Here is a 109,793-nt window from a genome sequence, read left to right as displayed (position 1 = left end):
TCTGTATCTAAAATACAATAAGCATCTAAAGAAACAAAAAAAGCTTGTAGAAAAAACATCGTTTTCTCTACAAGCTGGACGGCACATTGCTGCCGTCTTTTCTAATCCACTTCTTTCTTAATCCCCAGCATTTTTTCATCTAAATAGTGGGCAATCTCAGCCGCTTCCTTCAGCTCATCGGTTAAATGTTTAGGGACGTCGTTGTTCAGTTTATAGTAGATTTTATGCTCCAAGCTCGCCCAGAAATCCATGGCGATGGTGCGGATTTGAATTTCTGCTTTGACGTATTCCACTCTGTTCGTTAAGTTCACAGGCATTTCAATAATCAAATGCAGGCTTCGGTAGCCGTTCGGTTTCGGATTCTGAATATAATCCTTTACCTTTACGATCCGCAAATCCTCATGCTGCTTCAGGACGTTCACGACATTATAAATATCAGAAATAAAGGAACAAATGATACGCACACCGGCAATATCGTGGATGTTTTCCTTCATTTCCTGTGTCGTAATCTCGCAGCCCTTTCTCATGAGTTTATTTACGATGCTTTCAAAGCTTTTCACACGTGATTTTGTATGCTCAATCGGATTGTGGCCGTGAATTAAATTATATTCCTGACTGATAATCGAAAACTTTGTATCAAGTGCATCTAGCGCAAATTTATAAACTAACAGTTCGTTTTTCCAGTCTTCCATGACGGTTTTTAAATCGTCCATATGTGTTACAGATAAATCCATTTTCGTCATCTCCTTTAACGGATCTTTATCCGCTGTCCATGTACTAGACGTGCCTGCCTGCTGCTAGGTTCTATGAATTTTTTTACAAAATCCTGTCGAATGTAACAAAAAAAGACCGCACGAAAAAGCGGTCTTCTTACTTACCGGAAATAGCTGATCAATAATCCAATTGACAGCAGGAATCCGAAAAATGTATTGGTTTGCGCTGTGGATTTCATCGCCACAATCATATTCATCGGTAATTCTTTTTTGACGAAGCCTTTCACCGCCTGAACCGGCTTAGGCACGCTCAAAAAGACGACAAACAGCCATGGGCTTGCAGCTCCGGTAATAACCAAGCCGACAACCCAAATATAAGCCACAGCAAACGATGCAGCCAGCAGAGTGACGGCTCCTTTATGCCCCATCAGGATCGCCAATGTTTTGCGTCCGCCTTTTTTATCCTCTTCGATATCACGAATATTGTTCGACAGGTTGATCGCGCCGACAAGAATCGCAATCGGAATCGAAATCAAAATGCTTTGCATATTGATCTTATCTGTCTGAATAAAAAACGAAATCAGCACAAACACCGAACCCATGCAAATGCCTGAGAATAACTCACCGAACGGTGTATATGCAATCGGCAGAGGCCCGCCTGTATACAGGTAGCCGATCGCCATTCCAACGAGACCGATGGCAGCCAGCCACCAGCTGCTGCTCATGCAAATATAAACACCGAGTAAAATGGCAATGCCGTATGAAGCGAGAGCTAATTGCAGAATCGTTTTGGGCTTCATACCATGTCTGACAATTGCGCCGCCGATTCCGACAGATTCAGCTGTATCTAACCCGCGTTTAAAATCGTAGTATTCATTGAATAAGTTCGTCGCGATCTGGATCCATAAGCAAGAAAACAGCATAGCCAGAAACAGCAGCAAATCAACCTTCACATAAAACATCGCCAAAACTGTTCCGAGAAGCACAGGAACAAACGACGCCGTTAATGTATGCGGACGCGTTAATTGCCACAGGATCTGCCCCATACTTTCTTTTTCCGGCGCTGTCTGACCCTCACCCTTATTTGTTTGGTTCATCTTCCTCTTCCTTTCTATTAAAAGGCTTACTTTTTTTCAGCCGGCCACTTGATGAAACTTGCGTTTTGCTTCCTTATCTATCATAATGACTTCTCCACCATTTCACAAGATACCTTAAGCGGGCGTTTTCCTTCTTATTATACGCTTTCTGCCCTGATTTCATTAGAGTTCTGCCTGCGCCTTTACAAACAGGAGCGGAAAAATTTTTTTAAATCATTTACGCTTTTTAAAAGTTAAAAAGTTCTCTTCATAACATTTATTCTTTCCTTTATAATGAATCAGTCAGAGAAACTTCATTCATACTCTTTCAAAGATAAAAATTCACTTCTGAAGGCAGAAGCCGATATATAAATTTGAGGGATATTAGGGAAAATATGAAACTTTTTGCGCATCCGCTCGTCATATACTCATGTAATTGTCGAAAAAACGGGAAGGGAATTTGAATATGCTGCAATTGATGAAACAGCTGTATGAAAAACCCGCTGTCAAGTGGACATGTCATACAGGCTTTTATTTGTTGATACTGCTTGTTTTGTTTTTTATGTATGGTTTTCACACCGCGAATACCGGTTCTTATATTTATAACGATTTCTAATTGGAGAGAGAATAACAATGAAACTTTTAGATGCTATTCAAACACATGCGGAAACTTATCCGCAAACCGAAGCCTTCCGCTCTCAAGGCCAGTCGCTCACATATCAGGAACTTTGGGCGCTGTCTGACCGTGCGGCTGCCGCGATCAAAAAACGCGTTTCTGGAGAAAAGGGTTCTCCTGTTCTGGTGTACGGACATATGGAACCGCACATGATTGTCTCCTTTTTAGGAAGCGTCAAGGCGGGACATCCTTATATCCCGGTTGACTTGTCCATTCCGTCCGAGCGGATTGCGAAAATCATTGAAAGCTCGGGCGCCGAATTGCTGATTCACGTATCTGGTCTTCCTGTTGATATTGACAGCGGGCTGATTCAGACAGTATCAGCGGAAGAACTGCTGGAAAACGAAGGCACTGTCAGCCGTGATCAATGGGTGACGGAACACGAAACGTTTTATATCATTTACACTTCCGGAAGCACGGGCAATCCAAAAGGCGTGCAGATTTCTGCCGCAAACCTTCAAAGCTTCACAGACTGGATTTGCGCGGACTTCCCGATCAACGGAGGCAAAACGTTTTTAAACCAAGCGCCGTTTTCATTTGATTTATCCGTCATGGATCTTTATCCGTGCCTTCAGTCAGGCGGTACTTTACACTGCGTGACAAAGGACGCCGTGAATAAGCCGAAGATCTTATTCGAAGAGCTCAAAAAGTCTGGGCTGAATATATGGACATCGACGCCATCCTTTGTGCAAATGTGCCTGATGGATCCTGGATTTTCACAAGATCTGCTTCCTGAGGCGGACACATTTATGTTTTGCGGAGAGGTTCTCCCGGTTTCTGTAGCCGAAGCGCTGCTTGAGCGTTTCCCGAAAGCGAGAATCTTTAATACGTACGGTCCGACTGAGGCGACAGTCGCTGTTACGTCCGTTGAAATTACAAGTGACATCATCAGCCGGCACGAATCTCTGCCAGTCGGCTTCGCCAAACCGGATATGAACATTTTGATTATGGATGAACAGGGGAACCAGCTCCCGGATGGAGAAAAAGGCGAAATCGTCATTGCAGGCCCGAGTGTAAGCCGCGGCTATCTCGGTGAGCCTGAGCTGACAGATAAAGCGTTCTTCTCTTATGAAGGCCAATGGGCATACCGAACTGGCGATGCTGGTTATACACAAGATGGTCAGGTTTTCTGCCAAGGCCGCTTGGATTTCCAGATTAAACTTCACGGGTACCGGATGGAGCTGGAGGAAATTGAGTTTCATGTGAGACAGTCTCAGTACGTGCGCTCAGCTGTTGTGATTCCGTATCAGCCAAACGGAACTGTCGAATATCTGATAGCTGCAATTGTTCCTGAGGAGCACGAATTCCAGAAGGAGTTCCAGCTGACGAGTGCGATTAAAAAAGAGCTTGCCGCTTTCCTGCCGGCTTATATGATTCCGAGAAAGTTCATTTATCAGGATTACATTCAAATGACGGCTAACGGCAAAATTGACCGGAAACGCATCCGCGAAGAGGTTCTTGTATGACGCCTTACAGCTCGTTTTTATTCTTTATATTGCTTGGCATTCTTCTTCTGCCGACCATCATTCTCGGCTTGAACGGAAAAAGATTTCAGGCATACAACATGTTTATATCCATTCTTATATTGGCTCTGATTTTCTCGCATGACTTACACGGCGTCATCGCCCTGTGTCTGTTTACCATATGGCAGGTGCTCCTGATCAGCGGCTACCTGGCGTACCGGCAGAAAGCGAACAGCGGAATTGTCTTTTGCTCAGCTGTTATCGCGTCTATTCTGCCTTTATTCTTGTCAAAAATATGGCCGTTTCTTTCTCATCCGCAGCCGCATCATCCGACGCATAACCTGATCAGCTTTTTAGGGATTTCGTATTTAACCTTTAAAGGCGTTCAGCTGATTATGGAAGCGAGAGACGGGCTGCTGAAGGAACAGCTGCCGCTTCACCGCCTGCTGTATTTCATCCTGTTTTTCCCGACGATTTCTTCCGGTCCGATTGACAGGTACCGCAGATTCGTCAAGGATGAGCAGAAGGCATGGACAAAAGAGGAATATGCCGATCTGCTGTATACGGGGATTCACAAGATTTTCATTGGGTTCCTTTACAAGTTCATTATCGGCTATGCGATCAACACGTATTTCATCATGAACCTTCCCGCGATCACGCACAATAAGATCCTCGGGAATCTGTTATATATGTACGGCTACAGCATGTATTTATTCTTTGATTTTGCCGGCTATACGATGTTTGCCGTCGGGGTCAGCTATATTATGGGGATTAAATCGCCGGAAAACTTTAATAAACCGTTTATCAGCAAAAATATTAAAGATTTCTGGAACCGCTGGCATATGTCTCTGTCATTTTGGTTCAGAGACTATGTATTTATGAGATTTGTATTTTGGATGACAAAGAAAAAGTGGATCAAAAACCGTATGGCCGTCTCAAATATCGGGTATTTCCTGCTGTTTATGCTGATGGGGGTTTGGCACGGCCTTGCGCCGCAATATATCATCTACGGCCTCTATCACGCCGTCCTGATGACGTGTTACAACTTTTTCGAGAAGTGGAATAAGAAATATAAATGGCTCCCGTCCAACCGCTGGACAACGATTCTCGCTATTGTGATCACGTTCCATTTTGTGTGCTTTGGGTTTTATATTTTCTCAGGAAAGCTATTTCATCACCATCATTAAAGGAGATTAGAAAACTATGGATTTTAAACAAGAGGTATTAGACGTTTTAGCAGAGGTTTGCCAGGATGACATCGTAAAGGAAAACCCTGATATTGACATTTTCGAAGAAGGTTTGCTTGATTCTTTTGGAACAGTAGAATTGCTGCTTGCGATTGAAAACCGTTTTGATATTCTGGTGCCGATCACTGAATTCGACCGGGATGTATGGAATACGCCTAATCACATTGTAAACCAGCTGTCTGAGTTGAAATAATGAAAAAGCGTTTTTTCGGTCCAATTATTTTGGCGTTTATTCTATTCGCAGGCGCCATCGCAGTTCCATCTTCATGGCTGACAGGCTTCATCACCGATAAGCGGGTGAAAGAATCAGCAACAGCCTTGAATCCGAGTATGTTTCAAGGGCTATATTTACAAGATCAAATGCTCAAAGATCCGACATATCTTCCGATTTACGGGTCTTCTGAGCTTTCCCGGCTGGATGAGTTCCACCCATCCAATTATTTTAAAGTAAACAATGAGGGATTTACGCCTTACCTTGTCGGCAAAGGCGGGTCCCAGTCATTGATACATTCCTTAAACTTCGCTGCCCATATGGATCAGCTGAAGGGCAAAAAAATGGTTTTCATCGTTTCTCCGCAGTGGTTTATTAAGCGCGGGTCTGATGAACAGCATTTTGCGCCGAACTATTCCGCGCTTCAAGGGCTGGATTTGGCTTTTAACGAGCAGATCGACCCTGACGTGAAAAAGAAAATGATGAAGCGTATGCTGCGCTTCAAAGCTGTTCAAAACGATGCTGTACTTTCCGAGCTTTATAAGGCGATAGTGAATGGCCAGACATGGAAAGTGAACGCGCTGAAGCCGGCGGCAAAAGTATATTACAAGATGCTAGAAAAGAAAGACCTTTATTATTCAACGACGGAAACCACGGGACCAAAGCGGTATATCTCACAATCCGTGAAGGATAAGTCATGGTCTGAATTAAATAAACTGGCCGATGAATCAGGCAAACGCCACTCCGGGTCTAACGATTTTCACATCGACAATCCTGTTTATAAAAAGCTGAAGCCGAAAGTGCCTAAGCTGAAAGGGAAAAACAAAGGCAGATCGTATGCGAAGTCACCGGAATACGGCGATTTTGAGCTGATGCTTAATATCCTGAAAGACGCGGGTGCAGAGCCTATGTTTGTCACCATCCCTGTTAACGGAAAATGGTATGACTACACAGGCTTCCCGAAAAAAGGGCGCACTGACTATTATGAAAAGGTCAATAAACAGATTAAAGCGAAGGGCTTCCAAGTCGCTGATTTTTCAGGTCATGAATATGACCCTTATTTTATGAAAGATACCATCCACATCGGCTGGAAAGGCTGGGTGTATGTGGATAAGGCAATTGATGAATTCTATAAAACCGGAAAGGTTACTTCATCGTGAGCATCTATTAGGACGCGGCTGCATATTTCCTGCTAAGATTTGAAATAGTAAAGGAATCACAGCCAGCTTGATAAGAGGTGTTACATCAATGAAGATGACAGGCAATACGGTTTTGATCACAGGCGGTTCAGCAGGCATCGGGCTTGAACTGGCCAAACGGCTGCTTGAGCTCGGGAATGAAGTGATCATTTGCGGACGCAGCGAAACGCGTCTTGCAGAAGCGAAAAAACAGCTCCCCGCCCTCCATACAAAACAGTGCGATGTCGCAGACCGCACGGAGCGTGAGGCATTGTTTGAATGGGCCCAGAAGGAATTTCCAAAGCTGAACGTTCTCGTTAACAATGCGGGCATTCAAAAGGAAATCGACTTTAAAAAAGGGACTGAGGAGCTCTTTGTGGACGGGGATGAAATTGAGCTGAATTTTCAAGCGCCTGTCCATTTATCAGCTCTTTTTACGCCTCACTTGATGAATCAGCCGGAAGCGGCAATTGTTCAGGTAACGTCCGGGCTCGCGTTTAACCCGTTAGCTGTTTATCCGGTGTACTGTGCAACAAAAGCAGCGCTCCACTCCTTCTCACTCACGCTCAGATACCAGCTTCGCGATACAAGCATTGAAGTGATCGAGATGGCGCCGCCTATGGTTGACACGGGATTAAATCAAAAATCACGCGATAAGCAAGGTCTGACGTACCGCGGCATGACACCTGAAGAATATGTTCAATATTTCTTAGACGGCTTAAAAGAAGGCAAACAAGAGATTACAAATGAACGTGTCGAAGGTCTGCGGAATGCAGTCCGTGCCGATTACGACAGAGTATTTGAACAAATGAATGCGCAGGAGAATTAATTTCTCCTGCTTTTTCTTATAAATTTTTTACAAATTTGAGCAAACCTATTGCGATTATTTGGTGAAGGTATACAATAGAATATAAAATATTTTCAAATAAGTTTGATTATATAAACAATTTAACAACAGGGAGATTGACCATGACTAAACAAACGATTCGAGTTGAATTAACATCAGCCAAAAAACCGAAACCAGATCCAAATCAGCTTTCTTTCGGAAGAGTGTTTACAGACCACATGTTTGTAATGGATTACGCATCTGATAAAGGCTGGTACGATCCGAGAATCATTCCTTATCAAGCCGTTTCAATGGACCCGGCCGCAATGGTATATCACTATGGCCAAACGGTCTTTGAAGGCTTAAAGGCTTACGTCACAGAGGATGACCATGTTCTGCTTTTCAGACCGGAAAAAAATATGGAGCGCCTGAATAAATCAAATGACCGCCTCTGTATTCCGCAAATTGATGAAGAACATGTTCTTGAGGGTTTAAAACAGCTGATCGCTATTGATAAAGACTGGATTCCGAATGCGGAGGGCACGTCCCTTTACATCCGTCCATTCATTATCGCAACCGAACCTTTCCTTGGTGTCGCGGCATCTCATACGTATAAGCTCTTTATCATCCTTTCTCCGGTCGGCTCATATTACAAAGAAGGCATTAAGCCTGTCAAAATTGCTGTGGAAAGTGAATTTGTCCGTGCGGTAAAAGGCGGAACGGGAGATGCAAAAACCGCAGGAAACTACGCTTCAAGCTTAAAAGCGCAGCAGGTAGCAGAAGAGAAAGGATTTTCTCAGGTTCTCTGGCTGGACGGCATTGAGAAAAAATACATCGAAGAAGTCGGCAGCATGAACATCTTCTTTAAAATCAACGGTGAAATTGTGACACCGATGCTGAACGGCAGCATTCTGGAAGGCATCACGCGCAATTCCGTCATTACCTTGCTTAAGCATTGGGGACTTCCGGTATCAGAACGAAGAATCGCCGTTGATGAAGTCATCCAAGCCCATAAAGACGGCGTTCTTGAAGAAGCCTTCGGAACGGGTACGGCGGCTGTTATTTCTCCAGTCGGCGAACTGATCTGGAATGACGAAACACTGATGATCAACAACGGTGAAACGGGAGAAATCTCTAAAAAGCTGTATGACACGATCACAGGCATTCAAAAGGGTACAGTTCCTGATGAATTTGGATGGACGACTGAAGTCGCAGCGCTCACTGAAAGCAAATAAACAAAAAACCGGCCCAAAACGGGCCGGTTTTTTTTATGCTTCAATTTTGTTAAAGAATTGCGGCAGATGTGCTTTGTGCGCCTCCAGCATTTCGTCTAAGATCTGTTTGGCGACTGTGTCGGATGGTACGAGAGGGTTAATCGTCATGGCAAGCAGCGCTGTTTGGTAGTCGCCTGTGACAGCCGCTTCCGCCGCGACACGCTCAAATGATTTGATTTGCTGGACGAGACCGCGGACAGATACTGGCAGATCGCCTACGGCGATTGGCTTAGGGCCGTTTTTCGTCATCACGCAGTTTACTTCAACAGCGGAATCATCTGGAATGCTTGCAATCGCACCGTTATTGACCGTGTTCACCGGCTGAATGTCGTGTTTATCATTGTAAATGGAGCTGATGAGATTGCACGCTGCATCGCTGTAGTAAGCACCTCCGCGTTTTTCAAGCTGCGGCGGCTTGATCGCCAAATTTGGATCTTTATAAAGCTCGAACAGCTCTTGCTCTACCTTTTGCACCACTTCAGCACGGGTGCCTTCCGTTTGTGATGCTTCAAGCTCGTGCTCGAACATTTCTTTTGTTTTGAAATAGTAGCGGTGGTAGCCGCAAGGGATCATGTCGAGTGCTTTTAAGAATTCTGGCTCCCACTCAGCGCCGGAGATGTTTTTCATTGTCATCGCGTTTTTCGGATCACCCATCGCTTCAATGACTTTATCCTTCACGCTGACGCCGTCTAAGAAGACGTCCATTCCGAACACCATATGATTCAATCCGGCAAATTGAACCTCTACCCGATCAACATCTACATCGAGCGCTTTCGCTACGCCCATTTTGATGCCGATCGGGACATTGCAGAGACCGACGACTTTCTTCAGGTTGGAGTAGCGAAGCAAGGCCTCCGTCACCATACCTGCCGGATTTGTGAAATTGACGAGCCATGCGTTCGGACAAAGCTCCTCGATGTCCTTCGCAATCTCTAGGATGACCGGAATGGTGCGCAATCCTTTAAAGAGTCCTCCCGGGCCGTTTGTTTCCTGGCCGATGACGCCATATTTTAATGGAATGCGCTCATCCTTGGCTCTCGCCTGCAGCAGTCCGACCCGGAATTGAGTCGTCACAAAGTCTGCATCTTTCAGCGCTTCCCTCCTGTCCAAAGTGAGGTGAATGTCGATCGGGACACCGGCTTTTTCAACCATCCGCTTGGCGAGCGTGCCGACAATGTTCAATTTTTCCTCGCCTTCAGGAATATCAACGAGCCATAATTCACGTACAGGCAGCTCTTTGTACCGTTTGATTAAACCTTCCACAAGCTCCGGTGTATAGCTTGAACCTCCGCCAATCGTTACAATTTTCAATCCTTTTGTCATATGCTTGCTCCCCCTTGCACGGTGATTTTTTCATATAGCTCAATGAATTCAGCCGCCAAATCCTTGACTGTCATGGCATTCATTAAATGATCCTGTGCGTGGACCATCAGCAGTGTCATTTCTGTTTTTTCTCCGCCTGCTTCACTTTGGATCAGTTCTGTCTGATAATGATGGGCTTTTGATAATTCATCCGCAGCTTCTTGAAGCTTACTCCGCGCCTCTTCGCTGTCGCCGTTTTTCGCGGCGGCGATCGCTTCCATTGCGGAGCTCCTTCCGTTTCCTCCGTGAAGAATGATTTGAAAAATAATTTGCTCCATTTTCTCATTCACGCGACTCACTCCTTTCTTTACAAAGCCGCCTCTTTGTCGTCTGAAACAGCAGGCGTTTGAACGAGCTCTAATTCGTTTTCTTCTTTCAGCTTCTGTTTATCCCACATTCTGAAGAACGGGTAGTAGACAACAAAGGAAACGGCGATATTAATGGCTTGCATGACCGCGCCTGATATTTTGCCTCCTGTCGCCAAGTAGCCTGAAAAGATCGGCGGCATGGTCCACGGGACTGCGATACCCGCAGGTTTGGCGACAAGTCCGGTGCTCATTCCGATGTATGTGAGTGTCAGTGTGATAAGCGGCGTGACGATAAACGGAATCAAGAGCATCGGGTTCATGACGATCGGCATTCCGAAAATGATCGGTTCGTTAATATTGAAGACCGCCGGGCCGACCGCAAGCTTTCCGAGCTGCTTCATTTGTTTGCTTCGGGCGCGAAGGAACATCGTGACAACCAGTGCAAGAGTGGCACCGCTTCCGCCGATATTGACCCAGATATCGAAAAATTGCTGGGTGAAAATCTTAGGCAGCTCCTCACCTGCCTGGAACGCGATCCGGTTGGCATCCATGGCGCCGTACCAAATCGGTGCCATAACGCCGCCGACAATGTTGGCGCCGTGTAGACCGCAGGCCCATAAAAGCATTTTGACGGCTTCTGCGATAAGGCTGCCCCCGAGGCTTCCGCCAAGAATGGAGAGCGGCGTTCCCAGTAAAACGCTTACAACATTATGAAGACTTTCAAACGGCGTCGCTTCAACAATCAGTCGTGCTGCCCAAATCAGGAAGATGACGGCAAATCCGGGGATTAAAGCGACAAATGACTTGCTGACCGCCGGCGGAACACCATCCGGCATTTTAAAAACCATATTGCGCTGGATAATGAGACGGTAAATCTCTGTTGACACCATCGCGATAATCATGGCGACAAACAGGCCTTTACTTCCCATCAGCGAAAGCGGAATACCGCCGCTGACCATCATCTCTTTCGTCGAGCCATCCGGCGTAAACGGCACTTGATACGGTGTCGCTAAGAGGAAAGCCGCAAGGGAGATGGCACCGGCCGACAAGGCATCGACCCCATATTTCTCCGCCAGCCTGTAGGCGATGCCGAATGCGGCGACAAGCCCCATAATTTCAAAGGTGGCGTCTACCGGGTAAGCGAGCTTCTCAGACCAGGCGCTGCCGAACGTTTTTGCCATAAAATCGGCATATCCGGGAATCGGGAGGTTGCCGATGATGAGGAAAAAGGAGCCGATGATAATAAGCGGCATTGTTAAAATGATACCGTCACGGAGCGCCTGCAAATGACGCTGCCCCGCAATTCTTCCCGCTATAGGCATGACCTTCTCTTCTAACAACTGATTGACTTTATTCACATAGCCCGCCCCTCTCTATGACGCGTTTCCAAGCTGTTCAGCCGATTTCAGCACTTCCGCTCCGTTGCACGTCCCATAATGGACTGTGTTAATGACGTCTACCGGAACACCCTTTGATTCTCCTAGTTTTTTCAGCTGAGGAAGCATGTAACGGACTTGCGGGCCGAGGAGCAATACATCCGCTTTATCGATATGATTTTGTACAGAATCACCTGATACTGCCCAAATGGTATAGTCTTTTCCTTGTTCTTGCGCACTTTTTTCCATCTTGCTGACGAGTAAGCTTGTTGACATGCCTGCTGCACAAACGAGTAATATATTCATGTAAAAGACCCCCTAAGAGTTTGATAGAATTTGTATGTCCTGCTGTTGATAACATCATATTATGAAATCGCTTTCATAAACACTCAAGGTTTTTCCGCAGGAAACGGAAAAAAGGTATATCCAGGCTGTCAGTTTATCGTTTTTTGTCAAACACATCGAAGAGCTCTTGGTACGTGCGGCTTTTTAACATCTGGCTTACCGCTGCCGGATCATCCAAAATGCTGCCGAGCAGTTTATACATGCTTTGCAAATCCGCTTTGTTTTCCTTTTCGACACAAAGCAGGCAAACAAATTGAACCCGTTTATTCTCCCAGTCTATCGGCTTTTTGAGCGTACAGACGGCCCAAAATGTCGTTTGCGTCTGCGGGACGAGCGGATGCGGAATGGCCACGAGGTTGCCGAAGCACGTTGGCGACATCTCTTCTCTATCAAATATAGAATCTATGATTTCCTTATTCGCATAGCCGCCTTCCACTGCTTTCTGACCTAAAAATTGAATCACTTCTTCTTTCGAACGCAGATCCTTCTGGAAAAAAACGAGATCCTTTTTGAGATAACTGACAGCTTGTTCTTTCTCATCATTCAGGATGGATTCTATTTTTGTAAAATCGGTTCCGCCTAAGATGGTGTTTACCTTCAGTACAGGCACAGGGAGTTCTTTTTTGATCGGAATGGTGCTGACGACAAAATCAATCGATTCATAAGACAACTGGTCAAGACTGTAATATTCAGCCGTGCCGAGAATATCGATCCGTTTGCCGAAGTGAGAGCGAAGTTTTTCCCTCAGAAGCTGGGCGCTTCCCGCACCTGATGCACAAACGATGATGCAGCGCTTCGGCGGGCTTTCTGTTTTCTTCCGTTCAATTGCGGCGCCGAAGTGCAGCGCTAAATAACCGACTTCATTTTCATGAATATCGATGCCCGTTTTTTCTTTTATGACGATTCCGGCGATGATTCCGGCCTCAAAGGCGAGAGGATAATTTTCTTTGATCGCTGCCAGCATCGGATTTCTCAGATTCATGCCATACCGGTTGCGGGTGACGGCGGGTTTTACATGCAGTGCCAAGCCAATTTTCAGCTCTTGATCATGCAGGATGCCGAGCTTTAATTCTCGGTCGACCGCTTCGATCATGGCGGCAGTCAGCCGATCTGTTTCTTCATCGATTGAAAATTCGCCTTCTCCGCACTGCGGCTGTGTCATTCGTTTCGTGCCGAGAAGATGCATGGCGATATAAGCCGTTTCATTTTCCGGAAACGTGACGCTAAGGGCTGATTCCAGTTCTTTCACAATTGCTTCAGCAGCCTGGTATTCTTTTTGATGCAGAATGTGATCCATATCTTCCGGGAAAAGAGAAACATAATGTTCCGTTCTGATCCGCTTACAGGCGATGGCGATATGAATGATGAGGTTATTCAATCCAAGGTTAGACAGAGGAATCCGGTCGTTTTTAATCTTTCTCATAATCACAGAATGGATGATCTCAATTTCTTCCTTTGGCAAAATATCAGCCTTTTCATTCAGAAAATCAATCTCTGTTTCTCTTTCATCAACAATGTACTCCGCCATACAGTACCTCATCTGCACCTCGTCTCCGCGCAGCTTGAAGCCGTAATTCGGGCGTGTTTCCATGACAATGCGGTAAGGAAGCAGCCGTTTCTTCACTTCCTTTAAATCGGTTTGGAGTGTAGATTTTGAGATAAAAAGTTCTTCGGCCAGCTCATCCAGCTTGAGATAATGCTCCGCCAGCAGCAGCCGTTTCATGAGATATGTAATCCTCTCCTCGGGAAATACCGGCAGCCCCTTTTTCTGCTGAAACGCGTCTTGCAGCAGCGTTCTAAAGGTCTGCTCGTCATGAATGCGCAGCTTGTATCCCGAGCCTCTTACCGATTGAACCAAAGCGCCATGGCCGCTTATCACATCTTGGAGTTCCTTTATATCATTGCGGACCGTCCGCGTCGTCACATGTAAATGTGCGGCAAATACCGAGCTTGTCACCGGAGCTTCTGCCGCCATCAATAAGCGCAGAATTTCACGAAGTCGCCCATGCAGCATGAGAAAAACCTCCTATCAAGATAGATGCAGGAATTACATAAGTAGGCAGAAAGGATGTGGTGAAGGGAAAGCGAAATGTATATAAATTCTATAATGGGGAGAAATGCAAGTCAATGAACATCGGGAGGACAAGAGGGAAAACAGACCCATAAAAAAACAGCCGGGATCAGCCGGCTGTTCGGGATGCGGACATGTTCTTTTGTTTAGACGCCTTGCGGTCCTTCATGATTTTTCGAACAACCGGGTAAATGACCGGCGCCCATTTGATAACGGTTTTGATCATTTTTTTCAAAGCTCCGATTCTCCCTTCTTTTTCTCAACCATTCCCCTGATTCCCCTTTGTTTAAACATGCTAACGCGACACGTACCTGTTTCCCGTCACCCAGAAACGCCACGGATAATCACGCGCCTCTCCGCTGTTGTCGATGCCGATCCGTGGGCCGGTTGATATCTCTTCCGGTGTGTACCCGCTTTCAATGTAAAGCGGCTGTTCCGTGATCCAGCGTCCGTAGTCATTCATCGTGACGCCAAGCGCTTTCGTTAACTTTCCGGGGCCATTTGTCCATTCTCTCGGACGCCGGCCCGGCCTTCTTTCCTCCATTAACAGCTGGCCTTCATGAGGCTCAATCGCCCTGATTAATACCGCTTGCGGAACATCCTCTTCTGCGGCAACGACGTTCAGCAATGTATGGGTGTGCATCACATACGTATACACACGGCCAGCTTCAGCAAACATAATCTCAGTCCGCTTCGTCCGGCGGTTGTTAAAGCTGTGGGCTGCTCTGTCCCCGGCTCCCATATAGGCCTCTGTTTCCACAATAAAACCTGAAGCTGTCCCTTCATCCGTTTCCTTTACCAAAAGACAGCCGAGAAGAGAAGGAGCCAGTTCTAGGGCCGTTTTTTGATAAAACGTGATGGGCAGCGGATTTCTTTTTCTGGTCACGAATGTCGTACTCTCCTTTTTTCGTTTTGGTAATTGTACCATTCCCGAAGCAGCTAAATAAAAACTTCAGTTTTAAAATTCTTCCATTAAGGGAATATTGTTACCGTTCAAAAAGGAGGCTCAACCAATGAAAGATGATCATCAAAAAGAGTATCACGGCACAAATGTCGAAGGCAGTGAGGATGCGCTGTCTCATAAGACATCCGGGAAAAACGAGTCAGAGGATACCTTGACGAACAGACAGGGTCATCCTGTCACAGACAACCAGAATGTGAGGACGGTCGGGAACAGAGGGCCGACAACGCTGGAAAATTACGATTTTCTCGAAAAAATCAGCCACTTTGACCGGGAACGCATCCCCGAACGTGTTGTGCATGCCAGGGGTGCAGGCGCACACGGGTATTTCGAAGCCTATGGCAGTTTTGGAGACGAGCCGATTTCAAAGTACACACGAGCGAAGCTTTTTCAGGAAAAAGGCAAGAAAACGCCGGCATTTGTCCGTTTTTCCACGGTGAATCACGGAAAACATTCACCTGAAACATTACGGGACCCGCGCGGCTTTGCCGTTAAGCTTTATACTGAAGACGGAAACTGGGATTTGGTCGGGAACAACCTGAAAATCTTTTTTATTCGCGATCCGCTGAAATTCCCGGATCTTGTACACGCGTTTCAGCCTGATCCGGTGACCAATATCCAAGATGGTGAACGTATTTTCGACTTCATTTCTCAATCTCCTGAAGCGACACATATGATCACATTCTTGTTTTCGCCTTGGGGCATTCCTGCCAACTACCGGCAGATGCAGGGTTCAGGCGTTCATGCCTACAAATGGGTGAATGAGGAAGGCAAGGCCGTTCTTGTGAAATACCATTTTGAACCGAAACAGGGCATCCGCAACCTGACACAGAAGGAAGCAGAAAAGATTCAGGGGAAAAACTTCAACCACGCGACACAGGATTTGTATGAAGCGATTGAAAACGGTGATTATCCGGAGTGGGAGGTGTATGCCCAAATCATGAGTGATGACGAGCATCCGGAGCTCGACTTTGATCCGCTTGATCCGACTAAGCTGTGGTATAAAGAGGACTTCCCGTGGAAGCCGATCGGCAAATTAGTGTTAAACAAAAACCCTGAGAATTACCATTCTGAAGTAGAACAGGCTTCATTCGGTACAGGGGTCCTTGTCGACGGGCTTGATTTTTCTGATGACAAATTGCTTCAAGGCCGGACGTTTTCCTATTCCGATACGCAGAGGTACAGAGTTGGCGCAAACTACCTGCAGCTGCCAATCAACTCACCGAAAAAACACGTCGCGACCAACCAGCAAGGGGGGCAAATGCAATATCGCGTGGATATCGGCGAAGGTCAAAATCCGCATGTCAACTATGAACCGTCAATTATGGGCGGGCTGAAGGAAGCGAAGCAAGATGGTAAAGACCACACCCCGCATGTCGAAGGTAACCTGAAGCGGGAAGCGATCGACAGAACGAACAATTTCGGACAAGCAGGTGAAACGTACCGGAGATTCACTGAGTTTGAGCGCACTGAACTCATCACAAATCTGGTCAATACCCTTTCAACCTGCAGAAAAGAAATTCAGGATCAAATGATTGAGAATTTCACAAAAGCCGATCCGGACTACGGAAAACGCGTTGCGGAAGGGCTGAAAAAGGCTTCAGAAAATAACAGCAACGGACCGATCGGCACGACAGAAACGGCTCAAGCCGCCGAGCAGGCTGAACAGGAAAGCCATCCGTCTGATCCGTATTAACACCAAGAACAGGACTTTTTGAAGTCCTGTTTTTTATTTCCCTATTGAAACGTTTTCACTCATTGTGTTGTACTGGAATAAAGAGGTGGTGAGAGCATGGAAATACAGCAACCGCTGATTCCTCAGCAAAAAACAATCGGCGCTTTAGATCACGCCGTTTTCTTATCCATGGTATTTTGTTTTTGGTTTTCGGGCTATATTTACGTTCCTGTTTTCAGCCTGTATTTGGAGGATCTGCACTTTTCATACGGAGCGATCGGCATGATTCTCGGAAGCTATGGGGTGACCCAAATCCTGCTGCGGTTCCCGCTTGGGCTTCTGTCAGAAATTCTTTTTTCTCTGCGCAAGCCATTGTTAATCGCCGGCTTTGGATGTTCCATTCTCAGCAGCGTGCTTTTTCTTGCGTTTGATTCTTTTTTCTTCGTCCTGACAGCCCGGCTTCTCGCGGGGATTACAGCATCCATGTGGGTGATGGCGACGATACTATACGCTCATTATTTCAAAGATGGCAGTGCCTCAAAAGCAATGGGCATCATGCAGTTTTTTACCGTCATGCCTCAGTTTGTCAGCATTGTGTTCTGCGGGCTTGCAGCAGCGCATTTAGGCAGGCAGGTTCCGTTTTGGATGGCACTGGCTGCTTCGGGCATCGGCCTTGTGATATGCTGCTTTATTAAAGATCCGTCGACTTTTCCCGCTAATCACAAGACGGTCCGTATGGCGCAATACATCAAAGACACATTGCGGCTGCCGAAGCTGAAGATTTTCACGATTCTATCTATGACTGCACATGCCGTGCTATTTATGACGGTGTTTGGTTTTACGCCGCTTTACACGAACCAGCTCGGAATGGGAGACATCGAACTGCTTTGGGTGATGAGCGCCTTTTTTCTCCCTCATGCAGCGGCTACCCTGAGCTTTTTGTTTTTGCGTTTTACCGGAAGAATCGCCTATGGCACCATGCTGATCTGTTTTGCTGTCATTGGAGTCTGTTTGATGTTCGTTCCTTTTTCAGCTTCATTGCTCACGGTTTGCATGACCCATGCTTTCATCGGTTTGGCGCTTGGCTTTGTGTTTCCCCTATTGTTAAGCCGGGTCGTCGATATCAGCTCAGCGCGTTTAAAAATGTCAGCCATGGGATTTTATCAATCGTTTTATGCGCTGGGCATCTTTACCGGCCCCCTTCTCGCCGGAAAAATCGCACAGATTTTCGGTTTGGCCGAGGTATTTTATGGAGCCGGATTGATGGCATTGGCCGCTTTGATGATGATGCTGGCCACAAAGCGGAAACTGATCAGTTAATAGCTTTCATACCGGCGGAAGCGCCACACAGAAAAAACGGCCAGAAGCAAGATGCACAGAATGGAGAATGTGAGCGACCATCCGAAAAAGTCCGCCCGCTCTCCATGAAGCAGAATATGCTCTGCCTGCTTGCAAAGCTCAGCCGGCAGCCATTTCGCACCATCAGGAAAAAGCGAGACAGCAAAGGAAACGGCAGCCGTCAGCCCAATTCCGGCTGCCGCGGCTGCTCCGAGAGACCGAAACATCGTGCTTCCGGCAAGCCCTGCAGTAACAATAAACATCATCCAAAGAGAGTAGAGCCCGAGGCTTGCTGCAAAGCGGCTGAACGATGCGTGCTCAAACAATATCCGGACGTAATAATAAGCAAGTCCGTACCCAGCTGCAAACGACGCGATCCCGATCATGCTTTGGGTGATCCATTTGGTCAATATATACTGGGCTGCCGTCACAGGCCGCGACATAATCAGAGCCGTTACACCTTGATTTCTTTCATTCGCCACACTGCCCATGACACTGAAGATGATCAGCGCCATGCCAAGCGTGTTGAATTGGGAAAGCGTGCTCACCATCACCTCAGATCCGGAAGGCATGGTAAAACTGATTTTCATACCGTCTGGAAGATTCCCCCCATGCGCAATGATTTCCGGCATATAATAAATGGTCAGCGGCTGCGTCAGCCCCACGATCATCATCGCAATGGGCAGCCAGATCAGCTTTCCGCTTCTCCAGCCTTCCAGCCATTCCTTTTGTAATAGCGTCATCATGACATTCATGCGTGCACCACCTTAAGATAGACGTCTTCGAGAGACTCTGTTTTCTGTTCAAAACGGGTGACTGTCAATCCCATTTGGATACAATCACTCAGCAATATCCTGCCAGAGCCTGTATCGCTTAGCTCAAATACAGCTTGGGACGGATTCATATAGACAACATCGGATATATAAGGCTTCTCTTCAAGCCAGCCCTTCAGTTTCTCTTTCACAGTAAGAGTGAAAACATTCGTTTGATGCTGTTCTTTGAGCTGCTGTAAAGCGCCTTTCCATGAAATCTCGCCGCTTTTCATGATCACGACTTGATCACACACCTGCTCCGCATCGTGCAAAACGTGAGTAGAAAACAAAACAGCCATATGTTTTTTCAGCTCCCGCATCATATCCAGCACCTCGATACGCCCTGAAGGATCCAGGGCAGAAACCGGTTCATCCAAAATCAAAAGCTTCGGTTTATGAAGCAGAGCCTGAGCCAGACCGAGCCTTTGTTTCATGCCGCCAGAATAACCGCCGATTCTTTTGTTTGCCGCGTCCTGCAAACCGACAAACTCCAGCATTTCACCTATTTTCTCTTGGCATTTTTTCTTTGAAAGGCCAGACAGTCTCCCGGCAAAGGTTAAAAATTCATTTGCCGTCATCCATGAATAAAAAGCCGGGTACTGCGGAAGATAGCCGATCATACTGCGATCTGCTTTTTGCTCCCCGTACAGCTTGACCGTCCCGGAGGTGGGTGACAGCAGTCCGGACAGCATTTGAAGCGTTGTGGTTTTACCAGCCCCATTCGGTCCTAATAGAGCGACACACTCGTTCTCCATGACTTGAAAGCTGACATTCCGTACAGCTTGATGATGCCGGTATGATTTGCATAATGACTCAATAGATAGCATGCTCGCTCACCTTTGCTTTCTGCCGACGGTAAAAAATAAAATCGGCCCAATAATATTGATGCATATAATGACTGCTGCCCACATCCATTTCGGCCCGTTTGTCCGCTCTTCTTTCACACAGCTGATCAGGGCAAACACTGCCAGCACGGCCTGTAACACAATCAGCGGTACAATCATTTCCCAAGAAATATTCATTAGCTGATCCTCCTATTTTTTCGGTCAGGCCTTATCACAAAAAAGTAATAGCAAATCAGAGGCATCGGCGCTTGAATCAGTCCGACAATTCCCCACACCCATGCCAGACGATCCCGTTTTTTCGCATCAATGAATAAAAAGATGCCCTGTGCCAATACAATCAGATAAGCAAACACAAAAATCGTCAAATCTGTTTGGGACATCAGTGTTTCACCTCACGTTCGCCAAAGTATCGTTTTTTCTCAGCCGCAATCAAAATCGGCAGGACAGCCAGCGCACAGACCTGAAGCACGACAAAAGCAGCGGGAACTTGAGTAAATGCCAGAGTCGCCGCGCTTACCACCATCAGTGCAGAGAACACAAATAAGATAACTTCTTTCATCACGCTTTTTCTTCGTTCGGCTTTCATTTGTGACAGCTGATCAAGCAATTCTTTTTGACTCGGTATATTCGGGTTGGCGCATTGGTCAATTTTCTGCAATTCCGATTTTAAATGAACAGATCGCTTTTCTTTATTCATCAGTCCACTCCTTTCTGATTTGCTGGAGCCCTTTATGGACTCTGGACTTTACCGTGCCTTCTTTGATATGCAGCATCATCCCGATATCAGCATAGGTATAGCCGTAATAGTGCCTTAATAAAACGGGCGTGCGCAGCTTCGGGTCAAGCTGAGAAAAGAGATCAAGCGTCTCGCTCCACTCAGAGCCTTTCGTTGACACGTCCCACTTGATCTTTCGTATCGTTTCCTCTGTAACAGCCTGATTTCGTTTCCATTCTCTCTTTCTCTTTTTCTGGTGATCAAGGTAGAGTCTTGACGCGATAGAGATCAGCCAAGTGGAGAATTTGGATCGGCCTTGAAAACTCCCCAGATGGACGTACCCTTTCAGAAAGGTTTCCTGAACTAGATCCTCGCTTACGTCAGGGTGAAGGGAAAGCTTTAACAAGTATTTATATAGAAAAGAATAATAATGCTGAAAAAGGGCTGTAAACGCCTCGTCGCTTCCCTCTTTCGCCTGCTGAATCAATTGCTGTTCTTCATTTGTATCCAACGGCCGCGATCCCCCCTTTTTTTGTTATCTTGCCTTATGAGACGACACCGGATTCCAGAGCGTTCAACTTTTTTTATAATTCTTTTGATCTATTGACTTCACTGGCCTCTCATCAGTTTTCGTGAACATCTAAATTTGTAAAGCGAAGTACAGTCTGTTAAGCTATGTTTTTATGTCTATTTCAAAATTTCATTATATATGGAGGACGATGCATTGAAAGTAGAAAGGCGAACGATTGAATATATTCCGAATGAAGAAAGACATGGTAAAGCAAAAGATTTATTTCCCGTATGGTTCGGGGCCAATATGCATATCACCACGTTAGTGACCGGTACTCTTCCCGTTGCAATGGGACTTAATCTGTTTTGGAGTGTTGCCGCTATTATTTGCGGAACCTTAATCGGTGCCATATTTATGGCTTCTCATTCCGCGCAAGGACCCCAGCTCGGCATCCCGCAAATGATTCAAAGCCGTGCCCAATTCGGCGTAATCGGAGCGATTCTTCCCCTCTTCTTAGTCATGTTTATCTACCTTGGTTTCTTCGCAAGCAGTACAATTCTGGCGGCCGGGACCTTAAGCAGCTTTGTTCCCATCCCGGGATCATGGAGCATTATAGGCTTAAGCGCCGCATGTTTTTTACTCACCATTTTCGGTCATGATTTGATTCACAAAATGCAAAAAATCCTTTCTTGGACCTCTTTTGCCGTATTTTTTGCTGCAACGATACTCATTTTCCAATTACCGATTCCGGCAGGCAGCTGGATGCCCGGGACGGTCGACTTGCCCGTTTTCTTGGTGGCAGTCAGCGCCGTAGCAACTTGGCAGCTTGCCTATGCGCCTTATGTCGCCGATTATTCCAGATATCTGCCAATTAAAACACCGGCGTCCCAAACGTTTTGGTACAGCTATGCAGGAACATCTGTCAGCTCCATCTGGATGATGCTGCTCGGCGCGCTGCTGACCACGGCACTTCCTGATTTTACGACAAACTCAGGGACCCAGATTGTGCAATTGTTCGGTCCCTTCTCGTTCATTATGCTGATCATTGTTTTATTTGGCCAGATGGCGATTAATGTCTTTAACTTGTATGGAGCTTTTATGTCCACAACGACTACGCTTGAGCCGTTTCTGAAATTAAAAGTCACACCGAAAATCAGAATCATCATGATCCTTGGCGTCACCGTCGTCGGAACAGTCCTAAGCCTTCTCGGGCAAAGCAATTTTATGGAGCTGTTTTTGAATTTTATCTTTTTTATCAGTTATTTCTTAATTCCATGGACGGCGATCAATTTAGTGGATTACTACTTCGTCCGCCACGGGAACTATGAGGTCAAAGCGATGTTTGATGTCAACGGGCCATATGGAAGAGTCAATTGGATCACAACGATTGCTTTCATTCTGTCCATCTTGTTAGAAATTCCGTTTATCAATACATCCTTTTACATCGGGCCATTGGCAAAAATGTTTGGCGGCGGGGATATCGCCTGGATTGTCGGCTTAGCCGTGCCTTCTGTTCTATATTATGTACTCATGAAACCGCGACTGAAAAAACGAGCGGGCTATCAAGAAAAGCTGTCTTCCCTATGAAGACAGCTTTTTTCATTCAAATCGTTTCCACACACGAGGCAACATGTCAGAGAGCTCGTGGGCGAGCAGCGTATGGGCAGAGTGTTCGTCAGTCCAAAGCTCGGCGCATGCACCGTGCAAGTATACGGCATTTAATACGGCATGTTTCGGGTCTTTGTGGCAGCAAAGCATGCCCAATATCATTCCCGTCAGTGTGTCGCCGGTTCCGCCTTTGGCGAGTGCCCCGTTTCCGGTCGGATTGCTCCAGCAGTCGCCATCGGGAAACGCGATGATGGTTTGATTTCCTTTTAACACGATCACCGTTTGTAGCTGAACCGCCCACTCCTTGGCATATTCCGCTCTTTTATTTTGTAAGTCTTTCACCGGAACCCCTGTCATTCGGGAAAACTCACCAGGATGCGGCGTAAGGATGACGGGCGCCTCCCGTTTCGGATACGTGCGCTTTGTCAGCGCCCCGGCATCCAAAATAACGGGGCAATCCTTCTCAAGAATATGATCAACGGCCTGCTGCACCCTCTCTGTTTGCGGAAGCCCCGAACCGATCGCAATTGCCCGGTACGTCTCTTCAAGGCGAGAGCCCGCCGCTTTTTCCCAGCCGTCACGCCAATACGTGGCCTCCGGCAGAACCGGAACGATCAGCGGGATCACGCTTTCAGACGTGCCGATGACAAGCTTGCCGAGACCGCTCCGCATGGCACCAAGCCCGGCTAAAATCGCAGCGCCCGGCATGTCGTCGCTTCCCGCCAGCAGCAAAGCCGTACCGTACGTACCTTTATGGCTCACCGCATCTCTTTCAGGGAGCGCTGCCCTCACATGCTCTTCCGTCCAAATCGGAACATTCATATCCATACCTCCTCTTATTTCTCTTCTTATTTTTCCTGCACTTCTTCTTTTTCAAACAAAAAAAGACAGCCTCAAAGCTGTCTTTTATTTTACAGGAACGTCGAGATGATAAAGCCGGCGATACCGTTCGTTCGTCGCCAGCAGTTCCTCGTGTGTTCCTTCCATTTCTGTTTTTCCGTTTTCCAGAAAGACGATTTTATCGGCCGCTTCCACTCCCGCCAAGTGATGCGTAATCCAAAGAATCGTTTTACCTTTCAGCACCTCAAACACGGTTTCCATCAGTTCGCGTTCCGTGATAGGGTCCAAGCCTACTGTAGGCTCATCAAGTATAATGATCGGCGTATCCTGCAGCAAAATCCGGGCGAGCGCGATCCGCTGCCGCTCTCCTCCTGAAAATCGGATGCCGGTTTCCTGAACTGAAGTATGATATCCGTCAGGCAGCGACTCAATGTAATCATGCAGCTTCACCTGCTTTGCGGCGCGGCGCACATCCTCGTCGCTCGCCTTTCCGTTTCCGAGCCTGATGTTATTCAAAATGCTTGTATCAAACAAGTGAGGCTTTTGATTTAACACAGCCACCGCATCAGCAATCTGATCCTTTACAAGCGCTGTTTCCACTCCGTTTAACGTTACCGAGCCTGAGTCAGGTTTCAATGCACCCTCAATTAATGCGAGTGATGTTGATTTTCCTGAGCCGCTCCGGCCGAGCAGCGCCATTTTTTCTCCTTGGCGCAGCGTAAAGGAAAAATGGTTCAGTACTTGGCTGCTGTTGTCATAAGAAAACGTCACATCGCGAAACGCCAAAGTGACGTCTTTGAGATCAAGCCTGTCAGCCGCAGACTCTGTTTGTGAAGCTTCAGGCTGAGGAGCCACCTTGTTCATTCTTCTGATAGAATCCTGATAACCCGGCACTTCGCCCAACGCATCAGAAAGCGGCAGAAAAGCTTCTGTCAGCGGGAACACAACAAGCACAAAGGCTGCAATCATTGTTCTGGCGAGTTCGCCATTTGCATGCTGCCCCGCCGTCCAAAACAGCATCAGCAAAATAAGGCCGGCGACAAGGCATTGCGCGGCGAAATCCCGCCATCTTGTAAAACGATGTTTTTTGCGTTCCAGCTCAAACCAAGCGTTTTCTTCTCTTTCATAGGAATCAATAAAAGCATGCCGGCGTCCGCTGAACATCCAGTCGCTGACACCCATCACGGCATCTGTGAGACGGCTGTACAGCACATTTCGCCCGCTTTTCAGCTTGGCATTCTTCGCCCGCGTCACAAGCAATGACACGACCGGAAACAGCACAACCAGAACAAACAAATAAAGCGCCAGCAAAATGGCAAACGGCCAGGAGAAAAATCCGAGCGCAATCACTGAAACAGCATACAAAAGCAAGGCTGAAATGGCAGGGAAAATGGTTTTTAAGAAGGCATCCTGCAAATGCTCAATATCCTCAGACAAAATGCCAAGCATATCTCCTGTGCGAAAACGCGACCGCAGCATCAAAGCGCCAGGCTCAAGCATGTTGTAAAGACGGACGCGCATATCGGACACGATTTTCAAAATGATATGATGCCCGATCAGGCGCTCCACATAACGTGACACAGACCGGGCGATCCCAAAGGTTCGAACGGCGACAATCGGCACATAAATGAGCAGGATGTTCTCCGGCCTTGTCGCCGCCTTTGAAATTAAGAACCCTGAAGTAAACATGAGAAAAGCAGCGGAAAAAATCGTCACCGCACCCAAAAAGACAACAAGAACAAACAGACGGGCATTTTGCTTGATATACGGCAGAATCCATTCTTCTTTCTTCATGCTCTCTCCCCCAGTTGTGCCTTCACGAGTTTGGTGTACACACCGTTTTTCGCCAGCAATTCATCGTGAGTCCCGATTTCTGCTACCCTGCCTCCGTCCAGCACGATAATTTCATCCATATCAAGCATCCAATGGAGGCGGTGTGTCGCGAGAAAGACGAGCTTGTCATCAAATAAATCCAGCATCGTTTCTTTTATTTCATATTCTGTTTCGATATCCAGATGGGCGGTCGGCTCATCCAGCAGCAGAATCGGGCGGTTACCCAAAAAGGCGCGGGCAAGCGCGACACGCTGAGCCTGACCGCCGCTGAGCGCCCGGCCGCCTTCTCCGATCCGTCCCTCTAATCCTTCAGGAAGAGTGTTTACAAACTCCGTCAATCCCGCTGAGGAAGCAGCGCGGGCTGTATCTTCAGCAGAAACGCTTGGGTGATAAAACCGAATATTGTTCGCCAGCGTATCATCAAAAATATAAGGATGCTGCGGAATATAGAGAAGGTTTTTCTGCCAGTTCCCGTCCTGCAGGTGCGAACGGCTTGAACCGTTCATACTGATAACACCGTCATCCGGCTCCAAAAATCCTCCGAGAATATCGATTAATGTTGATTTTCCGGCACCGCTTGCTCCAATGATGCCGATTTTTTTCTTCCCTTTAAATGAAAGAGTAATATCAGACATCGCTCGGCCGGCTGAGACACCTGACAGCTTCAGTTCATCCTGATTGGACCATGTTTCAAGCTGAAGCGGGGCCTCTTCTTTGAATCCCGGCTGAGATAATATGTCTTGAATCGTCTTGCCCGCTTCCTGTCCATTAAGCGTCGCATGATAATCATTTCCCACTTCCCGCACCGGCAGAAAATATTCAGGTGCCAGAATAAGCGCTGTTAAAGCGGGGCCAAGCAAAATATCGCCGTCAATTAAACGCAAGCCTAAAAACACAGCAACTGTCGCCACCGACAGCATCGTGAAAAAATCGAGAGCAAATGAAGATAAAAACGCCACCCGCAGTGTGCTCATTGTTGCTTTGCGATACCGCTCACTGACGTGGAAAATGTTTTTGCTATGCGATTTGCTCAATCCTAAAAAACGCAAAGTCTCCAATCCGCGAAGAGAATCAACGAAATGGTTGGACAATGTCTGGTATGATTTCCACTGGCGATCCGCTTTTCGCTGTGCGACAAGGCCAAGAAGAATCATAAAAATAATCAGAATCGGCAGGGCCGCGACTAAAATAATCGCAGAAGTCCGATCCTGAAAAAACACGTAGATGACAACCGCAGCCGGCACAATCGCCATGCTGACCATTTTCGGCAAAAACAGTTCAAGGTAACGGCGGAACTGGCTGATGCCTTCCATTGCCAGCGTCACCATTTGCCCCGTCCCCTCTTTCTTTGCAAAGCGGGGGCCTAAGCGGAACAGCTGATCGAGAAAGCTTTTCCTCAAATCAGCTCCCGTCCGGGCGGCATAATGATAGACGATTTTCTGACGCGCCACTGTCACCCCGTGCCGCGCGACAAAAGCGATGAGGAAAAAGCCGATCACCGGAAACAGGGAGGCAATGCTCTTCCCGTTGAAAAGCCCGGTTACAGCTTCACTCAGCCACTCTGCCTGCATGATAATAGCGGCTGTCTGAATCAGCGTTAAGCAAGTAATCACGGTGAGAATCCGCTTCATTCCTTTATATCGAAACAGGTCTTTTCCCATTAATAAGTCATAGGCTCCTTATGACTGACGCGCTTCCGGAAGACATAATAGCTCCAGATCTGACTGCCGATGACAAACGGCAATAGCGTTAATGCTGCAATTGACATGACTTTAAGCGAATAATCACCGGAAGAAGCGTTAGCTACTGTTAAATCGAACGCGCTTTGAATCGAGCTGACCATCACCCGAGGGAATAATGAAATGAAAATCATTCCTACGGTCAGAGCAAGCCCCGCGCCTGTCATCGCAAATGTCCAGCCGTCTTTTTTCTTGCGGATGAATAAAGCTGCAAGCATAAAGCAGATGACAATCAAAACAACAAGCGGTATTGTAATCTCGCCGCGGCGTGTAAACATGTCTGTCTCATAAGCAGAAAGGGCCGCGAAAGCAAGCACCGCCACAAAAACAACACCCATTATCTTTTGCGCCATTTGTCTGGCGCGCTGCTGCAAATCACCAATCGTACGCAGCGTGATGAACATTAATCCATGCTGGAAGCAAAGAAGTGTTACGGTCACACCGCCTAGTACAGAATATACATTTATATAATCAGATAAGTGCGCGTGAATGTTCATATCGGCATCAATCGGCATACCGCGGAATAATGTCGTAAATAACACACCGAGCACAAACGGAGGAATCAGACTGCCGAAGAAAACCACCCAGTCCCAAACCTTTACCCATTTCAAATGATCAACCTTGCCGCGGAATTCAAACGCGACCCCGCGGCCCATTAACGCAAGCAGCACAATGACAAACGGAATGTAATAACCGCTCAGCATCGTTGCATACCAGTTTGGAAACGCCGCGAAGATAGCACCCGCACCAGTCAAAAGCCATACTTCATTCGCGTCCCAGAACGGTCCGATCGTGTTGATCAGCACTCTGCGCTCTAATTCATTATGGCCAAGAAAACGGGTCGCCATGCCGACCCCAAAATCAAAGCCTTCCAAAAAGAAGAAACCTACAAACAATACAGCAACGAGTATAAACCAAAGATCATGAAGAGATGCCATGGTATACCTCCTGACTAAATGGATCTGTTGATACAGGAACATCATGATGATCATCATGCTCCGCGCCTTTTTTAATTTCACGGATGAACAAGAAGACGAGCAATGCGCCCAAAATCATATACATCACACCGAACGCGATAATTGAGAATAACAGGGAGCCCGCCGTTACGTTAGGCGACACGGATTGAGCCGTTGTCATCAAACCCATGACCGTCCAAGGCTGACGCCCGATTTCTGTCATAATCCAGCCCGCGGAGTTTGCAATAAACGGGAAGGAAATCAATGCGACCATGATGCGCAAATACCATTTGCTGTTTTCCAGCTTTTTGCGGCGGTTTAGCCAAAGGCCGCCTAACGCAGCAAGAATCATGACAACACCTGCTCCAACCATAATGCGGAAACTCCAGAACGTCGTTTTGACAGGCGGAATATAGTCGCCTTTTCCGTACACTTTTTCGTACTCTGCCTGAAGTGTTTTCATTCCTTTGACACTGCCGCTGAATTTTTGATAAGCCAGATAGCTCAATGCGTAAGGAACTTTGATTTCATTAGAGCTCTTTTCATTTTTCGTATCAATTGTGGCAAAGGCCGTCCAAGCAGCAGGGTCGCCGCTGTCTTCCCAAAGCCCTTCACTGGCAGCCATTTTCATTGGCTGTGACTCCATCAAGTGTTCAGCCTGCATGTGTCCGCTAAGACCGACGCCAAGGCCTGCACAAAGCCCGACAATCATTGCGAGTTTGAAAGATTGTTTAAAGAATGGCACTTCTTTTTTCTTTAATAGTTTAAAAGCACTGACACCGGCGATAAAGAAAGCCCCGGTGGCAAGCGCACCGAAAATGACGTGCGGGAATTCAACCCAAAGCTGCGGATTTGTAATCAGCGCGCCAAAGTCATTCATTTCCGCGCGGCCGTTTTTGATCGTAAAGCCGACCGGCTCTTGCATAAAGGAGTTCGCTGTTAAGATCCAGAAAGACGACATAATCGTTCCGAATGACACGAGCCAAATACAGAGCGCATGAATTTTTTTAGGCAGGCGGTCCCACCCGAAAATCCATAATCCGATAAAAATAGATTCCATGAAAAACGCCAATAATGCTTCAATCGCAAGCGGTGCGCCAAATACATCTCCGACAAAACGGGAATAATCAGACCAGTTCAGTCCAAACTGGAATTCTTGCAAAATCCCCGTAACAACACCGACTGCGAAATTTATTAAGAATAAGTGTCCCCAAAACTTCGCCATTTTGAGGTACAGCTCATTTTTCTTCACAAGATAAAGAGTCTCCATCAATGCAACCATAAACACAAGCCCGATAGACATTGGCACAAACAAGAAATGAAACAACGTTGTTGATGCAAATTGAATGCGGGCTAATACTAATTCACTCATGCTTTATCCTCCATTTCCGGTTGAGAATGTTATATTGTTCACTACTTCACAAGCAGAACCGAAACTTTGATCAGTATTTCACAAAATAGACGAAAAAAATATTGTTCAATATTTCACAAATACGTCAAAAAGTCGTTCAATATGATTCAAGATTGCCAGACTGACGAATGGCACGATCTCTAAATGGTTCATATTAAGTACTTTACAACGATCCGCTTTAAAAATAAAGCCCAAAATACCTAAAAAGTCCCACACTATGTGACGGATTATTGTCTATTTTGTTGCTGATTTATGACGGCTGCTAGGATAAATGACCCTTTATTATCGTACATCAATGCCTCGCTCCTTGCGAATAAAATGCTTGACCGGCATCAGCACTCGTTTCTCGGCACTCCGGCACATCCGGAATTTAGTCAGAACGTCTCTTTTCATCTGAATCATAAAGAAGAAACAGTTTGAATAGTAAATTTTTAATATATTAATAATTTCAATTTTTTAGTATACTTAACATAGTGAACAATTTCACTGCAACAAGAATAGGGGAGGTTTTTCAATGGGAGAGCTTCAAACTCAATTGCAAATGCAAACGGATACAATTCACGAAGGGGTTCGAAAAGAGAATTGGTTTGCGAAAGCTATGAATATAAAAGTAGGCATCATACCGCTTCCTGTTTATGCCCTGCTGTTTATATTAATTACTATTTTTGTATTGCATCACGATGTGAAAAGCGACATCTTGACATCCATTGCCGTCATGGCGTTTTTCGGATTTACCTTTGCCCAAATCGGAAAATCGATACCGATTGTGCGCTCTATCGGCGGCCCGGCCATCCTTGCTACTTTTATTCCATCTGCTGTCGTCTACTATCACCTGCTGCCAAATGATATTGTCAAATCCACCACAGAATTTACAGAAAACTCAAACTTTCTTTATTTGTTTATTGCCGGAATTGTTGTCGGAAGCATCCTCGGCATGAAAAGAGAAACACTTGTAAAAGCATTTATGAAAATTTTTATACCGCTTATCGCCGGTTCTGTCGCGGCCGCCATTGTGGGACTGGCTGTCGGTACATTGCTCGGCCTCGGATTTCAGCACACCCTTCTGTACGTCGTGATTCCTATTATGGCTGGCGGCGTCGGAGAAGGCGCCATCCCTCTGTCCATCGGTTATTCCGATATCATGCCGATGTCTCAAGGGGAAGCGTTCGCACTTGTTCTTCCATCGATCATGCTCGGCAGCCTGTGTGCGATCATCTTAGCGGGCCTGCTCAACAGAATCGGCAAAAAAAAACCGGAATGGACCGGCAACGGTAAAGTTGACCGTTCAGAAGATTCACCAGCGCTGGAGGAATCGCAAAACGGCCAGCACATGTTCAACCTTTCTCTGTTTGCGTCCGGAGGAATCCTTGCCGTTTCCTTGTATTTGGTCGGTATGCTCGCCCACGATTTTTTCGGTTTTCCGGCCCCTGTTGCCATGCTGCTGTTAGCTGTTTTGATCAAGCTGTTCAGACTGGTCCCTGCCTCAATTGAAAACGGCGCGTTTGGCGTGTCCCGCTTCTTTTCAACGGCAGTCACCTATCCGCTGCTCTTTGCAATCGGCGTGTCCATGACGCCATGGGACAAGCTTGTTGCCGCCTTTAATCTCAGCAATATCATTACGATTCTGTCTGTCGTAGTCACAATGATGACGGTCGGCTTCTTTACAGGAAAATGGCTGAACATGTATCCGATCGAAACAGCCATTATTAATGCGTGCCATTCAGGGCAAGGAGGCACCGGTGACGTTGCGATATTAAGTGCCGCTGAAAGGCTTGAGCTGATGCCTTTTGCCCAGGTGTCTACTAGGATCGGCGGGGCCATCACAGTGTCCTTGACCTTATTGCTGTTACACCAGTTTTATTGATACGCTGCAAGCAAGTTCTTCGTATAACGAAAGAGCTTGCTTTTTTGCATTTCCGTGTTTTTACAAGTTCCTGCCGCATGCTATAGTAATAGTTGGAAAGATTACGATAGAAAGGACTCTAGCATGCCTATGGGAACCAGTCTTTTTCTCTTTATCATTCTCGGGCTGGGCATTCAGCTGATATCAGCCCTTGCAGCAAAGCTTCTTCCGGCATTAGAACTCTGGATTGATATTGTTCTATGGATCGGTGCTGCTAGCTTTATCTTCTCTCAACAGTCTTTCATAGATGGCATCGTCTCTCTGGCATTGATGTTCACCAGTTACTGGACCGCATTGGATCTGACTGTCCCCAGCCGTGTTGAAAAACCATCAGGCGAATGGCAGGAACTTGAGCTTGCAAGAGACCACACACGCCTCCTCTCGGACATTGCTCTGACTGTCATTGTGTTTGCGGGCGCTATTGTTTTCTTCATTTACGGTCCTGACACCAGTGTTCTAAAATATGTGATCCTGTTCGGTTTCATCTCGGGCGGCGCGGCACTGGTAAAACGCATATTAAATTTTCTAAGTGTAAAAGTCTTTTATTCATCGTCTTTAGAAACATGGCATATCAGTTCACGATATGAAACCCGCACCTACCCGCTTTCAGACCTGAAAGACATCCGGCTTGAATCGACGGCAGATCTATTAAAGCTTCATCCGCTTTTGACCATGTATTCATCCCGGCTCGATATGACAACAAGCTTTCAGCAAGTCATAAGGCTCTCTCTTCCCGGAGAAACGCTGTTTCTGACCGTGAAAGATCCTGAAAAGTGGAAAGCGATTCTCGGGGAATTTCTAGATTCCGAAACCAAAGAGGAAACGGTTATTGCTGTCCTGCCGATTTATCATCGGAAAAATGTAAAACGGCTTTTAGGTAAACTTTATTTTGCCGTAAGCGTAAAAGGGATATCTGCTTACGCCATATTAGTGCTCGCTTTATATGCCTTACACGCCTCCCCTTGGGTTATGGCTGGTGCCGTGATATTGTACTGGGCTTTGAATATGTATCTATCTGACCGGGTGCTGCGGACGGCAATGGATGCCAGGCCTTGTCTGAATTCAGACGTTCAGGCAGCGGCAGATAAGATTTTTAGAAAAGCAGGCATTTCGCATGTGGAGATATACGAAACGGATAGTGATGAATATAACGGCATGGCAGTCGGAATGAATGTAGGAAGATCAATGGTGATTCTGACAAGCGCTACATTAACCCTTCCGCCGCATGTCATTGAGGGTATTCTTGCTCATGAGGCTGTTCATATTAAAAAACGTGATGTGCTGTCCATGCAGCTGTTGCGCTTTTTATACCTTGGGGCAGTCATCGGGATCATTCTTTTACTTGAGCATTACATCGCTCATCCCGGCGCTTACAAAATTGCGCTGTGGGCGCTGATCATGGGAATCATCATTCTATTTCAGCTTTATCAGTCATTTTGTTCCCAATGGATGGAGGTGCGCGCCGATCACATTGGCGCTTCATTGCTGGAGGGCGGATACAGGCAGATGGCCGAATCCTTAAAGATCCTGGCGGTTCGCCAGGATGAAGATCTGCAAAAACAAAACACCTACTGCTCTGATATAGATGAAGACGAAGTTAAGGTGAACTCTCTCACCCGGGATAACAGCTGGCTTTTCAGAATCATAGATTTTCAGTTTTCTCCTCATCCGCCTATGTATTGGCGTGTCAGCGCATTGCTTTCAAACAAAGGGCACGGCATGGTCAAGCGCTGGCTGAGAGATCGGCTGAAAGAATCCATCTCCCTTAAATGAAACTTTTCAGGCTTCAAAACGTATGAAAAATAACTGTTTAAAGGGGGACGCCATATGATTGTTATTCTTATCGCTTTGATCTTCGGTATGATCGTCATTTATCAATCGGCTCGATCAACCGCTTCAGAAAACAAAGGGCGCCAGCGGGCGGACAGCGGTTTTTTCGGATTTTCCGATGGCGATTCCCGCCATGATGGATGCAGCAGTGACGGAGGCTTCGGGGATTCCGGCTGTGACGGCGGAGGGGGCGGCGGCGATTAATCGCCGCCATTTTTATTTCATCGACTCGATGTACGCGCCAAATGACGCCCCTGACATTCCCGGGGATACACGTACGCGATGGAGGGCGTACATCCCCTGATCTCTGGAGGCTGCTCCCGGTTCAGTCGTCACTCCCATTTGATAACCGGTTTCTTCAGCGGCCTTCAGCGTAGCTTCGTTGTAGCGCCCAACCGGATAGCTGATGATGGCCGTTTGCTGATCGAACATCCTGTCAAACAGCTTTTTTGAATCTGCCATTTCGCTATGCTGCTGCTCTGGCGTTAAACCGTTCAGTTCAAGGTGGTCAATCGTATGGCTTTCAATCGATATGCCATGCTGTGACATTTCCTTCATTTGATCCTCTGTCAGATGATGTTTATGTCCAATCGATTTGCCGATCATAAAAATCGTCGCCTTCATGCCATACTTCTTTAATACCGGATATGCGTCTTTGTAATTATCGGTGTATCCGTCATCAAACGTGATGAGCACACATTTCTCACTCGGCTTCTTGTCATGAGTCAGCATGAGATACGCCTCTTTTGGAGTTAATGTCTGGTAGCCGTTATCGTGCAGCCATTTCATATGTGCCTCAAATTCTTTCTTTGGCACACGAAGACTGTTGCCTGAAGAGATGCTGTGGTACATCAAAATCGGCAGCTTTGCCGGTTTCTCTGTTTTGATCCATGCGGATGGATCATCTTCTTTTTTCTGCACATGTACTGTCTTTTCTTCCGGTTTCTTTTGTTCCGCTTTTGGCATCTGCTGCTCTGCGTTTGCTTCTTTTTCAGCGCAAGCGGCAAGAGTCAAACAACTAGCCAAAAGAAAACTGCTTAAGATAAAACGTTTCATCGGTTTCCTGCTTTCTGTCTATTTCTTCCTCCTTTTCATCGGTTGATTTGCGGGATTTTCAAGTGAAAAAACCAGACATGTAGCCATGTCCGGTGCAGATTAGGAAAACTGATTCAAAATCAAAGACGTTAAAAGACCAAGAGCAGCAATTAATCCTGTTATCGGACCGCTGTCTTCATACGCCTCGGGCATCATCGTGGATGCAATCATTGCGATGATTCCTCCGCCCGCAAAAGCGGCGATTGCCGACATCATCTCCTCAGGAGCGCCATCGAGGAAGTAATATCCTGACCATGAGGCAAAAATAGAAATCATCAGTACCGCCGCCCAAAGCAGCAAGATTTTCGCCTTTGAATATCCGCTGTTCTTCATGCCGGCCGTGCTGGACAGCCCTTCAGGTATATTGCTGATAAAAATCGCGATCACCAAAAGAAAGCTGACGGATTGTGTTTCAAGAAGGCTGGCTCCAATCATAATAGATTCGGGGACAGCATCCATGATGGTGCCGATAAAAATCGCGATCCCCCCGCTGCCTGCAGCTGCTTGTCCCGATCTTTTTCTTTGAGACGCGCCTCTTTTCGAAACCGCGTAATCAAATAGGGTAAACACGACAGCGCCTGCTATAAATCCGGCTCCTGTCGAGACAATTCCGCCATCCTTCACCGCGTCCTCAAGAAGTTCATAGGCGGCAGCGCCGATTAATACCCCTGTGCCAAAAGCCATGATATAACCGATGATACGCTTGCGAATCGGGAGAAACATAGACGCCAGCGCACCCAGCAAAACAGCAGAGCCGGAAATCCCGCCCCACATCGCCGCATTCCACATTTCTATCTCTCCTTTCTACAAACCACTACCCGCCGCGGTTTTTGCTGTAAACCTTGAGATAGAGAGGGAATGCAAAAAACCGGACATCGCTCCATGTCCGGTTCTCCAGCTTAACGGATTCTGATTTCAGTTTCACTGTCAAAGAAATGCCCTTTATTCATATCAAACGCAACTGTCAGCTCATCCCCTGACTGAATATCGAGACGGGCGTCGATCCTCGCAATAAAATCCTGGTTATCGATTTGCGAATAAATCATGATCTCAGACCCCAGCAGCTCCGCAACATTGATTTTCGCTTTAATTGAAGAGCTCTTATACGATTCCACGACAATCAATTCATCATGAATATCCTCAGGGCGGATGCCGAAAATGACTTCTTTGCCAATGTAGCCTTTTTCACGAAGCACCTTCATTTTCCCCTCCGGCACGCTCAACACGGAAGAACCGATTTTGATTGTGCCGTCAGACAGCTTCCCTTTGAAAAAGTTCATCGCTGGTGACCCGATAAAACCGCCAACGAATACATTTTCAGGGAATTCGTATACATCCTTCGGCGTCCCGATCTGCTGGATTTTGCCGTCCTTCATGACCACAATCCGAGTCGCCATCGTCAATGCTTCTGTCTGATCATGCGTGACATAAATCGTAGTGGTTTGCAGCCTCTGGTGGAGTTTAATAATTTCTGCTCTCATTTGCACCCGAAGCTTTGCATCCAGGTTCGACAAAGGCTCATCCATCAAGAATACCTTTGCATCCCGCACGATCGCCCTTCCCAGCGCAACCCGCTGTCTCTGCCCGCCTGAGAGCGCTTTAGGTTTGCGGTGCAAATATTCTTCCAACCCGAGAATTTTAGCGGCTTCCTCCACTCTTTTTTTAATTTCAGGCTTCGGCATTTTGCGAAGCTTCAGCCCGAATGCGATATTATCGTATACCGTCATATGCGGATAGAGCGCGTAGTTTTGGAACACCATCGCGATATCCCTGTCCTTTGGCGCCACATCATTTACCCGTTTTCCTTCAATATAAAAATCGCCTTTCGAAATTTCCTCAAGTCCTGCGACCATCCGCAGTGTCGTTGATTTTCCGCAGCCGGACGGGCCGACAAATACGATAAATTCCTTATCCGCAATGTGAAGATTAAAGTCGTCTACCGCCGCTTCCTTCTGATCATAATATTTATAAATGTGCTCCATCCGCAATTCAGCCATCTAACATCCCCCTTTGTTATTGTAAACGCTTTCTTAAATCAAGTGTATCAGCATTTATCCGACACTGAAATGGGCAGCATTCATAAAATCACACGGCCGTTTTCGTGCATATTTCCAGTTTATTCTGAACCTTCGCTTTGCAGGCAGATAAAATACGCAAGCAGAGCGCCTGTATATGTTTTAATGTCTATTCCTGACCGCTCGATAAATTTATCAATCCGGTACTGCAGGCTGTTGCGGTGCAGATGCAGTTTTTTCGCTGTTAATGTCACGTTTGAGTTGTTTTCGATAAACAGCTTGATTGTTTTTCTCAGCTCAGGTTCATTTTCAAATAATAGCTCGGCTTCTTCACTAAGCAGTGATTTCAGCTGTTTCTTTTCTTCCTCCAATAATAAAAAAGGGAACATGATATCAAACGTCACATGCTGAACCTGCGGCAGCCGCTTTTCAGCGAATAGAAAATACGTTTGTTCACGGGCATAATGTTTTCGTAAGCGCTCATCTGTTTCATAAAACCTTCCGGCGTAAAAACGGACACTGAAGTAGAAATCACTTTCAAGAACCCTGGCGAGCGACTCCAATTCGTCTTTCCCGGCTGCCGCTTCACTTTCCTGCTCGACAATCACGCCTCTGTCCTCATGCATCCAAACAATCACAAAAGACACCGGCCAAAAATGGCGCATCGCTTCCGCAAATGATGCCCGTTCAGTTTTGCCGATCAAATGAAAATGAATGAACCTTGTCCTCTTCTTGATATTCGGCGGCACTTCTCCTTTCGAGAATAGAAACGCAAACCACCTGTTTTCTTCCGGCGATTTGAAAGACATGTGATCTGCCTCTTCCGCTAACGTTAAAAATGACTGGAGCAGCAATGTCTCCTTTTGGCTGATCTCCGTTTTTGGGATCGAGATATATTTCTGACTGTTTTCATCAAAAAAACATAAGCAGTCTTCCTTTGTATAAAGCTTGTCAGACACAATCGAACCGGGATAAATAGCCAGCAGCGACTTCATATGGTCTCCTCTCCTATGTAAGGATATGTATTTTCAGTATAAGGCGAAATACACATGTTCTCCAGCTTCTTTTCGTATTAGATGACCCTCTTTCGTTTACAGCAACGGCAATAAAGAGGATATGCATGAACTGAAACGTGATACAGAAGCAATGGTTCTAAACAAATAGATCCCTCTGCGTCTGTGCAGAGGGACCTCCTTATTTTGAAATATCCACAAACCCTTCACCAAACACATCGCGCACATCATGAACGATCACAAACGCTTTTTTGTCACAGCTTCTGATGATTTTCTTCAGCATAGAAAGCTCCTGTTTGTTAATGACGATATACAAAATCTCTTTTGACTCGCCCGTATAGTTTCCCTTTCCTGATAAAATGGTGACGCCCCGGTCCATTAGCGTATTAACCTGCTCGGCAATTTCACCTTTATTTTCCGATATGACAGTAATCGCTTTTTTTGTATTCAGGCCTTCAATAATGAAGTCCATCACTTTTGTTCCGATATACAGCATCACAATCGTAAACATCATTTTTTCCGCACCAATAATAAAATAAGAGCTGAAGACAACAATTAAATCAAAAAAGAGCAGGGCGTAACTGATATTCCAATCTAAATATTTATTGGCAATTCTGGCCAGAATGGCGGAACCGGCTGTTGTGCCGCCGACCCGAATGATCATGCCGATCCCGACACCCGCAAACACCCCTGCGAAAATCGTGTTAATGATCAGCTCATCAGACGGTGTGCTCCACCCGTGTGTCAAATGCAGAAAAAGCGAGTTTGCTGCCACAGCGATAATCGTATAAACCGTGGTTTTCCCGTCGAGAAATTTATATCCGATCAATAGCAGAAAAGCGTTTAATATAAAGTTTGTCACCCCGGGAGACCATTGAAACACATAATACAAAATCAGCGTAATCCCCGTAACGCCGCCTTCCCCAAGATCATTGGGAATCGCGAATAAATTCACAGCAAGCGCGAAGAAAAAAGCGCCAATCACAAGCATCAGCACATCAAGCATTTTCTTTTTCATCACAGAACACTCCTTCTTCAGATAGTATCAACAAAAAAACCCAGGAGTACGCTCTCGCAAAAGAGCAGAAACTCCTGGGCTTTTATCCCACCGTGTCATAACAGCCAGACTGTTATGTGTTTTCTCTCGGTCACAGGCCAATATGCATTGCGGAACCCTAGAAAACCAATGTTTTAGCATATCCTTTTCACTTTCCAATATTAGCATTATAAGGGACTGAGCAAATAGGTTCAAGGGGTATTTGCAGAGATTTAAGTGCAAGTTAAAATTCAAGAAAATACAAAATATCTATTAACATATGAATGATATAGACGATAAGAAAATAAGCATATATTTTTATAAGAAAATATAACTAACAACGATAAATAATATAACAAATTCATAATTTTGTATTGACTAAGTGAAATAATATAGGCATTATAGTACATATGTTTTGTGCATTTAATGACATAGGAGGAAATATAATGGCAGGAAAACTAGTCCCTTGTAAAGCTTGCGGTCAAGAAATTGCAAAAGGTGTAAAAAAATGTCCTAACTGTGGTAAGGATCAGCGTAACTTTTTTATGAGACATAAAATTATTACGTTTATTCTGGCAGTTGTTGTCATCATTATTATCGGTAATGTTATTGGCGGCGGAGGCGATTCAGAAGCCACTTCCAAAACATCAAGCAGCAGCAAAGCTGAAACTGAAAAAACATACAATATCGGTGATACTGTTAAGACTGAGAAAACTGAAGTGACAGTTACAAAAGTAGAAGACAGAGATTCTGTTGGCACTCAATATATTGAAAAGAAAGCATCTGATGGAGGTACTATTGTAGCTGTTCAATATACAATTAAAAACGTATCCAAAAAGCCGATAAGTTCTTTTTCAATTCCAACTGTTAAATTGGTTGATGGTGATGGCACTTCTTATGATTCTGATATTGATGCTTCTTCAACCTATGCAACTGAGACAAAAGTTGATAACTCTAAAATATTGAGTGATCTAAATCCTAATATTAAAGTAACAGATGTGAAAGCTTTTGAAGTCGACAAGGAAGCTTATGCAAAAGGAACTTGGAAACTCAAATTCAGCAATGATGTGATTGTGAAAATCAAATAATAGCAGACAAGGGTGCCTTAACAGGCACCCTTTTTCTCTAAAAAAGGCCTTCTCTGTTGAGAAGGCCTCCATTCTTATTTCAGACTCTTATATCCATTCACATTCGAAGACTGCCATCTCCAAGAATCGGCACACATTTCTTCAAGGCCTCTTTTTGCCTCCCAGCCCAATTCCCGCTTGGCTTTTGCAGGATCTGCGAAGCAGGTTGCAATGTCTCCGGGGCGGCGGTCCGCAAATTGATACGGAACCTCTTTCCCTGATACTTTTTCAAAGGCTCTGACCATTTCAAGCACACTGTAGCCCGTGCCTGTTCCGAGGTTGTATGCATCAGCTCCGGTGGAGTTCAATACTTTTTCCAGCGCCTTGACATGGCCTTCTGCGAGATCGACGACATGAATATAATCGCGTACGCCTGTCCCATCTTTGGTCGGATAATCATTTCCGAATACGCTTAACTGCTCCAGCTTGCCGACGGCTACCTGCGCCACATATGGCATGAGGTTATTTGGAATGCCGTTCGGATCTTCACCGATTCGTCCGCTCGGATGCGCGCCGAATGGATTAAAGTAGCGCAGCAGGGCAACGCTCCACTGATTGTCAGCCGTATGCAAATCACGCAAAATTTGTTCAAGCATTAGCTTCGTCTGTCCATAGGGGTTTGTTGCACCTAATGGAAAGTCTTCCGTAATCGGTGATGTTTCCGGTACGCCGTATACCGTTGCGGAAGAACTGAATACGATTTTCTTAACCCCGTATTTCTCCATGATTTCACATAAAATAAAGGTTCCCGTGAGATTGTTATGATAATATTTGAGCGGAATCGCAACAGACTCTCCGACTGCTTTTAACCCTGCAAAATGAATCACAGCCTCAATCTCGTTTTCTGCAAAAACCGAATCTACCGCTTTCCGATCCAATAGATCCGCTTCATAGAACGTTAACTCTTTTCCCGTAATCTCTTTGACACGATTCAGCGCCTCAGCTGAACTGTTGGACAAATTATCGAGAACGACAATCTCATAGCCGCTGTTCAATAACTCCACACATGTGTGGCTTCCGATGTATCCGGCGCCGCCTGTAACAAGTATCGCCATGATGTAAACCCTCCTAAAAAATGACCTGATTTTATTATATAGTGTTTAGAACCGGGCTACATCCATTTTTAAGAAGTTTAATCGTTTATTAATGGTTTTTTCATATTTCATCTTAAACCCTTGCGATTAATTCGGTAGATCTTTCAGCGAGAATATGCCCTTTCATTTTTTATAGAGCTGTCCATATATTTTTATTGTATTTATTCTTATTATTAAATCGATGTACCGGGAAAAGAACTGTAAAGCCCAGGAAACTGCCCGCTGTTGCTGTTATGTCCAAATGCCGTTCTGCTCAGGTATCGAAGCGGCGAAAGACATTATGTCCATACCCAGATACAAAGATCGTCATTTTAACGACCTTTGACACTGAAGAATACGTATTTGAAGGCATCCGCGCAGGCGCAGTCGGTTACCTGCTGAAGGACACGCTTCCTGAAGAACTGATAGACGCCATTCGGGCTGCCTTCAGAGGCGAAGCGATTTTCCGCACAGTCACAGCCGCTAAAATCATCACTGAGACATTCCGCGCAAAGCAACAGCCTCATGCTGAAGAGCTGGCAGAGCCATTTATCAAAAGAGAGCTTGGGGTTCTTCAGCAAATGGCCTATGGCTTGAGAAATGAGGATATTGCCGAAAAGCTTTTTGTCAGTGAAAGCACCGTCAAAACCCACGTGCATCGAATTCTGCAAAAATGCAATGCCCAAGACCGGACTCAGGCAGTCGTTTTTGCCATTCGAAACGGCATTGTGAAATAGATATCTCTCATCCCGGCATGGTAGAATAAAACAAAGGAGATGATTGGAAATGAAACAAGATATCATTGAACGGTTTACTACATACGTAAAAGTCGACACGCAGTCCGATGAATCAGTCGACACCTGCCCTTCCACACCCGGCCAATTGACGTTAGGAAACATGCTTGTTGAGGAATTAAAGTCAATCGGCATGGAAGACGCAGCCATTGATGAAAACGGCTATGTCATGGCGACTCTTCCTTCCAATACTGACAAAGACGTACCGACGATCGGCTTTCTCGCCCACGTCGACACCGCCACAGACTTTACCGGCAAAAATGTGAATCCGCAAATCGTTGAAAGCTACGATGGAAAAGACATCACGCTCAACGAAAAGCTGCAGGTCATCCTATCGCCTGATCAATTCCCTGAACTGTCGGGCTACAAAGGCCACACCCTGATCACCACAGACGGTACAACCCTTCTCGGCGCTGACAATAAGGCTGGCATCGCCGAAATCATGACAGCCATGGATTATCTCATCAAACATCCTGAAATCAAGCACGGCACCATCAGAGTTGCATTTACACCTGATGAAGAAATCGGCAGAGGCCCGCACAAATTTGATGTTGGGCGATTCAATGCCTCCTTTGCCTATACCGTTGACGGCGGCCCGCTCGGTGAGCTTGAATATGAAAGCTTCAATGCTGCCGCGGCGAAAATCACGATCAAAGGCAACAATGTACATCCCGGCACGGCAAAGGGCAAAATGGTCAACTCTGCGAAGATCGCAATGAAGCTGAACAGCATGCTGCCGGCAGATGAGGCACCTGAATATACAGAGGGCTACGAAGGCTTCTATCACCTGCTTTCCATTCAGGGAGATGTAGAAGAGACCAAACTCCACTACATTATCAGAGACTTTGACAAAAACATCTTCCAAAACAGAAAAGAAACCATGCAGCGCATCGTTGAAGAGCTCCAGAACGCATACGGACAAAATCGCATTCAGCTTGATATGAACGATCAATACTACAACATGAGAGAAAAAATTGAGCCTGTCATCGAAATCGTCAACATTGCCAAACAAGCGATGGAAAACCTCGGCATCGAACCGAAAATCTCTCCGATCCGCGGCGGCACGGACGGTTCGCAGCTTTCCTATATGGGACTCCCAACGCCGAACATCTTTACCGGCGGGGAAAACTTCCACGGCAAATTTGAATACATCTCAGCCGACAACATGGTCAAAGCCGTAAATGTCATCGTTGAGATTGCAAAGCTGTTTGAAGAACAGGCGTAAGCTGAAAAACCAGTCCAAAAAAGGACTGGTTTTTTTGCGTGAAAATGAAACATTTTAAAAGCTCTGTCCGTAAAACAACTATCAACGGATGAGGAGGATATGAAAAGATGAAGAACACAATTGCCGCAAAAAGCCTGTTCAAAAAATGGATGATTTCCCGCCCGCTCAAAATGCAAACAAAACGATCAAACCCATTTAAAAAAATAAGAAGAATGTTCAAACGTTTTTTCTGACCCTTCGCCGGACTCCCCTCAAATCAGCCAACCATTCCAATTTTCCGCCCAAATGCTCCGTAATTTGGGTTTTTGTGTTCAATTCCTCAAAATAGGGTATACATCAAACAAAGAAGAACACATTATCCATATATAGTTAATTTGAATTACAGAAATTTAGGTTAAAAGTTATATAAAGGAATTCATTTTAACGTCGATAGTAACTATAGAACCAATCAAAAGGAAAAACACCGGCTTAATGTAAGACTATTTTCAGGTCATCGGCGAAAAGGATTTTTGAGGGATACGCATTTATTATTAGTGGATTTAGAATTTTTTGAATACTTTTAGACGTTTTATCCGTACAATAGAGAATACCAAAACTTTTTTTGGGAGGTATGTAAAATGATCCTATTTATTATCATCGCATTATGTGGCTATCTTCTCTTCTCATTCAGCAAAGACAATAGACGAAAACCGCAAAAGACAAGCCCTCTTCCTGCACCCGTTCCTCATCATAATAACCTAATCGACCTTGACGCCATCCGCCAAAAACGCCGGATGCATCTTTCCTAATACTATATTTCAAAAGAAAGGCTGCTGAACGATGCAGCCTTTTTTTAATTTAGAAACATTAATTACTCGTAAAAAACGGCCAGCGCGTTTCTGGTTACTAGATTTGGAACTTGAAACCTTTTTGCCCCCCTGTCCGTAATCTCTTACAAGGCAAATCAAAAGGAGACTTCAGCAATGATCGAATTTTTTATGAAACAAAAGATGTTCTCGTTTAAAGATGCATTTCACATTTATGACCGGGATGAACAAGAGACATTCAAGGTCGAGGGCCGGTTCTTTTCGTTAGGGGACTCGCTGCAAATGACAGATTCATCCGGAAAAACACTCGTTTCCATAGAACAAAAAGTAATGTCTTTATTGCCGCGATATGTGATTTCAATTGGCGGGGAAACAGTTTGTGAGGTGACGAAGAGACTAACATTTTTCAAACCAAAATTTGAAATTTCTAAGCTTAACTGGGAAATTGACGGTGACTTGTGGAAGGATGAATTCCAGCTGACAGACGGGGAGAATGTCCGAATGTCAGTGAGTAAAAAGTGGCTCAGCTGGGGTGATTCCTATCATTTACAGATTGCAAACGAGGAAGATGTGCTGATTTGCACGGCCATCGCTATCGTGCTGGATATGGTATTATATGACGATGAAGATGAAAGTATTTTCTAAAAAGTGTTGACAATTCATGCAAAAATAATAATATTAAGATAATTGAAAATCCAATAAGAAGATTTACCTTATCAAGAGAGGTGGAGGGACTGGCCCTATGATACCCGGCAACCGCTGTTTTATACAGAATGGTGCTAAATCCTTAAGAACATCGCGTTCTTGCAGATGAGGCAGAGATTTGATCGTTCAAGCTCTTCCTTACACAAAGGAAGAGCTTTTTTATGCTCAACACATTTCAGAAAAGAGGCGAATGATATGGCTCAACAAGTAAACCTTGCAGCACAGAAATCAGAAAAACAGAAGAAAGCCCCTTTCCGCGCCGATCATGTCGGCAGTTTATTACGATCCGCCCCAGTAAAAGAGGCGCGGCAAAAACAAGCGGCAGGCGAGATCACAGCGGAACAGCTTCGTGATATAGAAAATCAAGAAATCACCCGCATTGTGGAAAAACAAAAAGAAATTGGACTCGATGTGGTAACAGACGGAGAATTCCGCCGTTCTTGGTGGCATTACGATTTCCTGGAAGGGCTCGACGGAGTGGAACCGTTCATCCCGGCTGAAGGAATTCAGTTCCATAACGCGAAAACAAAAGCACGCAGCATCAAAGTGACGGGAAAACTTGATTTTACGAGCCACCCAGCGCTTGCCGATTATCAATTTTTACATGAGATTGCCGGTGACGCGACACCAAAGCTGACGATTCCGAGCCCGAATATGCTGTTTTTCGGTGAAAAGGCGGATAAAGGGATTTATGACGATCAAGAGGAATACTTTCATGATCTGGCCCAAGCGTACAAAAAAGCAATTAAAGCCTTTTATGACGCTGGATGCCGCTATCTTCAGCTGGATGATACGTCATGGTCTCTTTTCTTTGAGGAAAAAGGCAGAGGGGTTGTCCGGGCGCTCGGCGGCGATCCAGAAACATTGCCTGCCTTGTTTGCCAAAACGATTAACGATGCAGTGGCAGACCGCCCTGATGATTTAGCAATCACGATGCACATTTGCCGCGGCAACTTCCGCTCGACTTGGGCCGCATCAGGAGGCTATGACGCTGTCGCGGAAACGATTCTTGACGGTTTAGACCTTGACGGCTTGTTCCTGGAATACGATGATGACCGCTCCGGAAACTTTGACCCGCTCCGTTTCGTGAAACGCAAGGATCTGCAAATTGTGCTTGGCTTGATCACATCGAAATACGGCGAGCTTGAGGACCCAGAGGATGTCAAACGCCGAATCAGCGAAGCTGCGCGCTTTGTCAGCTTAGATCAGCTTTGCTTGAGCCCGCAGTGCGGTTTCGCTTCAACAGAAGAAGGAAACCTTTTGACTGAGGAGCAGCAGTGGGCGAAGCTCCGTCATGTGGTCGACATTGCCAATGATGTGTGGAAATAATCTATCATTGACAGAAAAGAGAAATGTGTGAATAATAGATACTATCAGAAAATTTCATAAAAAGGTTTTCCTTATCAAGAGAGGTGGAGGGACTGGCCCTGCGATACCCGGCAACCGCTGTTTAACAGAATGGTGCTAAATCCTTTAGAGCAATGATTGCTCTTGAAGATAAGGTTGAGATTGTCACGCAAGCTCTTCCTTATCCAAAGGAAGAGCTTTTTTATATTCGAATGGAAAGAAGGAATGAACAACATGTCACAGCAAACAACACCCGCAGAACAAAAACAATTGCTTCAGAGAAAAAAAACGCCGTTTCGCGCGGATCAAGTCGGAAGCCTGCTGAGATCTGAGCCCGTCAAAAAAGCGCGGCTGCAAAAGGCAGCCGGCGAAATCACTGCCGAACAGCTTCGCCAGATTGAAAACGATGAAATCATCCGCATTGTGGAAAAACAAAAAGAAACCGGCCTGAACGTCGTGACAGACGGAGAATTCCGCAGAGCGTGGTGGCATTTTGATTTCCTTGAAAATCTGGATGGCGTTGAGCCGTTTATACCTGAACAAGGTATCCAGTTCCATAATGTGCAGACAAAAGCACGCGGCATCAAAGTGACAGGCGATATTGATTTCTCAAATCACCCAATGCTCGAAGATTACTCATTTTTACATGGCATCGCTGGTGATGCAACGCCAAAAATGACAATTCCGAGTCCGAATATGCTCTTTTTCCGCGGCAGATTGGAAAAGGATGCATACAAAAACGATTATGCTCTTTTCCAGCATGATGTATCAAAAGCGTATAAAAAAGCGATTCAAGCGTTTTATGACAGAGGCTGCCGCTACCTCCAGCTTGATGATACAGCATGGGCTGTTTTCTTATCTGAAAAAGGCTTGAAACAAGTGGAAGCATTCGGAACAACGCCTGATGAGCTTCGCCAGCTGTTTGCGAAGTCGATCAATGACGCAATTGCCGACCGTCCGGATGATATGACCATTACCATGCATATTTGCCGCGGCAACTTCCAGTCCACTTGGACAGCTGAAGGCGGTTATGATGCGGCGGCGGAAACCATTTTTGACGGCTTGAATCTGGACGGGCTTTTCTTAGAATATGATGATTCACGCTCAGGCGGATTCGAACCGCTCCGTTATGTGAAACGCTCTGATCTTCAGCTTGTCCTAGGCTTGGTGACATCTAAATTCGGTGAGCTTGAACATCCTGATGACGTGAAACGCCGTATCGAAGAGGCGTCCCGTTATGTCAGCCTAGATCAGTTGTGCCTGAGCCCGCAATGCGGATTCGCTTCGACTGAGGAAGGCAACAAGCTGACCGAAGAACAGCAATGGGCGAAGCTGCGCCATGTTGTTGAGATCGCTAACGATGTTTGGAAATAAGGAACAGAAAAACACACTTGATTCCCTGGCGGGGCAAGTGTGTTTTTTTATGCCTGCTCAATTTGATAGGCTTTGCATTTTTCATATAAGCTTGTTTTTCCTATGCCTAATAGCTTTGCTGCCTTTATTTTATTACCGTCTGCTGCGGCAAGCGCCTCGATGATCGCGTTTTTTTCCGCCTCAGCGATTGTCTCTTTTAATGGCTGTATAGATTGATATTCCCGGATTTTGATTGTTCTTTGGATGGGTTGATCTTCAGGAGTGAGATTCAGGTGTTTCGCTTCGATTCGTTTGCCGTCGAGGACGTTGACAGCCCGTTCCAGGACATTTTCCAATTCTCGTATGTTGCCCGGCCAAGAATAGCTCTGAAGCACTGCAATTGCTTCTTTAGAAAGCTCCAAGCCATCAAAGCCAAATTTCCGTTCAAGTTTTTTTAATAGAAGCCCCGCGATCGGCATTACATCCTCTATGCGCTCTCTTAAGGACGGGATTTGAATGTTGATCACATTCAGTCGGTAATAGAGGTCTTGCCGGAAGTCTCCTTCCCGGACCATTTCTTCGAGGTTTCGGTGTGTCGCCGCAATCACTCGTACATCTATTGGGACCGGGCTTCTTGCGCCGATCCGCTCTATCTCTTTCTCCTGCAGTACGCGAAGGATTTTGCTTTGCATATGCAGCGGCATATCACCTACCTCATCAAGGAAAATGGTTCCTTGATGCGCAAGTTCGAATTTTCCTTTTTTCCCGCCTTTTTTTGCCCCCGTAAAAGCGCCGTCTTCGTATCCGAACATTTCTGATTCAAACAAATGCTCTGGGATCGAGGCGCAGTTGACGCGCAGAAAGGGAGCATACCTGCGGCGGCTGTTCTGATGGATGGCGTGGGCAAACAGCTCTTTTCCCGTGCCTGATTCTCCTAAAAGCAAAACGGCCGATTGGCTGTCAGATACCCGTTCAGCCAGCCGTTTGGCTTCCATAAAGAGAGGGCTGTTTCCGATCAAGTCGCCAAAGTGGTATTTACTGAAAAGCTCTTTTTCGTATCTATTTTTGTAGTAATTGAGTTCATTGAGGAGGGGTTTAATTTTTCTTGAATAATCCATCCATTCCTGCGGATTGCGGAACATAACGGTTCCGACCGCTCCTACAAGCTGCCGGTTCACATAGAGCGGATACCGGTTGGCGATCATTTCGCTGCCGTTAATCGGATGAATAGCGGCAGCCTCTGTCCGCCCCGTCTTCGCCACGATGTGCATTCTCGAGTTTTCAATCACGTCCTGAACGGGTTTTCCTATCGCTTCTTCTTCTGTTTTTTTAAGAAAGTCACAGTACGCCTGATTGATATAGAGAATGTTCCCCTCATGATCAACCACAACAATACATTCCGCCGCAAGGTTGATGATTTCATCCAGCCATTCAAAGGGTAATTTTTTAATAGAATGTTTCATCTCCCTGTCGCTCCCGTCACATTTTGTAATCGCTTTCAACCTTATGATAAACGAGAGCCTCCTATGAATACAAGAATCTATTATTGAGCTGTGTAGCCTCCATCCAGCACGACCGCCTGCCCTGTGACGCCTTTCGCCTTTTCACTCGCCAAAAATACGGCATAATCAGCAATTTCTTTAACCGAGAGAAGACGCTTTTGCGGCACAAGCGGAAAAATCACCTCTTCCAGAACCGATTCATAGGGAACATGTCTTGTTTTAGAAAGATCGCTCAGCTGATTGCGGACAAGCTGTGTGTCCACATATCCCGGGCAGAGTGCATTCACCGTAATCCCGTGGGGCGCGCCTTCCAGCGCCCCCACCTTTGTCAGCCCAATGACGCCATGCTTTGCGCTGTTATAAGCGGCTTTTCCCGCAAACCCCACCAGTCCGTTCACAGACGCGATATTGATGATCCTGCCGAACTGCTGTTTTTTCATAAGGGGAAAGACATGTTTCATCGCGATGAATGGCGCGGTCAGCATGACGCGAATAAGCTGTTCAAACCGTTCTGTCGGAAACTCTTCAATCGGCGCGACATGCTGCATGCCTGCGTTATTCACCAAAGTATCTAAACGTCCGTATCGGGTCTTGATAGTATGGACGATATCAGCGATTTGCTCTTCCTTTGTTACGTCACATGGAATGCCCGTGGCGCTAAAGCCTTCCTCATTCAGCTTGGCGGCGGCCTCACCGCACGCTTTTGGATTTACATCTGAAATAATGACATCGGCGCCTTCCCGGGCGAACTCCTTTGCGATTTCAAATCCGATTCCGCCAGCTGCGCCTGTCACAAGAGCGACTTGTTTTTTCATGTTATACACCTTCCTGCTCAAGATTTTTGCCGGATGACTGACTGGCTTACGGCGAAGTCAGCTTCAGTTTTCTCATATACCTCTTCCAGCGTGACGCCGTCCTGGAGCTCAGTCAGTGTCATATGTCCATTATCAAAATCAAAAACAGCTAAATCAGTAATCAGCCGATGAACGACTTTCTGTCCTGTCAGCGGGAGGGAGCATTGTTTTTTCACCTTCGATTCCCCATGTTTATTGACGTGCTCCATGATGACGACGATTCGCTTTGCCCCGTTGACCAAGTCCATAGCGCCGCCCATTCCCTTCACCATTTTCCCCGGAATCATCCAGTTCGCCAAATCCCCTTGCTCAGAAACCTCCATACCCCCAAGGATGGCCAGGTCGATATGCCCGCCTCGTATCATCGCAAAGGATTCCGCGCTGTCAAAATAGGATGCGCCTGTTACGGCGGTGATCGTTTCTTTCCCCGCATTGATCAGATCCGGGTCTTCCGTTCCTTCCAGCGGATACGGGCCGATCCCGAGCAAACCGTTTTCTGATTGAAGCATCACATGCACGCCCTCCGGTATCTCATTTGCGGCAAGTGTCGGCATCCCTATCCCAAGATTGACGTTCATACCGTCTTTTATTTCCTTTACAGCACGTTTGACCATTCGTTTTCTGGCTTCCTTCATTGTGCCGCCTCCTTTCCCTTCGCTTGCTGAACAGTTCGTTTTTCAATCCGCTTTTCATGTGTGCCGAGCACAACATGCTGAACGTAAATGCCAGGCGTGTGGATGTGGTCGGGATCGAGCTCTCCCGCCTCAACAATTTCTTCTGCCTCGGCAATTGTGACCTTTCCCGCCATGGCGGCAACCGGATTGAAGTTTCTTGCCGTTTTCCGAAAAACTAAATTTCCCATGCTGTCCGCTTTCCACGCTTTTACAATGGCGACGTCCCCAGTAATTCCTTTTTCTAACACATATGTGCGTCCGTCAAAGGTTTTATGCTCTTTCCCGTCAGCGATGGTGGTTCCGACGCCTGTGGCTGTATAAAATCCCGGTATGCCTGCTCCTCCTGCTCGGATTCTTTCAGCGAGCGTCCCTTGGGGAACCAATTCCACTTCAAATTCTCCGCTTAAAAATTGCTTTTCAAAAATTTTGTTTTCGCCGACGTAGGAGGCGATCATTTTTTTGATTTGCTTGTTTGCCAGCAGCAGGCCAAGCCCCCAATCATCAACTCCGCAATTATTGCTGACGACGGTTAAATCTTTTACCCCTTTATCCCTTATCGCCAGAATGAGCTGCTCGGGAATTCCGCACAGGCCGAATCCGCCCGCGATCAGTGTATCCCCCTCCCGAATGAGTTCTGCGGCTTCCTTACTCGATGACAGCACTTTTCCCATATCTGATTCCCCTTTCGTTTTGTCCTATACAAGGCCCGTCAAACTGTAAATCGCGATAATCACAAATACGGCGGCGGTTTTGATGAGAGTAATCGCAAAAATATCCCGATACGATTGGCGATGGGTCAGACCCGTCACAGCCAGCAGGGTGATCACCGCCCCATTATGCGGAAGCGTATCCATGCCTCCTGACGCCATCGAAATGACCCGGTGCATCACTTCAGGCGGTATGTGATAGGTCTGAATCGCTTTCAAATATTGATCAGACATCGCGCTTAACGCGATTCCCATTCCCCCTGAGGCCGATCCGGTGATCCCTGCCAGCGTTGTTGTCGTCACAGCTCCGTTTACAAGAGGATCCGTAAACGTATGTGAAATGCCGCTGCTCAGCTTATGAAACCCCGGCAGCGCAGCAATGATGCCGCCGAAACCATACTCGGCGCCTGTATTCATCGATGCAAGCAAAGCGCCGCCGATCCCTTCATTCAGCCCTTCCTTTAGCTGTTCAAACACTTTTCTCCAATCAAACAGAATGGTTGCGATGATTCCGATCAGGAGGGCCAGCTCCACTGACCAAATGGCAACCGCGGTTGAGATATCAAGTTTTCCGAACTCTCCCAATCCTATGGCGGAAAAATCAAATTCATTCGGATACCACTTGGGAAGGAACGTGGTAAAACATTTATTCATCACACCAACGAGAATAAGAGGAACAAAAGCGAGTGCGTGCCGGACCTTACTTGTGTCAGGCTCTAAGACCGTGGGGCTTTGTTCCGGGGCAAGATCAGATGGCTCACGCGCGGCAGAAATCTCCGATTGAAAACCGGCGTAGCCTTCGCCCGTTTTCTCTGCTTTTTTGCGCCTCGATTCCAAGTAGAACATACCCGCCGCCAGCACAAACACCGCACCGATCATACCAAGCCAAGGGGCGGCGTAAATGTCTGTTTTGAAAAACGTCGTAGGAATTACATTTTGGATTTGCGGTGTACCCGGCAGTGCGTCCATTGTAAAGGTAAATGCCCCGAGAGCAATCGTTCCCGGTATGAGGCGCTTCGGGATGTCAGCTTCTTTGAACATATTTTTCGCAAAGGGGTATACAGCAAAGACGACAACAAACAGGCTGACTCCGCTGTACGTTAAAATGGCGCCCATCAATACGATAGCGAGTGTTGCTCGTTTCGCCCCAACCAGTCTGACAATAGTCTTCGCAATGGAAGCCGCCAAGCCGGACATCTCGACAACCTTTCCGAAAATGGCGCCAAGCAGAAATACTGGAAAGTACAGCTTAATAAACCCCGCCATCTTTTCCATAAATATGGTTGAGAAAAAAGGAAGCACAAAGCTTGGATCTGTCAGCAGCACAGCAAATAAGGCGCAAATCGGAGCAAACAAAATGACTGAAAATCCCCGATAGGCGACAAACATCAGCAAACCCAAAGCCAAAAGAATAATAATAATGTCCACAAACATCCCTCTTTTCCGCTTGTCTGAGAAAAGGAAAGCGTTTACAAAATATCCCCTCCCTTTCCGTCATTTCTAATGCAAGTTCTGTGCCAGTTGCCAGAACACCATTTCAAGCCTTTCCCTTTCCATATTTACGGAAAATGCGAGATAACTATTCCAATCCGGTGGAAATTTCCGTTTTTGCGGAAAACAAGAAAGGAAAGCTCCTTTTGGGAGCTTTCCTCTTTCACTCATTTCGTTCCGATTAATACATCGACATCAACTGTCAGCTGAGCCGATTCCATTTTTCGAAACTGGCTGATGTTTTCAGCCGATGCGGACCAGGCTAACGGTGTCATGTTCAGAAGCCATTCTATGCCTTGCTGATGAAGCGTTTTGGTATAGCGCAGCCTCATCAGATGATCGAGCTGAAAATGTGTTGTAAAGCGCTCAATTGCAGGTGTATTGGAATAGGTTCGTCTTTCTGAATCTGCGTATAAAACCCGCCTTAGTTCTGTTAAATAATCCTTTTGAGGAACAACCTTTATAACCAAACCATCTTTTTTCAGCAGTCTGTGAAACTCTGCATAATTTGAAGGTGAGAAAATCGATAGAATGACATCAAATTGCCGGTCTTGAAAGGGCGCATTAGCTACATCAGCTACGGCCCACAGCTTTCCGCCACTATTTTTTGAAGCCCGTAAAATGCCATCCTTGGCAATATCAATCCCAATTCCGTGAACTGTTTTCTTCTCTTGAAGCAGATCGCAAACCGCTTTCAAGTGGGTCCCCTCACCGCATCCGCAGTCTAAAATGGTTAACGTCTCTTTTTCAGACTTCCGGTCACTGACCAAGTCAGCTATTGCCTGATGAAGCGGTGCAAAAAAATGATACTCTGCCATCAGCCGGCTTCTTGCTTCGAAAAGCCCCGCCCGATAGCTGCTTTTGACCGGCTTTGTCAGGAAATTTACGTACCCATGCCGGGATATATCAAACGTGTGCCCGCTCGTTAAACAAATCAAACTTTTCCATGATGTGACTTTCATAGAAGAATCGCAAATCGGGCATCGAAATTGAGAGACAAATTGATTCATATAAGCAGCATGCTTCTTTATGTTTGACACAAAAAACACCTCATTCATTCGTTTTTAAATAAATGAAAAAGGCATAGACAAATAAACCTGGTCCTATCTCACTTTTTGGCCAGGTCTGGAAAGTCGTCTATACCTGTCATTATCTATAACGAATGAATTGAATAATCATAAAAAAGAACTCCTTTTTGCTGCATAGAGGGTTTCCCCGCTATTATGATACAACAATCATCCAGGAATAGGAACCAGATTCTCACCGAGAGGCGGCTCCCCGAACTCCTCACTGTTCAGAAGGTCAATTAATAAGCAGACTGCAATCTTCCTTCTTTCTCTAACTGAATGAATTGATCAGCATCAGGAAAATCCTCTTTACGAACGGACCGGATTTCAGTTTGCAGCCGGGTATCAATCAATCCGGGATACAGCTGATCCGCCTGCTCCAGACTGATGCTTTTAGAAAATGAATTCAGCCCCGCTTTTGACGTGCTGCAGCAGCTTTGTGAAGGCAGCAGATATTTAGCTGGAAGCTGACGAGATCTTCATGATGCGCTTATCCGTTTTGATGTGCTTTGTGCGCTTCATAAAATGGAGGTGATCACCATAGGTGCAATTGATCTGCAGGTATTTGTATCATCTCCTCCGTTTCATATTGTTTGATCAGCCTTTGATTAGGCTGCCTTGACATACAGTACAGCCGATGGTCAGCATGTATTCATTTCTTCACCAATTCCTCTTGACGTGCCTGTGATGATGAAATGCTTCATTCCTGGTCACAATTTCAGCATAGCAATCCAATATGATTTTCCTTTATTTTCTCGACTTCGAAATATAAATTTATTATTTTGAAAATAGTTAAAAAGGTTGATTTTCAAAAAGTGAAAGGATAAAATACTGCTATCATCTTAGAAAAAAGACATTCTTGTATATAATCAGTAATAAGGTCTGATTGTTTCTACCTAGTAACCGTAAAAAACTAGACTACAAGAAAGTTTGAATAAATTTGAACGAGTTGAAAAGGACAAGTTCTTTTCTGTTTGCTCTTATTTTTCACACTTTCTGCGCTTCCAGAATTTGTGAAGGATAAGGGCTTTTTTCATTTCCATAATAAACCTCATAGGAGTTGCTATCATGTACTTTTTATTAAACCTTGTCGGTCTCATTGTGATTATGGCAGTTGTGTTCCTATGCTCCCCGCAGAAAAAGAAAATCCAGTGGCGTCCGATTATTACGTTAATTGTTTTGGAGCTTTTGATTACTTGGTTTATGCTGGGAACAAAAGTCGGCAGCTGGGCCATCGGACAAATTGGAAATTTCTTCACTTGGCTGATTGCTTGTGCCAGTGACGGGATCGCGTTTGCCTTCCCTTCTGTGATGGCAAATGAAACGGTAGACTTTTTCTTCAGCGCACTTCTTCCAATTATTTTCATCGTCACATTCTTTGACATCTTAACATATTTCGGCATTTTGCCATGGCTGATTGATAAAATCGGCTGGGTGATCTCAAAGGCTTCCCGCTTGCCGAAATTAGAAAGCTTTTTCTCTATTCAAATGATGTTCTTGGGAAATACAGAAGCTCTGGCAGTCATTCGCCAGCAGCTCACAGTATTAAACAACAACCGCCTGCTCACATTCGGCTTAATGAGCATGAGCAGCATCAGCGGCTCCATTATTGGATCTTACCTGTCAATGGTGCCGGCGACATACGTGTTTACAGCGATTCCTTTAAACTGCTTAAACGCGCTGATTATCGCAAACCTGCTGAATCCTGTCCATGTGCCGGAGGATGAAGACATCATTTATACGCCGCCTAAAGAAGAGAAGAAAGACTTTTTCTCTACGATTTCTAACAGTATGCTTGTCGGCATGAACATGGTGATCGTTATTTTGGCAATGGTGATTGGATATGTGGCGTTAACGTCAGCAGTCAATGGCATTCTTGGTGTTTTCGTACACGGCCTGACCATCCAGACGATTTTTGCTTATCTCTTCAGTCCGTTCGCATTTCTGCTTGGGCTGCCGGTACACGACGCGATGTATGTCGCTCAGCTGATGGGAATGAAATTGGCGACGAACGAGTTTGTTGCGATGCTTGACTTGAAAAACAATCTGAAAACACTACCGCCTCACACAGTTGCGGTAGCGACGACATTCCTGACGTCATTTGCCAACTTTAGTACAGTCGGCATGATTTACGGAACGTATAACTCGATCCTTGACGGCGAAAAGTCAACCGTGATCGGGAGAAACGTGTGGAAGCTGCTCGTCAGCGGAATTGCGGTATCTTTACTAAGTGCTGCGATTGTCGGCCTGTTTGTGTGGTAGAAACATTGAGCCATATCCCTTTTACGGATATGGCTCTTTTGATTATTGATAAATAGAGGAAGGCACCTGCACATCCCGGATTCCGGCTGCATATGGTCCTAAGTCATATTGGCCGAAGACGATGGCGATCCCGTTTTTCGTAAAGTAAAACGTTGTGTCTTGGTTAAGGGTAATATCCTCTTTCTTTACATCAGGGAAAAACAGCGTGTCATGTTTTTTGATATAGCTGTATAGGTAATCTTTCGTTTTGCTGACTTTTGTTTTGGTATTCAGAATCTGATTCAGTGTCACCCGCTTTTGTGTTTTCAAATCATAGTTGAAGGACTGAACAGACGTTAAACCATGGGCGCCGCCTGAATAGATATAATTGAGCGTTTGAATGCTAAGCTTGCCCGCCGCATTATATTTGACGCTGAAGGATGTTTGATATTCCGCGTTGAATCCCTGCTGTTCGCCTGCTTTTTTGTTTTTCAGGTATTCCTGATACGATTGTTCAATATAGGCTTTCAGCTCTTGATTGATGTTCTTTTCAAACGCGGCATTCCCGATGTGATGCACCTGAGGATACTTTAATTCCTTGATCTTTTTGTACGTATGGCTGCTGACAGTCGGCGTTTTCGCTTGAACCGCTTTTAAAGATGGGGCCGCATATGCAAACACACTAAAAAGCAAAACAGCAGCAGCTACCGCGAATTTCATCATTTTGTTCCATTTCATACAATCTCCTCCTTTTTGATCTTCTTTGTTTATCATTCCCTTTTTTCTGCAACGCACACTTTTATAGACTGATGAAGTGAAAAGAAGTTTCTAGGTCTATCTGCTCGATTTTCTCCAATAAAAAAGAGACAATATATTGTCTCTTTTTTACTATTTACGCCCAGCAATCACTTCGTGAACCGCTTGTGCTAAATCAATATTCCCAAACATCTCCAACACCGCGATGACGGTCTGGTCAGGTATGTGCTCTGACTCGTTCTTCGGCACAATCAGTTCTTCCACTGTTTTTTTCAGGCTTTCATTCAGCTTTTGCTGCGGATATGCTTTGGCATATAGCTCCAACGGATCAAGATCATGGTTCACACACCATTGGGCGAACACTAATATCATCATATTTTCGTCGCGCTCGTAAGCCTCTGCGAGCTGTTTTTCGTTCATATGTCATGCTCCTTATGAAAAGTATCTTCCTCTAAGATACAGGAGCGAATCAAATTCGTCTATCCCAATGGCGGTGGGCGGCAACTGCTTCGATAAACGCTTTGCTGAAGCCGGTGTAATCATCTTCGTCTTTTGCTGTCACAACGCCCGGCCCCTCTGTTGTGCCGACAGCTGATTTGAGGAGGTCAACTCCTTCGTTTGCCGCGCCGACCGCCTTATAGTGATTGTAGGCTTCTCTGATAAACGCCATCGCTTGTTTATCTTCTTTTAGTTCAGGTCCTCCTGCGGCATAAACCGCGTCATACAGAACAGAGTCTGTCGTCAGTAATGTGCAGCTGACCTCAACCTGCTGTCCGGCGCCGCTTGTGATGTGCCCCAGCGTTTGACTGATGATATCCGCTGTGATCCCTTCTTGTTTTAAGGCGTCCAGCACTGTTTGCAATTCTTTTTCATCAAAACCATCCCCGGCGAGAACCGCGACTTTTCTCGTTGACGCTGTTTTCACTGTACGGGCTTGGCTTAACGCAGGTGAGGTAAGGATTTCTTTTGATGCTTTTCGTTTCGCCGGCGGCGCCACACCTACTCCTTTGGCGATTTCTTCTGCCAGGACAGTATCTACGTTGCTGAAGACATCTACGACCTGCCGCTGCACATCTTTGCTTTTGACCTTCCCGACCTCGAAACAAAAGGCGGAAATGATGTGCTTTTTCTCAACCGGTGACATGCTGTTCCAGAACAGTTTTGCCTGTGAGTAGTAATTATTGAAACTGTCGCTCCGCTGGCGGATCTTTCTGCCTTCTACTTTCTCCTGATAGTGGACGTAACCGCCTTCTTCGGCTGACGCAGGAGACGGGTCATTGTTCTGCAGAGAGTTTTTATGATAAGCGACCGGCCCCTTGTTGATGGTCATCCGGTGATAACCGTCGTACTGGTTGTTATGAAACGGACATACCGGGCGGTTAATCGGAATCTCGTGAAAGTTCGGGCCGCCGAGACGGATCAGCTGTGTATCCGTATAAGAGAAAAGCCGTCCCTGCAGCAGCGGATCATTTGTGAAGTCGATGCCCGGCACCACATTTCCGGGGTGGAATGCGACTTGCTCAGTTTCAGCAAATACATTATCCTGATTGCGGTTCAGTGTCATTTTCCCAATGATCTTCACCGGCACAAGCTCTTCCGGCCAAAGCTTCGTCGGATCAAGAATATCAAAATCAAATTTGAATTCATCTTCTTCATCTATCATCTGCACGCCTAGCTCATATTCAACAACGTCGCCGTTTTCAATCGTTTCCCACAGGTCGCGGCGGTGGAAATCAGGGTCTTTTCCGGCAATTTTCTGCGCTTCATCCCATACGAGAGAATGTACGCCGAGCACCGGCTTCCAATGGAATTTCACGAAACGCGCCTTTCCTTGTTCGTTCACAAAACGGAACGTGTGAACGCCAAAGCCCTCCATCATCCGGTAGCTGCGGGGAATGCCTCTGTCAGACATCGTCCACATCACCATGTGAGCCGACTCTGGATTATTGGCGACAAAGTCCCAAAACGTATCATGAGCTGTCGCGGCCTGAGGCATTTCATTGTGCGGCTCAGGCTTAAACGCATGCACCAAATCCGGGAACTTGATCGCATCCTGAATAAAGAACACCGGAATATTATTGCCTACTAGATCATAGTTTCCTTCTTCGGTATAAAATTTCGTCGCAAAGCCTCTGGCGTCACGCACCGTGTCAGCGGAGCCTTTGGAGCCCGCAACTGTTGAAAACCGGACAAATACGGGTGTCTTCACCGAAGGGTCCTGAAGAAATTTCGCCCGGGTGAACTCTGTCATCGGCTCGTAAACCTGAAAAAAGCCATGCACGCCATACCCGCGCGCGTGCACGATCCGTTCAGGGATTCTCTCATGGTCAAAATGGGTCATCTTCTCCCGAAAGTGAAAATCCTCCATCAACGTCGGACCGCGAACTCCGGCTTTTAACGAATGTTCGTCCTCAGACACCCGTACACCTTGGTTTGTCGTCATTTTCTTTCCGCTGTTATCAACCCTGTACTGTTCGAGCTGCTCGTCTTTTGAGTGTTCATTGACTCGTTTGTTTTGATCATCACTCATGTCTGCTCCCCCTTTTCCTATTCCAGATCTCAAAAAATAAACATTCTACAGCACATTTACCCGTGGCGATCTGCATATAAACTGCTCATCTGCTCTCTAGGTTTTTAGGTCTACTTGTCAACATGAGGTCATAAATATTTGAAATAAGCCTTCTGGAGGTGTGGAAGCGCTTACTAAAATTGTGCTGTTGAATGGGGGAGGTCATATCGTGCTTGCCATACTTGGTTTTGTGATGATCATTGTCTTCATGTATCTTATTATGTCTAACCGGCTTTCCGCTCTTATTGCCTTGATTGTCGTTCCTGTTGTGTTTGCCCTGATCAGCGGATTCGGCAAAGACCTGGGCGATATGATGCTTCAGGGTGTAACAGGCCTCGCTCCGACAGGCATCATGCTGTTATTTGCGATCCTGTATTTCGGCATTATGATTGATTCAGGTTTGTTCGATCCGCTCATTGCCAAAATCTTATCCCTTGTCAAAGGAGATCCATTAAAAATCGCTGTCGGCACAGCGGTGCTGACGATGACCATTTCGCTGGACGGAGATGGGACAACAACGTACATGATTACCATTGCTGCGATGCTTCCGCTATACAAACGGCTCGGCATGAACCGGCTGGTGTTGACGGGAATTGCAATGCTCGGGTCGGGAGTCATGAATATTATTCCGTGGGGAGGGCCGACTGCAAGGGTGTTGGCTTCTCTAAAATTGGACACGTCAGAAGTCTTCACTCCGCTGATTCCTGCTATGATCGCCGGCATTCTCTGGGTGCTTGCCGTAGCCTATATTCTTGGAAAAAAAGAACGGAAACGGCTCGGCGTCATTTCAATTGAACACCAGCACGCGTCCGATCCGGATACAGCGCCGCTCAAACGCCCCGCTCTCCAGTGGTTTAACCTGCTGCTGACTGTCGTGCTGATGGCCGCTTTGATCACCAGCCTGCTCCCGCTTCCTGTTCTTTTTATGATCGCATTTGCTATCGCCTTGATGGTGAACTATCCGAATGTAAAAGAGCAGCAAAAGCGGATCTCAGCGCATGCAGGAAATGCGTTAAACGTTGTCTCCATGGTGTTTGCCGCCGGCATTTTCACAGGCATTTTGTCGGGCACAAAAATGGTAGACGCGATGGCGCATTCTCTCGTATCACTCATCCCTGACGCCATGGGCCCGCATCTGCCCTTGATTACAGCCATCGTCAGCATGCCATTTACCTTTTTTATGTCGAATGACGCCTTTTACTTCGGTGTTCTGCCGATCATCACAGAAGCCGCCGCTGCTTACGGAATAGATGCCGCAGAAATCGGCAGAGCCTCTTTGCTGGGCCAGCCTGTGCATTTGCTCAGTCCTCTCGTTCCTTCCACTTATTTATTGGTCGGAATGGCGGGCGTCAGCTTTGGCGACCATCAAAAATTCACGATCAAATGGGCCGTGGGAACAACCATTGTGATGACGATTGCGGCACTGCTGATTGGGATTATTTCGTTTTAACGTGAGAAAAGGATTTCCGCTGCCGGAAATCCTTTTTTGGTCATTTAATTGATATATTTTATGACAGGCAAGCTTTCAGCACCTGAAGCATAGTAGTAATTTAAAACACTGAAAAAGTCTATCGCTTTGCCGGTTTTCAGATCAACGATCAATATATGGTCCCCATAGTTCTGATCATCCGCATCCAGCCTTCTAGGTGTTTTTTTACCTAACGTATCAAGGAAAGAATCATCATAACCTACCCCGGTCTGATAAGCTGATACATGATGCATAAAAAGCGTGCCTGTGTCTAAGTAAACCATGATGGCTGAGCTTGAACTTGCATAACTCGAACGATAAGTGACAGGGTCAGAAATATTTTTAACCTTCACATCAGAAATGGAATGGGTGCGCTGATTATACCCGCCTCCATAGGAAAAATAATATTCTCTTTCCCAGTCTAATGAAGATGTTTTCGTATTAGAATTGTACAGCAATGTACCATTAGCATAAACGGAACCGTCTCCATACTCAGCAACAAAGGCTTGTAAATTAGACGTTACCGATTTTACACTTGAATAATTTGAAGGGTTTTTCGCATTTAACTGAATGTTATATGAATCTCCCGTCGTTCCTTCAGAGTAAACCCGGATCATATAATCGCCAGCGGGAAGCTCTTTTAAAAGCACTAAGTTCCCTGCTGCCATTGATATATTAGACGGCTGGGCTTCTCCTGTATCCCAATTGACAACATACAATTTCAGATGGTAATCGCTGTTGTCTGAAAGAATTCTTGTGATAAGGGTTCGATCTGACGAAGTACTGAAAAAGTACATATCATCAGGATTATTTTCATCAAGGACAGAGGTTGTATTGAAAACCTGGTCATCGGAGTTGTACATGGAACTTGTTTTAAAAACATTCTCATTCGAAGGCTTCTTCACTTTCATCTTTTCTGTTTTATTGTCCGTTTTAAGGCTTACTTGCTTCGCTTGATTTAATGAAACACCCTCAGTTTCCTTTTGTTTTTTCAGTTTTTCCTGCTGCTCCATGATTGATTTATCTTTTAACACACTTTGCGCTGAGGCAGCATTTGAACTCATACATAAACTAAAAACAACAAGCAACACAGTACACAAAAAAGGCAGTGAAACAATTTTTTTGTTCTTCATATACAAACCCCTTTCCAATTTTATACTATACATATCGGCAAGGAGCTCGGATCATTTACATAAATATATTTATTTTCATAAATTGTTTATTTTTTCTACCGGTTCAATGCCCCGCCATTCGAAGCAATCAGCTCTTTATACCAATAAAAGCTTTTCTTGCGAATACGGCGCAGGTCTTTCAGGTCGAATTCATCCCGATTGACATAGATGAAGCCGTAGCGTTTAGAACAGCCCTGGTGAGTGGAAATTAAGTCAATCGCAGACCACGGTGAATAGCCGAATACGTCAACGCCGTCTGTAATCGCCCATTGAATTTGTTCAATGTGCTGCTTTACATAATCAATCCGGTAATCGTCATTAACCGTATCATTTTCTTCGAGTTGATCGAAAGCGCCTAGCCCGTTTTCTGTGATGATCAATGGCAGCTGGTAGCGGTCATAGATTTCACGAAGTGTGGAACGGAATCCAACCGGATCAATTTCCCAGCCGAAATCGTTTTTCTTCAGGTTCGGGTTGGCGCTGCCGCGGTAGACGCCGTCTTCCCCCGTTTTCAAATGCTGGTCTCCGCCGCGCGCTGTTTCGTCCGAGCCGTCGCCTTTGCTTGCTTCCGCCGTTTGAGACGTGTAGTAGTTAAATGCGATAAAATCAGGCTTCGCAGATCGCAGAATCTCCATATCACCATCTTCAATGACTGGCGTATAGCCTTTTTCTTTCATATATGCCCAAGCTGTCGTGTTATAACGCCCGTGAACCGCCATATCTAAATAGAGCCAGTTGCGGATTGCATTGTAGTTGAAGGCTGCGACAACATCTTCCGGTTTTGAAGATGCCGGGTAAATCAGCGCAATGTTTGGAGCTGGCCCGATCTTGGCTTCCGGCAGCATCTCATGGCATAGATTCATAGCCTTCGCCTGTGCCACCAGCATGTGGTGATTTTGCTGATACAGTTCTTTTTTCGGGTTTTTCAGATTCGGATCAAGTGTGCCCAGCGCACTTCCATGCAGGATCATCATGTTTTGTTCATTGATTGTCAGCCAGTACTTGACACGGTCACCGAAGTGTTCAAACAGCACCTTCGAATACCGTTCAAAAGCGTCAATTGCAGATCGCTTTGACCAGCCTCCTTTTTCCTGCAATGCATTCGGCAGATCAAAGTGATACATCGTGACGATCGGTTCAATCTTATATTTGAGCAGCTCATCAATCAGATTGCTGTAAAATTCAATCCCCTTTGGATTGATGTCTCCGTCGCCATCAGGAATAATGCGCGTCCAGGCGATAGAAAAACGGTATGCTTTAAAGCCCATTTCAGCAAACAGCGCAACGTCTTCTTTATAACGGTGATAATGATCGCTGGCTACCTTAAAATCAGTCGTTCCCTCAGGATAGCTGTCGCGGGCGTCAATCACTGAAGGTCCCTTTCCATCTTCGTTCCACGCGCCTTCAACCTGATAAGCAGAAGTTGATGCTCCCCACAAAAAGTTCTCCGGAAATGCCGCAAGTTTGTTATAGTTCATCGTTTGTTCCTCCAATGTTTTAGATTAAAGAAAGAATTCTTTCTTCTGTTTTGACTTGCTTTTGATCCGTTTGAATGACGTCGGTATATTGATCTGTGTTTGTGATGATGATCGGCGTGTTCATATCAAATCCTGCCTTTATTAACTCCTCTAAATCAAATTCAGCCAGCAGATCGCCTTGTTTGACGGCTTGCCCCTGCACCACTTTAGGATAAAAGTGTTTTCCTTCCAGCTTCACCGTATCAAATCCGAGGTGAATCAGGATTTCTGTTTCCTGATGGGTGATCATGCCGAATGCATGGCCAGTCGGGAAAACAGTCGTTATCACGCCATCTGCCGGAGCCACCAGCCGGCCTTTCTCCGGCAAAATCGCAATCCCCTTTCCAAGCGTCTCCGATGCGAACACCTTATCCTTCACTTCCGCTAACGGAATCACGCTTCCTTCTAACGGACTGCTGATCTGCTCATGATGTGTGGCAGGTGCTGGCGGTTCCGTTTTGGCATCTGCTTTTTCCGCGGGATCTTCAAATCCGACAATGTACGTTAGGATAATTGAGAGAATAAAAGATACCGAGATTCCCAAGATAAAGCCTGCAAACCCCTGTCCGTAGAAAATCGGGATGGTCAATAAACCCGGCGCGCCTGAAGCGATGGCCACACTGTGAGCCTGCCCGATAATCGCCCCGCCAACAGCCGCACTGATGACACCGCATACAAAAGGTTTTTTCAGTCTGAGCGTCACCCCATAAACGGCAGGTTCCGTAATGCCGAAAATTCCGGTGACAGCGGCGGAGCCCGCAAGCGCCTTCATTTTTTTATTTTTCGTTTTTAACATGACCCCGATGGCGGCACCTGTTTGGGCAAACACAGCAGCTGCTGTAGCCGGTTTGATAGAATCCTGCCCGTTAACCGCGATATTGTTTAAAATAACCGGCACGATGCCCCAGTGAATGCCGAAGATGACAAGGATCTGCCAAAGGGCTGCGATCACGGCACCGGCCAGCATCGGATTAAAATTAAAGATCGCCAGAATCACAGCCGCGATGCCATTCCCGGCATTTACGCCAATCGGCCCGAACACGATTAATGTGAGCGGCACGACCGTCACTAAACAGATCAGCGGCGTGATGAAGGTTTTTACACTGTCATGAATCAGCCTGTTTAGAAACTTCTCCATGCAGCTCATCACGAAAATCGCCAGGATGATCGGTATGACGGTTGATGTGTAATTCATTAAAACAACAGGAATGCCAAAAAAATCGGTATCCGCATTGCCATTCTTCAGTTCAATAATGGTTGGATAGATGAGCGCCCCGGCAACCGTGACAGAAACAAACACGTTTGCGCCGAATTTTCGGGCAGCTGTAATGGCAAGCAGCAATGGCAGAAAATAAAACAGGCTGTCCGCGGCGGCGTACAAAATCGTGTAAGTTGTATCCTCAGTTTTGAGCCAGCCGGCATTTGTACAGATCATAAGCAGGCCCTTTAAAATTCCCGCTCCCGCCATCACGCCAAGCAAAGGCGTAAAAATGCTCGATACGATATCAACCAGCCGGCCGAACAGATTCCCTTTCTGAGCAGAACGCTCTGTTTGGTCATCCTGCAGTACACTTGATATCTTTCCAATCTCGCGATACACCTCGGAAACATGATTACCGATGACCACCTGAAACTGCCCGCCGCTTTCCACAACAGTCACGACATCGTCTAAAGCTTCTATTTTTTCTTTGTCTGCTTTTGAGCGGTCGTTCAGCGTAAAACGCAAGCGCGTCGCACAATGTACAAGTGAACGCACATTTTCTTCCCCGCCGACCAATTGTAATATGTCTCTGGCTGCTGCCTGAATCCCCATTTTCCCCTCATCCCTTCCGCTGAAAAATAAAAAACCTAAACTACCCCTGCCACATTAGGAACAAGTAGTTTAGGTTTTGCCTGCTGACCAGTAACAATCCTATAAAACTTCATCATTCGATTTTTCTTCAATTTTGCTTCATCACCATCCCCTGAAAAAAATAAAAACCTAAATTACCACCAGCGCAGACAGAGTCCTCCGCACTCATCGTAATTTAGGTTTTGCCTGCTTATCAGTAACAATCCTAAAATCATAATATATTGATGTAAGAAGAAATTAACACACGAAAATAAAAATGTCAACGCTTTCATCATGTTTGTTTGACGACCCTTTCAATATGAATCGTTAAGTACAGCAGCTCGTCCCTGGTGAGTTTGTGTTCATATTCGTGTTCCATATACGCTTTGATTTTCTTCGTGCAGTCATACGCGCGATGATATTTTTCTTTCACCGTTTCCAGCAAAAAATCGTCCTGGCTTTCCAGGTAGGTTCCGTTAAAAAGACGCTGCGCGAAAAACTTCAGGTGAGTGACAAACCGGTAATAATGCAGCGATTCTTCATCAAATTCAATATTAAAATGATATTTTACAATACTTAAAATCTCTTGCATGACTTTTGTAATGTTCATGATATTGGGCATCTCTTCATTGAGTTCGGCATTCACGATATGGAGGGCAATAAAACCTGCTTCATCCTCCGGAAGGGAAACACCTGTCTTGTTTTTCACCATGTGCAGCGCTTCTTTGCCGATCGCAAACTCATCTTTGTACAGCCGTTTGGTTTCCCACAGCAAAGCATTTTTGATATCAAGACCCTTTTTATTGCGCTGTATGGCAAAGTTAATATGATCGGTCAGCGACACGTAGATGCTGTCGTTCAGCTTTTTTCCAAGCTGTAATTTCGCATAGCTGATAATGTCCTCACACACTTCCATACACTCAAGCGGTATTTCATACAAAAGGGTTTTAAATTTCTCTGATACATCCTTGTTATCGAGAGTGAACACCTTCTCAATGCGTGCTTCATCGACCTCGTCGCCGGACTTTTTTTGGAACGCGAGCCCTCTGCCCATGATGACCAATTCGTTCCCTTGTTCATTGACCACACTGATCACGTTATTGTTGATCACCTTCGCAATCTTCATGACATGTCCCTCCAATCAGCTAAGAACAGACTACACCTTGATTGTACATTCTTTTTGTACTAGGTCAATATCTTCAGGGAAAGAGCAGCGATCGGTCAATATACTTCACTCAGCACCGTCTGCCTGCTCTGTTTCTGAAGCAGCGCCTCAAGATGGCGTTCAAAGGATTCCTTATCTGCCCCCTGCTTCTTGACTATGCCATTCATTAAGTTGATGCTTTCGGCATTGTATTTCGTATATTGTTTTTTCAGCTGATCCAGCTGTTTTCTTGTTTGTTTAGCGTTTTTCGGTGTGACCTGATTGATGAGCGCGATCATGCTGCCGGTAATCTCAAAAAAGGTGTCTCTATTGTCTTTAAGCTGTTGATTCTCATTGCGGCTCTTTTCTTGATTGCGGGTTTTTTGAAGCATTGCGAATGCCTCGCTGTTTTGTTTTTTGAGCCGACCGTTTTCGAGTTTAATTGATTCAAGATTTTTCTTCGCTATATCTGCTTCCTCTTCTGTCATGCTGCTGCGAATGAAATATTCAGGGTTGCCGATCCCATAATCAAACGTCTCGCTTACGTGTATCATAGAACTGAAAACAACCGCAAGCTGCATATCGTTTGATAGGGTCTGAAAGTCTTGCTTTTTCTTGCTGCCCAATGATTTTATCATGCTTTGTTTGATCGTCTTTTGATCATGATGGGCGGCGTTCTGAACATTGCTTTCGCTTTCACATGCGCTCATCGCAAGAACAGCGACCAGCAGGCTTATCAACAAGCCTATTCGCCTCATGCTCTGTCTCCTCTCTGCTGAAACTCTTCTGGAAAATGCGGCAAAATATAGTTAAATCGTACCAGATATATGATGTGTCAGCAATAAACCAAAAGTATTATTTGACCTTTATAGAACATAAACATTTTGTAAAAATTGACCGCGGCTCCATCCTTTTCCATGCGGTTTCTCGTACAATAGAAGTATCGTTACTGGGGAGGGGCTCTGCAGATGAAACGTTTTACGAAACAAGAAAACAGCTGGGTTGTATATGACTGGGCAAACTCTGCTTATTCCATTGTCATCACAACCGCGGTATTTCCGTTGTTTTATAAATCAGCCGCTGCGGAAGGCGGTGTCAGCGCTGCTCAATCAACTGCTTATTTAGGTTATACGATAGCGATTTCTACCTTTATTCTCGCCATGCTCGGCCCGATTTTAGGAACCATCGCCGACTATGAAGGCTGCAAAAAAAAGTTCTTCGGCTTCTTTGTGTCAGCGGGTGTCGCCAGCACCGCGGCGCTTGCCTTTATTCCAAGTGAACATTGGCTGCTTTTGCTGCTGTTCTACACCATATCGGCTGTCGGTTTTTCCGGCGCCAATGTATTCTACGACGCCTTCCTCGTTGACGTCACGCCTGAGGAGCGAATGAATCTCGTCTCCGCCCGCGGCTTTGGCTTAGGCTATATCGGCAGCACGATCCCATTTATCCTCAGCATCGCCGTCATCCTGCTCGCACAGGCAGAAACGATTCCGATGTCTGTGTCTGGCGCAAGCCAGCTGTCCTTTTTTATAACGGCCGCTTGGTGGGGACTGTTTACCATTCCGATGCTGAAACACGTTCATCAGCGCTATTACATCAAAAGAGAACCCCGCATCATAGCCAACAGCTTTAAACGCCTCGGACAAACGATGAAACGGATCCGGCAGTACCGGGCGCTGTTCCTCTTTCTGCTCGCTTATTTCTTTTATATCGATGGAGTCGGCACCATTATTACGATGTCGACCTCCTACGGGTCAGATTTGGGCATCAGCTCCACAAGTCTCCTGATCATCCTGTTTGTCACTCAGGTCGTCGCCGCGCCGTTTGCCATTTTATACGGAAGGCTTGCGGAGCGCTTCACGGGGAAAACAATGCTGTACGTTGGCATCGTCATGTATATGATTGTCTGCGTATATGCGTATTTTCTGGAAACGACGCTTGATTTCTGGATTCTAGCCATGCTTGTCGCCACCTCGCAGGGCGGCATTCAAGCATTAAGTCGCTCCTATTTCGCCAAGCTCGTCCCGAAACACCATGCAAATGAATTCTTCGGCTTCTACAACATTTTCGGAAAATTCGCCTCGATTATGGGGCCGCTGCTCATCGCCGTTACCGCCCAGCTTACCGGAAAATCATCGACCGCGGTGTTCAGCCTGATCATTTTGTTTGTGATCGGCATTGTGGTTCTTGCCTTTGTGCCGGAAGAAAACAGCACCAATGTCAGCCATCACGAAAATGACCTGCCCCTTTGACTGGAGCAGGCCGTTTTTTTATTTATTCGCTTTATTCACCTTAAGCTTTTTCCCTTTGACGGTTGTATTCTTCATGGCTTTGAGAACATGAGGGCCTTTTCCGTTTAAAATTTCCACGTACGAGGCGTTATCCATGATCGTAATGATGCCAATGTCATCAGCAGAAACCCCGTCGATTTTAGCGATCGTTCCGACAAAATCAACGGCTCTGATTTTCTTTTTCTTTCCGCCGTTAAAATACAGCTTCATAATGTCTTTATTCAGCTCTTCGCTCTTGTCTTTTTTAATCGCCGGACGGTCTTTCAGTTTAGCGAGAAAATCCGGTTTCTTTTTTGCGACCTCCTCTTGGGATGGGGCTTCTAATTTCTGAATCCCAAATCCGATATAGTCTTCTATTTCAGTCAGGAACCGCTTTTCAAACGGCGCCACAAATGAAATCGCTTTTCCCTGATTTCCGGCTCGGCCTGTCCGTCCTGTACGGTGTACGTAGCTTTCTTTCTCAAGTGGCAAATCATAGTTGATGACAAGGGCGATATTTTCGATATCGATCCCCCGCGCGGCGACGTCTGTCGCGACTAAATAACGGTACTCGCCTCTTTTAAATTCATTCATGACGTCAAAGCGGTCTTCCTGAATCATCCCGCCGTGAATTTTATCGCATGGATATCCTAAGTCATCCAATTCATCAGTCAGCTGATTCACATGCTCTTTCGTCCGGCAGAAAATGATGCAGCTGTCCGGGTTCTCAGTGACGAGTACATCCTTCAGCAAAGAAAATTTATGCTCTTCTCTGACTTGAATCACCGCATGTTCAATATTCCTTGTGGTAAGACCAGCCGCTTTGATTTCGATATGCTCTGGGTTTTGCATATATTGACGGCTTAATTTCTCAATATCCTCTGGCAGCGTCGCAGAAAACAGCATCGTTGTGCGCTGAACCGGGAGATGCTTGATAATCGCCTCCACCTGATCGATGAAGCCCATATTCAGCATCTCATCCGCTTCATCAATGACCAGATAGGATAGGCGATCCAGCGGCAGCGTTCCTTTTTCAATATGATCCAGAACGCGGCCCGGTGTGCCGACAACGATATGGCTTTTTTGCTTCAGCTCGGCTTTTTGTTTATCAAAAGATGATTTTCCAAATACAGCTGTCGCTTTGATTCGTTTAAATCTTCCGATGTTCGTGATATCCTCTTTTACTTGCACGGCAAGCTCACGGGTCGGCGTCAGCACCAGTGCCTGCGGTTTGTTTTCATCCCAATCCGCCAGCTCGCAGAGAGGAATGCCAAACGCAGCCGTTTTCCCGCTTCCCGTCTGTGATTTGACGACAAGATCTTTTCGTTCAAGAGCTGCCGGAATCACGTTTCGCTGCACCTCGGTCGGTTCTGTATACCCCAGTCCTTCCAATGCTCGTAAAATGTCTTGACTGATTTGATAGTTTTTAAAATGACTCATGTATAAACTCCTGTCTCTTGCAGATGTTCTCATTATACTCTAATTAACGGCGGCGTATGTGTTTTGCTGAAAAATGACGTTTTAGAAGCCATCAATTCCCTGTCTTTTTAGTTCCTGAACGGCCAATCGCGCCAGTGCATCGGCCCCCGATCGGTTCGGATGAAGCGTATCGCCATCCATATAAAGCGCGAGCGTTTTTTCCGGACCGATCGATGTAAAGTAAGATGAACTGAGGACATTCAGGTCAATAAGCCTTGTTTTTTCTTCTTCGGCCAAAGCCAAAATAGAAGCCCTGTACCATCGGTTTACAGAGGAATGGATGCCTTCAGAAGTAAAGTCTGTCGCCCGGCCTTGCGGTGTTGAAAGAATCACGTCCGCGCCCTTCGCTTTCACCTGGCGGATCATATCACGCATGATGTCCTTAAACTCAGCTTCAGATTCATTATGCTTCGGGTTTGTATCGTTAATGCCGAGCTGCAAAATAAAGTAATCTCCCGGTTTCATGTACTTCAAGATCGCCTCAAGCTGTCCGTCATTTCGAAACCCTCTCGCAATCTGCCCGCCTGACGCCATGTTTCTCACTTGAAAGGTATGCTTGTCGACATAGTGAGGCAGCATTTGCCCCCAGCCCGCCTGCTTGCTGCTGTTGAGCGGATAATAATTGCACACCGTTGAATCGCCGCCGACATAGATCGTTCGGTTTGTCACCGGCTGATCAGACAATTTCTTGATCTTCAAGGCGCTGAGCGTAAAAGCCGTACCCGCCTTGCCTTCAGTCACCAGCAGATTCAGCTGCCCGTCGGTGACAGGAATTTGGAACGTATCCTCCGCACCGTCTCCCGTCATATTGATGACCTGATACACGCCTTCCGCCGCCACGCTTGCCCTCGCCGTATTGCCCAGCGTCACCTTCACCTCATACAGGCCATTCGGAAGATCCACATTAAACGTGTTATCGCTTTTCGTCCCATACGCCAAAAATTGAACCGCATCACTTTTCACGCCCGTCCCGGATGCCGCCACATCCTTCATATGTTCCGGCGTTTGAAAACCGTAGCCCTTTGACGGGTTATAACGGTCAGACGCCCTGACACCAATGTAATCAGGCTCAGCCGAACCGCTCCCAAAGTCAAACTGATACACCTTCGGCTCAGACGCCTTCAAACTCTCCGCCCCGCTGAAACACAACATCAACATCATCACAAAACCCGCCGTTATCCATTTTTTCATGAAGAATCCCCCTCTATGAAAACGCATTCATTAATGCATACTCGGTGATTGTTTCTTTATGATGACTGAACACAGAAAAAAATTGCATTGACAAAAGAAAAGGAAGATTTTATTATATCAATAAATGATATATCATTAGTTGATATAATAAATGAGGTGACCGCTTGCCAAAGCAACGTCCGCAGGAAATGGATCAGCTTACCGATCCAGCCTATTATATTGTCTTAACCTTGCTGGAGCCAAAACACGGATATTCGATCATGCAGGAGATTGAGGACATGACCGATGACTCCTTTACGATCGGCCCAGCTACCTTATATACATTGTTAAAGAAATTATTGCAGGAAGAGATCATAGAGCTTGTCAACAACGAGAACCCGCGCCGCAAAGTGTACCAGACAACCCTGCACGGCCAAGCATTACTCAAAAAAGAAATTCAGCGCAGAAAAGTGATGGCTGAACACGGCGAACGCGCTTTTCAACAATTGAAAGGGGATTCATCATGAAACAGAAAAAATATATGATGTCCGAAGGCTTGGCTTTTTCAGAAGAAAAAGATATGAAGAAACTCAGCGATATGGCCAGCAAAGGCTGGTTGCTCGATTCATTTGCGGTTATGGGGTATAAGCTTAGAAAAGCTGAGCCGCGGAAGTTGATCTACAGTATTGATTATCATGATGTTGGGGAAGAAAGCTTGGCGGAATACACCGAGATGTTTGAAGCGGCCGGATGGGAACGTGTTTGCTCTTCACAAGGTATGCATATCTTTTCGGCTGAGCCTGGGACTTCGCCGATATACAGTGATCAATCCACCATGAGAGAGAAATATAAAAGAAGCGAAAAAGACGTTCGAAATGTCACCTGCACCTTGAGTTTCCTGACTCTCTTGTCAATTGCACTCCATTATTTGACCGGGTTATCAAATTGGGTGCCTTTGGCTTTCCTGGTTGTGACTTTTCCGTTTCTCGTGACATATGCGGCAACAAAAGCAAGAACGCTTGGAAAGTGGGGAAAATCAGTGTGACTTCTTGTCACACTTGATTACATCCCACCCTCCGCAATAGAAACTCATTTGGTTTCCTTGATCATACACATAATAACGGAGCCTTTCCCATTGATCATCAGTCGGTAAAATCTCCAATTCAATCCTATCGATGGATTCAAGATCATCCAGTCTCGATGCACTGATGTCTTCAAACCGTAAATGAATGTCACTGGTTTGAGCAGATAGTTTTAATTCAAACACAGGTATATGAATATAACGATCATCTTCTTTCATATAGAAAGAAAACTCGTTTAATGTAAATAGACCTGTATCCGTGTGAGAAAGATGCTGTTTCATTTTCTCGTATTGTGTGATATTCAAATGGATTCCTCCTACGTTTCATCGCCGACCATATAGATCTCCGCAGCGTCGTATTCAAACCACATGATCCGTTCGCCCGAGTCCGTCAGGCATTGGGGTTTCCCTTCGGAAAAATAGCTGTTATCTGGTTGAGGATCAGTGATCAGAAAAACATCATCATTGATAGAAACTAACAGAAAGAGAAAATCTGCAATGCTCCGGTCTGTTTCATGTACTACGCATTGGAAATGAAATTGCCTTTTCGCCAGCTTCGTCACTTTGTAAGCATAGCCTTTGAAAAACTCTGACAGGTCTTCTATAAATGAACCACCCGTTATCACCTGTATCATGATTCGCTCACAGGCAAGCCCTTGCCAAAAACGATAAAACGACTCTGCATCTTCAAGTTCGCATGACATAACGGTTTGGTCAGGCTTAAGCTCGATCATGTCCAAATTGCCAATACTGCTTATAGAGGTTTTTTCCATAAAATCCTCCTTATCAGTTGGATAGCGCAGCGCAAATCTCTTGTCTGACTTGCTCATATAAAAGAATGTGATGATACAGATCGGTATCGTTTTTGATCATATCCGGCGGGATGTTAGGATACAGCTCAAAAAAGCCTTTCTCCAACGAATGCCGCTGATGCCGGGGCATCCTTTTATTCGCCAGCACATAACCCAAACTGCCAGCAACAAGCATAAAAAACTCATATATTTCCGCTTCAAAGCCGTACAATTCACCAGGATACGGCGTTTCTTCAAGCTCTTGCTGTCTTTTTCTCAGTTTTTGAAGCACGCTGGATCCTCTCCCTCCGCACATGTTAAATAACAAACTCATTTATCTTGAAACAGAATAGGCGGATCATTATCTATCGCCTCCAACAGCTCCTCACCAAATACAGTGATTGTACATTTCCACGGATCACCCAAAAGCCCCCAAGAAAAATCCTGATGAAAAAAGAAATAATAGTCTCCGTTTGGAAATACCGGAACAGGCCATTCGCCAAATTCATCCTTAGGCATTGTCTGGTGAGGGCTAAAGATATAGCCGTCATGCTGCCAGTCTAATGCGTACATCACATCGTTCTTTCCAGTACATGATTGAAATGCTTTTAAAATAGAATTCTCTAAATCACTCAGCACTCCGCTCACATCATTATGACCAGCTTTACTGCTCAACCCGCTTGAGATATCAAACACTCGATATGGATCAGGCGGGATGATATGATGACATCTGCTTCCGGGCTTCCATTTTATGAGCTGGTTTACTTCTGACCAGATGCTGTCTTGTTTTGTCTGACTTAAAGCGCGCCAATTCATCATGATCTCATCAACACCTTATTGGATATCCTGCTTATAAACACCAGAAGAAGTAACTGCGTAAACAGCGTTACTTGTCAGTTTCAGCTGTTGAACGTCTAGGGCTTCACCGTTCGAGTCACAGCATGTTATCTCTTCCATCTCTTGACTCACATCGGTAGAAATCAAATAAAGAGACGGCTTAAGGTCTGCTCTGTAACAGTTGACCGTCCCGATCCAAAAACCTTCTTTAGTTACTGTGAGCTGATCAAATACTTCTGATTTAGGTGCTTCATCCGACAGAATCCACACCCTTCTCACAACCGTTTCATCAAATGCGGCAATGACTGCATCTCCGTAATACAGCATATAAATCAATCCGTTTTTTTCTGCAAGCCCATAACATTCATCTACAGCCGGTGCATCCATTTCTTCAAGCTTTCTATCAATATACATTTCCTTCTGCTTACCATCTAACGTAAAACACCACACACTATGGCCGCTGGGATTCTCATCATGATAAATCCCTTCATCACATAAACCGACCCAAAGGTGTTGCTTCTCATCAAGAAGACAGCAGGAGACCCCTGAAGGCAAACAAAAAGCACTTTTCACCCTTCCCTCTTCTGAAAAAACCTTTACTTTCGGCTCATACGATTCGTAATAAACGAAGACATAGCCATTTGCACATTGTTGAAATAAATGAATATCGCTGTATGCCATCTGCTCTTTCACTTTAAAATCCCGAACTTCACCAGAAGGATCATAGATTGAAACAGTGATATCACCTTTCTCACCTTTTCCAATGTAAACACGCCCCTGTGCATCGGCATGGAAAAAACAATCGCGGGTGTTCGTGTTGATGATTTTATTCATTTTTAATTTTTTCATTGGTTATACTCCCAAGTTAGAAATTCTCTTACTCGTTAACCTTATACGCATAAAATTGTTTTGAATCAAAAGAAACAAACTCAGCCTCTACAGCTATCAACATGCTGTTCATATTAATAAGAAAATTAGCGTTTGAATGATAGTGTTCTATTTTAGAATTCGAAAGATTTCCGATTCCTTCCGGCTGATAACTGAACTCAAATACTTTCCAATTATATTCTTCTGGAACAATTTTTTCTAATCTCATGTCGCCAACATCCGCACTATAATAAGTAGATGCTACATTTTGGAATGATATTTTATGCGTATATTCAGCTTCACTTTCAAAAACCTTGATATTAAGTGAGAGCTCTTTTTTAAACACATTAAAATCTAAATGAAGGACACTGCACCCCTCATCTATGTAATCAACCCAATCATTAATTGTTTTGTACATTGTCATCTCCTACCTCGTTTTAATCAATAACGCCTTGCAACTAGCAAAAAAACTAATTACTCCGTATATTGTTTGATCCAATCATTTAAATCATCTGTTGAATGCAAATAAGCTTCAGGAGAATCTTTCAAATCTATCCCGCTTAGAAGGATTAACATATCCCAGACTCTACCGTCTTCTATCTCGGGATCATCAGCATAAACATAAGTGCCCGCCCAATCTGACACTTCTTCTCTTGTTGTTTGTCCATTTAAGACACTTTTGATTTTATTTGTGCATTCTATTAGATTTGTCTCGCTCAATTTGATCCCACGTATTCAAAGTACTTAATATTTGTTATAAGTATACAAGCCACTGTACTGATATTTAGATATTTTACGTAAGGGATATCTTCCAAAAGATTTCCTCCTATGAAAACAATCTACCAATATACAAGCTCGCAGCCGTATTCTGTGTGCAATATACATAAACCAAACTGACACTCAGGTTCAACCAAAATAAAACTATGATTGAGAAGCCCTTCGTCGAACTCAATGCATTCCAATAACCCGTCAAGGTGCTCGAGACATTTTCCAAAAGCACAAACTAACGCACCAATTTCGCTGCTGTATTGATGAAACAGCAGAACGTCCCGGTCATCATAAGCAACATATAACTGAGATTTTTTCAAGATTAGCCGTTTCGCTTCCATTTTTCCGAGAGCATCAATCTCACGGATGTTGGCTGATATTGAATTTGATAAAACCAGCTCAAGCAAATGCTTGCTTTGCACAAGATCGGCAAAACGATAAGTGAAGCCCTTTTCTGCATAAGGGGCTAATTTTTCTTTCATTTCGCTCTTCAACAAACGTCTTTTATTCTCGGCGAGTTTTTCGATTAATCTGTTTTGCATGAGCCGCATTCCCTTCGCTGTCAATTTCTCCAGTTCATTTAATTTGATTAATCACCCTCTTGTTTTCTTTGTCGTTCATCATTCAAATTTGTTCTAAAAATCTTGTATCGCTCAAGACACAAGCTTTTTTTGACCATTTAGAATTCACCAGCGGATTTTCTGCAAATGCAATAGCTGTTAAATGATATTTGAAATATTTTCTCTATTTCTTGACCTATTCTGATAGTCCCGGAATCTATTATTTCTATATGGCAGAAGACAGCGTTCAGTAAATCTCTAACAATTGTTTTTTCTGTTAAATGAACTCTGCTCAATATATCTTTTAACTCAACATCTTTTTTCAATAAAATGATCTTCTCATGAGCAACAATTGCATTTTCATATTCTTCTGCTGATGTTTTCATAAAAGAAATTTTTTTATGATGAAACAAATTATTTGTTTTTAAATTCGCAGAGTATATACAATCATTACTATCCTTATTTGAAACGAGTAAGAATACATTGTATATTGTTTATTTTCCACATTTTTCAATATATCGAATATTATATGCTCTATTTTTTTATATTCTTTTTCAACCCAATCATAGTCATTGAGAGTTGATATTTCATAAAAATAGTACATTCACTTTTCCCCTTAAACGCAATTGAGAAAGCCTCTTTTCCATCCCTTCTCTAGAACTTGTAAAAGGGTTCTATATCTGCATCCCGAGTCAAATGATTCGCCAAAAAAATTGAAATAACTGTATTATAGATTTAACATGTTAGCGCCATTGGAATATGATTACAATATTTTTACTAGAATGTTTATGTTATTTTAAGAATAAAAAAAGGCCACTTAGGCCTTTTACATCTTCAATCTCAAACTTGTTCTATATTATTGTCCTCAGCCACCACATCCGCCTTCCCCTGCCTCCTGACAAGCGTCAAAGCCATACCCGCAAAGATCATTGCAATGCCGAGTGTCTGAAAAAGATCCGGCCGGAATCCCGTAAACACGGTATCGAGCACGATCGCGACAGCGGGGTCGAGGAAGACAATGACCGAAATAAATTTCGTTGATAAAAATCGCAAACTGTCAAAAAACAGCAAATACACAATACCTGTATGAATAATACCAGTGGAGACGACCATGATCCAGTTTCCCTGAGACAGGTTTGCAAAAGCGCCGAAGTGAATAAACGGAATCAGGATGATAACCCCTAAACCGGTTTGCAGGAAGGTGGTCGTGTAAGGGCTGAGGTTTTGAATGCCTTTTCCCAATAAAGTGGTGAACGCATAAAACAGTGCGGCGAGAACTGCCCAAATGATTCCTGATCCCATCAGCTGTGTCAATGAAGTGCTGCCGTTAATCCCGGAAATCAGCGCCGTTCCAAGAAAGCAGATGATAATGGAGCTGACGGAGATCACATTTAATTTTTCTCTATAGATAATACTCCCCAGGAGAAGAACAAGCACAGGTGCAAGGTGGTATACAGAGATGGCAATTGTAACTGACGTTTCTTCAAAAGACTTAAATAAGAAGACCCAGTTGAATACGAGAAAGAAACCGCACGCCAATGTTTGCAGCACGTCTCTCTTGCTCCACTTTTCGGTTTTATACTGGCCGGACGCCACCCAGCAAAAGCTTAAAAATAGCGTCGCGCACAGGCAGCGGACAAAGACCAATTCAAATGACTGCAAATTGGTATGCTCAGAGAAAAAGCCGATAGAACCGAAAATCACCATGGAGATGACCATTTTCAGCACGGCTGTTGGTTTTTGTTTTTGTTTTTGTAATATGAGATTTTGCTGCATCAAATGCCCCCCAGTATAGCTATCTGCAGATATAAGAGAAAATCCTCTTTTTTACATATTGATACTATTATAAAGGAAGCAGTTCCATAAATCACCCAGAGTTATTTTACGAATCTATACATAAAAAAAGCGCCTTGCAGGCGCTTTTTTCTTCTTATCTATCGGACAATTAATACAGGACAAGTTGATAATTGAGACACTTTATGGCTGACGCTTCCAAGCATCATTTCTTTCAGGCCGCTGATGCCCCGGCTGCCGACTACGATCAGGCTGACACCTTTCTCTTTTGCGTGATTTAGTATCTCGTGCGCCGGCTCGCCATTCGCATAAATGATTTCAGCTTGAACACCGTTCTCGGCTGCATTTTCTTTTGCCTTCTCAAGGATTTTCATGCCTTCTTTTTTAACCTCATCCCTGATTTCATCAATAAAGTGTTCAGGCACATAGACAATTCCCGTCAGAGAAGAAGTCGTGACGACGGCTTCTCTCCCCACATGAAGGATGCTTAGTTCCGCCTGCTGTTCTTTGGCCAGATGCACTGCGGCATCAAGCGCTTTTGCACTCATGTCTGATCCGTCAATCGCAACTAACATTTTATTAAACATGCTCTTCCCGCCTTTCGGACTGTGGGTGGTTCATCTTTCTCTTTTATTGTCCGCCTGCTGTCTGTTATTGTCAATTGCGGTGTATGTTTTTTCATAAAGTTGTCAGAGACTTTCTCCGTTTGTGGCAATGACCTGCTGATACCAGCCGAAGCTTTTTTTCTTGATGCGATTCAATGTTCCGTTTCCTTCATTGTCCCGATCCACATAAATGTAGCCGTAGCGCTTTTTCATTTCCGCAGTAGATGCGCTGACAAGGTCAATCGGTCCCCATGATGTGTATCCGATCAGCTCAACGCCGTCAGCAATCGCTTCACGCGCTTCCATTAAGTGGTCCCGCAGATAGTCAATTCTGTAATCATCGTGAATGGAGCCGTCCTCCTCAACTTTGTCTGCCGCGCCAAGGCCGTTTTCCACGATAAACAGCGGCTTCTGATAGCGGTCGTATAACGTGTTGAGCGTGATGCGCAAGCCTTTCGGGTCAATCTGCCAGCCCCATTCTGATGATTTGAGATAAGGGTTTTTCACTCCGCCCAGCAGGTTGCCCCCTGATTTTGCAAGCTCTTCCGGATCTGTGCTCGCAGCCATCGACATGTAATAGCTGAATCCAATATAATCCACCGTATGTTCTTTCAAGAGTTCTTCATCGCCTTCAGCCATTTCAATCGTAATATTGTTTTCTGCCAGATAGCGTTTCATATATCCCGGGTATGCGCCTCGTGCCTGAACATCTGAGAAGAAAAGTGTTTTGCGCTCATTCTCCATTGCCGCGAAAACATCCTCCGGCTTAGAAGTCATCGGATAGGTTGTCGTCGCGGCGATCATACAGCCAATTTTTGAGTCGGGAATGATCTCATGCCCCGCTTTAACGGCAAGGGCGCTGGCGACAAACTGGTGATGTGCGGCCTGGTACATCACGTTCAATTGATTTTCTCCTTCTTGAAAAACAAGACCGCCGCCTGTAAACGGCGCATGGAGGACCACATTAATTTCGTTGAATGTCATCCAGTACTTCACTTTGTGTTGATAGCGTTTGAAAACAGTTCTGGCATAGCGTTCATAAAACTCTATGACTTTGCGGTTCTTCCAGCCGCCATAATGTTTCACAAGACCGAGCGGCATTTCATAATGAGAGATGGTCACGACTGGCTCAATATGATGCTTTAACAGCTCATCAAACAGGTCGTCATAAAATTTGAGGCCTTCTTCATTTGGCTCCTCTTCATCGCCATTCGGAAAAATTCTTGTCCACGCAATCGATGTGCGGAACGCTTTGAAACCCATTTCTGCAAATAAGGCAATATCCTCTTTATAACGATGATAAAAATCAATTCCGGTATGATACAGATTTAAAGAAGTCATCGATTCATCAAATGGAGACATGATGCCGTTCGGTGATACATCAGCTGTCGAAAGTCCCTTGCCGCCCTCGTTATAAGCGCCCTCAACTTGGTTGGCAGCAACCGCGCCGCCCCATAAAAACCCTTCTGGAAATCGTTTTGCATTTGCACTCATTACAGTTCACCTCATCAGTTTATTTTTTAAGATAAAGCAAGCAGCGCTTCTTTTGTTTGCACCCTGCCGATTTCTTTTACCGGCGAAAATGAATATTGGTCTGTGTTAGTGACGATAACCGGAGTGATCACGTCATATCCAGCTGCTTTAATCTGTTCCAGATCAAAGGAAACGAGCGGATCTCCAGGCGCGACCTTGTCGCCTTCTTTAACATGAGCCGTGAACCATTGGCCCTCCAGTTTGACAGTGTCCAATCCAATGTGTATGAGGATCTCAGCTCCCTGATCACTCGTAATGCCAATGGCGTGCTTTGTTTTAAAAACGGTGGTAACGCTTCCATGAACAGGTGAGACAACTTCTCCTTCTTCAGGCTCAATGGCAAACCCTTTTCCCATGATCCCGGCAGAAAACACTCCGTCATTGACTTCGCTTAATGCTTTCACTTCCCCTTTAATCGGACTGCGAATGATTTCTCCGCTGCCCTGATGACCATTTGTCACAGAAGGCTGCTGATCACTTTCAGACGGTACATCCTCGAATCCAATAAGATAAGCTGCCGCTGTTCCCGCAACAAACGCAATCACAAGACCGATTATCGCGTAGATAAACGTTGGGCCGATAAAGACCGGGATACTCGGCAGCCCTGCGTTGCCTCCGACAATGTAGGAAGCGACACCCGTAACGCCGTAAAATGCGCCGCCAGCCGCACCGCCAAGCAAAGCGGCCGCAAACGGTTTTTTCAATCGCATATTAACGCCGTACATCGCGGGTTCTGTAATCCCCATCAGCGCCGTCACACTTGTGGTAAGCGCAAGCGATTTAAATTTCTTGTTTCTGGAGCGAAGAAAAACCGCAAAAGATGCACCGGCCTGCCCCATATTCGCCAAAAACATGGCGGGCAGCAAATAATCATGGCCGTTTTGCGCGATGTTGTTAATCATAATCGGCACCAATGCATAATGCATGCCCGTCATAATGATCAAAGAGAACGTTCCCGCAAGCAAAATCATCGCCACAAGCCCGGCATGATCAAATAAATAGTTTACGCCGACAGACAAGTATTCTCCTAAAATAGCACCCAGCGGACCAACTGTAATCAGTGTCAGCGGCACGACGATCAATAATGTCAGGGTCGGAACGACAATCAATTTGAGAGAAGAATGCGTGATTCGGTCAATCCACTTTTCCACATACGATGCGATCCAAATCGCAAGCAAAATCGGGATGACCGTTGATGAATAAGTGGCAGCGGTTACAGGGAGCCCGATAAAGGATATCGGTTTCCCGGAACCAAGCAGCGCCGTCAAATCCGGATGCAGAATCGCCGCAGCAATCGCCGCAGCTACATACGGATTGCTTCCAAACTTTCTCGCCGCACTCATCGCAAGCAGGAGCGGAAGAAAGTAGAACGCACCGTCACCAACAGCTGACAGAATGACATGGACCTGGCTCTTCTCCGCCATCCAGCCGAATGTGACCGCTAACGCAACGAGCCCTTTGATCATACCTGCACCAGCAATCGCGGGCAGGATCGGTGTAAACACACCAGAAATCACATCAAAGACCGCACTCAGCACATTCTTTTTCTGGCCAGATGCCCCGGCGCTCTTTTCATCACTGAGGCTGCTGTTTTGCAAAATCGCCTGATACACCTTCGGCACATCATTTCCGATGATAATTTGAAACTGCTCACCGCTGATATTGGTGCCCATCACACCCGGCAGCTGCTCCAATTGACTCCGGTCCGCTTTCGAATTGTCATAAAGATTAAAACGCAGTCTCGTCATGCAGTGAATCACGCGCTGAACGTTTTCTTCACCGCCTACGAGTTGTAATATGTCTTTCGATAATTTATCATAATCCATGTGTATACCTCCTTTTTTTGGGGGAACCGGCTGGATGAAAGGTGGCCGCCTTTCTCCAGCTTTTTTTGTATTTAATGCTGCATCACCTCCAAAATGAGAATAAAAAAAACCTAAATGACACAGATTGCGAGAGTCTCCTCCTGCACCTGTACCATTTAGGTTTTGCCTGCTTTCGCAGTAACAATCCTGACGGGTCGCTGATTTGTTTGTAGGTATACTTTAGCACTAGATTTATAGGATGTCAACGCTTTCATTTTTAGTATTGACTAAGAGTATCGATTCTAGTACAAAGGTAACAATAAAGATTTAAACTTATTATTAACTTCACTAAAATATTATTGTTATTAAAAAACCTTGAAAGGCATTTTTTCCAATCAAGGTTAAGAATCGTTATCGTTTAAATTTTATTTAAAGACTTCTTTATTTGCACTATTACATTTTTTAGCCAATCAATTGGTTCTAAATTAAACGCAGGAAAATACACGCCATCTGCGCAAGATTGAATGTAATCATTTTTCTCATTATCTGAATGCTTACTTTCTATAAAATCCGTTAAAAAGACAATAGCATCCTCCAAATATTCCTTACTTTCCTCTGTTAATAACTCTTGTAAAGCATCATCGGGAGATTCAATATCCTGATGGAATGTTCCAGCCAAAAACTGAAAAACTGGGTCCTCTTGTTTATTGATTGATAACATGTCATCTCGCTCCTTTTAGGGAGAGCTAATGGGATAAATACCCTATATTAGATTTTTCATTTTAAAGCTAAAATGTGTAAATCATTCATCATCTTATAAATCAAGATAATACTGATCGTTCTTTTCTATTTTTCTTAAAAACTCGGTAAGAGAAGTTGCAATTATCACTCTGTAAAATTTAATTCACTGCACTTTTCTTTTATCCATTCTATTCTTTCATCAGCTTCCTCTGTTGATAAAATACCTCGTTTATTTTTGTACTTAATATTTTCTTTTGCCCCGATTAAAATGATCTTGGTATATTCCACTGTCTCTATTGTGCATATACTATCTTCTTCTTCGTCTGCGAAAATATCTTCAACCACAGTTTTATGTTTATCAGAACTAATTATATTTACATTCCCTCCACTTTCGTATATTGGTAATTTTCCAGCTAATACTTTTATTAAATGCTCAATCTCTTCTTTTATGCTATTAAAATCGCTAAATATATCAGCTCCTAACAAATTACTAATGAGGTATCCATTTTTAAGTGGTTCTTCATTTTCCAAATTTAAAATGGCTTCATCATAATCATCATTATATTCAATCGTATATTTATACTTGAGCAATTAAACTATCTCCGCTATTTATTACTCACCGTTGGGTGGCGTGCTTTTAACACAAGCAAGACAATGAGTATTTTCCAATCGTACTTTAAAGAGAATTATTTCCCTCTCAGTTTCCAGAAATTCTTTCAGTAGTTCTTTTACTGTATATTTCGAATCAGAAGGATAATAAAATGCATCCGATACATTTCTAAAAAAATTGTGCATATGTTCAGGTTTATTAAAAATAGAAAAAATGTTTTCAATGTTGCTAAACATAATATCATCAGAAGAATAATTATATATATCCTTCAAAACAATGCATAACCATTAATGATATTCTCTATTCATGGCTCCAGAAGACTGTCAGATACTATTTGTTCTAATAAAGCATCTGCTTTTTCTTCAGTTTGTTCCCATGCCAATTCAAGGATATTTTCATCTTTAATATTAAGTTTATTCCCTAGATAATTAACCGCATAACTTGTAACTTCTTGTGAAGAAATTAACTTAAACTGCCTACCAATAAACAATAATCCAGTTACATTCAAATTCACTTTACTTGATTATCTCAACTGAATACATCCTTCTATCTCTTCCATTCTGGTTCACCTGATACTTTTCCACCTCTTTAACGTAATATTTAAAATTAGGAGCTGATTTTCTACAATAGGAAAAGCTTATTCCACTCCACATCACTGTGTGAGAATAAGCTTTAAAAAGTTATCATTTATTTTTAAGCTTTGTTGCATAAACAATTCTATAACAAAATATTAAGAATGAACCTTCTCAAGGAAGTCTTCAAGTATTTTCTTTACTGGGGCACTTGCTTTTGGCAACTTATCATTTATTCGCTGAAGTATGAATGGATCATTCAGTATCATTTGTTTACTCTCGGGAGTCACAAAGCTTCTTAGAGAATCTATGCATACCTCAAATAGCTCTTCATTATCAATACTAAGTAGTGATAGTAATATTGAAAATTCATGTGAACTTCCGTTATTATCCATACAGTATGCCAGTTTTTTTTGCCATTCCAAAGGTTTAGTAAGTGCTTCGTTTTTTAATTTTCCCCAATCATCTGCTCTAAAATCTGACAATATATCACTTGCAATTATACAACCATCATCGTACCATGAGTCCTCAGTTGTTTCAGCAGATAAAAGATTATCCAATTCTCTATACATTTTTTATCACCTTTCAATTTACATCTCAAAAACCTGATGGACGAGGCGCATTTACCTTTCCTGTTGGGTAACCACTAGTTACATCGTCACCATTTTTGATAACATCTATTTCCACTCCATTTTTTGATGCTCTATGCCAAGTTGATCTATCCCTCAACCTTGTAGATATAGGTGGTGTATTTCCAACCTCTATAATACTCTTAAGAATCTGATCATCATTCCACGATTCCGGAAATAATGTACTCTTTTTAATTTTAGAAATATTACCATCTACAAATTGCTTAGTAAACATAACATTTTTCGTCCCATCTGCATTAGTAGATAGTACTTCCACTGCGAAATTATCATTAGCGTTGTTTATACTTGAGGAATGTCCACCTATTAAAATATTTTTTGGAACTTTACGTTGTCCTTCCAATATTTTCGCTTCCATATCTGAGCTAATAACCGTCTTTGAAGATACCAATTTCCTACCTTCACTCGCACCCTTTGAAGCAGCCTTATTAACTTCACCCTTACTCTCCTTCTCCGCAATATGTTTAGCCACATCTGTAACAACACGCTTCCCGCCTCGGACCGCCAATTTTTTAACAGCACCCTGAGGGCTTACCCACTCAATAAATTCATATTGAGTTCCGGCAAGAAACGAATCAATTGGCTTAGCTCCGCCTACTTTATCCTCTGGAATGTAAGACACTTCTTCTAGCCGCTTTTTCCCTCCAGCGTAGAGTTCTCTCACAATTTGGCCGTTTTCATATACATAATATTTGCCGCCGACGTAGTCGATGCTTGCAGTATCACGAGTTAGTTCGTCAATCACTTCTATCGTATCTATCTTTTTTAATCCTTTATGATTATATAGTTTATCATTTATCACCCGTATGTCTCCATAGACTTTCGGGTGGGCTGCTGCTTCTTTCTGCAGTACCGTCAAGTTACTGTCATCACCATAAATCTCATGCTCGACCTTTTGTTGTTTGTCATCCATCATCACAGAATCAACGTTTGATTGCTTATGTTTCTCCAGTTTCTTCAGCATCATCTCCATCGGTGAATCATCCGCCTGCTTCATTTGCGAGTTAATACCGCCGAAGGTTTGGTTGATGTTTTCTTCTTCCTGTGATTTCAAGATGGAGCCGGTTTTGTATCCTGTGATTTCAATTTTCGGACCGGTGTACATGGTTTCGAGCTGGTCTATATATTTTTTCATCGTTTGAAAATCTGATTTTGGCGTTTCTAGTGCTTGGGTTTGCTGGCCGTCAAATTGAAAGAGCTTATTCAGGGTGTCCGAAATCAGTCGCTCAGCCTGTTCTGTTTCCAACCGAAAAAAGGAGTCATTGACTGTCGGCAGGCTGACAATGTGGCCGATGGCTGATGTTTGCCGATTGACTGCGTCAGTGAGCTGTTCTGTCACTTCTCGTGCATGCTTGACTCCGTGTCTCGCGTCGTGTGAGAGAAAAGCCTCTGCGATCATGCCGTGGGAGTCAGATTCTACAGAGGAAATCGCATGCTGTGTTTGTTTCAGCACTTTTTTGTATTCGTCGATAAACATGCCAAAGAAAAGGAGAAAAGGCTTGTGACACTCCTCGTAAAAGGTCCGGATGGCATCTCCGCCTTTTCCTTTTAGCGCATCCTTCATGCCTGCCAGATGTTCAACACTTTTTTCCAGCTTCTCCAGCTGCTGTTTTTGCTTGTCCAGTTTCTCTATCGTATGCTGAATGCCCTCGTGAAGAGCGTGGACATCTAATGTTTTCAATCCCTTGTCCTCCCGCGCTTTATTTCATGGAAGATGATATGTTTTCGTCCGTTTCCTTCATGGCGTTTACCGCGCTTTCCGTTTGTGCGATATGCTTGGCCAGAACGGACGCATATGCTTCAGTGAGCTCTTTGATGTCCTCATTTAATTGCTCGATGGACTTTACAACGTTTAAATGGTTTCTGCCTGAGATATGGCCTGGCAAGGAGGACTTGAGTTCAGCTGAATTCTTGAGCTGAGAAAGCCCTTGCTTCACTGTGCCATAGACCATTTTGATTTCCTGTGCCAATTGTGCTCACCTCACTATTTATGTTTTTCCTTCTCTATTTCATGCTCTATTCTCGTGATTTGGCGTCTGATGGAATAGACGTCTCCCTCTAATGAGTGGATTTTTCCTTCTATACTTTCGATGATTCCGCTGACTTGATCGCTTCTGATTTGCTGATATGCTTTGTTCATTCCTTCACGAATATCTTCAAATCGCTCCGCATGTGTTCCTCTCCATGCCTCCCGGTTAAGATGAGGCCGGTGAATAAGATGCTGGGCCTCGGAAAATTCGTGTTTGATTTGCCTGATTTCGTGCAGCACTCGTTTTAACTGATGGATTTGTTCCTGTTTTTCATGTAAGTCGGCTTTTACCGAATGTAACAACATTTCACTATGCATGCCGCAACACCTCGTGTTTCTATCAAACTGTGTCAATTCTTTACAATACAGACTATTTTCATATTACATGATGGATCATATTGGATAAATAGGTAAAAGGGTTTGTCTTATAGAGAGTGTAAATAAGTATATTTATCTATCATCCTCTCCATTTCACTTTCTCGCGAATGTTTTTCAACTTACACAGGACTATAAGCGCAGGTACAATTATCCTCATTTGATTCGCAACGCCATTTGCAAATCCCTGTTACCTATAGTCAATAATAATGATAAAATTAGGATATCTATCTAAATATGGGGAGCAAAAAATGACAAAAAACAGTGGTTTTCATGAAGAATTGCAAGAAAAAAACAAGCTTTATCCCGCCGAACATCAATTTCAACCTGTTTTACCGAAAGAATATGCAGAAATTTTAACTTTACATATAGCTAAACAATTTGGCGAGAAAATCAAAACGCTTGTTCAACATGGACAATTTCATCAGGCGATTGAATTAACCCAAAAAATATCTTCTGATCTTGGTAATGATACTGCCTTTGCAATTCCACTTTCTACAGTTCTTTATCATTTAGATGACATGGATCTTCCTGTATCAGAGCATTTTTCACTATCACGGTTGAATCTGCTCGGAAACCATAGAGCGGATGATAATTTTTTTAAAACATTAAAGAATGAAATGTTAACTGCTGATCGTGTGGATTTTATGGTCAGTTTTACAAGGTGGTCTGGTGTCCAACTTCTTATTCCACCATTACAAGAGCTCAATAAACGTAATGTGCCAGTACGTATTATCACATCAACATATATGGGAATTACTGAACATAAAGCACTTAAACAACTCATGCAATTTCAAAATGTCGACTTAAGAATTGTAAATGATTACCGTCAATCTTTTCATACAAAAGCTTACTTATTTGAACGCCTTTCAGGGCAACATAGTGTCATTATTGGATCATCAAATCTTTCGCAATCCGCTCTGACCACTGGGTATGAGCTAAATGCGAGAATACCTGATACAAAATATCTTCCTATTTTTCAACAAACAAAAGATGTCTTTAATAAAGTATGGCTCGAAAAAACACAACCGGTCGATGACCAGTTCTTAAAAGCTTATGAAGAATTTCAAGCAGCTAACCACAAAATGAGCGCGTCTCTCGTCTCTCAAAACTCTCTTTATCAAACAAAAATACAACCTAATGCCATGCAAGAAATAGCTCTTAAAAACCTCAAGAAAACGAGAGAGCAAGGTGAGGAAAAGGCTGTTATTATCGCTGCAACTGGTACAGGAAAAACATATCTTGCAGCATTTGATTTTTCCGAATATCAACCAAAAAAATATCTTTTTATCGCTCATCGTGAGGAGTTACTAACTAAAGCTATTGAAACATTTGAAAAAGTCACAAATGACCCTGATAACTTTGGATTGTTAACTGGATCGAAAAAAGAATGGAATAAAAGGTTTTTATTTAGCACAGTTCAAATCTTGCATAAAGAAGAAACATTAAAACGGTTTGCACCAAATGAATTTGACTACATTGTCATTGATGAATTTCATCATGCAGAAGCCTCTACCTATCAATCAGTGTTGAATTACTTTAAACCTGAATTCTTATTAGGTTTAACTGCAACTCCAGAACGTTTAGACGGTAAAGATGTGCTTGAGATCTGCAATCATAATGTTGTCTATGAAATTCGCCTTCGAGATGCGTTAGAAGCTGAATTGCTCGCCCCATTTCATTACTTTGGTATTCCAGATCATACTGTTGATTACGATAAAGTAAAAATAACAAATGGGGTCTATGATGAACGCTCCCTGGTCAACCACTTGAAAAACCATGAGCGAGTCGATTATGTAATAAAGATGATAAATATGTACGGTTTCCACGGAGAAAAAATGTGTGGGTTGGGCTTCTGTACTAACGTTGAACATGCCCAATATATGAGCCAAGAATTTAATCAATTAGGATTCCATACAACATATTTAACAGGGCAGGATTCCTCAGCACAACGTCAGAAAGTGATTAGAGAACTTGAAGATCCGCATCATAGTTTAGAACTGATTTTCACAGTAGATATTTTTAATGAAGGCATTGATATACCAAAATTAAACTTACTGCTTTTTTTGAGGCCAACTGAATCACCTACCATATTTATTCAACAGTTAGGAAGAGGATTAAGGAAGGCTGATGATAAAGAGTTTGTAACGGTACTTGATTTTATAGGAAACTATCAAAAATCATTTGTCATACCGCTAGCCCTTTCTGGACAAACAAGTCAAAAATCGTTTGATAAAGATTCGTTGCGAGTTGCAGTTACCCATGAGTTTGCAGACTTACCTGGTGGGTCTTATGTAGATCTTTCATCTGTAACGAAGAAAGAGATTTTACATAAAATAGATAGTATTAAACTAAATTCAACTGCCATGCTAAAAACATTATATTATCAATTTAAACGAGATATTGGGCGTTCCCCAGAGCTACTTGATTTTCTGTATTCAGATCAAGCTCAAGGGCTTACCTTTTTTATAAAAAAATATAAGTCTTGGGTTGAAACGAAAAGAAAAATGGATGACCTTCATTCGTTAGATAAAGAAATATTAAATGATTCGTTAGTTTTAAGAATGGTATCCTGGTTAGAGCAACAGTTTCCTATCAAGTGGCCTTATGATTTATTAGTGTTGCAATGTGGATTTAATACAAGAAGAATCACTGTCGATGATGTTAAAAAATCTTTAAAAGATACATTTCATTTACAAATCAAAAACACGAATATACACGACAACTTGATTAAACGATCTATGGAGCGCTTAGCCAAACCAAAACAACAATGGTGTTTTGGTGTAGTAGAGGAAGATACGTTCATACTACAATCAGATATTATTGAACGTTTATGTCATCCTCAGTTTGGTCCTTATATTAAGGAGCGTATCCAATATGGTTTAACTGAATTTAGACGTATGAATAATATAGAAGCACTTTTATCTAGTGAACTACAACTCACCTTGTATCAAACATATACTAGAAATGAACTCATACATTTATTTCAATCAACTGATCAAGAGGGAACGTGGAGAGAAGGTGTAAGGAGAGTTAACAATAATTACTTAATTTTTATTACATTAAATAAATCTGAAAAAGTTGAGGATCATTTGTTATATAAAGATTACTTTATGGATCCCTATCATTTTCATTGGCAAAGTCAAAATCAAACATCACATGATTCTACTGTAGGTCAGAATTTTATTAACCATAGACAAAGAGAATATAAAATACATCTATTCGTACGTAAATTTAACGAAATGCATGACATCACCTTACCTTTTATTTATCTAGGTAAAGTAGATTACGTATCAAGCAATGGGGACAAACCTATGAATGTAATATGGAAGCTTCATCAGCCTGTCCCAGAAAACTTGTATGTTGATTTGATTAACTAAATACATCTAAAAAAGTTATTATGTGTCTGTATTATTATTTTTAGTTACAGACACATCTTCTTTTTTAGGGTCCTTAAATTCAAAAAGACTTTTTACCAGACGATCAAATGCAGTAAAAACTGTTAAAAATAGATAAGCAAAAAAATCAAATACCTTACTTGGTTCCTCTAGTCCTAATAATATTTTATAATCAGAGTAGCTTTTTACTAAAACATAAAATAATAAGACAATATAAACTATAATTCTTCTAATACTTTGTTCTGCGATATCAAATGATGTAAGATAAACCCAACTTGTTAGAGTGAATGGAATAGACATTAAAAAAACAAACTGAAAAAAACTTGACATATTATCATAAAAGACAATATAAAAAGTCATAGCTTCTAAAAGAAACAACATATGTATCAAAAAACTCTTACCTGTCCTGCCAAGTAACGGTATTATATTATTATATAAACACCCGTTTTTGTTCAATTTTTTTATAATTTTTTCGATTTTCCCAATATGATTTCCATTTGACTTTTCTAAGTCTTTTTTAACATTTAAAATAAATCTACCCATGAAGATAGATACAATAGCAAAAACTAAAGAAAAAATTAAGAAAGATAATAAATAAAAGAAATTATCCGAAGAACTAATCCAAGTTATAGTAATAATCATATATAAGATACTAACAAATATATATATATTCTCACTAATTTGCAAAAAAAGTTTATATTCATCATTACTTTTCTTATTACGTCTTTTTTTGTACTTCTCAAAAGCTCTATCACTCATTAACTCTAATATTCTTATTATTTTATTGGATACAGTTCTCGTAACCAATATTAGTAGTATTAATATAAAATTTATGATGATAAACCAAATAAGCCATATCACTAGCAGCACCTCACTATTTTTAAGAGAAGATCATGATCGGTTATTTAATTAGCATTTCCACAGTTGGAAGATCAGCAGGTGCCCATTCAAGTGACTCAAGTTCACTCACGGGCAGCCACCTGAGTTCCGCATGTTCTTCGGCAACAGGTTCCCCCTCTACTATTTTCGCTTGTATAGAAATCAAATTAACAATGACTTTCTCATATTCGTGATGAATGTCAGCGATAATCTCACCTGCTTCAATTTTACAACCAAGCTCCTCATGAATTTCTCTTACAAGAGCTTCTCGTGCATTCTCTCCCTCTTCAAGTTTCCCTCCTGGGAATTCCCATAGGTTGGCCAAAGACATGGTTGGCGAACGAAGTGCACATAAAATCATATCTCTATCGTTTTGAATCACTGCTGCAGCAACTTTGATTGTTTTTTTCAATAGATTTCTCCCTTTCTGATAAATATTTTTCCTATCTTATTTTAATACTATGGTTTCTAAACTAAAGAAGCAATGAAAAAACGCCTTCCTACGAAGGCGCCTTCTCTATCTTATTTAGATCCCCATACAGCCTCACCGCTGCCATTCAACACACTAAACGTCATCACATTCTTCTCTCTCACCGAATCCCATTGGCGTAAAAATACCCCATTATACGTCTTGCCGTCTAACGTGATTTCGGCTGTGTCATTTCCAGTTTTCTTCCACGTTCCGGTCATTTCCCCGGAAATGGTGTGGTCTTTGTTGAGCTGAATGTTGATGGTTTTTTTGATGTCGGCTGAGATGTCTTTTCCGTGCTGGATGAGTTTGTATGTTCCTGTGATGTCTTTTTGCTTTACTTTATTCAGTGTTTCACCTGCGTATCGATATGGCGCTGCTACCGGCCAGCCGTCTTTGTTCATGAACATCTGGTGGACTCTGACTTCGTGTTCTTCACCTCTGCCCGGAAAGCGGGTGTGGAAGATTAAATAAAAACGGCCGGTTTTTTCGTCGTAATAGGCTGAGTTGTGGCCCGGCGAGACGTATCCGGCTCCTTTTTCAGTTTCTGTTTCAAATGAATAGCTGCCCATGAGTTTGACGCCGTACGGCTCAATGGAGCGGTCATCGAAGAATGTGCCTTCTTTGCCGCGGACATCAAGCATCGGGTTTCCTTCTGCGTCATAGTAAGGACCGTCTGGTTTTTTGGAGCGGGCGACACGGATGTTGTAGCCGCCTGTTGCGTCTAGACCGCCATATGATAGGTATAAGTAGTAGTAGTTGGTGTCTGGATTGTAGAGGATATATGGGCCTTCGATTCTGCTGTGGTTGCCGCCGAGCAGTTTTTTGCCGTACCCCTGTCCAGGGAGCGGGAAGCCAGTTTTCGGATTCATTTCCAGGATGAAAATGCCGCCTGAATATGAACCGTACACCATCCACAGCTTGCCGTTTTTATCAAAAAAGGTGTGCGGGTCTACGACGTTCGGGTGTTTTGTTGCGTCATACGGTGTTCCGTCATTGCTTGTGCCTTCCATGCCTGATTTCAAAAAGATGCCCTTGTTTTTATAGGGCCCTTCGATGTTGTCAGCGACGGCCACTCCCATGGCGGATCTTGGTGAGTCACCGCGGCAGGCATTGTAGTACATATAGTATTTGCCGTCCGCCAGCTGCGCGACATCAGCCGCCCACAGGGTATCGGATTGCGCCCATTCGAAGGTATCTTTTAATTCTTCATAGACATTGGGAATAAGAGGGTTATTGTTGCTGACACTGCCAGTCAGCTGCTGCCATTGCATGAGGTCATTTGTTTTCGCTGAAGCTAAATGAGATCCGAAAACATAAAAGGTGCCGTTCGTCTCAATGATGGAAGGATCATGGACGCTGACTTCTTTAAAGACGGGTTTTTCTGCCTTTTGTGCATGGGCAGCATTGGGCAGGGTGAAAGCCATGAGAAGAGCAGCAAGAAAACATACACGAAACAATCGGTTGAACATCTGTACAGTTCGCCTCTCTTTTTTATTAAATTTTTAAGCGCTTACATTTTATGAAGGAACACCGGCCCTTTAGGAAGGCCGGATGTTTTCATATTCAAACGGGTAGGTGATTCCCCACTGTTGTCTTACATTGTCCATAATCTCCATCACATCTCTCGAGAAGCTGATGGTTTGGCTGCCTGTTTGATGCAGGACTGCATTTTGCATATCCTCTACTTCATAGTTCAACCCTTTTGCGGTTTCTCCTTCTTCAATCACCTCTGTTTTTCCATTGGCATACGTAATGAGTGCTTTGTCCGGCCTTGTAAAATCGTCGACTGTGATAAAGCCGTTTTCTCCAGCGACTACGCCTCTTTTTGGCATTTTTGCGCGCATGGTCAGCGATATGACGGCCATTTCATTGTCGGTGTTTTTTAGGATGATGCCTGACTGCTCGTCTACACCTGTATCAGCCGGCTTGGCCGTGCTGAGGATCTCATTTGGCTGGCTCGTGAGAAAATATCTTGCGAACGAGAGCGCATAGGCTCCTGTGTCTAAGAGTGCGCCGCCAGCCAGTTCCTGATTAAAGAACCGGTTTGTGACGTCGTATGGCTTGCACGTTCCAAAGGAGACTTGAACCATTTTAAGGGGTCCGATGCGACCGGCCTTTACGATCTCCCGGAGTTTTTTATACAGCGGCATATGGTAGATGGTCATCGCTTCAGATACAATAAGCTGTTTTTCTTTAGCCAAACCGATGATCTCCTTTAGCTGTCTCGCATTGACGGTAATGGCTTTCTCACAAAGAACATGCATGTGATGCTGAAGGCTTTTCATCATATATTCATAGTGGTTTGAATGCGGAGTGGCAATGTAGACAATATCAACATTCTCATCTAGCAGCAGTTCTTCGTAGCTGCCATAGGCTTTTTCGACATGATGCTCCTTGGCGAACACCTTGGCTTTATCCAAGCTTCGTGACCCTGCAGCATAGACCGTTCCGTTTACTTCTCTCAGCGCTTTGGCGAAATCTGAGGCGATTGCGCCAAGGCCGATGATTCCCCAATGTAAGCTCTTCACTGCACTTCGCTCCCCTTCTATATGAACTCATTTCTAGAGTACGACAGCAGCCGCCCGCACACCTGTCTGGCTATGGTGTGCAATGTGCTAGATTTCTGCGTCACGATATCACAATACCAATCTAACTTGTTAAAGACTGTAAAAAACCTTTTGACTTCTATTGCTGAAACAATTAATATAATACTCAGTTAATAGTTATCAGAATTTTTAGGAATTGAGTGATTCATATGACACTGCACAAAGAGCGCCGTATCGGCCGGCTGTCTGTTCTTCTGCTGCTTCATGAAGCTGAGGAAAGTACACAGGTCGAGGAACTGGAGCGAGATGGATGGAAAGTCTGTCTCGGCAAGGTAGGATCAATGGACGCGCATAAAGTAGTAGCCGCAATTGAAACCGCTTCCAAAAAGAGCGGGGTCATTCAATCTGAGGGTTACCGTGAGTCACATGCGCTTTATCATGCGACGATGGAGGCTTTACATGGCGTAACCAGAGGTGAAATGCTGCTTGGATCACTGCTTCGGACGGTTGGCCTGAGGTTCGCCGTTTTGAGGGGAAATCCTTATGAAAGTGAAGCGGAAGGCGATTGGATTGCTGTCTCGCTTTACGGAACAATCGGGGCGCCGATTAAAGGACTTGAGCATGAAACATTCGGCGTTGGAATTAATCACATATGAAACAGCCCATAGATCTTAGACGATAGGGGGCTATGCGTGAAATCAGATTTTCACAGCATAGCCCCTTTTTGTATGGGCGCTTTACCAAAGTAAAGACAAAGGAGTTGGGCTTATGGTGACATTAGACGGTTCTTCATTGACAACAGCCGACGTCGCGCGAGTGCTGTTTGATTTTGAAGAGACAGCGGCTTCCGAAGAAAGTATGGAGCGTTTGAAAAAAAGCAGAGCCGCAGTGGAGCGGATTGTTCACGAAGAAAAGACAATATACGGCATTACCACCGGATTTGGCAAATTCAGTGATGTCCTGATTCAGAAGGAAGACTCGGCGGCGCTGCAGCTGAATTTAATTCTTTCTCATGCCTGCGGAGTCGGCGATCCTTTTCCTGAGTGTGTTTCCAGGGCAATGCTGCTTTTGCGCGCCAATGCGCTGTTAAAAGGGTTTTCCGGTGTGCGTGCTGAGCTGATTGAGCAATTGCTTGCTTTTTTAAATAAACTTGTCCATCCTGTCATTCCCCAGCAGGGATCACTTGGTGCAAGCGGAGATCTGGCGCCGCTCTCCCATCTGGCGCTTGCGCTGATCGGGCAAGGAGAAGTCTTTTTTGAGGGAGAAAGGATGCCGGCAATGAAAGGCTTGAAAAAAGCCGGCATTCAGCCGGTAGCGCTGACATCCAAGGAAGGGCTTGCCTTGATTAATGGGACTCAGGCCATGACTGCTATGGGTGTGGTTGCATACATTGAAGCGGAAAAACTAGCCTATCAAACAGAGCGCATTGCCAGCTTAACGATTGAAGGGCTCCGCGGAATTATCGATGCGTTTGACGAGGATATTCACTCCGCCCGCGGCTATCAGGAGCAGATCGATGTCGCAGAGCGAATCCGTTTTTATCTATCTGACAGCAGCCTGACGACCTCTCAAGGAGAACTGCGGGTCCAGGATGCCTATTCATTGCGCTGTATTCCGCAAGTGCACGGTGCGACCTGGCAGACGTTAGGCTACGTGAAAGAAAAATTAGAGATTGAGATGAATGCAGCTACAGACAATCCTCTTATTTTCAATGACGGTGACAAAGTCATCTCTGGCGGAAACTTTCACGGGCAGCCGATCGCCTTTGCCATGGATTTTCTAAAAATCGCAGTATCAGAGCTTGCGAATATCGCAGAGCGCAGGATCGAGCGCCTTGTGAACCCGCAGCTGAATGACCTGCCGCCGTTCCTAAGCCCTCATCCCGGTCTGCAATCCGGTGCAATGATCATGCAGTACGCCGCTGCCTCGCTTGTTTCTGAAAATAAAACACTGGCCCATCCTGCAAGTGTGGATTCTATTCCGTCATCCGCCAACCAAGAAGACCATGTCAGCATGGGAACCATCGCCGCGCGGCATGCTTATCAAGTGATCGCAAATACAAGGAGAGTCATTGCGATTGAAGCAATTTGCGCATTGCAGGCTGTTGAATACAGAGGCATAGAACATGCAGCGTCCTATACCAAACAGCTTTTTCAAGAAATGAGAAAAGTCGTGCCGTCTATTCAGCAGGACCGCGTATTTTCCTATGACATCGAACGCTTGACTGCCTGGCTGAAGAAGGAATCTTTATTACCATATCAACAGAACGAAGAATTGAGGGGGATGAACATATGACTGATGTAAAAAAATCAATCCGTGCCAACCGGGGGACAGAGCTTGAATGCTTAGGGTGGGAACAAGAGGCGGTGCTTCGGATGCTTCGCAACAACCTTGATCCAGATGTCGCCGAGAAGCCCGAGGACCTAATCGTATACGGCGGGATTGGCAAAGCCGCTCGGGATTGGGATGCATTTCGCGCCATTGAGCATTCTCTGAAAACACTAAAACATGATGAGACATTGCTCGTGCAATCCGGTAAACCCGTTGGCATGTTCCGTACGCACCAGCAGGCACCGCGCGTGCTTTTAGCAAACTCTGTTCTTGTTCCAAAGTGGGCGAACTGGGAGCATTTCCACGAGCTTGAGAAAAAAGGGTTAATGATGTACGGGCAAATGACAGCTGGCAGCTGGATTTACATTGGCTCACAAGGCATATTGCAAGGAACGTATGAAACCTTCGCTGAGCTCGCGAGACAGCATTTCGGAGGAACCTTAAAAGGGACATTGACGCTGACAGCAGGTCTCGGCGGAATGGGAGGCGCCCAGCCGCTGTCTGTCACGATGAATGACGGAGTTGTGATTGCCGTCGAGGTTGATGAAAAACGAATCGACAAACGAATTGAAACAAAATACTGTGACCGGAAAACAGCGTCGATTGAGGAAGCCTTAGCGTGGGCTGAAGAGGCAAAGCTGGCAGGAAAACCTCTCTCCATCGCTCTTCTCGGAAACGCGGCAGAGGTTCACCATACCCTTCTGAACCGCGGCGTCACCATTGATATCGTCACCGATCAGACGTCTGCCCATGACCCATTAATCGGTTACGTTCCCGAGGGCTATTCACTTGATGAAGCCGATCGCTTGCGCCAAGACAATCCAGACCTTTATGTGCGCCTTGCGAAACAAAGCATGAAAAAACATGTGGAAGCCATGCTGGCATTTCAACAAAAGGGCTCAGTTGTATTTGACTACGGCAACAATATCCGGCAAGTTGCTAAAGATGAAGGCCTGGAGAATGCCTTTGATTTTCCGGGATTTGTCCCTGCTTACATCCGTCCCTTATTCTGTGAAGGAAAAGGACCATTCCGCTGGGCGGCACTTTCCGGTGATCCGGCAGATATTTACCGTACGGATGCGTTATTAAAAGAACTGTTCCCGGCAAACAAGGCCCTTCACCGCTGGATCGATATGGCACAGGAAAAAGTCACGTTCCAAGGCTTGCCGTCCCGCATTTGCTGGCTTGGATATGGAGAACGAAAAAAGATGGGCCTTGCCATTAACGAATTGGTCCGAAACGGTGAGCTAAAAGCGCCTGTCGTGATTGGGAGAGATCATTTGGACTGCGGGTCTGTCGCCTCTCCAAACCGGGAAACTGAAGCGATGATAGACGGAAGTGACGCTGTCGGCGATTGGGCTGTGCTCAATGCGCTTGTCAACACGGCGGCGGGTGCAAGCTGGGTTTCCTTCCACCATGGCGGCGGCGTCGGAATGGGCTATTCCCTGCATGCCGGTATGGTCGCAGTTGCCGATGGAAGTGAGCTGGCTGACGAACGGCTCGCCAGGGTCTTAACGAGCGATCCGGGGATGGGCATTATCCGCCATGCGGATGCGGGTTATGAACGTGCCGTTGAAGTAGCGAAGAAGCAGGACATTATCGTGCCGATGCAAAAATAAGGGAGTGATAACATGCCGAAACAAATTGATACGATTCTCATCAACATCGGTCAGCTTTTGACGATGGAAAGCAGCGGCCCGCGCGCGGGCAACAGCATGCAGGATCTTCATGTGATCGAAGACGCTGTTGTCGGAATCCACGAACAGAAGATTGTGTTCGCGGGAAAAAAAGGGGCTGAAGCCGATTACGAGGCAGACGACATCATTGACTGTTCGGGACGGCTTGTAACGCCGGGCCTCGTCGATCCGCATACCCATCTTGTATTTGGCGGATCTCGGGAAAAGGAGATGAATCTAAAGCTTCAGGGCATCTCCTATTTAGATATTCTGGCGCAGGGAGGCGGTATTTTGTCCACTGTCAAAGACACCCGGGCCGCCTCGGAGGAAGAGCTGCTGCAAAAAGGCCGTTTTCATCTGCAAAGAATGCTGTCATACGGCACGACCACGGCTGAAGTGAAGAGCGGCTACGGCTTAGATAAAGATACAGAGCTGAAACAATTGCGCGTCGTGAAAAAACTGCACGAGAGCCAGCCCATTGACCTTGTCTCCACATTCATGGGGGCTCATGCCATTCCTCCTGAAGATAAGGACAGCCCCGATGAATTTTTAGATCGCATGCTGGATCTCTTGCCAGAAATAAAAGAGGAGGAGCTCGCAGCCTTTGCAGATATTTTTACAGAAACAGGCGTTTTTACAGTCAGTCAATCCCGACGTTACTTAAAAAAAGCGGCTGAGGCGGGATTCGGATTAAAAATCCACGCTGATGAAATTGATCCTCTTGGAGGAGCTGAATTAGCGGCTGAGCTAAGAGCTGTCTCAGCCGATCACTTGGTGGGCGCCTCTGATGAAGGCATACAGCAAATGGCTGAATCAGGAACCATCGCCGTCCTCTTGCCGGGCACGACATTTTATCTCGGCAAACACACATATGCCAGAGCAAGAGACATGATTGATGCGGGTGTACATGTCAGCCTGGCAACGGACTTTAACCCGGGCAGCTCCCCAACTGAAAATATTCAGCTGATCATGTCGATTGCCGCGCTTCATCTGAAAATGACCGCAGAAGAAATATGGCACGCGATCACAGTCAACGCCGCATATGCCATAGGAAAAGGCGAAGAAGCAGGGCAGCTCAAAGCTGGCCGCTCAGCTGATCTAGTCATTTGGCAAGCCTCGAATTACATGTATATTCCGTATCACTACGGCGTCAATCATGTACATCAAGTCATGAAAAACGGAACAATTGTTGTCAACAGGGAGGGAGCCATTCTTGGATAATTACCCTTTTCTCAGAGAGGCCGGTTCATCGTTTAAAGACCGGGATGTAACGAAAATGAGCGATCTGATAGAAAAATGGGATGGCCAAGGCATTAAGGGGCCGGCGCTGATAGGTGCCCCCCTGTCAAAATCATCCATCAGTCATTCCGGCGCTTCCTTTGCCCCCGGAACAATCCGCCAGGCTCTAAAACATTCATCGGCTTATTCTGCGGAGCTTGGGGAACATGTCGTATCAGATTTTCTTTATGATCTGGGGGATGTCGATATTCATGTGACTGATATCGTGAAATCACATGATCAAATCTTCCAAACCATGCATGCTCTGCTTTCAGATCACCCAGATTGGGTACCGCTCATACTCGGGGGAGATAACTCCATCAGCTACTCCACCATAAAAGCGATTGCGCAAACGAAAGGAACGACAGCCGTTATTCAATTTGATGCCCATCATGATGTGCGGAACACGGAGGACGGAGGGCCGACAAACGGCACCCCCTTTCGCCGCCTTTTGGATGAAGAGATCATAGAAGGCCAGCATTTGATTCAACTGGGTATCAGAGAATTCAGCAACAGCTTGGCTTATGAAACATACGCTAAAACTCATCACGTGGACATCCGCACGATGGGAATGATTCGTGAAAAAGGACTGATCCCGACCATTAAAGAGATCCTGCCTGCCGTTCAAACTAGAACAGACTTCATTTTCATATCTGTTGATATGGATGTCTTAGACCAGTCCCATGCACCCGGCTGTCCAGCGATTGGCCCGGGCGGCCTCTATACAGACGAATTACTCGAAGCAATCAAGTACATCGCACAAGAGCCCAATGTCGCAGGGATCGAAATCGTTGAAGTTGATCCCACCCTCGATTTTCGGGATATGACAAGCAGAGCCGCAGCTCACGTTCTGTTACACGCATTAAAAGGAATGAAACGCTCCCGATTCAAGTGATCTTCCGGCAGGTTGTATTTTGGTTACAAGAAAACTCATCTGCCTGATAAACGGCAGCTAAAAGGAGGACGAAACGGTGGGTCTTCAAGAGAAAAGCGGCCATCAGCTAAAACGGACAATGAAAAGCAGGCACTTATTTATGATTTCATTGGGAGGCGTCATAGGAACAGGACTTTTCCTCAGTACGGGCTATACGCTCAGCCAAGCCGGTCCCGGCGGTACGATACTCGCTTATTTAATCGGCGGATTGATGATGTACCTCGTCATGCAATGTCTCGGTGAATTGTCGGTCGCCATGCCGGTGACCGGTTCCTTTCAAAAATACGCCACAACATTTATCGGGCCATCTACCGGTTTTATGGTCGGCATCATGTACTGGGTGAATTGGGTGGTGACGGTAGGTTCTGAGTTTACCGCATCCGGTATTCTCATGCAGCGCTGGTTTCCTGACAGCAGCGTATGGATGTGGAGTGCGATTTTTGCAGCTCTCCTTTTCGTATGCAACGCATTTTCAGTCAAATTATTTGCGGAAACTGAATTTTGGTTTTCGAGCGTGAAGATTGTCACCATCATTTTATTTATCATTTTAGGAGGCGCCGCCATGTTTGGCTTGATCTCTTTAAACGGGACGGCTGATGCCCCTATGTTTTCAAATTTCACAGGTCATGGAGGATTGTTTCCGAACGGCTTTCTCGCTGTATTTATCGCCATGATATCTGTGAGTTTTGCCTTTTCCGGAACAGAATTAATCGGAGTCACAGCAGGTGAATCCGCAAATCCTCAAAAGGATATTCCGCGTTCCATCCGCAATGTCGCATGGCGGACAGTCATTTTTTTCATCGGTGCCGTCTTCGTATTATCCGGACTGATTTCATGGAAAGAAGCAGGAGTAATTGAAAGCCCCTTTGTAGCAGTATTTGCAGAAATCGGAATCCCGTACGCCGCAGATATTATGAATTTTGTTATATTAACAGCTTTGCTGTCCGTTGCCAATTCAGGCCTATATGCCTCAACCCGTATGCTGTGGTCGTTAGCAAATGAAAACATGATCAGCTCTCGTTTTAAAAAAGTCACATCTAAAGGCATTCCACTACATGCCTTAATCATCAGTATGGCTGTATCTTGTTTATCTCTCGTTTCCAGTATTGTGGCGCCTGGAACTGTTTATGTGGTGATGGTAGCGATTGCTGGATTTGCAGGGGTCGTGGTCTGGATGAGCATTGCGCTGTCTCAACTCTTGTTCCGAAAGAGATTTCTTAAAAAAGGGGGGAATGTAAAAGATCTGACATTTCGCACACCGCTTTATCCTCTTATGCCTATAGCCGCTCTTTTATTATGTTCAGCTTCTTGTATCGGTCTCGCTTTTGATCCCAATCAAAGAATCGCTCTCTTCTGCGGAATTCCTTGTATCATCCTATGCTATCTCATCTACTATTTCAGAAGAAATCTTACGAAAGCAAAAAAAATCGGACAAGAGGAATATCCGATTGATCACATCCTTTAATCAAAACAGCACACCCCACTCAGGATGGGATGTGCTTTATTTTTATTCTGTAATTAACGTATGAATCAGCTTTGGCGCCTGCGCCTCCGCTGCGATACGGATATTGTCATATACTTTCGCGATGACTTCATCGACATTTTCCCGGTTGGCATAGAGCGTAACGAGAGGTTCGCCTTTTTCAACCTTGTCGCCGACCTTTTTGCGGAGCATGATGCCGACGGCTAAATCGATTTCGTCTTCTTTTGTGGCGCGCCCGGCACCTAACAGCATGGCTGCGACGCCGATTTCGTCTGCGACAATTTCGGAGATGACACCCGCTTCTTTGGCTGGCACATCAATGTGATAAGCCGCTTGCGGAAGCTTAGACGGATCATCAACAATCGAGCTGTCACCGCCTTGGTTTTTCAAGAAATCTTTGAATTTCTCAAGCGCTTTGCCGTTTTTCATGACCTCTTCAAGCTTTGCTCTTGCTTCGTCTAATGTACCTGCTTTTTTCGCAAGCACGACCATCTGGCTGCCGAGTGTTAAGACAAGCTCGTGCAGGTCTTCAGGGCCTTCGCCTCTGAGCGTGTCAATCGCTTCTTTCACTTCAAGCGCATTTCCGATCGCAAAGCCGAGCGGCTGGGACATGTCGGAGATGACAGCCATCGTTTGGCGGCCGACCTTGTTGCCGATTCGCACCATTGCTTTCGCGAGTTCAGCTGCATCTTCCTCTGTTTTCATGAAGGCGCCCGCTCCCGTTTTCACGTCAAGCACGATCGCGTCTGCTCCGGCAGCGATTTTTTTGCTCATAATGGAGCTAGCGATAAGCGGGATGGAATTCACCGTACCCGTTACATCTCGCAGGGCGTACAGTTTTTTATCCGCCGGCGTTAAGTTGCCGCTTTGGCCAATGACGGCAACCTTGTCGCGGTTCACAAGCTTAATAAATTCTTCCTTTGACAGTTCCACGTGAAACCCGTCGATCGCCTCTAATTTATCAATTGTTCCGCCTGTATGGCCGAGGCCGCGGCCGGACATTTTGGCAACCGGCACATCAAGAGCCGCGACAAGCGGTGCAAGCACGAGTGTTGTCGTGTCGCCGACGCCGCCGGTTGAATGTTTATCCACTTTAATTCCTTCGATGGCAGAAAGATCAATCGTTTCACCGGAGTTCACCATAGCCATTGTTAAGTCCGCCCGTTCACGATCACTCATATCCTGGAAGAAAATCGCCATGGCAAGCGCGCTTGCCTGATAATCAGGAATGCTTCCGTCCGTATAGCCGTTTACGAAAAACTGGATTTCTTCTGTGGTGAGTTCTTTTCCGTTTTGTTTTTTGATGATAATATCTACCATTCTCATTATAGTCACCGATCCTTTTCGATTATGTTCAGTAAATCAGACCTACAACTGCCGCTGTTAAAAAGCTGACAAGCGTGGCACCGTATAATAATTTCAGACCGAAGCGAGCAACGACGTTTCCTTGCTTTTCATTCAGACCCTTTACAGCACCGGCAATGATACCGATGGAAGAGAAGTTCGCGAACGAAACGAGGAATACTGAGACAATCGCTGTTGTACGGCCGCTGAAATGAAAACCGTTTTGCGAAAGAGACGTCATGGCGACAAATTCGTTCGATACCATTTTTGTTGCCATAATGCTTCCGGCGTTAACAGCTTCATTCCATGGAATACCAACAAGAAAAGCGAATGGAGCAAACACATATCCAAGCAGGTCTTGGAAGGAAATACCGAGTACAGCGTTAAAAATACCATTGATCAAAGCAATAATCGCGACAAATCCGATCAGCATCGCTGCGACAACAACCGCTACTTTGAAACCATCTAAGATGTATTCTCCGAGCACTTCGAAGAAGGATTGTTTTTCTTCATTTTCTACACGAAGCATATCCTCATCTTTTGCGACCTCGTAAGGATTAATAATAGAGGCAATGATAAAACCGCCAAATAAGTTCAATACAAGAGCCGTTACGACGTATTCAGGCTTCAGCATCGTCATGTAAGCACCGACGATTGACATGGATACGGTTGACATCGCAGAAGCGCAAAGCGTGTACAACCGCTGCTGTGACAGTAAACCGAGTTCTTTCTTTAAGGAGATAAATACTTCTGATTGCCCTAAAATCGCAGATGCAACAGCATTGTACGACTCCAGTCTTCCCATCCCGTTAACCTTGCTGAGGGCAAGGCCGATGTATTTAATAATAAACGGGAGGATCTTCCATTTTTGCAGAATCCCGATGAGTGCTGAAATAAATACAATCGGCAAGAGAACGTTCATAAAGAATGTCGATTGATCCGCATTCACCAAACCGCCAAACACAAAGTTGATTCCTTCTGCCGCATAGCCCAGCAGGTAGCTGAATCCTTGTGCAAATCCTCCTACGAGAAAATTCCCGATCCCCGTATTGAGGAGAATGTAACCGAGAATAAACTGCAAAATGAGCATGACAATAATTGGGCGGATCTTAATTCTTTTTTTGCCGCTGCTCGCGATCCACGCAAGGCCTAAAAACACGATTAAACCGATAATCCCAATCAAATACTTCATATGTGTTTCTCCTTTATTTGTATTCGCTTACATTATTATTTCCCTGGAAAGAAAAGAAGGGCACGGAAAGCGAAGTGCCTTCCGTCTGCTTCTTAATAATTATCTCCGCCGGCTCCGTTCTCTCCTTTTACAATGGAAACACCTGCGCTTGCGCCAATGCGGCTTGCACCTGCTTCGATCATCGTGTCTACATCTTCTTTCGTTCTGATACCCCCGGATGCTTTTACGCCGATATCAGGGCCTACTGTTTTGCGCATTAAAGCGATATCTTCCTTCGTTGCGCCGCCTGTTGAGAAGCCTGTTGAAGTTTTCACGAAATCCGCTCCCGCAGAAACCGCTAAACGGCATGCACGCTCTTTTTCTTCATCTGTCAGCAGGCATGTTTCAATAATGACTTTGACAAGCGCTTTTCCGGCTGCAGCTTCCACCACACCGCGAATATCCGCTTCCACCACGTCATCTTCTTTGTCTTTCAAAGCAGCGATGTTAATGACCATGTCCACTTCAGTGGCGCCTTTTGAAATCGCATCCTTCGTTTCGAACGCTTTTGTTTCTGTTGTGTTGGCGCCGAGCGGGAAGCCGATGACTGTACATACGTCAACTCCTGTGCCCTCAAGCTCTTTTGCAGCCAGCTGCACCCATGTCGGGTTTACACATACAGAAGCGAATTTGTATGTTTTCGCTTCTTCTATTAATTTCAAAATATCCGCTTTTTGTGTATGCGGTTTCAAAGCTGTATGATCAATTTTATTGGCTAATGTCATCCTTCGCACACTTCCTTTTTTGTTAAGATATTTTTTAGCATACCCGACTTTTGAACATATGTAAATTGGTAATTGAAATTTTGTTCAGCGAACGGTCTGAAGGTGTCACAAATCATTAACAAGTGCCCTTGCGGTATGCTGGTCAATGATTAACACATTGGCATATTTTCCTGTTAACGCACCATGGATGGAGGACACTTTTCGGCTTCCGCCGGCCACTAGTATAGAGCGTTCCTTCAGCCTCAGATCCTCAAGCTCGACGCCGATGGTCCGGTCATTGATGGCGGTGCTGCAAATCTTCCCTTCCTCGTCAAAGAAACGCGAACAGATATCTCCGACAGCCTGATGTTTCAGCAACGCTTTCTCTTCTTCGTTAAAATAGCCGAGCCGGAATAACAGCGCTTCGTCACGGACTGTTCCCACCGTGAAAAGAGCGATATTCGCCTGCTTGCCCATCTCAATGATCCGCTCGATATGACGGTCTTTCTCCACCATTTTCTTCACATCCGCATTATCAAACACGACGGGAAGCGGAAGATAGCGCGGCATCGTTTGAAAAGCCTCTGCAAACAGCTGAATCGTTTCAGCTGAATAGGTGTTTACCCGGGAATGGCTGATGCCGCCTTTCAGCTGGACGACCTCTACGCCTTTTACCTGCTTTGGCTGCATGTTTTGCGCGATCTGATACATGGTGGTTCCCCAGCTGACGCCGACGATGTCGCCGTCTTTTACCGTTTCATGCATATATTCTGCACCGTAACGGCTCAAGTCATGTGTGATTGCTGCATAGTCCGGTGTCGGAGAAAACACAACGTGCGCTTCGAGAAGCCCGTATTTCTCTTCCAGCATGGAACCGAGCGCATCTAAATCCTCAAAAGGGTCCATCACGCGAATTTGGACAAATCCTTTTTCTTTTGCGTATTGCAGCAATCGGGAAACGGTCGGCCTTGAAATGCTGAGCTGCTCTGCGATTTGCTGCTGACTGTAGTCAGACTGATAATAAAGCCTTGCCGCTTCTATGCTTAATTGTTGTTTTTCCCGATCCATTCCGCACCTCCCTTGGATCAGTTCATGGTGAACCTGCTTTTGATTTGCTTTTATTATACAGGCTGGCAACAGCTTTCATCCACCTGATTTGCAAGAAACTGAAAAACGCTCTGGCACAGATCTGCCCAGAGCTTATTTTTCCCACTTCATATATTGATAAATGCCTTTCATGATGGCGTATATTCCATATAACACAAGCCCGCACGCCAAAAAGATCAGAATCACTCTGCCATGCGGCTGCTGCGCGAGCTCGGCGAGCGCCCCGTCAAAGCCTCTTGTGTCGTCCGGATCAGAGGTGAGAGCGGTTTTTATGAGAAAGAAACCGATGGCTGAGAAAATAATGGCACGGGCGATGTTGCCTGCGCGTCCTGTGTTTTTTACAATACATATCATTTCTTTGCTCATTTTTGACGTATCGAATTCTCTCATAAAAGAAGCCCGGATACCTTTCATGAATTGAACCATCGCAAATAGGATAAAGCCCGATCCTGTGAGTCCCGTCAGCCACTGGCCAAACGGCTGCGCCAATACATAAGCGGACCACGTCTGTTCTGAAGTGCTGCCGCTCCCATGATCAAAGACAAACCGAAGGGCATTCCACGCAATCGATGCGTATATGGCGGCGCTGAATAAATTTCCTGTTCTTCGCGACAGGCCCCGTCTTCCCGTGCCATGGCCCTCTGTATCCTTAATCGCACTCAGCACCATCCATATGACATACCCGATGAGCCCAATCCCGATGAAGAAAAGCAGAATCGATCCGTATGGCATGCGTGATAAGGTTTGGAGCGCTCCGCTTGAATCCTTTGCCCCGCTGCCAGCTCCGGCAGCCGTCATCAATGCCAGAATGCCGAGCAAGATAAAAACGCCGCCGAATGTAAAATAACCAAGCCTTCCGAATCGCTGTATCCAAGGCTTGGTTTCCTGTTTTATTTTAGAGATGCACTGGTCCTTCGCATCCATGTGCCCAACCCTCTTTCCGGAAACGTTACTGTATCATTTCCCGAATGAGGAGAGTTGAAACAGACTATCCTTCAAGAGAATCGTGTCTTTGCTTTTTGGCCGTATAGGCGGGTGTCGTCCACGCAGCTGCCGCGACAGCCGTAATGCCGCCAGCTAATTTCCCGATGATCATGGCCGCTGCCATTTCTTTCTTCATTCCCGCCACAAAGCCGAGATGGCTGCCGAGCACAAAGGCTGCGCTGACCGCAAATGCGACATTGATAACCTTTCCTCTCGGCGTCATGTCTTTTAATAAGGCGAGCATGGGGATAAGATGTGCCAAAGAAGCAACCATTCCCGCTGTCGCTGCCTGATCTAAGTGTAACAGCCTGCCTAATGTATGGAGCGGTTTCTCAAAAGCTTTTGTGATAAAAGCTGTCAGCGGAAAAGCGCCCGCCAATACAACCGCGATGGTGCCTACGGTTTGTATGCCTGTTTCAATCTTTTCGAGGCCAGGTATTAATACAAAGCCTGTCATTGTTTCAATCGAGACAGCAACAAGCCCAATGATCGCAACAATACTGACAGCCTTCCCGAAAACGTGAAATACGCGGATTGTCTTGTCGGTGCAGCGCCATAGACCAAAAGCGATAACCGCAGAAAAAAGACTTGGAATCAAAATGTTTTTCAGGATTAATACCAGCTCAAATCCCGCAGCTAACCCGCCTGCGAAGCATCCGATCGGCACAGTGCACAGTCCGATTAAAATGCCTTTTGCAAAATACGGGTGATCCTGTTTTTCAATCATGCCAAGAGCGACGGGAATGGTGAACACGATCGCCGGCCCCATCATCGTCCCCAGAAATACCCATGAAAACAAGCCTGCGTCCGGATCTTTCGCCATTTCTTCTGCCAGCGCATAGCCTCCCATATCAATGGCCAAAATGGTGTTGGCAAAGGAGGAAGGGTCTGCGCCAATGGCGGCATAGACCGGAGACACGACGGGAATCAGTATGGCCGCAAGCACTGGCGCCAGCGACACAATCCCGACCATTGACAGCGCAAGCGGCCCCATGGCATTAAAGCCATCCGCAAACCGCTCGCCAAGCCCCCACCTGTTTCCCAAGCAATAATCGGCTGCTCCCACTAATAAAAAGACTGCCAGAATACATACAACCGCATCATTCACCGTCATGGCCTTTCTCCTTTTTCAAACGTATGATTTGGCTTTATCATATCATCTGAAGGAGGGGATGAGAGGCGGATTCTAATCTAAATACGATATAAATTCTTTCATGTCAGCGCGCTCAATGGCCCCTATGATATGCGATGCTTTTTGCACATCACTTGGCAGCGCTGATTTTAATTTTTCTTTTACATCTTCTTCAGACAGACCGTTTCCGGGAGCTCCCTTCGGGCAGTCCACCCGCGCTTCACATATGCGTCCATCTGATAAAAACGCCCGAACAATGGTGAAACGGCCTTTCGGAACCGCTTGAGAGGCTGGCTGAATGCGATTGTCATACACACGCTGAATATGACGCATTGCGGCCTGCATATGATTTGGTATGAGCTCGCTGTTGAAATGTTCAGCAATCAGCTTCTGTCCGTGCAGGGCAAGGGCAATGACATATTCAACGCTGAAGCGGCCTTCCTCTCCTGTTTTTGGTGATCTTGCCGTTAATGCAGCATCTCCGCCAGGCGGAAAAACGACTTCAATCCGTTCTGTATTGTCAGCAGAAATGGCTTCCTGAGAGATAAGCTCGCGAATGGCATCTGCCGCGTGGTGCGCCGCAGAACAAAATGGATAGATTTTAAACCATAAACCTGGCTTCACGATTCTCCATGGTTTGCCCCAATGGCTTAACAGCGTGGTTTGAGCCTTGTCTACATCACCGTATAGGCTGAAGAAACCTTTTTCTCCATCCAGTGCCGTACGAGAGCCTCCAACATCAGATTGGGCCAGTTTAACAGCAAGTAAGCCTGATTGAGCTGCCAGCCCTGCGTGCAGCGGTTTCATTTCTGTGCCGAATTGCACCCTCATTCCGGCAGACTGCGTTGCGGCAAAACCAATTGCTTTTTCCATTTCTTCTTGAGTGAGTTCCTCCGCGAACCCTACAGCACAGGCGGCGGCTATGGCCCCGAGCGTTCCCGTATTGTGCCAGCCTTTTTCATAGTGCGGGCTGCCAATCGACTCCCCAAGCCTTGCCATTACTTCCACACCGACAATATAAGCGCCAAGAAGCCGCTCGTCACTTTCTCGAGCGGCAGCTGAAGCAATGAGTGCCGGCAAAATAACTGCACTCGGATGTCCCCTTACATCGGAATGGACATCATCGAAATCCAGCGCATGGGCGATAAATCCATTGAGCAGCGCAGATTGTAATGGCGCTGCCTTTTTCCCTTGTCCGATAATAGGGACAAGGGGCGTGCCGCCTTCCTCTTCGATCAGATGCAAAAGCTTTTGAATGCCGTTTTCTTCTTTTCCGGCAAATGATGCGGCTGTAAAATCGAGCAATCCCTTTTTGGCTTCACGCATCGCGTCAGTGGCGTTCTCAGGCTGTGATAATCTTACGGCGTCAGCAAGACCTGCTGTCAGTTCTGTTTGGATCATTTGATTGACCCCAGTACAATAACAGCCAGCTCAGCAAAGTAGCTGGATGCAACTTGCAGTGCGTCTTCATCCAATGTAAACGCCGGGTGATGCCACTCCTCTGTACCGTTCGTTCCCATCCACACAAAAAATCCCGGGATCTTCTCTTGATACAGAGCGAAGTCTTCTCCGCCCGGAGATTGCTCCGCATGAACCGTTTGATAGCCAAGCCGGGCCGCAGCTTCTGACGCCGCGTTCAAAAACGTGCCGTCATTCTGAACGGACGGCAAATAAGGAAACCACCGGAATTCGGCCTGTGCCCCGAAGCCCGCGGCGATTCCTTCAGCCACTCGTTTCATATGCTCCGGAACGGCCTTTCTCGCTTCTTTTTGGAAGGTGCGAACGGTGCCCTCCATTTCAGCCTGGTCCGGAATCACGTTCCATGAACTGCCTGCCTGTAATCTTGTGATACTGACGACCGCGTTTTGCAGTGAGCTGATGTTGCGGCTGACCACAGATTGCAGACCGCTGACCATTTGGCCTGCCGCTGCTATGGGATCAATGCTGTTATTGGGAATGCCGGCGTGTCCGCCTTTTCCTTTCACAACAATCTCAAACCGGTCTACGCTTGCCATAAGCGGACCTTCCTTTATCCCAATGGTGCCGACAGGCAAATCAGGCTTATTGTGCATGCC

Annotated in this window: 103 protein-coding genes, 6 pseudogenes and 4 riboswitches (1 of these 113 only partly in view); of the genes and pseudogenes, 33 read left to right on the top strand and 76 right to left on the bottom strand. The window is 45.1% G+C overall.

All coding sequences use genetic code 11. The annotated features are described in order from the left end of the window. Positions 1–101 precede the first annotated feature (101 nt). Entirely contained in the window at positions 102–734 is a 633-nt protein-coding gene (ywaC, locus tag MTN95_RS09340) for a GTP pyrophosphokinase YwaC (RefSeq protein WP_059292252.1), read from the bottom strand. Positions 735–874: 140 nt separating this feature from the next. Further along, positions 875–1,810, bottom strand: coding sequence for a 1,4-dihydroxy-2-naphthoate polyprenyltransferase (locus MTN95_RS09335; RefSeq protein ID WP_044159973.1), 936 nt, complete (start codon positions 1,808–1,810; stop codon positions 875–877). Between the two features lie 445 nt (positions 1,811–2,255). Between MTN95_RS09335 and MTN95_RS09330 the strand changes: the two genes are divergently transcribed. The 7 genes from MTN95_RS09330 (at position 2,256) to MTN95_RS09300 (ending at position 8,625) form a co-directional block, all read left to right on the top strand. Further along, complete coding sequence (locus MTN95_RS09330; RefSeq protein ID WP_010332387.1) at positions 2,256–2,405, top strand: teichoic acid D-Ala incorporation-associated protein DltX; 150 nt, start codon at positions 2,256–2,258, stop codon at positions 2,403–2,405. 17 nt (positions 2,406–2,422) lie between these two features. Then, the gene (dltA, locus tag MTN95_RS09325) at positions 2,423–3,931 is read left to right on the top strand and encodes a D-alanine--poly(phosphoribitol) ligase subunit DltA (protein WP_202853349.1); all 1,509 of its coding nucleotides are present in this window, start codon (positions 2,423–2,425) and stop codon (positions 3,929–3,931) included. Next, positions 3,928–5,115, top strand: coding sequence for a D-alanyl-lipoteichoic acid biosynthesis protein DltB (dltB, locus tag MTN95_RS09320; protein ID WP_202853350.1), 1,188 nt, complete (start codon positions 3,928–3,930; stop codon positions 5,113–5,115). The genes dltA and dltB overlap by 4 nt, the downstream gene beginning before the upstream one ends. Before the next feature lie 16 nt (positions 5,116–5,131). Further along, entirely contained in the window at positions 5,132–5,368 is a 237-nt protein-coding gene (dltC, locus tag MTN95_RS09315; protein WP_044159978.1) for a D-alanine--poly(phosphoribitol) ligase subunit DltC, read from the top strand. Continuing rightward, entirely contained in the window at positions 5,368–6,546 is a 1,179-nt protein-coding gene (gene dltD, locus MTN95_RS09310) for a D-alanyl-lipoteichoic acid biosynthesis protein DltD (protein ID WP_044159980.1), read from the top strand. Before dltC ends, dltD begins: the two co-directional genes overlap by 1 nt. Positions 6,547–6,634: 88 nt before the next feature. Continuing rightward, on the top strand, positions 6,635–7,393 hold the full coding sequence (locus tag MTN95_RS09305) for an SDR family oxidoreductase (protein WP_248337923.1): 759 nt from the start codon (positions 6,635–6,637) through the stop codon (positions 7,391–7,393). A 140-nt stretch (positions 7,394–7,533) separates the two neighbouring features. Continuing rightward, on the top strand, positions 7,534–8,625 hold the full coding sequence (locus MTN95_RS09300; RefSeq protein WP_248337921.1) for a branched-chain amino acid aminotransferase: 1,092 nt from the start codon (positions 7,534–7,536) through the stop codon (positions 8,623–8,625). A 33-nt stretch (positions 8,626–8,658) separates the two neighbouring features. Here MTN95_RS09300 and licH read toward each other — a convergent pair whose 3' ends face one another. The 7 genes from licH to MTN95_RS09265 form a co-directional block, all read right to left on the bottom strand. Beyond that, positions 8,659–9,987: a 6-phospho-beta-glucosidase LicH gene (gene licH / locus MTN95_RS09295; protein ID WP_044159985.1), complete on the bottom strand. Its 1,329-nt coding sequence runs from the start codon at positions 9,985–9,987 to the stop codon at positions 8,659–8,661. Continuing rightward, a complete protein-coding gene (gene licA / locus MTN95_RS09290) occupies positions 9,984–10,316 on the bottom strand; it encodes a PTS lichenan transporter subunit IIA (RefSeq protein WP_024123334.1) in 333 nt (110 codons plus the stop codon). The genes licH and licA overlap by 4 nt, the downstream gene beginning before the upstream one ends. Before the next feature lie 17 nt (positions 10,317–10,333). Then, on the bottom strand, positions 10,334–11,692 hold the full coding sequence (gene licC, locus MTN95_RS09285; RefSeq protein WP_248337919.1) for a PTS lichenan transporter subunit IIC: 1,359 nt from the start codon (positions 11,690–11,692) through the stop codon (positions 10,334–10,336). 15 nt (positions 11,693–11,707) lie between these two features. Then, entirely contained in the window at positions 11,708–12,016 is a 309-nt protein-coding gene (licB, locus tag MTN95_RS09280; RefSeq protein WP_024123336.1) for a PTS lichenan transporter subunit IIB, read from the bottom strand. Positions 12,017–12,149: 133 nt separating this feature from the next. Further along, entirely contained in the window at positions 12,150–14,069 is a 1,920-nt protein-coding gene (licR, locus tag MTN95_RS09275) for a transcriptional regulator LicR (protein WP_202853717.1), read from the bottom strand. A 166-nt stretch (positions 14,070–14,235) separates the two neighbouring features. Beyond that, on the bottom strand, positions 14,236–14,352 hold the full coding sequence (locus MTN95_RS09270; protein ID WP_105991144.1) for a hypothetical protein: 117 nt from the start codon (positions 14,350–14,352) through the stop codon (positions 14,236–14,238). Between the two features lie 69 nt (positions 14,353–14,421). Further along, positions 14,422–15,012: a DNA-3-methyladenine glycosylase gene (locus MTN95_RS09265; protein WP_105990993.1), complete on the bottom strand. Its 591-nt coding sequence runs from the start codon at positions 15,010–15,012 to the stop codon at positions 14,422–14,424. 127 nt (positions 15,013–15,139) lie between these two features. Here MTN95_RS09265 and katX point away from each other — a divergent pair, with 127 nt between their 5' ends. Continuing rightward, a complete protein-coding gene (gene katX, locus MTN95_RS09260) occupies positions 15,140–16,783 on the top strand; it encodes a catalase (protein WP_248337917.1) in 1,644 nt (547 codons plus the stop codon). A gap of 96 nt (positions 16,784–16,879) precedes the next feature. Beyond that, complete coding sequence (locus MTN95_RS09255; RefSeq protein WP_248337915.1) at positions 16,880–18,082, top strand: MFS transporter; 1,203 nt, start codon at positions 16,880–16,882, stop codon at positions 18,080–18,082. Here the strand turns inward: MTN95_RS09255 and MTN95_RS09250 are convergent. Genes MTN95_RS09250 through sigY form a run of 6 tightly spaced genes read right to left on the bottom strand, consistent with a single transcriptional unit; the run spans position 18,079 to position 20,983 of the window. Then, on the bottom strand, positions 18,079–18,855 hold the full coding sequence (locus MTN95_RS09250; RefSeq protein WP_248337912.1) for an ABC transporter permease: 777 nt from the start codon (positions 18,853–18,855) through the stop codon (positions 18,079–18,081). The two genes, MTN95_RS09255 and MTN95_RS09250, sit on opposite strands and share 4 nt — an antisense overlap. Continuing rightward, positions 18,852–19,739, bottom strand: coding sequence for an ABC transporter ATP-binding protein (locus tag MTN95_RS09245; RefSeq protein WP_105990997.1), 888 nt, complete (start codon positions 19,737–19,739; stop codon positions 18,852–18,854). The genes MTN95_RS09250 and MTN95_RS09245 overlap by 4 nt, the downstream gene beginning before the upstream one ends. Before the next feature lie 6 nt (positions 19,740–19,745). Beyond that, the gene (gene yxlE, locus MTN95_RS09240) at positions 19,746–19,934 is read right to left on the bottom strand and encodes a sigma Y negative regulator YxlE (protein WP_024123344.1); all 189 of its coding nucleotides are present in this window, start codon (positions 19,932–19,934) and stop codon (positions 19,746–19,748) included. Then, entirely contained in the window at positions 19,934–20,137 is a 204-nt protein-coding gene (gene yxlD / locus MTN95_RS09235) for a sigma Y negative regulator YxlD (RefSeq protein ID WP_059292240.1), read from the bottom strand. The genes yxlE and yxlD overlap by 1 nt, the downstream gene beginning before the upstream one ends. Next, positions 20,137–20,454 (bottom strand): YxlC family protein, encoded by a 318-nt coding sequence (locus tag MTN95_RS09230; protein WP_248337910.1) that lies wholly within the window; start codon positions 20,452–20,454, stop codon positions 20,137–20,139. The genes yxlD and MTN95_RS09230 overlap by 1 nt, the downstream gene beginning before the upstream one ends. Beyond that, positions 20,447–20,983, bottom strand: coding sequence for an RNA polymerase sigma factor SigY (gene sigY / locus MTN95_RS09225; protein WP_095712702.1), 537 nt, complete (start codon positions 20,981–20,983; stop codon positions 20,447–20,449). Before sigY ends, MTN95_RS09230 begins: the two co-directional genes overlap by 8 nt. Positions 20,984–21,196: 213 nt before the next feature. Between sigY and MTN95_RS09220 the strand changes: the two genes are divergently transcribed. Further along, on the top strand, positions 21,197–22,570 hold the full coding sequence (locus tag MTN95_RS09220; protein WP_105990999.1) for a purine-cytosine permease family protein: 1,374 nt from the start codon (positions 21,197–21,199) through the stop codon (positions 22,568–22,570). Between the two features lie 12 nt (positions 22,571–22,582). On the opposite strand, the gene MTN95_RS09215 is transcribed toward MTN95_RS09220, so the two are convergent. From MTN95_RS09215 to cydA, 5 genes are all read right to left on the bottom strand, one after another. Then, positions 22,583–23,413 (bottom strand): NAD(P)H-hydrate dehydratase, encoded by an 831-nt coding sequence (locus MTN95_RS09215; protein ID WP_105954489.1) that lies wholly within the window; start codon positions 23,411–23,413, stop codon positions 22,583–22,585. An 84-nt stretch (positions 23,414–23,497) separates the two neighbouring features. Continuing rightward, the gene (gene cydC / locus MTN95_RS09210; RefSeq protein WP_248337908.1) at positions 23,498–25,225 is read right to left on the bottom strand and encodes a thiol reductant ABC exporter subunit CydC; all 1,728 of its coding nucleotides are present in this window, start codon (positions 25,223–25,225) and stop codon (positions 23,498–23,500) included. Then, positions 25,222–26,925: a thiol reductant ABC exporter subunit CydD gene (gene cydD / locus MTN95_RS09205; RefSeq protein WP_248337906.1), complete on the bottom strand. Its 1,704-nt coding sequence runs from the start codon at positions 26,923–26,925 to the stop codon at positions 25,222–25,224. Before cydD ends, cydC begins: the two co-directional genes overlap by 4 nt. Then, positions 26,925–27,941: a cytochrome d ubiquinol oxidase subunit II gene (cydB, locus tag MTN95_RS09200; RefSeq protein WP_105954492.1), complete on the bottom strand. Its 1,017-nt coding sequence runs from the start codon at positions 27,939–27,941 to the stop codon at positions 26,925–26,927. The genes cydD and cydB overlap by 1 nt, the downstream gene beginning before the upstream one ends. After that, the gene (gene cydA / locus MTN95_RS09195) at positions 27,925–29,331 is read right to left on the bottom strand and encodes a cytochrome ubiquinol oxidase subunit I (RefSeq protein ID WP_248337904.1); all 1,407 of its coding nucleotides are present in this window, start codon (positions 29,329–29,331) and stop codon (positions 27,925–27,927) included. The genes cydB and cydA overlap by 17 nt, the downstream gene beginning before the upstream one ends. Before the next feature lie 553 nt (positions 29,332–29,884). Between cydA and cimH the strand changes: the two genes are divergently transcribed. The 3 genes from cimH (at position 29,885) to MTN95_RS09180 (ending at position 33,307) form a co-directional block, all read left to right on the top strand. Continuing rightward, on the top strand, positions 29,885–31,234 hold the full coding sequence (gene cimH, locus MTN95_RS09190) for a citrate/malate transporter CimH (RefSeq protein WP_010332414.1): 1,350 nt from the start codon (positions 29,885–29,887) through the stop codon (positions 31,232–31,234). Between the two features lie 123 nt (positions 31,235–31,357). Further along, positions 31,358–33,046 (top strand): M56 family metallopeptidase, encoded by a 1,689-nt coding sequence (locus MTN95_RS09185; protein ID WP_248337902.1) that lies wholly within the window; start codon positions 31,358–31,360, stop codon positions 33,044–33,046. An 87-nt stretch (positions 33,047–33,133) separates the two neighbouring features. After that, a complete protein-coding gene (locus MTN95_RS09180; RefSeq protein ID WP_248337929.1) occupies positions 33,134–33,307 on the top strand; it encodes a hypothetical protein in 174 nt (57 codons plus the stop codon). Between the two features lie 12 nt (positions 33,308–33,319). Here the strand turns inward: MTN95_RS09180 and MTN95_RS09175 are convergent, their stop codons facing one another. The 5 genes from MTN95_RS09175 to MTN95_RS09155 all read right to left on the bottom strand — a co-directional run bounded on the left by MTN95_RS09175 (position 33,320) and on the right by MTN95_RS09155 (position 38,244). Further along, complete coding sequence (locus MTN95_RS09175) at positions 33,320–34,159, bottom strand: polysaccharide deacetylase family protein (protein ID WP_248337900.1); 840 nt, start codon at positions 34,157–34,159, stop codon at positions 33,320–33,322. 99 nt (positions 34,160–34,258) lie between these two features. Beyond that, on the bottom strand, positions 34,259–34,987 hold the full coding sequence (locus MTN95_RS09170) for a ZIP family metal transporter (RefSeq protein ID WP_248337898.1): 729 nt from the start codon (positions 34,985–34,987) through the stop codon (positions 34,259–34,261). Between the two features lie 110 nt (positions 34,988–35,097). Further along, a complete protein-coding gene (gene msmX / locus MTN95_RS09165) occupies positions 35,098–36,195 on the bottom strand; it encodes a maltodextrin ABC transporter ATP-binding protein MsmX (protein ID WP_010332420.1) in 1,098 nt (365 codons plus the stop codon). A 119-nt stretch (positions 36,196–36,314) separates the two neighbouring features. After that, complete coding sequence (locus MTN95_RS09160) at positions 36,315–37,208, bottom strand: PucR family transcriptional regulator (RefSeq protein ID WP_248337896.1); 894 nt, start codon at positions 37,206–37,208, stop codon at positions 36,315–36,317. Between the two features lie 199 nt (positions 37,209–37,407). Beyond that, positions 37,408–38,244, bottom strand: a complete 837-nt coding sequence (locus tag MTN95_RS09155; RefSeq protein WP_003218811.1) for a YitT family protein — start codon at positions 38,242–38,244, stop codon at positions 37,408–37,410. Positions 38,245–38,313: 69 nt separating this feature from the next. Continuing rightward, a riboswitch (guanidine-I (ykkC/yxkD leader) is annotated at positions 38,314–38,416 on the bottom strand. A gap of 391 nt (positions 38,417–38,807) precedes the next feature. Here MTN95_RS09155 and MTN95_RS09150 point away from each other — a divergent pair. Beyond that, entirely contained in the window at positions 38,808–39,350 is a 543-nt protein-coding gene (locus MTN95_RS09150) for a DUF4352 domain-containing protein (protein ID WP_142367090.1), read from the top strand. Positions 39,351–39,424: 74 nt separating this feature from the next. On the opposite strand, the gene galE is transcribed toward MTN95_RS09150, so the two are convergent. After that, entirely contained in the window at positions 39,425–40,444 is a 1,020-nt protein-coding gene (galE, locus tag MTN95_RS09145; protein ID WP_248337894.1) for a UDP-glucose 4-epimerase GalE, read from the bottom strand. 274 nt (positions 40,445–40,718) lie between these two features. Between galE and MTN95_RS09140 the strand changes: the two are divergent. The 7 genes and pseudogenes from MTN95_RS09140 to MTN95_RS09115 all read left to right on the top strand — a co-directional run. Further along, positions 40,719–41,199 (top strand): annotated as a pseudogene (locus MTN95_RS09140) (LuxR C-terminal-related transcriptional regulator); the annotation flags it as partial. A 49-nt stretch (positions 41,200–41,248) separates the two neighbouring features. After that, the gene (gene pepT / locus MTN95_RS09135) at positions 41,249–42,481 is read left to right on the top strand and encodes a peptidase T (RefSeq protein ID WP_248337892.1); all 1,233 of its coding nucleotides are present in this window, start codon (positions 41,249–41,251) and stop codon (positions 42,479–42,481) included. A gap of 107 nt (positions 42,482–42,588) precedes the next feature. Beyond that, positions 42,589–42,714, top strand: coding sequence for a hypothetical protein (locus tag MTN95_RS21550; protein WP_010332428.1), 126 nt, complete (start codon positions 42,589–42,591; stop codon positions 42,712–42,714). A gap of 276 nt (positions 42,715–42,990) precedes the next feature. Continuing rightward, positions 42,991–43,269, top strand: a pseudogene (locus tag MTN95_RS09130) (hypothetical protein). 174 nt (positions 43,270–43,443) lie between these two features. Next, positions 43,444–43,932 carry an LURP-one-related/scramblase family protein gene (locus MTN95_RS09125; protein ID WP_105991009.1) on the top strand — a complete coding sequence of 163 codons (489 nt, stop codon included), beginning with the start codon at positions 43,444–43,446 and terminating at the stop codon, positions 43,930–43,932. 65 nt (positions 43,933–43,997) lie between these two features. After that, a riboswitch (SAM riboswitch) is annotated at positions 43,998–44,104 on the top strand. 83 nt (positions 44,105–44,187) lie between these two features. After that, entirely contained in the window at positions 44,188–45,321 is a 1,134-nt protein-coding gene (locus MTN95_RS09120) for a 5-methyltetrahydropteroyltriglutamate--homocysteine S-methyltransferase (RefSeq protein WP_202853292.1), read from the top strand. 68 nt (positions 45,322–45,389) lie between these two features. Further along, positions 45,390–45,496, top strand: a riboswitch (SAM riboswitch). 77 nt (positions 45,497–45,573) lie between these two features. Further along, complete coding sequence (locus tag MTN95_RS09115) at positions 45,574–46,713, top strand: 5-methyltetrahydropteroyltriglutamate--homocysteine S-methyltransferase (RefSeq protein WP_248337890.1); 1,140 nt, start codon at positions 45,574–45,576, stop codon at positions 46,711–46,713. 47 nt (positions 46,714–46,760) lie between these two features. Here the strand turns inward: MTN95_RS09115 and MTN95_RS09110 are convergent, their stop codons facing one another. From MTN95_RS09110 to MTN95_RS09085, 6 genes are all read right to left on the bottom strand, one after another. Next, on the bottom strand, positions 46,761–48,155 hold the full coding sequence (locus MTN95_RS09110; protein WP_248337889.1) for a sigma-54 interaction domain-containing protein: 1,395 nt from the start codon (positions 48,153–48,155) through the stop codon (positions 46,761–46,763). An 80-nt stretch (positions 48,156–48,235) separates the two neighbouring features. Beyond that, complete coding sequence (locus tag MTN95_RS09105) at positions 48,236–49,009, bottom strand: 3-hydroxybutyrate dehydrogenase (protein ID WP_248337887.1); 774 nt, start codon at positions 49,007–49,009, stop codon at positions 48,236–48,238. A gap of 17 nt (positions 49,010–49,026) precedes the next feature. After that, on the bottom strand, positions 49,027–49,683 hold the full coding sequence (locus MTN95_RS09100) for a CoA transferase subunit B (RefSeq protein WP_248337885.1): 657 nt from the start codon (positions 49,681–49,683) through the stop codon (positions 49,027–49,029). Further along, positions 49,680–50,393, bottom strand: a complete 714-nt coding sequence (locus tag MTN95_RS09095; RefSeq protein WP_248337883.1) for a CoA transferase subunit A — start codon at positions 50,391–50,393, stop codon at positions 49,680–49,682. Before MTN95_RS09095 ends, MTN95_RS09100 begins: the two co-directional genes overlap by 4 nt. Positions 50,394–50,417: 24 nt before the next feature. Continuing rightward, a complete protein-coding gene (locus MTN95_RS09090) occupies positions 50,418–51,857 on the bottom strand; it encodes a GntP family permease (RefSeq protein ID WP_105954507.1) in 1,440 nt (479 codons plus the stop codon). A 230-nt stretch (positions 51,858–52,087) separates the two neighbouring features. Further along, positions 52,088–52,930 (bottom strand): methyltransferase domain-containing protein, encoded by an 843-nt coding sequence (locus MTN95_RS09085; protein ID WP_248337927.1) that lies wholly within the window; start codon positions 52,928–52,930, stop codon positions 52,088–52,090. Positions 52,931–53,826: 896 nt separating this feature from the next. Next, positions 53,827–53,928, top strand: a riboswitch (purine riboswitch). Positions 53,929–54,055: 127 nt separating this feature from the next. Between MTN95_RS09085 and MTN95_RS09080 the strand changes: the two genes are divergently transcribed. Continuing rightward, entirely contained in the window at positions 54,056–55,249 is a 1,194-nt protein-coding gene (locus tag MTN95_RS09080) for a NupC/NupG family nucleoside CNT transporter (RefSeq protein ID WP_044160027.1), read from the top strand. A 42-nt stretch (positions 55,250–55,291) separates the two neighbouring features. On the opposite strand, the gene MTN95_RS09075 is transcribed toward MTN95_RS09080, so the two are convergent. The 3 genes from MTN95_RS09075 to MTN95_RS09065 all read right to left on the bottom strand — a co-directional run bounded on the left by MTN95_RS09075 (position 55,292) and on the right by MTN95_RS09065 (position 58,514). Further along, complete coding sequence (locus MTN95_RS09075) at positions 55,292–55,966, bottom strand: DUF3298 and DUF4163 domain-containing protein (protein WP_248337880.1); 675 nt, start codon at positions 55,964–55,966, stop codon at positions 55,292–55,294. A gap of 150 nt (positions 55,967–56,116) precedes the next feature. Continuing rightward, the gene (locus MTN95_RS09070; RefSeq protein ID WP_044160029.1) at positions 56,117–56,404 is read right to left on the bottom strand and encodes a hypothetical protein; all 288 of its coding nucleotides are present in this window, start codon (positions 56,402–56,404) and stop codon (positions 56,117–56,119) included. A gap of 49 nt (positions 56,405–56,453) precedes the next feature. Further along, positions 56,454–58,514, bottom strand: coding sequence for a catalase (locus MTN95_RS09065; RefSeq protein ID WP_248337878.1), 2,061 nt, complete (start codon positions 58,512–58,514; stop codon positions 56,454–56,456). 208 nt (positions 58,515–58,722) lie between these two features. Between MTN95_RS09065 and citH the strand changes: the two genes are divergently transcribed. Then, a complete protein-coding gene (citH, locus tag MTN95_RS09060) occupies positions 58,723–60,003 on the top strand; it encodes a CitMHS family transporter (RefSeq protein WP_248337876.1) in 1,281 nt (426 codons plus the stop codon). 44 nt (positions 60,004–60,047) lie between these two features. Here citH and MTN95_RS09055 read toward each other — a convergent pair whose 3' ends face one another. The 5 genes from MTN95_RS09055 to MTN95_RS09035 form a co-directional block, all read right to left on the bottom strand. After that, positions 60,048–61,154, bottom strand: a complete 1,107-nt coding sequence (locus MTN95_RS09055) for a hypothetical protein (RefSeq protein WP_202853301.1) — start codon at positions 61,152–61,154, stop codon at positions 60,048–60,050. A 95-nt stretch (positions 61,155–61,249) separates the two neighbouring features. Then, complete coding sequence (locus MTN95_RS09050) at positions 61,250–62,671, bottom strand: glycoside hydrolase family 1 protein (protein ID WP_248337874.1); 1,422 nt, start codon at positions 62,669–62,671, stop codon at positions 61,250–61,252. A 19-nt stretch (positions 62,672–62,690) separates the two neighbouring features. Continuing rightward, positions 62,691–64,523 (bottom strand): beta-glucoside-specific PTS transporter subunit IIABC, encoded by a 1,833-nt coding sequence (locus tag MTN95_RS09045; protein ID WP_248337871.1) that lies wholly within the window; start codon positions 64,521–64,523, stop codon positions 62,691–62,693. A gap of 310 nt (positions 64,524–64,833) precedes the next feature. Then, positions 64,834–65,667: a BglG family transcription antiterminator LicT gene (licT, locus tag MTN95_RS09040; RefSeq protein WP_202853304.1), complete on the bottom strand. Its 834-nt coding sequence runs from the start codon at positions 65,665–65,667 to the stop codon at positions 64,834–64,836. Positions 65,668–65,762: 95 nt separating this feature from the next. Further along, complete coding sequence (locus tag MTN95_RS09035) at positions 65,763–66,443, bottom strand: hypothetical protein (protein ID WP_202853305.1); 681 nt, start codon at positions 66,441–66,443, stop codon at positions 65,763–65,765. A 210-nt stretch (positions 66,444–66,653) separates the two neighbouring features. Between MTN95_RS09035 and MTN95_RS09030 the strand changes: the two genes are divergently transcribed. Continuing rightward, a complete protein-coding gene (locus MTN95_RS09030; protein WP_227598510.1) occupies positions 66,654–67,937 on the top strand; it encodes an MFS transporter in 1,284 nt (427 codons plus the stop codon). Positions 67,938–67,955: 18 nt separating this feature from the next. Here MTN95_RS09030 and MTN95_RS09025 read toward each other — a convergent pair whose 3' ends face one another. Both MTN95_RS09025 and MTN95_RS09020 read right to left on the bottom strand, forming a co-directional pair. Beyond that, entirely contained in the window at positions 67,956–69,395 is a 1,440-nt protein-coding gene (locus MTN95_RS09025; RefSeq protein ID WP_248337869.1) for a DEAD/DEAH box helicase, read from the bottom strand. Positions 69,396–69,476: 81 nt separating this feature from the next. After that, on the bottom strand, positions 69,477–70,625 hold the full coding sequence (locus MTN95_RS09020; protein ID WP_105954517.1) for a rhamnogalacturonan acetylesterase: 1,149 nt from the start codon (positions 70,623–70,625) through the stop codon (positions 69,477–69,479). Between the two features lie 164 nt (positions 70,626–70,789). On the opposite strand from MTN95_RS09020, the gene MTN95_RS09015 reads away from it, so the two are divergent. Both MTN95_RS09015 and MTN95_RS09010 read left to right on the top strand, forming a co-directional pair. Continuing rightward, the gene (locus MTN95_RS09015) at positions 70,790–71,131 is read left to right on the top strand and encodes a PadR family transcriptional regulator (RefSeq protein WP_105954518.1); all 342 of its coding nucleotides are present in this window, start codon (positions 70,790–70,792) and stop codon (positions 71,129–71,131) included. Further along, positions 71,128–71,649 (top strand): DUF2812 domain-containing protein, encoded by a 522-nt coding sequence (locus MTN95_RS09010; RefSeq protein WP_248337867.1) that lies wholly within the window; start codon positions 71,128–71,130, stop codon positions 71,647–71,649. Before MTN95_RS09015 ends, MTN95_RS09010 begins: the two co-directional genes overlap by 4 nt. Before the next feature lie 213 nt (positions 71,650–71,862). Here MTN95_RS09010 and MTN95_RS09005 read toward each other — a convergent pair. The 22 genes and pseudogenes from MTN95_RS09005 to MTN95_RS08900 all read right to left on the bottom strand — a co-directional run. After that, positions 71,863–71,991 (bottom strand): annotated as a pseudogene (locus tag MTN95_RS09005) (hypothetical protein); the annotation flags it as partial. An 11-nt stretch (positions 71,992–72,002) separates the two neighbouring features. Further along, positions 72,003–72,458 carry a hypothetical protein gene (locus tag MTN95_RS09000; protein WP_248337865.1) on the bottom strand — a complete coding sequence of 152 codons (456 nt, stop codon included), beginning with the start codon at positions 72,456–72,458 and terminating at the stop codon, positions 72,003–72,005. 13 nt (positions 72,459–72,471) lie between these two features. Continuing rightward, positions 72,472–72,768 (bottom strand): YxiJ-like family protein, encoded by a 297-nt coding sequence (locus tag MTN95_RS08995; RefSeq protein WP_248337863.1) that lies wholly within the window; start codon positions 72,766–72,768, stop codon positions 72,472–72,474. A 38-nt stretch (positions 72,769–72,806) separates the two neighbouring features. Further along, positions 72,807–73,295: a DUF2716 domain-containing protein gene (locus MTN95_RS08990; RefSeq protein WP_248337861.1), complete on the bottom strand. Its 489-nt coding sequence runs from the start codon at positions 73,293–73,295 to the stop codon at positions 72,807–72,809. Positions 73,296–73,310: 15 nt separating this feature from the next. Beyond that, positions 73,311–73,763, bottom strand: a complete 453-nt coding sequence (locus tag MTN95_RS08985) for a hypothetical protein (protein ID WP_227598640.1) — start codon at positions 73,761–73,763, stop codon at positions 73,311–73,313. 72 nt (positions 73,764–73,835) lie between these two features. After that, positions 73,836–74,162: pseudogene (locus MTN95_RS08980) on the bottom strand (DNA-binding protein); the annotation flags it as partial. A gap of 28 nt (positions 74,163–74,190) precedes the next feature. After that, on the bottom strand, positions 74,191–74,604 hold the full coding sequence (locus tag MTN95_RS08975; protein ID WP_248337859.1) for a YxiG family protein: 414 nt from the start codon (positions 74,602–74,604) through the stop codon (positions 74,191–74,193). A 50-nt stretch (positions 74,605–74,654) separates the two neighbouring features. Next, positions 74,655–75,019, bottom strand: a pseudogene (locus MTN95_RS08970) (hypothetical protein). Further along, positions 75,020–75,490, bottom strand: a complete 471-nt coding sequence (locus tag MTN95_RS08965; protein WP_248337858.1) for a YxiF family protein — start codon at positions 75,488–75,490, stop codon at positions 75,020–75,022. Positions 75,491–75,627: 137 nt separating this feature from the next. Continuing rightward, complete coding sequence (locus MTN95_RS08960) at positions 75,628–75,894, bottom strand: hypothetical protein (protein ID WP_248337856.1); 267 nt, start codon at positions 75,892–75,894, stop codon at positions 75,628–75,630. Between the two features lie 454 nt (positions 75,895–76,348). Continuing rightward, on the bottom strand, positions 76,349–77,284 hold the full coding sequence (locus tag MTN95_RS08955) for a DMT family transporter (protein ID WP_248337854.1): 936 nt from the start codon (positions 77,282–77,284) through the stop codon (positions 76,349–76,351). Between the two features lie 158 nt (positions 77,285–77,442). Then, complete coding sequence (locus MTN95_RS08950) at positions 77,443–77,889, bottom strand: universal stress protein (RefSeq protein WP_003236288.1); 447 nt, start codon at positions 77,887–77,889, stop codon at positions 77,443–77,445. A gap of 102 nt (positions 77,890–77,991) precedes the next feature. After that, on the bottom strand, positions 77,992–79,401 hold the full coding sequence (gene bglH / locus MTN95_RS08945) for an aryl-phospho-beta-d-glucosidase (protein WP_248337852.1): 1,410 nt from the start codon (positions 79,399–79,401) through the stop codon (positions 77,992–77,994). A gap of 26 nt (positions 79,402–79,427) precedes the next feature. Next, positions 79,428–81,266, bottom strand: coding sequence for a beta-glucoside-specific PTS transporter subunit IIABC (locus MTN95_RS08940; RefSeq protein ID WP_248337850.1), 1,839 nt, complete (start codon positions 81,264–81,266; stop codon positions 79,428–79,430). Positions 81,267–81,663: 397 nt separating this feature from the next. Then, positions 81,664–81,966: a contact-dependent growth inhibition system immunity protein gene (locus MTN95_RS08935; RefSeq protein WP_248337848.1), complete on the bottom strand. Its 303-nt coding sequence runs from the start codon at positions 81,964–81,966 to the stop codon at positions 81,664–81,666. Positions 81,967–82,059: 93 nt separating this feature from the next. Continuing rightward, a pseudogene (locus MTN95_RS08930) lies at positions 82,060–82,134 on the bottom strand (hypothetical protein); the annotation flags it as partial. Then, positions 82,131–82,577 carry a hypothetical protein gene (locus MTN95_RS08925; RefSeq protein WP_248337846.1) on the bottom strand — a complete coding sequence of 149 codons (447 nt, stop codon included), beginning with the start codon at positions 82,575–82,577 and terminating at the stop codon, positions 82,131–82,133. The gene MTN95_RS08925 and the pseudogene MTN95_RS08930, both read right to left, overlap by 4 nt. 323 nt (positions 82,578–82,900) lie before the next feature. Continuing rightward, the gene (locus MTN95_RS21540; protein WP_253295362.1) at positions 82,901–83,104 is read right to left on the bottom strand and encodes a DUF2247 family protein; all 204 of its coding nucleotides are present in this window, start codon (positions 83,102–83,104) and stop codon (positions 82,901–82,903) included. A 222-nt stretch (positions 83,105–83,326) separates the two neighbouring features. Further along, positions 83,327–83,740, bottom strand: a complete 414-nt coding sequence (locus MTN95_RS08915; protein ID WP_248337844.1) for a hypothetical protein — start codon at positions 83,738–83,740, stop codon at positions 83,327–83,329. A 25-nt stretch (positions 83,741–83,765) separates the two neighbouring features. Then, a complete protein-coding gene (locus MTN95_RS08910) occupies positions 83,766–85,496 on the bottom strand; it encodes a T7SS effector LXG polymorphic toxin (protein ID WP_248337842.1) in 1,731 nt (576 codons plus the stop codon). A 19-nt stretch (positions 85,497–85,515) separates the two neighbouring features. Beyond that, complete coding sequence (locus MTN95_RS08905; protein WP_010332483.1) at positions 85,516–85,785, bottom strand: YwqI/YxiC family protein; 270 nt, start codon at positions 85,783–85,785, stop codon at positions 85,516–85,518. A 14-nt stretch (positions 85,786–85,799) separates the two neighbouring features. Beyond that, the gene (locus tag MTN95_RS08900; RefSeq protein ID WP_248337840.1) at positions 85,800–86,162 is read right to left on the bottom strand and encodes a YwqH-like family protein; all 363 of its coding nucleotides are present in this window, start codon (positions 86,160–86,162) and stop codon (positions 85,800–85,802) included. Positions 86,163–86,470: 308 nt separating this feature from the next. On the opposite strand from MTN95_RS08900, the gene MTN95_RS08895 reads away from it, so the two are divergent. Continuing rightward, complete coding sequence (locus MTN95_RS08895) at positions 86,471–89,599, top strand: DUF3427 domain-containing protein (RefSeq protein WP_248337838.1); 3,129 nt, start codon at positions 86,471–86,473, stop codon at positions 89,597–89,599. An 18-nt stretch (positions 89,600–89,617) separates the two neighbouring features. Here MTN95_RS08895 and MTN95_RS08890 read toward each other — a convergent pair whose 3' ends face one another. From MTN95_RS08890 to MTN95_RS08875, 4 genes are all read right to left on the bottom strand, one after another. Further along, positions 89,618–90,376, bottom strand: coding sequence for a hypothetical protein (locus MTN95_RS08890; RefSeq protein ID WP_248337836.1), 759 nt, complete (start codon positions 90,374–90,376; stop codon positions 89,618–89,620). A gap of 142 nt (positions 90,377–90,518) precedes the next feature. Then, positions 90,519–90,908 carry a (deoxy)nucleoside triphosphate pyrophosphohydrolase gene (locus MTN95_RS08885; protein WP_248337834.1) on the bottom strand — a complete coding sequence of 130 codons (390 nt, stop codon included), beginning with the start codon at positions 90,906–90,908 and terminating at the stop codon, positions 90,519–90,521. 110 nt (positions 90,909–91,018) lie between these two features. Beyond that, complete coding sequence (gene abnB / locus MTN95_RS08880) at positions 91,019–92,437, bottom strand: arabinan endo-1,5-alpha-L-arabinosidase AbnB (protein ID WP_248337832.1); 1,419 nt, start codon at positions 92,435–92,437, stop codon at positions 91,019–91,021. A 69-nt stretch (positions 92,438–92,506) separates the two neighbouring features. Continuing rightward, positions 92,507–93,496, bottom strand: coding sequence for a Gfo/Idh/MocA family protein (locus tag MTN95_RS08875; protein WP_202853172.1), 990 nt, complete (start codon positions 93,494–93,496; stop codon positions 92,507–92,509). Between the two features lie 227 nt (positions 93,497–93,723). Here MTN95_RS08875 and hutP point away from each other — a divergent pair, with 227 nt between their 5' ends. The 6 genes from hutP (at position 93,724) to MTN95_RS08845 (ending at position 101,198) form a co-directional block, all read left to right on the top strand. Beyond that, entirely contained in the window at positions 93,724–94,170 is a 447-nt protein-coding gene (gene hutP, locus MTN95_RS08870; protein WP_044160053.1) for a histidine utilization transcription antiterminator HutP, read from the top strand. 112 nt (positions 94,171–94,282) lie between these two features. Then, entirely contained in the window at positions 94,283–95,809 is a 1,527-nt protein-coding gene (gene hutH / locus MTN95_RS08865; protein ID WP_248337830.1) for a histidine ammonia-lyase, read from the top strand. Beyond that, positions 95,806–97,464: a urocanate hydratase gene (gene hutU / locus MTN95_RS08860; RefSeq protein ID WP_202853170.1), complete on the top strand. Its 1,659-nt coding sequence runs from the start codon at positions 95,806–95,808 to the stop codon at positions 97,462–97,464. Before hutH ends, hutU begins: the two co-directional genes overlap by 4 nt. 12 nt (positions 97,465–97,476) lie before the next feature. Then, a complete protein-coding gene (gene hutI, locus MTN95_RS08855; protein ID WP_248337828.1) occupies positions 97,477–98,742 on the top strand; it encodes an imidazolonepropionase in 1,266 nt (421 codons plus the stop codon). Next, positions 98,735–99,694 carry a formimidoylglutamase gene (gene hutG, locus MTN95_RS08850; protein WP_202853168.1) on the top strand — a complete coding sequence of 320 codons (960 nt, stop codon included), beginning with the start codon at positions 98,735–98,737 and terminating at the stop codon, positions 99,692–99,694. The genes hutI and hutG overlap by 8 nt, the downstream gene beginning before the upstream one ends. A 76-nt stretch (positions 99,695–99,770) precedes the next feature. Then, positions 99,771–101,198 (top strand): amino acid permease, encoded by a 1,428-nt coding sequence (locus MTN95_RS08845; protein WP_105991045.1) that lies wholly within the window; start codon positions 99,771–99,773, stop codon positions 101,196–101,198. A gap of 42 nt (positions 101,199–101,240) precedes the next feature. On the opposite strand, the gene MTN95_RS08840 is transcribed toward MTN95_RS08845, so the two are convergent. The 8 genes from MTN95_RS08840 to MTN95_RS08805 all read right to left on the bottom strand — a co-directional run. Then, positions 101,241–102,542 carry a pyrimidine-nucleoside phosphorylase gene (locus MTN95_RS08840; RefSeq protein WP_248337826.1) on the bottom strand — a complete coding sequence of 434 codons (1,302 nt, stop codon included), beginning with the start codon at positions 102,540–102,542 and terminating at the stop codon, positions 101,241–101,243. A gap of 28 nt (positions 102,543–102,570) precedes the next feature. Then, a complete protein-coding gene (nupC, locus tag MTN95_RS08835; protein WP_024123414.1) occupies positions 102,571–103,752 on the bottom strand; it encodes a nucleoside permease NupC in 1,182 nt (393 codons plus the stop codon). A gap of 92 nt (positions 103,753–103,844) precedes the next feature. Further along, positions 103,845–104,516 (bottom strand): deoxyribose-phosphate aldolase, encoded by a 672-nt coding sequence (gene deoC, locus MTN95_RS08830; RefSeq protein ID WP_059353261.1) that lies wholly within the window; start codon positions 104,514–104,516, stop codon positions 103,845–103,847. A gap of 105 nt (positions 104,517–104,621) precedes the next feature. Further along, a complete protein-coding gene (deoR, locus tag MTN95_RS08825; RefSeq protein WP_103672009.1) occupies positions 104,622–105,563 on the bottom strand; it encodes a DNA-binding transcriptional repressor DeoR in 942 nt (313 codons plus the stop codon). A 132-nt stretch (positions 105,564–105,695) separates the two neighbouring features. Then, positions 105,696–106,526: a DUF1206 domain-containing protein gene (locus MTN95_RS08820; protein WP_105991047.1), complete on the bottom strand. Its 831-nt coding sequence runs from the start codon at positions 106,524–106,526 to the stop codon at positions 105,696–105,698. Positions 106,527–106,590: 64 nt separating this feature from the next. Beyond that, positions 106,591–107,700 carry an ethanolamine utilization protein EutH gene (eutH, locus tag MTN95_RS08815; protein ID WP_248337824.1) on the bottom strand — a complete coding sequence of 370 codons (1,110 nt, stop codon included), beginning with the start codon at positions 107,698–107,700 and terminating at the stop codon, positions 106,591–106,593. Between the two features lie 72 nt (positions 107,701–107,772). Then, positions 107,773–109,119, bottom strand: coding sequence for an MmgE/PrpD family protein (locus tag MTN95_RS08810; protein ID WP_248337822.1), 1,347 nt, complete (start codon positions 109,117–109,119; stop codon positions 107,773–107,775). Next, a protein-coding gene (locus MTN95_RS08805) for a M20 peptidase aminoacylase family protein (RefSeq protein ID WP_248337819.1) crosses the window boundary here: on the bottom strand, positions 109,116–109,793 show its 3' portion. The gene runs 465 nt beyond the window's last position; the window shows 678 of its 1,143 coding nt (coding positions 466–1,143); the start codon falls outside the window, past its right edge — the gene reads right to left on this strand; its stop codon occupies positions 109,116–109,118. Before MTN95_RS08805 ends, MTN95_RS08810 begins: the two co-directional genes overlap by 4 nt.

It is taken from the genome of Bacillus sp. 2CMS4F, assembly GCF_023161785.1.
Lineage (GTDB): Bacteria > Bacillota > Bacilli > Bacillales > Bacillaceae > Bacillus > Bacillus halotolerans.
The sequence above is the reverse complement of the archived record's forward strand: the minus strand, read 5'-3'. Positions and strand labels throughout refer to the sequence as shown.

Coding starts and splice junctions, on each gene's coding strand:
- ywaC (WP_059292252.1), bottom strand. CDS start 734: ATGGATTTATCTGTAACACATATGGACGATTTAAAAACCGTCATGGAA.
- MTN95_RS09335 (WP_044159973.1), bottom strand. CDS start 1,810: ATGAACCAAACAAATAAGGGTGAGGGTCAGACAGCGCCGGAAAAAGAA.
- MTN95_RS09330 (WP_010332387.1), top strand. CDS start 2,256: ATGCTGCAATTGATGAAACAGCTGTATGAAAAACCCGCTGTCAAGTGG.
- dltA (WP_202853349.1), top strand. CDS start 2,423: ATGAAACTTTTAGATGCTATTCAAACACATGCGGAAACTTATCCGCAA.
- dltB (WP_202853350.1), top strand. CDS start 3,928: ATGACGCCTTACAGCTCGTTTTTATTCTTTATATTGCTTGGCATTCTT.
- dltC (WP_044159978.1), top strand. CDS start 5,132: ATGGATTTTAAACAAGAGGTATTAGACGTTTTAGCAGAGGTTTGCCAG.
- dltD (WP_044159980.1), top strand. CDS start 5,368: ATGAAAAAGCGTTTTTTCGGTCCAATTATTTTGGCGTTTATTCTATTC.
- MTN95_RS09305 (WP_248337923.1), top strand. CDS start 6,635: ATGAAGATGACAGGCAATACGGTTTTGATCACAGGCGGTTCAGCAGGC.
- MTN95_RS09300 (WP_248337921.1), top strand. CDS start 7,534: ATGACTAAACAAACGATTCGAGTTGAATTAACATCAGCCAAAAAACCG.
- licH (WP_044159985.1), bottom strand. CDS start 9,987: ATGACAAAAGGATTGAAAATTGTAACGATTGGCGGAGGTTCAAGCTAT.
- licB (WP_024123336.1), bottom strand. CDS start 12,016: ATGAATATATTACTCGTTTGTGCAGCAGGCATGTCAACAAGCTTACTC.
- licR (WP_202853717.1), bottom strand. CDS start 14,069: ATGCTGCATGGGCGACTTCGTGAAATTCTGCGCTTATTGATGGCGGCA.
- MTN95_RS09270 (WP_105991144.1), bottom strand. CDS start 14,352: ATGATCAAAACCGTTATCAAATGGGCGCCGGTCATTTACCCGGTTGTT.
- katX (WP_248337917.1), top strand. CDS start 15,140: ATGAAAGATGATCATCAAAAAGAGTATCACGGCACAAATGTCGAAGGC.
- MTN95_RS09255 (WP_248337915.1), top strand. CDS start 16,880: ATGGAAATACAGCAACCGCTGATTCCTCAGCAAAAAACAATCGGCGCT.
- MTN95_RS09250 (WP_248337912.1), bottom strand. CDS start 18,855: ATGAATGTCATGATGACGCTATTACAAAAGGAATGGCTGGAAGGCTGG.
- MTN95_RS09245 (WP_105990997.1), bottom strand. CDS start 19,739: ATGCTATCTATTGAGTCATTATGCAAATCATACCGGCATCATCAAGCT.
- yxlE (WP_024123344.1), bottom strand. CDS start 19,934: ATGAATATTTCTTGGGAAATGATTGTACCGCTGATTGTGTTACAGGCC.
- yxlD (WP_059292240.1), bottom strand. CDS start 20,137: ATGTCCCAAACAGATTTGACGATTTTTGTGTTTGCTTATCTGATTGTA.
- MTN95_RS09230 (WP_248337910.1), bottom strand. CDS start 20,454: ATGAATAAAGAAAAGCGATCTGTTCATTTAAAATCGGAATTGCAGAAA.
- MTN95_RS09215 (WP_105954489.1), bottom strand. CDS start 23,413: ATGAATGTTCCGATTTGGACGGAAGAGCATGTGAGGGCAGCGCTCCCT.
- cydC (WP_248337908.1), bottom strand. CDS start 25,225: ATGAAGAAAGAAGAATGGATTCTGCCGTATATCAAGCAAAATGCCCGT.
- cydD (WP_248337906.1), bottom strand. CDS start 26,925: ATGGGAAAAGACCTGTTTCGATATAAAGGAATGAAGCGGATTCTCACC.
- cydB (WP_105954492.1), bottom strand. CDS start 27,941: ATGGCATCTCTTCATGATCTTTGGTTTATACTCGTTGCTGTATTGTTT.
- cydA (WP_248337904.1), bottom strand. CDS start 29,331: ATGAGTGAATTAGTATTAGCCCGCATTCAATTTGCATCAACAACGTTG.
- cimH (WP_010332414.1), top strand. CDS start 29,885: ATGGGAGAGCTTCAAACTCAATTGCAAATGCAAACGGATACAATTCAC.
- MTN95_RS09185 (WP_248337902.1), top strand. CDS start 31,358: ATGCCTATGGGAACCAGTCTTTTTCTCTTTATCATTCTCGGGCTGGGC.
- MTN95_RS09180 (WP_248337929.1), top strand. CDS start 33,134: ATGATCGTCATTTATCAATCGGCTCGATCAACCGCTTCAGAAAACAAA.
- MTN95_RS09175 (WP_248337900.1), bottom strand. CDS start 34,159: ATGAAACGTTTTATCTTAAGCAGTTTTCTTTTGGCTAGTTGTTTGACT.
- MTN95_RS09170 (WP_248337898.1), bottom strand. CDS start 34,987: ATGTGGAATGCGGCGATGTGGGGCGGGATTTCCGGCTCTGCTGTTTTG.
- msmX (WP_010332420.1), bottom strand. CDS start 36,195: ATGGCTGAATTGCGGATGGAGCACATTTATAAATATTATGATCAGAAG.
- MTN95_RS09160 (WP_248337896.1), bottom strand. CDS start 37,208: ATGAAGTCGCTGCTGGCTATTTATCCCGGTTCGATTGTGTCTGACAAG.
- MTN95_RS09155 (WP_003218811.1), bottom strand. CDS start 38,244: ATGAAAAAGAAAATGCTTGATGTGCTGATGCTTGTGATTGGCGCTTTT.
- MTN95_RS09150 (WP_142367090.1), top strand. CDS start 38,808: ATGAGACATAAAATTATTACGTTTATTCTGGCAGTTGTTGTCATCATT.
- galE (WP_248337894.1), bottom strand. CDS start 40,444: ATGGCGATACTTGTTACAGGCGGCGCCGGATACATCGGAAGCCACACA.
- pepT (WP_248337892.1), top strand. CDS start 41,249: ATGAAACAAGATATCATTGAACGGTTTACTACATACGTAAAAGTCGAC.
- MTN95_RS21550 (WP_010332428.1), top strand. CDS start 42,589: ATGAAGAACACAATTGCCGCAAAAAGCCTGTTCAAAAAATGGATGATT.
- MTN95_RS09125 (WP_105991009.1), top strand. CDS start 43,444: ATGATCGAATTTTTTATGAAACAAAAGATGTTCTCGTTTAAAGATGCA.
- MTN95_RS09120 (WP_202853292.1), top strand. CDS start 44,188: ATGGCTCAACAAGTAAACCTTGCAGCACAGAAATCAGAAAAACAGAAG.
- MTN95_RS09115 (WP_248337890.1), top strand. CDS start 45,574: ATGTCACAGCAAACAACACCCGCAGAACAAAAACAATTGCTTCAGAGA.
- MTN95_RS09110 (WP_248337889.1), bottom strand. CDS start 48,155: ATGAAACATTCTATTAAAAAATTACCCTTTGAATGGCTGGATGAAATC.
- MTN95_RS09105 (WP_248337887.1), bottom strand. CDS start 49,009: ATGAAAAAACAAGTCGCTCTTGTGACAGGCGCAGCTGGCGGAATCGGA.
- MTN95_RS09100 (WP_248337885.1), bottom strand. CDS start 49,683: ATGAAGGAAGCCAGAAAACGAATGGTCAAACGTGCTGTAAAGGAAATA.
- MTN95_RS09095 (WP_248337883.1), bottom strand. CDS start 50,393: ATGGGAAAAGTGCTGTCATCGAGTAAGGAAGCCGCAGAACTCATTCGG.
- MTN95_RS09085 (WP_248337927.1), bottom strand. CDS start 52,930: ATGAATCAATTTGTCTCTCAATTTCGATGCCCGATTTGCGATTCTTCT.
- MTN95_RS09080 (WP_044160027.1), top strand. CDS start 54,056: ATGTACTTTTTATTAAACCTTGTCGGTCTCATTGTGATTATGGCAGTT.
- MTN95_RS09075 (WP_248337880.1), bottom strand. CDS start 55,966: ATGAAATGGAACAAAATGATGAAATTCGCGGTAGCTGCTGCTGTTTTG.
- MTN95_RS09070 (WP_044160029.1), bottom strand. CDS start 56,404: ATGAACGAAAAACAGCTCGCAGAGGCTTACGAGCGCGACGAAAATATG.
- MTN95_RS09065 (WP_248337878.1), bottom strand. CDS start 58,514: ATGAGTGATGATCAAAACAAACGAGTCAATGAACACTCAAAAGACGAG.
- MTN95_RS09055 (WP_202853301.1), bottom strand. CDS start 61,154: ATGAAGAACAAAAAAATTGTTTCACTGCCTTTTTTGTGTACTGTGTTG.
- MTN95_RS09050 (WP_248337874.1), bottom strand. CDS start 62,671: ATGAACTATAACAAACTTGCGGCATTTCCGGAGAACTTTTTGTGGGGA.
- MTN95_RS09045 (WP_248337871.1), bottom strand. CDS start 64,523: ATGGGGATTCAGGCAGCAGCCAGAGACATATTACAATTGGTCGGCGGG.
- licT (WP_202853304.1), bottom strand. CDS start 65,667: ATGAAGATTGCGAAGGTGATCAACAATAACGTGATCAGTGTGGTCAAT.
- MTN95_RS09035 (WP_202853305.1), bottom strand. CDS start 66,443: ATGAGGCGAATAGGCTTGTTGATAAGCCTGCTGGTCGCTGTTCTTGCG.
- MTN95_RS09030 (WP_227598510.1), top strand. CDS start 66,654: ATGAAACGTTTTACGAAACAAGAAAACAGCTGGGTTGTATATGACTGG.
- MTN95_RS09025 (WP_248337869.1), bottom strand. CDS start 69,395: ATGAGTCATTTTAAAAACTATCAAATCAGTCAAGACATTTTACGAGCA.
- MTN95_RS09020 (WP_105954517.1), bottom strand. CDS start 70,625: ATGAAAAAATGGATAACGGCGGGTTTTGTGATGATGTTGATGTTGTGT.
- MTN95_RS09010 (WP_248337867.1), top strand. CDS start 71,128: ATGAAACAGAAAAAATATATGATGTCCGAAGGCTTGGCTTTTTCAGAA.
- MTN95_RS09000 (WP_248337865.1), bottom strand. CDS start 72,458: ATGGAAAAAACCTCTATAAGCAGTATTGGCAATTTGGACATGATCGAG.
- MTN95_RS08990 (WP_248337861.1), bottom strand. CDS start 73,295: ATGATGAATTGGCGCGCTTTAAGTCAGACAAAACAAGACAGCATCTGG.
- MTN95_RS08975 (WP_248337859.1), bottom strand. CDS start 74,604: ATGACAATGTACAAAACAATTAATGATTGGGTTGATTACATAGATGAG.
- MTN95_RS08965 (WP_248337858.1), bottom strand. CDS start 75,490: ATGCAAAACAGATTAATCGAAAAACTCGCCGAGAATAAAAGACGTTTG.
- MTN95_RS08960 (WP_248337856.1), bottom strand. CDS start 75,894: ATGAAAACATCAGCAGAAGAATATGAAAATGCAATTGTTGCTCATGAG.
- MTN95_RS08955 (WP_248337854.1), bottom strand. CDS start 77,284: ATGCAGCAAAATCTCATATTACAAAAACAAAAACAAAAACCAACAGCC.
- MTN95_RS08950 (WP_003236288.1), bottom strand. CDS start 77,889: ATGTTTAATAAAATGTTAGTTGCGATTGACGGATCAGACATGAGTGCA.
- bglH (WP_248337852.1), bottom strand. CDS start 79,401: ATGAGTGCAAATGCAAAACGATTTCCAGAAGGGTTTTTATGGGGCGGC.
- MTN95_RS08940 (WP_248337850.1), bottom strand. CDS start 81,266: ATGGATTATGATAAATTATCGAAAGACATATTACAACTCGTAGGCGGT.
- MTN95_RS08935 (WP_248337848.1), bottom strand. CDS start 81,966: ATGTTATCAATCAATAAACAAGAGGACCCAGTTTTTCAGTTTTTGGCT.
- MTN95_RS08915 (WP_248337844.1), bottom strand. CDS start 83,740: ATGTATAGAGAATTGGATAATCTTTTATCTGCTGAAACAACTGAGGAC.
- MTN95_RS08900 (WP_248337840.1), bottom strand. CDS start 86,162: ATGCATAGTGAAATGTTGTTACATTCGGTAAAAGCCGACTTACATGAA.
- MTN95_RS08895 (WP_248337838.1), top strand. CDS start 86,471: ATGACAAAAAACAGTGGTTTTCATGAAGAATTGCAAGAAAAAAACAAG.
- MTN95_RS08890 (WP_248337836.1), bottom strand. CDS start 90,376: ATGAGTGATAGAGCTTTTGAGAAGTACAAAAAAAGACGTAATAAGAAA.
- abnB (WP_248337832.1), bottom strand. CDS start 92,437: ATGTTCAACCGATTGTTTCGTGTATGTTTTCTTGCTGCTCTTCTCATG.
- hutP (WP_044160053.1), top strand. CDS start 93,724: ATGACACTGCACAAAGAGCGCCGTATCGGCCGGCTGTCTGTTCTTCTG.
- hutH (WP_248337830.1), top strand. CDS start 94,283: ATGGTGACATTAGACGGTTCTTCATTGACAACAGCCGACGTCGCGCGA.
- hutU (WP_202853170.1), top strand. CDS start 95,806: ATGACTGATGTAAAAAAATCAATCCGTGCCAACCGGGGGACAGAGCTT.
- hutI (WP_248337828.1), top strand. CDS start 97,477: ATGCCGAAACAAATTGATACGATTCTCATCAACATCGGTCAGCTTTTG.
- MTN95_RS08840 (WP_248337826.1), bottom strand. CDS start 102,542: ATGAGAATGGTAGATATTATCATCAAAAAACAAAACGGAAAAGAACTC.
- nupC (WP_024123414.1), bottom strand. CDS start 103,752: ATGAAGTATTTGATTGGGATTATCGGTTTAATCGTGTTTTTAGGCCTT.
- deoC (WP_059353261.1), bottom strand. CDS start 104,516: ATGACATTAGCCAATAAAATTGATCATACAGCTTTGAAACCGCATACA.
- deoR (WP_103672009.1), bottom strand. CDS start 105,563: ATGGATCGGGAAAAACAACAATTAAGCATAGAAGCGGCAAGGCTTTAT.
- MTN95_RS08820 (WP_105991047.1), bottom strand. CDS start 106,526: ATGGATGCGAAGGACCAGTGCATCTCTAAAATAAAACAGGAAACCAAG.
- eutH (WP_248337824.1), bottom strand. CDS start 107,700: ATGACGGTGAATGATGCGGTTGTATGTATTCTGGCAGTCTTTTTATTA.
- MTN95_RS08810 (WP_248337822.1), bottom strand. CDS start 109,119: ATGATCCAAACAGAACTGACAGCAGGTCTTGCTGACGCCGTAAGATTA.